The sequence below is a fragment of the Pseudomonas sp. MF06569 genome (assembly GCF_059862735.1).
Map to the genome: position 1 here is coordinate 1 of NZ_JCBCUZ010000014.1, position 115343 is coordinate 115343.

101 protein-coding genes and 2 pseudogenes (1 of these 103 running past the window's edge) are annotated in these 115343 nt (G+C 55.9%); 51 read left to right on the forward strand and 52 right to left on the reverse strand.

Features of this window, described 5'->3' with window-relative positions; translation table 11 throughout:
- Nucleotides 1-253: 253 nt before the first annotated feature.
- Nucleotides 254-1234: an IS5 family transposase gene (locus AC19YQ_RS14320; RefSeq protein ID WP_106117533.1), complete on the reverse strand. Its 981-nt coding sequence runs from the start codon at nucleotides 1232-1234 to the stop codon at nucleotides 254-256.
- A 155-nt stretch (nucleotides 1235-1389) separates the two neighbouring features.
- Here AC19YQ_RS14320 and AC19YQ_RS14325 point away from each other — a divergent pair, with 155 nt between their 5' ends.
- Nucleotides 1390-2157, forward strand: a complete 768-nt coding sequence (locus AC19YQ_RS14325) for a CHAT domain-containing protein (protein WP_500595377.1) — start codon at nucleotides 1390-1392, stop codon at nucleotides 2155-2157.
- Nucleotides 2158-2781: 624 nt separating this feature from the next.
- Nucleotides 2782-3114, forward strand: coding sequence for a DUF2790 domain-containing protein (locus tag AC19YQ_RS14330; protein ID WP_010655524.1), 333 nt, complete (start codon nucleotides 2782-2784; stop codon nucleotides 3112-3114).
- A 412-nt stretch (nucleotides 3115-3526) separates the two neighbouring features.
- Here AC19YQ_RS14330 and AC19YQ_RS14335 read toward each other — a convergent pair whose 3' ends face one another.
- From AC19YQ_RS14335 to AC19YQ_RS14350, 4 genes are all read right to left on the reverse strand, one after another.
- On the reverse strand, nucleotides 3527-3994 hold the full coding sequence (locus AC19YQ_RS14335; RefSeq protein ID WP_010655523.1) for a DUF411 domain-containing protein: 468 nt from the start codon (nucleotides 3992-3994) through the stop codon (nucleotides 3527-3529).
- A 288-nt stretch (nucleotides 3995-4282) separates the two neighbouring features.
- Nucleotides 4283-5215 (reverse strand): copper resistance protein B, encoded by a 933-nt coding sequence (locus tag AC19YQ_RS14340; RefSeq protein WP_073514879.1) that lies wholly within the window; start codon nucleotides 5213-5215, stop codon nucleotides 4283-4285.
- Between the two features lie 72 nt (nucleotides 5216-5287).
- The gene (locus AC19YQ_RS14345) at nucleotides 5288-7195 is read right to left on the reverse strand and encodes a copper resistance system multicopper oxidase (protein ID WP_010655521.1); all 1908 of its coding nucleotides are present in this window, start codon (nucleotides 7193-7195) and stop codon (nucleotides 5288-5290) included.
- A gap of 215 nt (nucleotides 7196-7410) precedes the next feature.
- Nucleotides 7411-7617 (reverse strand): co-regulatory protein PtrA N-terminal domain-containing protein, encoded by a 207-nt coding sequence (locus tag AC19YQ_RS14350; RefSeq protein WP_010655520.1) that lies wholly within the window; start codon nucleotides 7615-7617, stop codon nucleotides 7411-7413.
- Nucleotides 7618-7996: 379 nt separating this feature from the next.
- Between AC19YQ_RS14350 and flgB the strand changes: the two genes are divergently transcribed.
- The gene (gene flgB / locus AC19YQ_RS14355; protein ID WP_019824148.1) at nucleotides 7997-8410 is read left to right on the forward strand and encodes a flagellar basal body rod protein FlgB; all 414 of its coding nucleotides are present in this window, start codon (nucleotides 7997-7999) and stop codon (nucleotides 8408-8410) included.
- 68 nt (nucleotides 8411-8478) lie between these two features.
- Here the strand turns inward: flgB and AC19YQ_RS14360 are convergent, their stop codons facing one another.
- Entirely contained in the window at nucleotides 8479-8679 is a 201-nt protein-coding gene (locus AC19YQ_RS14360) for a heavy-metal-associated domain-containing protein (RefSeq protein WP_010655518.1), read from the reverse strand.
- 366 nt (nucleotides 8680-9045) lie between these two features.
- Between AC19YQ_RS14360 and AC19YQ_RS14365 the strand changes: the two genes are divergently transcribed.
- Together AC19YQ_RS14365 and dmeF are read left to right on the forward strand one after the other, a co-directional pair.
- Entirely contained in the window at nucleotides 9046-9321 is a 276-nt protein-coding gene (locus AC19YQ_RS14365; protein ID WP_010655517.1) for a metal/formaldehyde-sensitive transcriptional repressor, read from the forward strand.
- Nucleotides 9322-9340: 19 nt separating this feature from the next.
- The gene (gene dmeF / locus AC19YQ_RS14370) at nucleotides 9341-10246 is read left to right on the forward strand and encodes a CDF family Co(II)/Ni(II) efflux transporter DmeF (protein WP_010655516.1); all 906 of its coding nucleotides are present in this window, start codon (nucleotides 9341-9343) and stop codon (nucleotides 10244-10246) included.
- A gap of 135 nt (nucleotides 10247-10381) precedes the next feature.
- On the opposite strand, the gene AC19YQ_RS14375 is transcribed toward dmeF, so the two are convergent.
- Together AC19YQ_RS14375 and AC19YQ_RS14380 are read right to left on the reverse strand one after the other, a co-directional pair.
- The gene (locus AC19YQ_RS14375; protein ID WP_010655515.1) at nucleotides 10382-10918 is read right to left on the reverse strand and encodes a cupredoxin domain-containing protein; all 537 of its coding nucleotides are present in this window, start codon (nucleotides 10916-10918) and stop codon (nucleotides 10382-10384) included.
- Nucleotides 10919-11084: 166 nt separating this feature from the next.
- On the reverse strand, nucleotides 11085-11438 hold the full coding sequence (locus AC19YQ_RS14380; RefSeq protein ID WP_010655514.1) for a co-regulatory protein PtrA N-terminal domain-containing protein: 354 nt from the start codon (nucleotides 11436-11438) through the stop codon (nucleotides 11085-11087).
- Nucleotides 11439-11644: 206 nt separating this feature from the next.
- Here AC19YQ_RS14380 and AC19YQ_RS14385 point away from each other — a divergent pair, with 206 nt between their 5' ends.
- From AC19YQ_RS14385 to copD, 4 genes are all read left to right on the forward strand, one after another.
- Complete coding sequence (locus AC19YQ_RS14385; RefSeq protein ID WP_010655513.1) at nucleotides 11645-12334, forward strand: heavy metal response regulator transcription factor; 690 nt, start codon at nucleotides 11645-11647, stop codon at nucleotides 12332-12334.
- Nucleotides 12331-13719 carry a heavy metal sensor histidine kinase gene (locus tag AC19YQ_RS14390; RefSeq protein ID WP_010655512.1) on the forward strand — a complete coding sequence of 463 codons (1389 nt, stop codon included), beginning with the start codon at nucleotides 12331-12333 and terminating at the stop codon, nucleotides 13717-13719. Before AC19YQ_RS14385 ends, AC19YQ_RS14390 begins: the two co-directional genes overlap by 4 nt.
- A 360-nt stretch (nucleotides 13720-14079) precedes the next feature.
- Nucleotides 14080-14463 carry a copper homeostasis periplasmic binding protein CopC gene (gene copC / locus AC19YQ_RS14395; RefSeq protein WP_010655511.1) on the forward strand — a complete coding sequence of 128 codons (384 nt, stop codon included), beginning with the start codon at nucleotides 14080-14082 and terminating at the stop codon, nucleotides 14461-14463.
- A gap of 3 nt (nucleotides 14464-14466) precedes the next feature.
- Nucleotides 14467-15405 (forward strand): copper homeostasis membrane protein CopD, encoded by a 939-nt coding sequence (gene copD, locus AC19YQ_RS14400; protein WP_500595378.1) that lies wholly within the window; start codon nucleotides 14467-14469, stop codon nucleotides 15403-15405.
- A gap of 78 nt (nucleotides 15406-15483) precedes the next feature.
- Here copD and AC19YQ_RS14405 read toward each other — a convergent pair.
- Both AC19YQ_RS14405 and AC19YQ_RS14410 read right to left on the reverse strand, forming a co-directional pair.
- A protein-coding gene (locus AC19YQ_RS14405; RefSeq protein ID WP_085985548.1) for an IS3 family transposase occupies nucleotides 15484-16571 on the reverse strand; the annotation gives its coding sequence in 2 pieces (ribosomal slippage) (nucleotides 15484-16319 and nucleotides 16319-16571; 1089 coding nt in all).
- Between the two features lie 251 nt (nucleotides 16572-16822).
- Entirely contained in the window at nucleotides 16823-17848 is a 1026-nt protein-coding gene (locus AC19YQ_RS14410) for an IS110 family RNA-guided transposase (RefSeq protein ID WP_010655507.1), read from the reverse strand.
- A gap of 74 nt (nucleotides 17849-17922) precedes the next feature.
- Between AC19YQ_RS14410 and AC19YQ_RS14415 the strand changes: the two are divergent.
- Nucleotides 17923-18792, forward strand: a pseudogene (locus AC19YQ_RS14415) (IS3 family transposase); the annotation flags it as partial.
- Between the two features lie 353 nt (nucleotides 18793-19145).
- On the forward strand, nucleotides 19146-20471 hold the full coding sequence (locus AC19YQ_RS14420; RefSeq protein ID WP_010655505.1) for an OprD family porin: 1326 nt from the start codon (nucleotides 19146-19148) through the stop codon (nucleotides 20469-20471).
- Nucleotides 20472-21504: 1033 nt separating this feature from the next.
- Here AC19YQ_RS14420 and AC19YQ_RS14425 read toward each other — a convergent pair.
- The 5 genes from AC19YQ_RS14425 to AC19YQ_RS14445 form a co-directional block, all read right to left on the reverse strand.
- Entirely contained in the window at nucleotides 21505-21831 is a 327-nt protein-coding gene (locus AC19YQ_RS14425) for a DUF2790 domain-containing protein (RefSeq protein WP_010655503.1), read from the reverse strand.
- 74 nt (nucleotides 21832-21905) lie between these two features.
- Nucleotides 21906-22103 (reverse strand): co-regulatory protein PtrA N-terminal domain-containing protein, encoded by a 198-nt coding sequence (locus tag AC19YQ_RS14430; RefSeq protein ID WP_010655502.1) that lies wholly within the window; start codon nucleotides 22101-22103, stop codon nucleotides 21906-21908.
- Between the two features lie 140 nt (nucleotides 22104-22243).
- Nucleotides 22244-25408 (reverse strand): CusA/CzcA family heavy metal efflux RND transporter, encoded by a 3165-nt coding sequence (locus AC19YQ_RS14435; protein WP_019824158.1) that lies wholly within the window; start codon nucleotides 25406-25408, stop codon nucleotides 22244-22246.
- 26 nt (nucleotides 25409-25434) lie between these two features.
- Nucleotides 25435-26661: an efflux RND transporter periplasmic adaptor subunit gene (locus AC19YQ_RS14440; protein ID WP_010655500.1), complete on the reverse strand. Its 1227-nt coding sequence runs from the start codon at nucleotides 26659-26661 to the stop codon at nucleotides 25435-25437.
- 87 nt (nucleotides 26662-26748) lie between these two features.
- Nucleotides 26749-27981: a TolC family protein gene (locus AC19YQ_RS14445; RefSeq protein WP_131690204.1), complete on the reverse strand. Its 1233-nt coding sequence runs from the start codon at nucleotides 27979-27981 to the stop codon at nucleotides 26749-26751.
- A gap of 542 nt (nucleotides 27982-28523) precedes the next feature.
- Between AC19YQ_RS14445 and AC19YQ_RS14450 the strand changes: the two genes are divergently transcribed.
- Both AC19YQ_RS14450 and AC19YQ_RS14455 read left to right on the forward strand, forming a co-directional pair.
- Nucleotides 28524-29198 carry a heavy metal response regulator transcription factor gene (locus AC19YQ_RS14450; RefSeq protein WP_010655498.1) on the forward strand — a complete coding sequence of 225 codons (675 nt, stop codon included), beginning with the start codon at nucleotides 28524-28526 and terminating at the stop codon, nucleotides 29196-29198.
- Nucleotides 29195-30625, forward strand: a complete 1431-nt coding sequence (locus tag AC19YQ_RS14455; protein ID WP_010655497.1) for a heavy metal sensor histidine kinase — start codon at nucleotides 29195-29197, stop codon at nucleotides 30623-30625. The genes AC19YQ_RS14450 and AC19YQ_RS14455 overlap by 4 nt, the downstream gene beginning before the upstream one ends.
- A gap of 142 nt (nucleotides 30626-30767) precedes the next feature.
- On the opposite strand, the gene AC19YQ_RS14460 is transcribed toward AC19YQ_RS14455, so the two are convergent.
- Nucleotides 30768-31679, reverse strand: a complete 912-nt coding sequence (locus tag AC19YQ_RS14460) for a cation diffusion facilitator family transporter (RefSeq protein WP_010655496.1) — start codon at nucleotides 31677-31679, stop codon at nucleotides 30768-30770.
- 66 nt (nucleotides 31680-31745) lie between these two features.
- Nucleotides 31746-31874: pseudogene (locus tag AC19YQ_RS14465) on the reverse strand (hypothetical protein); the annotation flags it as partial.
- 296 nt (nucleotides 31875-32170) lie between these two features.
- On the opposite strand from AC19YQ_RS14465, the gene AC19YQ_RS14470 reads away from it, so the two are divergent.
- The 6 genes from AC19YQ_RS14470 (at nucleotide 32171) to AC19YQ_RS14495 (ending at nucleotide 42816) form a co-directional block, all read left to right on the forward strand.
- Nucleotides 32171-32512: a hypothetical protein gene (locus AC19YQ_RS14470; RefSeq protein ID WP_029612175.1), complete on the forward strand. Its 342-nt coding sequence runs from the start codon at nucleotides 32171-32173 to the stop codon at nucleotides 32510-32512.
- Nucleotides 32513-32611: 99 nt separating this feature from the next.
- Nucleotides 32612-33868, forward strand: a complete 1257-nt coding sequence (locus tag AC19YQ_RS14475) for a TolC family protein (protein ID WP_010655494.1) — start codon at nucleotides 32612-32614, stop codon at nucleotides 33866-33868.
- The gene (locus AC19YQ_RS14480; protein WP_010655493.1) at nucleotides 33865-35349 is read left to right on the forward strand and encodes an efflux RND transporter periplasmic adaptor subunit; all 1485 of its coding nucleotides are present in this window, start codon (nucleotides 33865-33867) and stop codon (nucleotides 35347-35349) included. The genes AC19YQ_RS14475 and AC19YQ_RS14480 overlap by 4 nt, the downstream gene beginning before the upstream one ends.
- Nucleotides 35346-38483, forward strand: coding sequence for an efflux RND transporter permease subunit (locus tag AC19YQ_RS14485; RefSeq protein ID WP_010655492.1), 3138 nt, complete (start codon nucleotides 35346-35348; stop codon nucleotides 38481-38483). The genes AC19YQ_RS14480 and AC19YQ_RS14485 overlap by 4 nt, the downstream gene beginning before the upstream one ends.
- Before the next feature lie 410 nt (nucleotides 38484-38893).
- Nucleotides 38894-41032, forward strand: coding sequence for an ATP-dependent nuclease (locus tag AC19YQ_RS14490; protein WP_010655491.1), 2139 nt, complete (start codon nucleotides 38894-38896; stop codon nucleotides 41030-41032).
- Nucleotides 41032-42816 (forward strand): UvrD-helicase domain-containing protein, encoded by a 1785-nt coding sequence (locus tag AC19YQ_RS14495; RefSeq protein ID WP_010655490.1) that lies wholly within the window; start codon nucleotides 41032-41034, stop codon nucleotides 42814-42816. Before AC19YQ_RS14490 ends, AC19YQ_RS14495 begins: the two co-directional genes overlap by 1 nt.
- Before the next feature lie 97 nt (nucleotides 42817-42913).
- Here AC19YQ_RS14495 and AC19YQ_RS14500 read toward each other — a convergent pair whose 3' ends face one another.
- Nucleotides 42914-44308: a DEAD/DEAH box helicase gene (locus AC19YQ_RS14500; RefSeq protein WP_010655489.1), complete on the reverse strand. Its 1395-nt coding sequence runs from the start codon at nucleotides 44306-44308 to the stop codon at nucleotides 42914-42916.
- The gene (locus AC19YQ_RS14505; protein WP_029612172.1) at nucleotides 44305-44904 is read right to left on the reverse strand and encodes a VspR family transcription factor; all 600 of its coding nucleotides are present in this window, start codon (nucleotides 44902-44904) and stop codon (nucleotides 44305-44307) included. Before AC19YQ_RS14505 ends, AC19YQ_RS14500 begins: the two co-directional genes overlap by 4 nt.
- A gap of 100 nt (nucleotides 44905-45004) precedes the next feature.
- Between AC19YQ_RS14505 and AC19YQ_RS14510 the strand changes: the two genes are divergently transcribed.
- Nucleotides 45005-45220, forward strand: a complete 216-nt coding sequence (locus tag AC19YQ_RS14510; RefSeq protein ID WP_010655487.1) for a helix-turn-helix domain-containing protein — start codon at nucleotides 45005-45007, stop codon at nucleotides 45218-45220.
- 230 nt (nucleotides 45221-45450) lie between these two features.
- Here the strand turns inward: AC19YQ_RS14510 and AC19YQ_RS14515 are convergent, their stop codons facing one another.
- From AC19YQ_RS14515 to hrpB, 5 genes are all read right to left on the reverse strand, one after another.
- The gene (locus AC19YQ_RS14515; protein ID WP_010655486.1) at nucleotides 45451-45888 is read right to left on the reverse strand and encodes a hypothetical protein; all 438 of its coding nucleotides are present in this window, start codon (nucleotides 45886-45888) and stop codon (nucleotides 45451-45453) included.
- Nucleotides 45885-47951: a hypothetical protein gene (locus tag AC19YQ_RS14520; protein WP_010655485.1), complete on the reverse strand. Its 2067-nt coding sequence runs from the start codon at nucleotides 47949-47951 to the stop codon at nucleotides 45885-45887. The genes AC19YQ_RS14515 and AC19YQ_RS14520 overlap by 4 nt, the downstream gene beginning before the upstream one ends.
- The gene (locus tag AC19YQ_RS14525) at nucleotides 47948-49876 is read right to left on the reverse strand and encodes a hypothetical protein (protein WP_500595379.1); all 1929 of its coding nucleotides are present in this window, start codon (nucleotides 49874-49876) and stop codon (nucleotides 47948-47950) included. The genes AC19YQ_RS14520 and AC19YQ_RS14525 overlap by 4 nt, the downstream gene beginning before the upstream one ends.
- Nucleotides 49869-51338 (reverse strand): site-specific integrase, encoded by a 1470-nt coding sequence (locus AC19YQ_RS14530; protein ID WP_019824165.1) that lies wholly within the window; start codon nucleotides 51336-51338, stop codon nucleotides 49869-49871. Before AC19YQ_RS14530 ends, AC19YQ_RS14525 begins: the two co-directional genes overlap by 8 nt.
- 166 nt (nucleotides 51339-51504) lie before the next feature.
- On the reverse strand, nucleotides 51505-54006 hold the full coding sequence (hrpB, locus tag AC19YQ_RS14535) for an ATP-dependent helicase HrpB (RefSeq protein WP_500595380.1): 2502 nt from the start codon (nucleotides 54004-54006) through the stop codon (nucleotides 51505-51507).
- Between the two features lie 98 nt (nucleotides 54007-54104).
- Here hrpB and pmcY point away from each other — a divergent pair, with 98 nt between their 5' ends.
- Complete coding sequence (gene pmcY / locus AC19YQ_RS14540) at nucleotides 54105-54524, forward strand: periplasmic Zn2+ metallochaperone PmcY (protein ID WP_133076996.1); 420 nt, start codon at nucleotides 54105-54107, stop codon at nucleotides 54522-54524.
- A gap of 29 nt (nucleotides 54525-54553) precedes the next feature.
- Nucleotides 54554-55456, forward strand: a complete 903-nt coding sequence (locus AC19YQ_RS14545) for a cation diffusion facilitator family transporter (RefSeq protein WP_500595381.1) — start codon at nucleotides 54554-54556, stop codon at nucleotides 55454-55456.
- Between the two features lie 157 nt (nucleotides 55457-55613).
- On the opposite strand, the gene AC19YQ_RS14550 is transcribed toward AC19YQ_RS14545, so the two are convergent.
- The gene (locus AC19YQ_RS14550) at nucleotides 55614-56717 is read right to left on the reverse strand and encodes a DUF6515 family protein (protein WP_500595382.1); all 1104 of its coding nucleotides are present in this window, start codon (nucleotides 56715-56717) and stop codon (nucleotides 55614-55616) included.
- Nucleotides 56718-57129: 412 nt separating this feature from the next.
- Here AC19YQ_RS14550 and AC19YQ_RS14555 point away from each other — a divergent pair, with 412 nt between their 5' ends.
- Both AC19YQ_RS14555 and AC19YQ_RS14560 read left to right on the forward strand, forming a co-directional pair.
- Nucleotides 57130-57609, forward strand: a complete 480-nt coding sequence (locus tag AC19YQ_RS14555; protein ID WP_019824171.1) for an Lrp/AsnC family transcriptional regulator — start codon at nucleotides 57130-57132, stop codon at nucleotides 57607-57609.
- A gap of 185 nt (nucleotides 57610-57794) precedes the next feature.
- A complete protein-coding gene (locus tag AC19YQ_RS14560) occupies nucleotides 57795-58004 on the forward strand; it encodes a DUF2788 domain-containing protein (protein ID WP_016779292.1) in 210 nt (69 codons plus the stop codon).
- On the opposite strand, the gene AC19YQ_RS14565 is transcribed toward AC19YQ_RS14560, so the two are convergent.
- From AC19YQ_RS14565 to AC19YQ_RS14580, 4 genes are all read right to left on the reverse strand, one after another.
- A complete protein-coding gene (locus tag AC19YQ_RS14565) occupies nucleotides 57999-58565 on the reverse strand; it encodes a pseudouridine synthase (RefSeq protein ID WP_162207952.1) in 567 nt (188 codons plus the stop codon). The two genes, AC19YQ_RS14560 and AC19YQ_RS14565, sit on opposite strands and share 6 nt — an antisense overlap.
- Before the next feature lie 136 nt (nucleotides 58566-58701).
- Nucleotides 58702-60174, reverse strand: a complete 1473-nt coding sequence (gene amn / locus AC19YQ_RS14570; RefSeq protein ID WP_219262642.1) for an AMP nucleosidase — start codon at nucleotides 60172-60174, stop codon at nucleotides 58702-58704.
- A gap of 115 nt (nucleotides 60175-60289) precedes the next feature.
- Complete coding sequence (locus AC19YQ_RS14575; RefSeq protein WP_500595383.1) at nucleotides 60290-61939, reverse strand: acyl-CoA dehydrogenase family protein; 1650 nt, start codon at nucleotides 61937-61939, stop codon at nucleotides 60290-60292.
- Nucleotides 61940-62014: 75 nt separating this feature from the next.
- On the reverse strand, nucleotides 62015-64402 hold the full coding sequence (locus AC19YQ_RS14580) for a hybrid sensor histidine kinase/response regulator (protein WP_500595384.1): 2388 nt from the start codon (nucleotides 64400-64402) through the stop codon (nucleotides 62015-62017).
- A 285-nt stretch (nucleotides 64403-64687) separates the two neighbouring features.
- Between AC19YQ_RS14580 and AC19YQ_RS14585 the strand changes: the two genes are divergently transcribed.
- The 4 genes from AC19YQ_RS14585 (at nucleotide 64688) to AC19YQ_RS14600 (ending at nucleotide 68214) form a co-directional block, all read left to right on the forward strand.
- Nucleotides 64688-65485, forward strand: a complete 798-nt coding sequence (locus tag AC19YQ_RS14585) for a hydroxymethylpyrimidine/phosphomethylpyrimidine kinase (protein ID WP_500595385.1) — start codon at nucleotides 64688-64690, stop codon at nucleotides 65483-65485.
- 17 nt (nucleotides 65486-65502) lie between these two features.
- A complete protein-coding gene (thiE, locus tag AC19YQ_RS14590; RefSeq protein ID WP_500595386.1) occupies nucleotides 65503-66126 on the forward strand; it encodes a thiamine phosphate synthase in 624 nt (207 codons plus the stop codon).
- A gap of 31 nt (nucleotides 66127-66157) precedes the next feature.
- Nucleotides 66158-67441, forward strand: a complete 1284-nt coding sequence (hemL, locus tag AC19YQ_RS14595; protein WP_500595387.1) for a glutamate-1-semialdehyde 2,1-aminomutase — start codon at nucleotides 66158-66160, stop codon at nucleotides 67439-67441.
- Nucleotides 67442-67665: 224 nt separating this feature from the next.
- On the forward strand, nucleotides 67666-68214 hold the full coding sequence (locus AC19YQ_RS14600; protein ID WP_019824185.1) for a tetratricopeptide repeat protein: 549 nt from the start codon (nucleotides 67666-67668) through the stop codon (nucleotides 68212-68214).
- A 75-nt stretch (nucleotides 68215-68289) separates the two neighbouring features.
- Here the strand turns inward: AC19YQ_RS14600 and AC19YQ_RS14605 are convergent, their stop codons facing one another.
- A complete protein-coding gene (locus AC19YQ_RS14605) occupies nucleotides 68290-68616 on the reverse strand; it encodes a DUF1820 family protein (RefSeq protein ID WP_019411970.1) in 327 nt (108 codons plus the stop codon).
- A 132-nt stretch (nucleotides 68617-68748) separates the two neighbouring features.
- Here AC19YQ_RS14605 and miaB point away from each other — a divergent pair, with 132 nt between their 5' ends.
- From miaB to lnt, 5 genes are all read left to right on the forward strand, one after another.
- Nucleotides 68749-70077, forward strand: a complete 1329-nt coding sequence (gene miaB / locus AC19YQ_RS14610) for a tRNA (N6-isopentenyl adenosine(37)-C2)-methylthiotransferase MiaB (RefSeq protein WP_500595388.1) — start codon at nucleotides 68749-68751, stop codon at nucleotides 70075-70077.
- A 194-nt stretch (nucleotides 70078-70271) separates the two neighbouring features.
- Complete coding sequence (locus AC19YQ_RS14615) at nucleotides 70272-71291, forward strand: PhoH family protein (protein WP_019824188.1); 1020 nt, start codon at nucleotides 70272-70274, stop codon at nucleotides 71289-71291.
- Nucleotides 71284-71745, forward strand: coding sequence for an rRNA maturation RNase YbeY (ybeY, locus tag AC19YQ_RS14620; protein WP_133077007.1), 462 nt, complete (start codon nucleotides 71284-71286; stop codon nucleotides 71743-71745). The genes AC19YQ_RS14615 and ybeY overlap by 8 nt, the downstream gene beginning before the upstream one ends.
- Before the next feature lie 38 nt (nucleotides 71746-71783).
- The gene (locus AC19YQ_RS14625) at nucleotides 71784-72623 is read left to right on the forward strand and encodes a CorC family transporter (RefSeq protein ID WP_019824191.1); all 840 of its coding nucleotides are present in this window, start codon (nucleotides 71784-71786) and stop codon (nucleotides 72621-72623) included.
- Between the two features lie 21 nt (nucleotides 72624-72644).
- Nucleotides 72645-74168 carry an apolipoprotein N-acyltransferase gene (gene lnt / locus AC19YQ_RS14630; protein ID WP_133077008.1) on the forward strand — a complete coding sequence of 508 codons (1524 nt, stop codon included), beginning with the start codon at nucleotides 72645-72647 and terminating at the stop codon, nucleotides 74166-74168.
- Nucleotides 74169-74233: 65 nt separating this feature from the next.
- Here lnt and AC19YQ_RS14635 read toward each other — a convergent pair whose 3' ends face one another.
- Both AC19YQ_RS14635 and AC19YQ_RS14640 read right to left on the reverse strand, forming a co-directional pair.
- Nucleotides 74234-74995 carry a YdcF family protein gene (locus tag AC19YQ_RS14635; RefSeq protein ID WP_133077009.1) on the reverse strand — a complete coding sequence of 254 codons (762 nt, stop codon included), beginning with the start codon at nucleotides 74993-74995 and terminating at the stop codon, nucleotides 74234-74236.
- Between the two features lie 167 nt (nucleotides 74996-75162).
- On the reverse strand, nucleotides 75163-75447 hold the full coding sequence (locus AC19YQ_RS14640) for a hypothetical protein (RefSeq protein ID WP_133077010.1): 285 nt from the start codon (nucleotides 75445-75447) through the stop codon (nucleotides 75163-75165).
- A gap of 234 nt (nucleotides 75448-75681) precedes the next feature.
- Between AC19YQ_RS14640 and leuS the strand changes: the two genes are divergently transcribed.
- The 5 genes from leuS to AC19YQ_RS14665 all read left to right on the forward strand — a co-directional run bounded on the left by leuS (nucleotide 75682) and on the right by AC19YQ_RS14665 (nucleotide 81662).
- Entirely contained in the window at nucleotides 75682-78288 is a 2607-nt protein-coding gene (gene leuS / locus AC19YQ_RS14645) for a leucine--tRNA ligase (RefSeq protein ID WP_500595389.1), read from the forward strand.
- An 89-nt stretch (nucleotides 78289-78377) separates the two neighbouring features.
- Entirely contained in the window at nucleotides 78378-78983 is a 606-nt protein-coding gene (locus AC19YQ_RS14650) for an LPS-assembly lipoprotein LptE (protein ID WP_339476414.1), read from the forward strand.
- A gap of 43 nt (nucleotides 78984-79026) precedes the next feature.
- Complete coding sequence (gene holA, locus AC19YQ_RS14655) at nucleotides 79027-80064, forward strand: DNA polymerase III subunit delta (RefSeq protein ID WP_500595390.1); 1038 nt, start codon at nucleotides 79027-79029, stop codon at nucleotides 80062-80064.
- An 87-nt stretch (nucleotides 80065-80151) separates the two neighbouring features.
- Entirely contained in the window at nucleotides 80152-80301 is a 150-nt protein-coding gene (gene arfA, locus AC19YQ_RS14660; protein WP_003444166.1) for an alternative ribosome rescue factor ArfA, read from the forward strand.
- Nucleotides 80302-80351: 50 nt separating this feature from the next.
- Nucleotides 80352-81662, forward strand: a complete 1311-nt coding sequence (locus AC19YQ_RS14665) for a lytic murein transglycosylase (RefSeq protein WP_339476410.1) — start codon at nucleotides 80352-80354, stop codon at nucleotides 81660-81662.
- 103 nt (nucleotides 81663-81765) lie between these two features.
- Here the strand turns inward: AC19YQ_RS14665 and AC19YQ_RS14670 are convergent, their stop codons facing one another.
- The 13 genes from AC19YQ_RS14670 to AC19YQ_RS14730 all read right to left on the reverse strand — a co-directional run bounded on the left by AC19YQ_RS14670 (nucleotide 81766) and on the right by AC19YQ_RS14730 (nucleotide 94173).
- Entirely contained in the window at nucleotides 81766-82719 is a 954-nt protein-coding gene (locus AC19YQ_RS14670) for a S66 peptidase family protein (RefSeq protein ID WP_500595391.1), read from the reverse strand.
- 4 nt (nucleotides 82720-82723) lie between these two features.
- Nucleotides 82724-83764, reverse strand: a complete 1041-nt coding sequence (lipA, locus tag AC19YQ_RS14675) for a lipoyl synthase (protein WP_133077016.1) — start codon at nucleotides 83762-83764, stop codon at nucleotides 82724-82726.
- Between the two features lies 1 nt (nucleotide 83765).
- Nucleotides 83766-84419: a lipoyl(octanoyl) transferase LipB gene (gene lipB, locus AC19YQ_RS14680; RefSeq protein ID WP_339476404.1), complete on the reverse strand. Its 654-nt coding sequence runs from the start codon at nucleotides 84417-84419 to the stop codon at nucleotides 83766-83768.
- Nucleotides 84419-84694, reverse strand: coding sequence for a DUF493 domain-containing protein (locus tag AC19YQ_RS14685; RefSeq protein WP_019824211.1), 276 nt, complete (start codon nucleotides 84692-84694; stop codon nucleotides 84419-84421). The genes lipB and AC19YQ_RS14685 overlap by 1 nt, the downstream gene beginning before the upstream one ends.
- Before the next feature lie 79 nt (nucleotides 84695-84773).
- A complete protein-coding gene (locus AC19YQ_RS14690; RefSeq protein ID WP_133077018.1) occupies nucleotides 84774-85931 on the reverse strand; it encodes a D-alanyl-D-alanine carboxypeptidase family protein in 1158 nt (385 codons plus the stop codon).
- Between the two features lie 175 nt (nucleotides 85932-86106).
- The gene (locus AC19YQ_RS14695) at nucleotides 86107-87096 is read right to left on the reverse strand and encodes a septal ring lytic transglycosylase RlpA family protein (RefSeq protein WP_219262637.1); all 990 of its coding nucleotides are present in this window, start codon (nucleotides 87094-87096) and stop codon (nucleotides 86107-86109) included.
- A complete protein-coding gene (gene mltB, locus AC19YQ_RS14700; RefSeq protein ID WP_500595392.1) occupies nucleotides 87096-88106 on the reverse strand; it encodes a lytic murein transglycosylase B in 1011 nt (336 codons plus the stop codon). Before mltB ends, AC19YQ_RS14695 begins: the two co-directional genes overlap by 1 nt.
- A 17-nt stretch (nucleotides 88107-88123) precedes the next feature.
- Nucleotides 88124-89227 carry a rod shape-determining protein RodA gene (gene rodA / locus AC19YQ_RS14705; RefSeq protein ID WP_219262646.1) on the reverse strand — a complete coding sequence of 368 codons (1104 nt, stop codon included), beginning with the start codon at nucleotides 89225-89227 and terminating at the stop codon, nucleotides 88124-88126.
- A 31-nt stretch (nucleotides 89228-89258) separates the two neighbouring features.
- Nucleotides 89259-91154 (reverse strand): penicillin-binding protein 2, encoded by a 1896-nt coding sequence (gene mrdA / locus AC19YQ_RS14710; protein ID WP_219262636.1) that lies wholly within the window; start codon nucleotides 91152-91154, stop codon nucleotides 89259-89261.
- A 13-nt stretch (nucleotides 91155-91167) separates the two neighbouring features.
- Entirely contained in the window at nucleotides 91168-91635 is a 468-nt protein-coding gene (gene rlmH, locus AC19YQ_RS14715) for a 23S rRNA (pseudouridine(1915)-N(3))-methyltransferase RlmH (protein ID WP_003444191.1), read from the reverse strand.
- Between the two features lie 9 nt (nucleotides 91636-91644).
- The gene (rsfS, locus tag AC19YQ_RS14720) at nucleotides 91645-92139 is read right to left on the reverse strand and encodes a ribosome silencing factor (protein ID WP_219262635.1); all 495 of its coding nucleotides are present in this window, start codon (nucleotides 92137-92139) and stop codon (nucleotides 91645-91647) included.
- Between the two features lie 71 nt (nucleotides 92140-92210).
- On the reverse strand, nucleotides 92211-92933 hold the full coding sequence (gene nadD, locus AC19YQ_RS14725) for a nicotinate-nucleotide adenylyltransferase (protein WP_257623002.1): 723 nt from the start codon (nucleotides 92931-92933) through the stop codon (nucleotides 92211-92213).
- On the reverse strand, nucleotides 92902-94173 hold the full coding sequence (locus AC19YQ_RS14730; protein WP_500595394.1) for a glutamate-5-semialdehyde dehydrogenase: 1272 nt from the start codon (nucleotides 94171-94173) through the stop codon (nucleotides 92902-92904). The genes nadD and AC19YQ_RS14730 overlap by 32 nt, the downstream gene beginning before the upstream one ends.
- A gap of 176 nt (nucleotides 94174-94349) precedes the next feature.
- Between AC19YQ_RS14730 and AC19YQ_RS14735 the strand changes: the two genes are divergently transcribed.
- Both AC19YQ_RS14735 and AC19YQ_RS14740 read left to right on the forward strand, forming a co-directional pair.
- Nucleotides 94350-95018: a DNA-3-methyladenine glycosylase gene (locus AC19YQ_RS14735; RefSeq protein ID WP_500595401.1), complete on the forward strand. Its 669-nt coding sequence runs from the start codon at nucleotides 94350-94352 to the stop codon at nucleotides 95016-95018.
- A gap of 125 nt (nucleotides 95019-95143) precedes the next feature.
- Nucleotides 95144-96460, forward strand: a complete 1317-nt coding sequence (locus AC19YQ_RS14740) for a bifunctional DedA family/phosphatase PAP2 family protein (RefSeq protein ID WP_500595395.1) — start codon at nucleotides 95144-95146, stop codon at nucleotides 96458-96460.
- A gap of 31 nt (nucleotides 96461-96491) precedes the next feature.
- On the opposite strand, the gene AC19YQ_RS14745 is transcribed toward AC19YQ_RS14740, so the two are convergent.
- The 3 genes from AC19YQ_RS14745 to AC19YQ_RS14755 are packed head-to-tail and all read right to left on the reverse strand — an operon-like array spanning nucleotide 96492 to nucleotide 98171.
- On the reverse strand, nucleotides 96492-97085 hold the full coding sequence (locus AC19YQ_RS14745) for an LON peptidase substrate-binding domain-containing protein (protein ID WP_339476390.1): 594 nt from the start codon (nucleotides 97083-97085) through the stop codon (nucleotides 96492-96494).
- 10 nt (nucleotides 97086-97095) lie between these two features.
- Nucleotides 97096-97812, reverse strand: a complete 717-nt coding sequence (locus tag AC19YQ_RS14750; RefSeq protein WP_133077028.1) for an LrgB family protein — start codon at nucleotides 97810-97812, stop codon at nucleotides 97096-97098.
- Nucleotides 97809-98171: a CidA/LrgA family protein gene (locus AC19YQ_RS14755; protein WP_500595397.1), complete on the reverse strand. Its 363-nt coding sequence runs from the start codon at nucleotides 98169-98171 to the stop codon at nucleotides 97809-97811. Before AC19YQ_RS14755 ends, AC19YQ_RS14750 begins: the two co-directional genes overlap by 4 nt.
- 166 nt (nucleotides 98172-98337) lie before the next feature.
- On the opposite strand from AC19YQ_RS14755, the gene AC19YQ_RS14760 reads away from it, so the two are divergent.
- A complete protein-coding gene (locus tag AC19YQ_RS14760; RefSeq protein WP_133077030.1) occupies nucleotides 98338-100020 on the forward strand; it encodes a C13 family peptidase in 1683 nt (560 codons plus the stop codon).
- Between the two features lie 49 nt (nucleotides 100021-100069).
- Entirely contained in the window at nucleotides 100070-100711 is a 642-nt protein-coding gene (locus AC19YQ_RS14765) for an oxidoreductase (protein ID WP_133077031.1), read from the forward strand.
- 15 nt (nucleotides 100712-100726) lie between these two features.
- Here the strand turns inward: AC19YQ_RS14765 and AC19YQ_RS14770 are convergent, their stop codons facing one another.
- The 4 genes from AC19YQ_RS14770 to AC19YQ_RS14785 all read right to left on the reverse strand — a co-directional run bounded on the left by AC19YQ_RS14770 (nucleotide 100727) and on the right by AC19YQ_RS14785 (nucleotide 105016).
- Complete coding sequence (locus tag AC19YQ_RS14770) at nucleotides 100727-101014, reverse strand: YceK/YidQ family lipoprotein (RefSeq protein ID WP_133077032.1); 288 nt, start codon at nucleotides 101012-101014, stop codon at nucleotides 100727-100729.
- Nucleotides 101007-101636 (reverse strand): flavin prenyltransferase UbiX, encoded by a 630-nt coding sequence (ubiX, locus tag AC19YQ_RS14775; RefSeq protein ID WP_133077033.1) that lies wholly within the window; start codon nucleotides 101634-101636, stop codon nucleotides 101007-101009. Before ubiX ends, AC19YQ_RS14770 begins: the two co-directional genes overlap by 8 nt.
- Nucleotides 101633-102982: a UDP-N-acetylmuramate:L-alanyl-gamma-D-glutamyl-meso-diaminopimelate ligase gene (gene mpl / locus AC19YQ_RS14780; protein ID WP_500595398.1), complete on the reverse strand. Its 1350-nt coding sequence runs from the start codon at nucleotides 102980-102982 to the stop codon at nucleotides 101633-101635. The genes ubiX and mpl overlap by 4 nt, the downstream gene beginning before the upstream one ends.
- Before the next feature lie 147 nt (nucleotides 102983-103129).
- On the reverse strand, nucleotides 103130-105016 hold the full coding sequence (locus AC19YQ_RS14785; RefSeq protein ID WP_500595399.1) for a sigma-54-dependent Fis family transcriptional regulator: 1887 nt from the start codon (nucleotides 105014-105016) through the stop codon (nucleotides 103130-103132).
- A gap of 346 nt (nucleotides 105017-105362) precedes the next feature.
- Between AC19YQ_RS14785 and exaC the strand changes: the two genes are divergently transcribed.
- The 9 genes from exaC to AC19YQ_RS14830 form a co-directional block, all read left to right on the forward strand.
- The gene (gene exaC, locus AC19YQ_RS14790; protein ID WP_133077036.1) at nucleotides 105363-106883 is read left to right on the forward strand and encodes an acetaldehyde dehydrogenase ExaC; all 1521 of its coding nucleotides are present in this window, start codon (nucleotides 105363-105365) and stop codon (nucleotides 106881-106883) included.
- A gap of 187 nt (nucleotides 106884-107070) precedes the next feature.
- On the forward strand, nucleotides 107071-108516 hold the full coding sequence (gene eat, locus AC19YQ_RS14795; protein ID WP_219262629.1) for an ethanolamine permease: 1446 nt from the start codon (nucleotides 107071-107073) through the stop codon (nucleotides 108514-108516).
- Nucleotides 108517-108568: 52 nt separating this feature from the next.
- Nucleotides 108569-109969: an ethanolamine ammonia-lyase subunit EutB gene (locus tag AC19YQ_RS14800; protein WP_133077038.1), complete on the forward strand. Its 1401-nt coding sequence runs from the start codon at nucleotides 108569-108571 to the stop codon at nucleotides 109967-109969.
- 2 nt (nucleotides 109970-109971) lie between these two features.
- Entirely contained in the window at nucleotides 109972-110781 is an 810-nt protein-coding gene (eutC, locus tag AC19YQ_RS14805) for an ethanolamine ammonia-lyase subunit EutC (RefSeq protein ID WP_500595400.1), read from the forward strand.
- A gap of 310 nt (nucleotides 110782-111091) precedes the next feature.
- Nucleotides 111092-111745, forward strand: coding sequence for a DedA family protein (locus AC19YQ_RS14810; RefSeq protein ID WP_133077040.1), 654 nt, complete (start codon nucleotides 111092-111094; stop codon nucleotides 111743-111745).
- A 16-nt stretch (nucleotides 111746-111761) separates the two neighbouring features.
- A complete protein-coding gene (locus AC19YQ_RS14815; RefSeq protein WP_133077041.1) occupies nucleotides 111762-112574 on the forward strand; it encodes a M90 family metallopeptidase in 813 nt (270 codons plus the stop codon).
- Nucleotides 112575-112675: 101 nt separating this feature from the next.
- On the forward strand, nucleotides 112676-113203 hold the full coding sequence (ppa, locus tag AC19YQ_RS14820) for an inorganic diphosphatase (RefSeq protein ID WP_016779241.1): 528 nt from the start codon (nucleotides 112676-112678) through the stop codon (nucleotides 113201-113203).
- A 207-nt stretch (nucleotides 113204-113410) separates the two neighbouring features.
- The gene (locus AC19YQ_RS14825; RefSeq protein ID WP_339476371.1) at nucleotides 113411-114148 is read left to right on the forward strand and encodes a LexA family transcriptional regulator; all 738 of its coding nucleotides are present in this window, start codon (nucleotides 113411-113413) and stop codon (nucleotides 114146-114148) included.
- 792 nt (nucleotides 114149-114940) lie between these two features.
- Nucleotides 114941-115343 carry the 5' portion of a hypothetical protein gene (locus AC19YQ_RS14830; RefSeq protein ID WP_463909553.1) on the forward strand. It continues 1241 nt past the right edge of the window, so only the first 403 of its 1644 coding nucleotides appear in the window; its start codon is at nucleotides 114941-114943; its stop codon lies beyond the right edge, outside the window.

Consider the following 115343-nt stretch of genomic DNA (forward strand, 5'->3'; position numbering starts at 1 on the left):
ATGAGCGAGCCAGGCGGCTGATCATGCACCACGATCGGTTACTGGATGTGAGTGAGGCTTGGGTATGGCTGGCTGAGGCTCGCATGCTCGCTCGTCGACTTACTACTTGATTTTGTCTACACCCTCTAAGGATGCTCCGATCAACTTGCTGCGCGGCGGCCGCAAGTCGTAATTTGCACGGCACGCAGCGCTATTTGCTCAAAACGACCTGATGCAGTGTTCATCGAGGGCGTTTTTCGCCCGGTTTTCCATGTTAAGCGCGCAACTCGCCCATACCCATCAGTTGTTTTCGAGCCATCCACAGGTTCGACAGGGCGAACAATGTGGTCAACTGAGCCGTGTTTTTCATCAGCCCACGAAAGCGCACTTTCACGTACCCAAATTGGCATTTGATCACCCGAAACGGATGTTCGACCTTGGCCCGTGTCTGGGCTTTGCAGTACTCAATCTTGCGCTTGGCCTTGTAGAGCACGCTGCGTTTATTCAACTTGGAATAGGTGCTGCGGCGCGCCGCGATTTGCCAGATCACTTCACGATTTTCATGCTCTTCACGCTTCTCAACGCCGGTGTATCCGGCGTCTGCATACACTGCATTTTCTTCGCCATGCAAAAGCTCGGCGACCTGTGTGACATCGGCGACGTTGGCGGCGGTGCCGTGGACGTGATGAACCAAGCCGGACTCGACATCAGCGCCAATATGGGCCTTCATTCCGAAGAAATACTGGTTACCTTTTTTGGTCTGATGCATCTCGGGGTCGCGCTTTCCCTCTTCGTTTTTAGTCGAACTGGGAGCATGAATAATGGTGGCATCGACGATAGTGCCCTGACGCAGAGACATGCCTTTGCCCTGCAAATAACCATTGATGACCGCGAGGATTGCAGGTGCAAGCTGATGCTTTTCCAATAAGTGCCGGAAATTCATGATCGTGGTGTCTTCAGGTATCGGGGCGCTCAAGGTCAAACGTGCAAACTGGCGCATGGGCGTGATTTCGTAGAGCGTTTCTTCCATGGTCGGATCGCTCAGGGAAAACCAATTCTGCAACAGATGAATACGCAGCATGGTTTCCAGAGGATAGGGTTTTCTGCCGCCACCGGCCTTGGGGTAGAACGGCTCGATCAGGCCCAGCAGACCCGTCCAGGGCACGACCTGATCCATCTCGGCGAGGAAGCGTTCGCGGCGTGTCTGCTTGCGCTTGCCGGCGTATTCGAAATCGGAAAAGCTCATCTGGCTCATAGGCGGCTCGGATCAGGTGGTCAGGCGTATTTCAGCACATTTGAAAACTTGTTCGGAGATTCCCTAAGTATGGGAATTCTACAGAATACGAAACAGCCCTAACTAGAAGCTATTGCTTTTCTCCATTTCCGTTCAACGCCAAACCTTTATACCAGTTGATTCTTGATACTGAGTGTACCCCGCTGCAAGCGATACAGCTCAAAGTGCGGGGTGAAACATGGCCGCTAACCTCATCGTTATCCACTCCAAAATCTGACAGAAAACCGCAAAATGTTTTGATTTGGTGTGGTGGCGGAAGTCTTACAGAAGAACTTGAGGCCGAAGTAATTAAGCACATCTTTGAATCTGCCGGAGCCACCGTAAAAGTGGTCTGCTTCACCGAAGCCACGCAACAAAGCTTCATCGACGCTTATAAAGACCCTAAGTACGATATTATTTGGGTCGCATCCCACGGCGAGTTTGATCACTGGTCTCCTAAACATGTGAAAATGCACATCGGGGATAATTTATCCGTTTCGCTTGAGGATCTATGGGAGCAGGCTCCAGTCATGGATAAACGGCGATTAGCATTTCTAAACATTTGTGACGGAGCGCGATTTGAGGAACGCGGTTTTCTACCAAAAATCGGTATAGCCCCAGGTTTAGCGAGCGCAGATCAAGCGACAATTTCCCATCTATGGCCTGTCATGGGTTATCCAGCAGCAGCGTTCGGAGCTTATCTAGCTTTCAATTTGGCGGCTGGGAACTCTTATTTCGACGCCTATAAGATGGCGATGCTTGCAATTAGGAGGTCTACATTAGAGATCGCAGACGACCTTGCCTCCAAAACTGGAAGAGAATTTGATTTAATCCGTCAGCTTCGAAGGAAAGAGGAAGATTATACTCCACTTGAGTTCTACGGGTCGGCAGCCTTCTACCAATAACCGTGCTTTTCAGCAGTTCAACTCCCAGCTCAGTTGGGTAGCTCGCACTCAGTGACTGCGTTCTGGCTGAGATGCCCCATAGCAGTAACCGTCCGGCGAACTCACCTACCGAACTCCAGCATTAAGGGCGATTGTGTCCGCGTATTTTTAAGCGAACGCAATCACCCTTATCGCTAGGATTTCCATGCGCCAACGTAGCTCTTATCCCAAAACGTTCAAAGCCCAGGTCGTCCAGAAAGCGCAATGCGGTAAGGTGTGATTGCGGGACGCTTACCGCCAATAAGCGGAAAGCCCCAAAATAGTGGTTGCGCGGCCATTTTCGGTTAATATTTTCTGAGTGTTCGGCGCACATTTTAAGAAAATCTTGGCGCGGTTAAGAAAATCTAGCCAGCGACAGGGGAAAAAATGGGAAATCTAGTGGGTTACGCCCATTTGATCAATGCGATGGAGCTCTACCCACCGGTGCGGTAGCAACTGTCTGAATCGCCCCGGATTCTCTAGACACCTTGCAAGCCAGGAGCCGGGCTCACAATACCTGACACATAAGTAATATTCGCGGCAGCATTCTGAAAGGTATCATTGGTTATTCTCTAGTCAGAAGTAAGTCAGCACTAGGAGACAATCATGAAAGTATTTAAAGCATTTTTTACCATTTCAATATTGGCCTTGTCGTCTTTGGCAATAGCTGAAGGAGGTGGTGATCGCGTTTACGGTCGGATGATGCAAGAAAACCAACAGGCGATGGAGCAGTACGCCTTGAAAAACGGGAAGTCTAACCCTGAAATTGTTCATTATAAATATGGTATGGACCTAGATATTCATAAGATCGTCAGTATGACGCAAGCCAATATAGACTGTGCTGTAGCGCCTTCGCGTATGACCTTTGAAGATTCGGCTGGCAAGCTCAACACTGTAGAGTACAGGGTTATGGGTACTAACTGCCCACGCGGAGGATAGACTAAGGTAGCCATGGTAGGTTCTCTGGAGCGCATGTGTTTAATGGTTGCCAAGTAACGACGAGTGCTGACATTTTCGATTCTTATTTGGATTAGGTTCGATTTATTGCTGAGTAACTACTGCCACTCTATTAACAAATGCTAGCTAGCAACAAATGTTCGCTTACCAGATACACCCCATCTCTGTGTTTCTCCTTTGGTTGTGGAGATGGTTTAGGCGCCCTAGTGGCGCCTTTTTTATGGTGTGTCACCCATACGACTACAAATGCTCCATAGCTTTTTGCCAACCTACAGGTAGATGGTTATAGCCAGTGCGGAGTCCATCTCAATTTTGATAGCTCATTAGAGTAAGCACTCCGTCACTTGCATGATCAAGGGCAGTGACCACGCAAGAATTAAGGAAAGTTTGAAAACTAGTTTGCCGGGTATTCGGCAATCACTTGGTTAATACCTGTTTTGCTCAGGCCAATGACCTGATAAGCATCCTGCTTTCCACCGACCTCCATACCAGGCGACCCTGTCGGCATGCCAGGTACAGCAATCCCGATAAGGTCGTCGCGTTTGATCAAAGCAACTATTTGCTCGGCAGGTACATGGCCTTCAACAAATTTTCCGTTGACCATAGCGGTGTGGCATGACGAGAGACGCGGAATAACACCCAAGTCTTTCTTGACTCTGCTCATGTTGGTTTCTACATGATCAACGACGGTGAAACCGGTGGCTTCAAGGTGCTCCATCCACTTCTTGCAGCATCCACAGTTAGCGTCACGATGGACGTTGATCGTCAGCAATTCTGTGGCATGACCTGCGGAACTGATAAACAGAACCGAGAGTGCAGCGAGGCGCAGTGCCCGACCAGGACGAAAAATGTTATTTCGCATGGGTATGTTCCTTCCCATCAGCATGGGTATGATTTTTTGGCTAAGCGGTCGGAGTTGAAGACGCGTCATGTGAAGCCTCACCGCCCTAAGGATGGGTATGTTGGGTACTTTCATCCTGAGAAGGTGCTGCTACCTCACCGTAGTCGCGGTCTCTCGCCATGATGGTCCTCTGCTTCAGTTACCTCTTCGGCTGCATCTGCATGAAGATATCCAGAGGGAGCACCTTACCGGCAGCTACTATTGCGGCGACCACACCAGCAGAGGTCAATGTTTTTTCATGCTATGCACTCAGAACCACATCCGAATACCGGCAACAAATCGAGCCTCGCTGGTCCTTTCTCCTTCATCGCTCGCCAGGTCGGCCGTCTTGCCGTAGGAGCGGTTCCAGCTAACTCCAATGTAGGGGGCAAATTGGCGAACAATCTCGTAACGCAATCGCAACCCTACTTCGGTGTTAGCCAATCCAGACCCAATGCCACGCTGAGGATCATTTTTCCCGTATAAATTTACTTCGGCTGTAGGCTGCAAGATCAGGCGATTGGTCAGCAGAATGTCGTAGTCGCCCTCAAATCGAGCAGCGGTCTGACCGTTCTCACCGATGTAGGCAGTGGCTTCGGCTTCAAAGTTATACAGGGCCATGCCCTGTATACCGAGCGCTCCCCAAGTTTGTGGCGACCCGGGCTTGAAGTCTTGCCGTACGCCGGTGACGACATCCCACCACGGACCGATGGCGTGTCCCCAAAGTGCGGAGAGTTCAGCGCTTTCCGTTACACCATTGGTACGTTCGCCTTCCGAGCGCAACCACAATCGGTCAACGTCACCGCCGATCCATCCTTTCGCATCCCAGGCCAGTGCACTACCGTTATCAGCATCCTGGTACTCAAACTTATCCAGCAGCATGAAGGAGTTGAGTTGTTTGTCGTGGACACCATGACCTGCCACATCTGGAAAGGCGGCTGCACGGTCAGCGTCGGTAAGTACAGGGATCGGGGTTCGACTCGTGGCGGTCGCCCCTCCATTCATGCTTTCCATACCTTCCATTTCCCCGTCGTCCATGCTCATCTTACTGTGATCCATAGACCCCATCTTGCTGTGGTCCATTGAACCGTGATCGGGCTTAGTTTCGTTTGCCGTAGTTGCAGGTTTGTTAGTTGCTTTCGCAGTAGATGAATGATCACTACTATCTTCTCCTGCCATCACCACAGAAGAGAGTCCGCCCATCAGACCAACGGCAAAGAGGCAACCCACCAGCGATTTATTACGATTTACGTATGTGCTCACAGATCGTCTCCTTTACTCATCAACCCGTACTTCACGGAACATGCCCATTTCCATATGGAAAAGTAGGTGGCAGTGATAGGCCCAGCGACCTAAGGCATCAGCGGTGACTCGATAACTGCGCTTAGTACCTGGTGGCATGTCAATTGTGTGCTTGCGCACCATGAACTTGCCATTTTCGTCTTCAAGGTCGCTCCACATGCCGTGAAGGTGGATGGGATGGGTCATCATGGTGTCATTCACCAGGGTGATCCGAAGACGCTCCCCATACTTCAGACGAAGCGGCTCTGCGTCTGAAAATTTGATTCCGTTGAAGGACCACGAAAACTTCTCCATGTGACCGGTCAGATGAAGTTCAATAGTGCGATTGGGCTCGCGGCCGTCAGGGTCTTGGAAAGTGCTTCTCAAATCAGAGTAGGTGAGGACTCGACGACCATTATTCCGCAAACCTATGCCAGGGTCGTTTAGCTTTGGCGTAGGGCTCATGGCTTGCATATCAACCAAGGGGTTGTTGGTTTCGGATGCTGGATGGGCCTGCATTTCGCCACTCATATCGCTCATCCCAGCCATCTGGCTGTGGTCCATGCCGGCCATATTGGACGTGTCGCCTTTGTCCATTCCCGCCATCTTGCTGTGATCCATGCCGGCCATGTTAGACATGTCACCGCTGTCCATGCCGGTCATGTCGCTTTGGTTCATCCCCGTCATCTTGCTGTGATCCATGCCAGCCATGCCTGACATTTCACCTTGCTTCATATCGCCGCCCATACCAGCCATGCCGCCATGGTCCATGCCCTCCATACCGCCCATACCCATGTCATCCATGGTCAAAAGCGGCCGAGGATCGATCGCAGGTACCTGTGCTTTCAAACCTTCTCGAACTGCCAAGGTTCCACGTGCATAACCGGTTCTATCCATGGACTGGGCAAAGATGGTGTAAGCCTCTTCGCTGGTAGGTTCTACGATCACGTCATACGTTTCTGCCACGGCGATGCGGAATTCATCGACGCTGACTGGTTTGACATGTTGACCGTCAGCCGCCACAACGGTCATTTTCAAACCAGGGATGCGAACGTCGAAATAGCTCATAGCTGAACCGTTGATAAAGCGCAGGCGCAGCTTCTCGCCCGGCTTGAAAATACCGGTCCAGTTACCGTTAGGCGCTTGGCCATTCATGAGATAGGTGTAAGTATCCCCACTGACGTCTGCGAGATCAGTGGGGTTCATTTTCATTTCAGCCCACATCTTGCGGTCGGCCACAGCAGCAGACCAACCTTGCTTGCTGACGTCGCCGATAAAGTCGCCCACGGTACGTTTGTGGTGGTTGTAGTAGTCCGATTGCTTCTTGAGCTTGGCCATGACACGACTAGGATCTTCATCGGTCCAGTCAGTCAACATCACCACATAGTCGCGATCGTATTGAAAAGGTTCAGGCTCTTTAGAGTCGATGACAATTGGACCGTATACGCCTGCCTGTTCCTGCAAGCCTGAATGGCTGTGGTACCAGTATGTGCCGTTTTGATGCACATTGAATTTGTACTCGTACATCCCGTCGGGCGCGATGCCATGGAAACTCAACCCCGGTACACCGTCCATATTGGCGGGCAGAATGATCCCGTGCCAATGAATCGACGTGTCTTGGTCTAGGCGGTTTTTCACACGCAGTGTGACCGTTTCGCCTTCGCGCCAACGAAGCAAAGGTCCGGGCAACGAACCATTGATGGTCATGGCTGTGCGCGGCGAGCCAGTAATATTTACAGGGGTTTCACCAATAAACAGATCAAATTCGTTACCGGTGAGAATGCTCGGCAGACCAGGACTGGTCACTGCCCATACAGGAGTGCGCCACAGACCAAGGCCGCCGAGAACGCCACCAGCGGCCAGGCCTTTAACGAATGTCCGCCTAGAGGTTTTGGAATTCATGCCGTTTACGTCCGATCAGTGAAAAAGGGAAGCCGTGCGAAACAACCAATGAGTTGCTCAACAGGTTGAAGGAACTCTCTCGGGGGGATGCGCCCGAATGAGCTTAGCTCGCCGTCACTAAAAACGAGTGTTTACGGCAAGCGAGCTCAGAAATTGCCACATTTGAACCATCACAGTGATTACATTTCTGTCAGTTTTGATGCGCAGTAAGCTATTCAGCAATTCTTGTGGCCCATCGCTTTGACTTTGCTTTCTGCGATCGGGGGCTGGGTGCTCTGTTGTTGGGCTATTTGATACGATTCCATTGAATTATTCCTAGCTACTTCCATGCGGGCGAACGTCCGGTCACCACCGCCTTCAGCCATAGCAAAAGAAGAGACGGTTAGGGCTGCAATGATGAACAAAGCTTTGATGGATTTCATTTTAGTGTCCTCTGGGAGTATTGGTAATCCCTAAATCCACATCAAACGATGATTCTTAGGGGAGAGCTTAAGGCTCAATAGGACTATAAAACTCATGCCCTGTCAGAAGCCTTAGCTGAATATTACAGTTGTGTCAGGTTGGCATATTTCTCTTGAGGAATACGCTATTCAATACGTAAAGTATCGATCTTTTCGAGTCGCACGGCTGTTTATTTAGCCTCAGCTTTAGGTGGGTAATTGATTTGGTTTAGGTGCTTTCAAGGTGAAGTCGTTTTTAGATTTCTATGCCGGAGCTTCGTGTATGAACCTAGATGCACTGCGGCAAAATCAAAGTATTAGTTGTTCTTGGAAAAAATTGAGCCATCAAGGGTGATTGAGTGTGAGCATTAACTTTGAGAAAGCACTTGGCACATCAGAAAGAGCGTTATTTTATCGTAGTCAAAGAGCTGAAATCCTGAGTAATAATATCGCAAACGCCGATACGCCGAACTTCAAAGCTCGAGATATGGACTTCTCTACTGTGCTTGCAAGTCAGAATAGAGAAAACCTTGCTAATACGTTTTCTTTGAAAACGCCAAATGTAAAACATATTGCCGGAAAAGATTCAGCAAGTGATATTTACGGAAGCGGTTTGCTTTACAGCACTCCGGTTCAACCTGCCATCGATCAAAATACTGTCGATCAGCAGGTTGAGGTCGCAAAATACACAGAAAATGGGATACGTTTCGATGCCGCTTTTACTCGTTTGAATGGTGCATTCAAAGGTTTGCTCAAAGCTCTGCGAGGAGATTAGTAGCGCAGGGTCTTGTGAGCCATCCGCATAAGGGGCGCTGACTATGGGCCAAGGGTAGGTGTCAGCATTCAAGTGCTGATTTGGGAAGGAAAACCTAACGCCTCGACAGCTTTACGAATTTGCTCTGAGCTTTCGCTACTTTCAACACTCACCTTTCCGGCGGACCGATCCACGGAAATCGTAGCTTTGTTGTCCAAGGACTGAATTGCTTTAGTGATTTTGCTGACGCAACCGCCGCAACCAATGCCTGATACATCTAAGATGAACATGATTATTCCTCTCGTGCTGAGCGGTCTCTTTACACCGCACCGACAGCATCAAGGTTGACACTATGGCAATGTCAATAATTGTCTGTTTCAAATTGTGAGTGTCATTGATGTATGACAGCACAGACTTGACCAACCGTTTTCATTTGATCTAACCACCCGATTTGCATCGAGTTCGACCAGTACGCATCTAGGCCATGGCCGGCAGAGCACGGCCAGAAGAAAACACTCCAGGCCCTCTGCTTCATCCTCAGATTTGAACCTCTCTTTCCTGCTCACTGTTTTTTAATGCCCCATACGCCTGCGAACCTTGTATAGGTATAGGGGGTATGCCTATCATGTGCGACGTATAGGTAGGAGAGGTATCCCATGGGCCATATCGCAGCAAACAAAGATGATCTTCTCAAGCGTGTAAAACGTATCGCCGGACAACTTCAAGCGGTTGAGCGAGCGTTGGAATCGGATCTCGATTGCGCCAAAACACTGCACCTTGTTGCCGCCACTCGCGGTGCCATGAACGGCTTGATGGAGGAAATCATCGAGGAGCATGCGCGTGAGCATGTCGCGAACCCTGCTCTCAGTGAAGAAGAGCGAAGTAAGGGCGTCGAAGAGCTTCTTGAAGCCATTCGCCGCTACTCCAAGTAAACGCTGTCAGGAATCACTCATGAGCAGTATCGACATCAAACACACCCACGACCACGTGTTCCTTGGCTCAGCGCACGACGATAATGCCAAGCGTACGCTTTGGGTTGTGGCACTTACCGTTGTGATGATGGTTGGCGAGATCACCGCCGGTTATATAACTGGCTCAATGGCGTTACTGGCCGATGGCTTTCATATGGCAACCCATGCCGTAGCATTGGGCATCGCGGCCGTCGCTTACGGATATGCAAAACGCCACGCTTCCAGCCAGCGCTACAGTTTCGGTACCGGAAAGGTTGGAGACCTAGGCGGGTTTGCCTCGGCGTTGATTCTCGGCATGGTCTCCCTGGGAATTGGCGTTGAGTCTGTCATGCGCCTCTTCCAGCCAACGGACGTGCAGTTCGGCACCGCTACGCTCATCGCAATTGCCGGTTTGATCGTCAACATTGCCAGCGCCCTGCTGCTGGGCCATGGGCACGATCATGATGATCATGACCATGCCCATCACGGGAGCGACAACAACCTGAAATCGGCCTACGTCCACGTCATCGCGGACGCGCTGACTTCGGTTCTGGCCATTGTGGCACTGCTCGCCGGCCGTTATCTCGGCTGGGTGTGGCTGGACCCGGTCATGGGCATCGTCGGTGCCATCGTTATTGCGCGGTGGGCATGGACCTTGATGGGGGTCACTGCAGGTGTACTGCTGGATCAGACCGATGCGCATGTTGCCGAGGAAATCCGTGAACTGGTTGAGACGCCGGGGGATGCCACCATTACGGACTTGCACGTCTGGCAGATTGGGCCACAAGCCCATGCGGCAATCGTCAGCGTCCTTGGTGAGGCCACTGCGAATGCCGACAGCATTCGTGAACGTCTCAAGTCGGTTCACGAGGTCAGCCATCTGACGATCGAGTTTCGACCAGTCTAATTCAGCGCCTCCTCACTATGGCCTCCAATGGTGCCCGCAACTCTTCCAGGGTAACGTGATCTGCGCGGATCGAACGCCGGTTGATTATCACGCGCCAACGCTTTCGTCGACGCGTGGTTTGCAGCCTACTACGACCTACTTCAGGACAATCTGACCGACCATCCCTGATTGATAATGCCCCGGCACGTTGCAAGCAAATTGAAGCCCAGTGGTGGTGTTGAAGGTCCAGATCAGCTCCTTGGTTGCGCCTGGCTCGATCAGCACGCTGTTCGGGTCGTTGTGTTCCATTTCGACCATCTTCATCCCTCCCATGCTATGGCCCATGTCGCTCATCATTTTCCCGGCCCCGGTGGGGCTTAGCGCCCCGTTCTGGAACATGTTCGCCATTTCTTTTTGGTGTGCCGCATGAGCAGCGGCTTTGCCGATGTTGAACTCGTGCAGCAGCGAACCCTCATTGCGAAGGACGAATCGGACCGTTTCACCCGGTTTGACGTCGATGCTTTTAGGTTTGAAGAAAACATCACCCATCTCCACTTCCACCGTACGGGTAACCTTAGAAGAGACACCGGGCTGGCCGATGTCCTCTTTACCATGACCAACACTGGCGATCGCCGTAGCACCGAAGATTAGGGTGATTGCCGCAATAACAGGGGTAATGAGCTTAGCTTTCATGGTGACCTCGAGAGTAAGAGGGAATCACTGGCTATGCTAAAGGGAATGAGCTGCTAGTTAACTGACCTGAACACTACATTTCTGTCAGTTTTCAAAAGAAAACACGGCGCCCAGGTAACGCCGTGTTCAGCGGAGCGGTTAACAAACCCCAATGAGACTAGGTTGGTCACTGATGGTTTTCAGAAAGCATCAATTTGTGCTCACGCTGCATTTGGCTCAAAACGTCATCAACTATTTTGTCGTGCTTTTCCATCCAAGCGAGGTGCTGCTGAGGTGACATCGATGCGTCTGGGTGATCTTGATGGAGCTGACTCATGATCTCCCCAAGCATATTCATATGCTCGGCCATGTGGACATGACGCTGCCCTTCAGGAGCTCTTTCAGCTTGTATAAGCACAGATTCAGCCTTGTTGCGCAGGTTTTCCATACGCTCTACAACCCGGTCTCCGCCACTTTCAGCCCATAGAGAAGACGAGACGAGTAGCGAGCTCACAAGAATAAGAACTTTTAAGCGATTCATGGTGCCGCTCCTTTTGGAATTGTTTTCCGGCTCCAAATACGGTTCATGCTGAAGAGTCGGCTGAGCATTAGGGAAATGCTCATTTTTGACCATAGACAGCGGTCGCTGACATATACCTGAAGCCAATATTACTTTTCTGTCAGTTGCTGCTTGGCTTGTGTTTTTCGTTGCAGACTCCGTTTCATAATTACTTGAGAGCCACTCCTATGAGACTTCTTGTTGCTGAAGACGAACCAAAAATAGGCATCTATTTGCAGCAAGGACTCACCGAGGCGGGGTTCAATGTTGATCGGTTTACCGATGGCAAAGAGGCACTTCAGCACGCCTTGAGCGAAGCCTATGACCTGCTGATTCTCGACGTCATGATGCCTGGGCTGGATGGCTGGGAAGTCCTCCAGAAGGTACGTGCATCCGGGAAGGATGTTCCCGTGCTCTTCCTCACGGCGCGAGACCGCGTCGAAGATCGAGTGAAGGGCCTTGAACTCGGGGCAGATGATTACCTGATCAAACCGTTCGCCTTTTCTGAGCTTTTGGCTCGCGTTAGAACGCTGCTGCGTAGGGGTAGCAGCGCTCCCTCGCAAACCTATATGAAATTGGCCGATCTGGAAGTGGACCTGCTTAAGCGTCGGGCCATCCGTGGAGGTAAACGTATAGATCTGACAGCTAAAGAGTTTGCTTTGCTTGAGCTGTTGCTGCGTCGTCGAGGAGAGGTGTTGCCAAAATCGCTTATCGCTTCCCAAGTTTGGGACATGAATTTTGATAGCGATACCAACGTTATCGAGGTGGCGATCAGGCGACTGAGAGCCAAAATCGATGATGATTTTGAGGTCAAGCTGATTCATACCTCGCGAGGTATGGGTTACATGCTCGACTCTCCTGATTCGGAGTCGAAATGAAGCGAATGTCTCTGACGAGCCGTATGAGTCTGATGTTCATGCTGGCTGTAACGGCGGTGCTCACTATTGCCGGCCTCAGCTTCAATAACCTTAGCCAGCATCACTTCAAGATGCTGGATCAACAGGCACTAAGCGAAAAGCTCCATTCTACTCAGAGAATTTTGACTGGATTGAATAGCATCGATCAATTCAGTGATGTTAAGCCTGAGCTGGAGGCGCTGCTTGGTGCTCACCGTGATTTGACTGCCATAATAATCGATGGTGACGGGAAGTTACTGTTTGCTGATCCCGGCTCGATCGATGTTCCAGAGGAATTTCGTACGATCCCGAACAGCAACGTCTGGGAGTGGCGGGAGCAGGAGAAAATGTTCCGTGGAGTGACTGCACAAGTGATCGTGACGGGGCAAGACAGGCCATTAACCGTTATGTTGATCTTTGATGTGACTCAGCATATGTCTTTCTTCGAGACACTTGAGCGGTGGTTTTGGATAGGGCTGGTGATCAGCGCGCTGATCAGTGCTGCCTTGGGTTGGATGGTCGCGAGCAGCGGTCTGCGGCCTATACGTCAAGTCACTCGGGTCACTGCTTCAATGTCAGCTAAATCCCTTAAGGAGCGCATTCCCTTAGCATCTGTTCCTAAAGAACTTCAGCAGATGGTGCTGTCGTTCAACGCAATGTTATCCAGGCTGGATGATGCATTTGTCCGTTTATCGAATTTTTCCGCGGACATCGCTCACGAGTTACGGACGCCGGTCAGCAATTTGATGACCCACACAGAAGTAGTGCTTTCTAGAAAAAGAAATATTGAGGACTACGAAGACAATTTGTATTCAAATCTTGATGACTTGAAGCGTATGAGTCGGATGATTGATGACATGCTTTTTCTGGCAAAATCAGACAACGGTCTGATTTCACACGAGAAGAAACCGATAGACCTAGTAGAGATAGTGGAGAAATTACAGGAGTACTACTCTCTACTAGCTGATGAGCGAGGGATTGGCCTCACGGTTTCAGGGCGGGGTAGCGTCCGAGGCGATGTTCTAATGCTGCACCGAGCCATCTCTAATCTGCTATCAAATGCGCTCAGGTATACCTCTGAAGGGAAGTGCATCAATGTCGATATCCAACAAAAAGGAACGTCGGTATTGGTCGTAGTGGAAAATCCTGGAGAGTCCATTGCGCCTGAGCATCTTGAAAAGCTTTTCGATCGATTTTATCGAGTGGACCCTGCGCGTAGAGAAGGGAGCCCAAGCAACGCCGGGCTAGGTTTATCGATCACCCGATCGATAATCGAGGCGCATGACGGCAAGATATGGTGTACGTCATCTGGTGGGAAAACGGCATTCAATATAGAGCTTCCTAGTGCAGACGAAAAAAAGGCCTGAGACAAGCTGCACATATTAAACCACGCAGTATGGGATTAGCTTAAAGGCCCCTTTTTGAATGAGTTAGAGCTCGTGATACGCCGCGAAGAGGGGCCGTATTTAGGCCCCTTATCCGCGCCATCCAATAGCCAAAAAACCGCCCCAAGCTGACTGAAATGTAATCGAACAGTTTACATTCATGTGGCATCGTGTACTTGCGCTGTGACGTGGAGATTCTTGTGAGCTCCTCCTGTTCGTTCCGCCATAGGACACTGAACCTGCTAGGTATTCGCCAGTGGTTTTAACAAGCGTCGAAAAGTAAAAAACTAGATATTCCCAAACAAACCTCGAATCAACAGCTCTTGCTGTGAGGAGTCTTGCATGTCATTCCTTAAAACTACGACCGTAGCTGTTGCACTTACTGCGGGCTTGCTTCTGAGTGCAGTAGCTCAAGCACATCCAAAGCTCCTTTCTTCTACTCCGGTAGAAGGCTCGGATGCGGCGGCCCCTTCGAAAATTGAGCTGCACTTTTCTGAAAATCTAACTACTCAGTTTTCAGGTGCAAAACTGATCATGACCGATATGCCTGGGATGCCGAACTCCCCGATGGGTGTTAAGGCCAGCGTCGCTGGTGGCAGTGATCCGAAAACGATGGTGATTACACCGGCAGCACCTTTGAGCACAGGCACCTACAAAGTCGAATGGCGTGCTGTCTCCTCGGACACTCATCCGATCACCGGTAACTTCTCATTCAAAGTGAAATGATTCATGAGCGACTCAATAAATATTGTGGTTCGCTTTGCTCTTTATTTAGACCTGATGCTGTTATTCGGATTGGCAATTTTCGGCTTGTACAGCCTTAGGGGAATAGAAAGAGTATCGGGCACGGTCTTGAATTTTGAGTCGCTTCTTTACGGTACTTCTGTTGTAGGTGTAGCTCTATCCCTTGCAGCAATGTTGTTGCTTGCGAAAGCAATGAGCGGTGTATCGGGGTTCATGGAACTACATCACCATATTTTCCAAATGGTCCTCATGGGGACTGACGTCGGACTGACCTGGATGGTCCGCATAGCTGCCTTGGTTATGGCAATTATTGGCGTAGCGCTGAATAAAAGATTTCCGACACTCAGTCTCTGGATGGTGACTGTATGCGGAGCGATTGCGTTGGCGACGTTAGCATGGACAGGGCACGGTGCCATGGATGAGGGCAGTCGACGCTACTGGCATTTTATCAGTGATATTTTCCATCTTTTGGCCGCCGGTGGATGGTTAGGTGCTCTAGCGGCATTTGCCCTACTACTGCGTTTAAAATCGCTCAAAAGCGAGCAGGAAGCAAAAATTCTTGCTCGGGTATTGACTGGCTTTGAGTCGGCCGGCGGAGTGATTGTGGCAATCATAAGCATCACTGGAATAGTCAATTACCTATTTATCGTTGGACCAAACCTCGATGAAGTGATGCTCAGTACTTATGGCCAACTTCTATTTTTGAAAACCTTGCTCTTTGCCGGAATGATCGTGTTAGCCGCGCTCAACCGCTTCCACTTAAGCCCGGTACTAGAAAAGTCAGTTCGCAACGGAGAATATTCTGTTGCAGTTAATGCATTGCGCCGCAGCATGACGCTGGAATTTACAATGGCGATCGTCATAATTTGCCTCGTCGCGTGGCTAGGCACCTTAAGTCCGGTAATGGAAATGAGCGCGGAATAGGGGTTAGTGGCAGCCAACAAAGAAGACCCAAGGGTGAATGGTAATCCCCCCATTTTTAATACTCGTCAAAAATAGAGGTCAGGCCACCAGGGCCAATTTCTGTTTAGGGGTTATGCCGCCGAGGGCCATATTCGGGCGCTCGTGATTGTATGTCCAGATCCAGCTTGTGCCGTAATTCTGAACTTCCGCTATCGATCCAAACAAGTAATGCCCCAGCCAGTCGTAACGTACTGTGCTGTTATAGCGCTCGACGTAAGCGTTTTGCTGCGGGTTGCCCGGCTGAATATAGTCCAAACGAATGCCCCGTTTTTCAGCCCAACCCGTGAGTTTGGCACTGATGAATTCCGGGCCGTTGTCACTGCGGATGACTTGTGGCTTCCCGCGCCACTCAATGACCTGATCCAGCGCTCGCACCACACGTTCAGCCGGAAGCGAAAAATCAATTTCCATACTCAGGGCTTCGCGGTTGAAGTCGTCGATCAGATTGAAAACTCGAAAGCTGCGTCCGTCCGCCAATTGGTCGTGCATGAAATCCATCGACCAGCAGTGGTTGCTGACTTCAGGAACAGCCAGCGGCTCGGGCTTCTCGCGCACAATACGTTTGCGCGGCTTGATACGCAGATTCAGTTCCAGCTCGCGGTAAATCCGGTACACCCGCTTGTGGTTCCAGCGATAGCCTTTGACGTTGCGCAGGTACAGAAAGCATAAGCCGAAGCCCCAGTTTCGCTGGTTGTGTGTCAGGCGGATTAAATGATCGGCAATCTCGGCGTTTTCATACGCCAAACGCGGCTGATAGCGATAGCACGTGGTGCTGACCCTGAAGGCCAAGCACGCCAGCTTGATACTGCACCGACCTGAGCGAACCACCTCCTGCGCCATCTCTCGTCGCCGAGATGGCATCACCACTTTTTTGCCATGGCTTCCTGGATGATTTCGGCTTTGAGGCGCTCTTCGGCATACATTTTTTTAAGCCGCCGGTTTTCTTCCTCCAGCTCACGTAAACGAGCCATTAGCGAGGCGTCCATGCCACCGAATTTGGTACGCCACTTATAGAACGTGGCCGAACTGATGCCGTGCTCACGGCATAGCTCTGGGGCTGGGGTTCCAGCCTCTGCTTGCTTGAGAATGGCCATGATTTGACTGTCTGAAAAACGCGATGTCTTCACGCAAAATTTCCTTGATCCGGTCAGGAGAAAATTCTACTTCTGATGCGTACTTTTTTCAGGGGGGATTACCGGATGATTCACCCGCGCCATGATGAGAGTCGCGCCTGACGATCCTGAAAAGGCTAACGGCTTCTTGCTGAGCCAATTTTTAAAACAGGTTCTTCGTCAGGCCGGTAGGCCGTTTACGTCATCCATTATTCAGCTATCGCAAAACCTGAAAGGTGAATCGTGGTACAGCAACAACTGCAGAATCAGGCGTTCAAGGCGTCTGGCCCTGCTTCGTATTGCGTATGGTGCGCGGCCATCGCCCAAGCGATACGCGCCAGCTTGTTAGCCAAGGCACAGGCTACGACATTAGAGTGGCGTCGGCTCAGCAATGAGCGAACCCAGTCGGCCAAGGCTCCTTTCTGGTGATCGAGTCTCTGCATGTAGAGCCTGGAACATTGCACCAACAACTGTCGAAGGTGCTTGTCGCCGCGTTTACTGATCCCCAGTAAGTTGGCCTTGCCGCCGGTGCTGTATTGCTTGGGTACCAAGCCCACTGATGCGGCAAAGTCCCGGCTGCATCGGTACTGCTTGCCATCGCCCATCTCCACAGCCAGCAGGCTGGCGGTGATCGGGCCGACACATGGAATGCTCAGCAAACGACTTCCCAGATCATCGTCGGCCAGTTGGCATGCCAACTCTTTATCCATTGCCTTGATTTGCTCATCCAGATAGACGAAGTGATTGTGCAAACGCTGCAGCAGCACCGTCAGACGAACGGGAAGTTCATGCTCAGCCAAAACAACCGCCAGACGCTTCATGATGGCCAAACCTCTGGGTAAGCTGACGCCAAACTCCAATAGAAAACCGTGCATTTGATTAGCGGTTCTGGTGCGATCACGCACCAACGATTCGCGCATCCAATGGAGTACAGACAGGGTTTGCTGGGATTCAGTCTTGGGCGTAACGAAACGCATCGAAGGACGAGAAGCGGCTTCGCAAATCGCCTCAGCGTCGACAAAGTCGTTTTTGTTCCCCTTGACGAAGGGCTTAACGAACTGCGGGGAAATCAGCTTGGCCGCGTGTCCCATTGCCGCCAACTGACGAGCAACATAGTGTGACCCCGCACAGGCCTCCATTGCCACGACACAGCTCGGCAAGCGGGCGAAAAACTGCATCATTTGCGCCCGTGAACATTTTTTGTGAAACACCTCCCGGCCTGACTTATCCTGGCCGTGCAGATGGAACGTATGTTTACCGAGATCAATACCTATCAGCGCTGACTCGCTCATGATGATGCCCTCCGAAAATAAATCACCCTGCTAAAGCCTAGCCCTCGCAAGGTGTGGGGGTGACCATCTCATTAGGCTACCGCGCTCTTGATGTCGGAAGATCTCGAGCGTTCGCGCTGATTGACCAGTTGAGCATCCACGAGCCGATTGATTGGCTGTGCAAGGTGTTTGAAGTGACCCGCTCGTGCTACTACGCTCGGCGTCTCAGGCGCCGCACACCGGATGTAGAACGCCTTCGATTGCGCAGTCGGGTGAACGAGTTGTTCACCCAAGGCCGCAGTGCTCCCGGTAGCAGTAGCATCATGGCCATGATGCAGGACGACGGCGAGCAGATCGGGCGATTCAAAGTGCGCAGCCTGATGCGCGAGCTAGAGTTGGTCAGCAAACAACCGGGATCGCATGCTTACAAAAAGGCGACGGTCGAGCGGCCCGACATTCCTAATATTTTGAACCGGGAGTTTGATGTGCCCACTCCTGACCACGTCTGGTGTGGCGATATCACTTACATCTGGGCTCAAGGGAAATGGCAGTATCTGGCGGTTGTGCTGGATTTTTTTGCCCGCCGTGTTGTGGGCTGGGCGTTGTCGGGAAAGCCGGATGCCGACTTGGTCATCAAGGCCTTGGACATGGCTTACGAGCAGCGAGGGAAGCCTCAAGGTCTGCTGTTCCACTCCGACCAGGGCTCGCAATATGGAAGCCGGAGTTTTCGTCAGCGCCTTTGGCGATATCGCATGCGTCAGAGTATGAGCCGGCGAGGAAATTGTTGGGATAACGCGCCGATGGAGCGGGTGTTCAGGAGCCTGAAAACCGAGTGGATACCGACCACGGGCTACACGACGGCCCAACAAGCTCAGCGGGATATCAGCCATTTTTTGATGCACCGGTACAACTGGATTCGACCGCACCAATTTAATGGTGGGCTGCCACCGGCTCAGGCCGAGTAAAAACTTAACGTCGTGTCCGGAATTAGTTGACCACTGCACTTATAGCTGGTCGAGCACCGCGCATCCGCACCTCTCACGTGCGAATTAGAGATTTCTGGTCGCTAAGTGAGCACTGTGTAGCAACTAGCATTGTAAAAACTCAGATCCGTAAACGGCTGATCGCACGGTACGCGCGTCAACATTTCAAGAAAGCCGCCGAATATTACAAAATTGTAATTTCTCAATCATGCCCCTGTTATCTACAGATTGCAACGATACAACTCGGCGATGATACAGGAAGCGCGACCAGCTTCCTTAAAACAACAATTCCAGCCGAAGTGCTTTCTAGTTCTGCCGAACCGAAGGAGTGATTAATGATTAACAATACAAAGTTTTCGATAGCCGCTATGGCAATGATTGTCAGCTCTGTGCCGCCAATGGTGATTGCGGAAGAAAAAAATGGCGGTTTTATAGAGGATAGTAGCCTTACCGTCCTTAACCGCAACTACTACTTCAATCGCGAACATCGTAACGGAGAGTCAAGCCCTACAGGCAATGGATATTCCGAAGCATGGGCAAACGCGATTATTACTAAATTCGAGTCTGGATTTACCCTGGGCACAATCGGTGTCGGAGTGGATGCGTTTGCTATGATTGGAATAAAACTCGACACGGGTGGCGGCCGTAATGGCGGCCGTAGTTCATTTGATGTCCTTCCAGTCAATAGCAACGGAGAGGCAAGGGACGAATACACAAAAGTGGGAGGTGCGGCAAAAATTCGCGCCTTTGACACCGTAGTAAAAGTCGGTGACGTATTCCCATCCACCCCAGTTGTGGCTGCTGGCGACTCAAGACTACTACCGGAAAGTTTCACTGGCGTCACAGCAACCAATACTAGCATTGAAGGCTTGACCGTTCAGGGCGGTCGCCTACATGCCATGAGCCAGCCAGTTTCGAGCAACATGCGCGACAACTTTGCGACCTTCTATGCTGGGCCTGTTAACTCGCCTTGGGTAGGCTACTTTGGTGGTGATTATAACTTAAACAAAAACGTCACCCTTAGTCTTTACTCCAGTCGCCTCAAGGACGCATGGAATCAATACTATGCTGGCACCGGGCTAAACTACTCATTATCAAATGAGCTTTCCGTATTCGGAGGCCTTAACTATTATAAGGCCGTCGACGAAGGAAAAAAATTACTTGGCGATTTCGACAATAACATATGGAGCGGTAAAGTAGGCGTGAAGTATGGTGCACACACACTTGCACTATCCCATCAGAGAAATAATGGCAATAACGATTTCGATTACCTGCGTCAGTCGGACTCGATCTTTCTTGATAACTCAATTCAGTACAGTGATTTCAACTCACCTAAAGAACGCTCTTGGATGGTTCGCTACGACCTCGACATGACATCGTATGGCGTGCCTGGCTTGTCGTTTATGACGCGTTACGGTCGTGGCACTGATGCTGATTACTCTAACGCCAATACGACGTACATGAGACGCGATGCGGATGGAAACCCACTTACCGACCAGAAACGTTGGGAGCGTGACATCGAAGTAAAATATGTCGTTCAGACAGGCACCTTGAAAGATATGTCTTTGCGCCTACGGCAAGCTAATACTCGTGCAACCACATTTGAGTCGGATCTGGATGAGGTTCGTGTGATTATTGAGTATCCATTAGCTATTCTTTAAGATCTGCGCAGGATGAATCATCCTAGACGAACATTACTTTTTTGCTGAAAAATTTCAAAAATGTAATTTTTCAATCATCTTCCTGTTAGCTTAAGTCACTTATAGTAAACTGGAGTTTATAGCAATCTGCTAGCGCATCTGGCCAGATTGCTACAGGTAAGTAATACCCTGCAAAAACCTGAAACTCCCTGCTGTCAAGTTGAAGCTCCGCATCCACTTTTAGATCACTCATCTAAATACGATGTATTTTAAGACGCCCTTCGGGGCGTCTTTTTTATGCGTGCGCCAGGCATGGCGCGTTGCGCGTGAGCGCAATCAGCTTGGCTGTGGTGGCCACGCTGGTGACTTGGAGGTGCAAGTCCTCTACACACCCAGCAAGGGGAAGTGTTAGCCGAAGGCAAGGGTGTCGCGGGCGACTGCGAATCTGAAGGAAGCCTTAGGCAAAATGCTGGCCTGACGAACAGGAAGCGGATTAGGCGGCGTAGCGGGGTAAGACGGCGCAAATCGTCAAAGCCCAATACTTGCACGGAACGCTACGACGTAGATCCGACAGGCATAAGCAGGAAGGTCGCGCGAATTACCCTGGGAGATCTGTTTAGCCTGCCACGTGCTACCGGCATCGCGAGATGACGGGATGGGCGACAGAAGTCAGCCGAGGCCGTAGTAGTTGCTCGAAACCGGAGCAATGAAGGGCTGAACCTGCCATGAGTGGACAGTCGGGTGTGATCTCTGTTGGAGCGTAAAGCAGAAACTCCGCGTAGCGGGGGTCGAGACCATCAGGAGGTAGGAGCCGGAAGCTCCGAGGGCCGGTCTGGGCGCTTAGATACCACAGGCGACACATCAACGGAACCAAGCTCGCTGACGTTGTTTGTCAGTAGGCAGGAACCGCCGTATACGGAACCGTACGTACGGTGGTGTGAGAGGACGGCGGGGGTAACCCCGCCTCCTACTCGATCTGCCGTAAACACCCCCCACATTTTATGTCTTATGACGCACGTCAAAAATATGAGCCCCTATGCCAAGAGCGTAGAGGCTAACCACCTTTACGGCATGTTCCGGCCACTGTGTATCTGACTGTATTCAGTACTCCTTCAGAGTCTTCGTATGTCATAGCTGCGGGCATCACCCCGCACCCTTTCGCTGGTCGCACCATGCTAACTACATTCACAACATCTAATTTCATTCCGTATTTATATTGCTTAGCTACGGGAATATTTTTTCCATGCCTAATCGCATACTGCTCCATAGCTACGGAGTTGGCACTCATTCTTTTTTCAAAAACCTTGTCACTATCTTTAGCAAATACGCTTGAAGAGATCGCAGCGACCACAATAAAAATCACAGAATTAATAGTCTTCACTTTTTGCACCTCACATGTCAATAAAAACCCCGCAACCGGAATCGGGGCGGGGCTTATGTGTAGCACCACTACATTTACTTACTAATCTGGCCCTTATCACCGCCTGACATTTTCGGAGGAGTTTTTTTCAGCTCTTTGGCTAAAAACTTCTCCATAGCCTGCTCGGTAGCTTGAGTAGCTCTAGAAAAAGTCCGGTCTCCACCACCCTCAGCCAATGCAGTGGAAGAAAGAATCAATGCTCCTACAAGAGCGTAAATTTGTGCGATTTTCATTTCGACACCTCATATTAAATACTGGCATTAGAGTATCAATACGAAGCTATCAATACGGTGGCACTAAGATTACATATCCGTCATCATTGATATAAGTAGCCCGCTAATGAGGATCAGCAGCGGGCTTTAAAAACAAACTGCTATACTATTTCTTGTTTTTCGCTGCCTGCCTCTTCATCTTTACGGTGTGCCCAGTGATATAACGCAGGAAGTATAAGTAGGGTCAACGCAGTTGAGGACAGTATTCCCCCGATTACAACGGTAGCTAGGGGCCGCTGGACTTCCGCGCCTGTTCCAGTAGCTAGAGCCATGGGGATAAAGCCAAGGGATGCCACCAAAGCTGTCATTAATACTGGGCGCAACCGCGTTAGCGCTCCTTCATTGATCGCAGAATTCAACGAATGTCCCTCTTCTCGAAGGTTGCGGATAAAAGCAATCATCACCAGACCGTTCAGCACTGCCACACCCGACAATGCAATGAAACCAACACCCGCCGAGATCGACAGTGGGATATCACGTAGCCACAACGCCATAACACCACCCGTCAATGCGAATGGAATCCCGGTGAATACCAGCATGCCGTCTTTGAGATTGTTAAACATCATGAACAGCAGGGTGAATACCAAGAGCAGAGCCACAGGGACAACTATCTGCAAGCGTTTGGCAGCTGATTGAAGTTGTTCAAACTGCCCACCCCAGGTAGCCCAATAACCGGCCGGAATCTCTACCTGCTGATCAATGGCGATGCTAGCCTCCTTAACGAATGAGCCGATATCCCGTCCACGTACATTGGCGCTGACAATGACCAGACGCTTACCGTTCTCACGACTGATCTGATTCGGGCCAAGTACAAGATCGAGGGTCGCCACTTCTGAAAGGGCAATAAAACCGATCTGATCGGCATTGCCATTGAGCAGCGCCGGGACTGGAATCAGCAGTGTGGACAACCCCTCAACGTCCTTACGCATGGCGTCGGATAAACGCACCACTATGTCGAAGCGGCGATCTCCCTCATACATCGTCCCGGCCTGGCGGCCACCGACAGCCACCGCAATGGTGTCTTGAACGTCTCCAACGTTCAGACCGTAACGTGCGGCTTTGTCGCGGTCTATGTTTATGGTCAGTACAGGTAGCCCCGTTGTCTGTTCGACTTTGACCTCGGAGGCGCCATCGACCCCCTGCATTGACGCGGCAATTTTCGCAGCGGTACTGTTAAGCACTGCCATGTCATCACCGAAGACCTTGACCGCCACATCACTTCGCACGCCTGAAATCAACTCGTTGAAACGTAGTTGGATAGGCTGGGAAAGCTCATAGTTGCTACCGGGCATAGCAGCCGCTGCTTTCTGGATCTCTTCTGTCAACGTCTCCCGGGATTTACTTGGATCAGGCCATTGATCCTTCGGTTTGAGCATCACATAACTATCAGAGATGTTCGGCGGCATTGGATCGGAAGCAATCTCTGCAGTACCGGTTCGAGCAAACATCCGTTCGACTTCAGGCACTTTTTCCAGCACAAGCTTTTCTAGGCGCTGCTGCATTTCCACCGATTGCGTCAGACTTGTACCGGGTACTCGTAATGCTTGCAGTGCAAAATCGCCTTCGCTGAGACTAGGTACAAACTCACTGCCCATTCGACTGGCGACCACGCCACTCGCAGCGATGACACCTAATGCCATGGCAAATGCCAGCGATCGATGACTCATGACCCAATCCAGCGCGGGGGCATAAGCCCGTCGCGCTCCTCGCATTACCACGTTCTCTTCTTCCTTGACTTTGCCCGTCACGAACATGGCAATTGCCGCAGGAACAAAGGTTACGGACAGCAGCATCGCGCCTAGCAAGGCGATCACGACGGTGAACGCCATGGGGTGGAACATTTTCCCTTCGACACCGGTCAGGGCAAAAATAGGTAGATAAACGACCATGATGATCAACTGCCCGAAAATCAGTGGTCGACGGGCTTCCTTGGCTGCTGCAAACACTTCGTGAAAGCGCTCGGAGCGAGTTAGGAGGCGCCCGTGATGGTGCTGCGCATTGGCGAGGCGCCGTATAGCATTTTCGACAATAACCACTGCACCGTCGACGATAATACCGAAGTCCAGAGCCCCCAGGCTCATCAGGTTGGCGCTGACTTTGTTGGTGAACATGCCTGTGAAGGTAAAGAGCATGGCTAAAGGAATGACCATGGCAGTGATCAGTGCTGCGCGAATATTGCCTAGGAATAGGAACAAAATCGCGATTACTAGGATTGCACCTTCAATCAGATTCTTCTTGACCGTGGCAATAGCCTTGTCTACCAAGTTAGTACGGTCGTAAACAGTGATCGCAACCACCCCTTTGGGCAGTGAACGGTTGATTTGCTCTAGCTTGACTGCAACGGCCTGAGAGACGGTACGGCTGTTCTCGCCTATCAGCATGAACACCGTGCCGAGTACGACTTCACGACCGTTTTCGGTCGCCGCACCGGTACGCATTTCACGCCCAATATCCACGGTCGCCACATTTTTAATACGTATAGGAGTGCCATCGACGTTGGCGATCACGATATTGGCGATGTCGTCGGTGGTCGCCACTTGGCCAGGGGCACGAATCAGTAGTTGTTCGCCACTGCGCTCAATGTAGCCGGCTCCTACGTTAGCGTTGTTGCTTTCCAGCGCGGTCACAATGTCTGTCAGGGTCAGCTTGTAAGCGGCCAAGCGTTTTGGATCCGGAGCAATCTGGTATTCCTTGGCGAATCCGCCAATGGTGTTAATTTCGGCGACCCCAGGAACGTTGCGCAGCTGAGGTTTAATAATCCAATCTTGGATTACCCTCAGGTCGGTCGGCGTATAGGGGCTACCATCCTCTTTTACGGCGTCTTCTCGGGCCTCGACAGTCCACAGAAAAATCTCACCCAAACCGGTAGAAATCGGCCCCATGACAGCTTCCACGCCTTCGGGCAATTGTTCCTTTGCCATCTGCAATCGTTCATTGACCAATTGCCGGGCGAAGAATAGGTCGGTGCCTTCCTTGAAAATCACCGTAACTTGTGAAAGACCCGAGCGTGAGAGTGAACGCGTCTGCTCAAGTGCCGGCAGACCTGCCATGGCGGTTTCAATAGGGAAAGTGATGCGCTGCTCAGTCTCCAGTGGCGAGAAACCTGCGGCACCAGTATTGATTTGCACCTGGACGTTGGTGATGTCGGGCACGGCGTCGATCGGCAGCTTCTGGTAGCTAGCAATGCCGAGTCCGGCCATGAGGAGAACCGCGAGCAGGACGATTATGCGTTGCTCGATGGCAAATTGGATTAGGCGTTCGAACATGAGAACCTTCTCGTGGAAGTGGCGGATCAGTGGGCGTGTTCAGCCGAGGCTTTACCCAGTTCTGATTTCAGAATGAAGCTGCCGGCAGCAGCGACTTGAGCTCCGGGCTCCAGGCCCTCTGTGATCTCAGCCAGACCTGCTGCACGACTACCTATTACTACTGCTTGCGCCTTAAACCCGTCATCAGTTCGCACGAAAACTGTTGGCCTATCCTCGACCGTCTGGATTGCTGCTTCTGGTACTGCGACTTTCGCCAGCCGGGTATCGGTATCAACCAGTACGGTTACGAACAGCCCGGGACGCCAAGCTCCTTGCGGATTCGCTATGGACACACGGACAGTGGCGGTACGAGTCTGCTCACCCAGTAAACTCCCAACGTAGGCCACGGCACCCGTAACTTCCGCATTCAACTCAGCGGCACTAACCGTGACAGACTTGCCCACCAGGACTTTGCTCAAATCCTTAGGGGAAACGCCAAAAGTCACCCAAACATGCGACAAGTCCGAGAGTGTGAACGCATTGCTGGTTTCACTGACAACCTCACCAAGGCCCAAGTGCTTTTCGACCACAACGCCATCGAACGGTGCACGCAGCTCATACCGGTTGCCACCACTGGTCACCGAGCTGCCACTAAGTACGCTGATTTTTTGTCGGGCATTACTGACAGCGATTTCGGCCTCTTGCAGAGCCTGACGGGCTTGAAGGAAATCCTGTTCGGCAGAGATTTTGTCCTGCCATAACTGGCGTTCACGCTCGTAGGTAGTGCGCGCCAACTCTAGACGACGTTGCGCTGCGGCTTGCTCACTGCGCTGATCAGAAATTTGTTGACTGGCAATCACGGCTAGTAGCTGACCTTTTTTCACTGTTTGGCCAAGATTGACATGTACCGACTCGACGACACCAGGAACCCGGGGTACCACATGCGCAGTACGGTCTTCATCGAAACGGACTTCTCCAGGAAACGGCAATGAGAGGCTGATGCTCTGTTCCTTAGCTTCGATTAACTGAATGCCGGCAGATCTGATCTGATCGTCGCTCAGAGTCAGGTGACCTTCTTCTGCTTCCCCTTCTGCATGCCCGCCATCAACTGACTCCTTGGCCGCACCCTCGTTGCTGTGATCAGCATCGTGGCCCTGTTCTTCTTGCGTCTGTACGCCGGTGGACGCTGTTGACGTGCTACCCATCCAGAGCGAACCAACACATATGCCCACCGTGAGGGTCAGTGCGGTGACAAGGATTTGTTTTTTATCCATGGGACTCCCTACGCAGCTCAGTGGGCAGTCACGGATTACCGTGGCACTGCGATGCTGAGTAGCGGTTAAAAAAGTGTTATATGAAATTCAAGGGGTATGAGTGAGCTTGTCGACATCACCGAAAATTCGCTCGATACGCACCCAGGCGTCTGTCGCCTCAGCAATGGCCTGGATGTACTGACCGCGTGCGCTGATTAAGGTGCGCTGGGCATCTAGCACATCTAGGAAGTTGAATTTCCCCATTTCGAAACCACGGGTAGCGGTATCTACAGCACTTTGCGCGGCAGGTAGGATGGTTTGATTGAACGACGTGATTTCAGTGTTCGCTGTATTCCACTGAGCTAGAGTGGTCTGAATTTCTGTGCGCAGGCGTAACTCGCTGGCATTGCGAAGGTCGCGGGCCTGATCAGTTCGGCGGGCGGCTGCCAACACATTGCCCTGGTTACGATTGAATAATGGGATGGGCATCGACAGCCCTACGACATTCACGCGCTCACGCTCCCGTTCATCGTATTGGCTACCTAAACTTACGGTTAGGTCAGGAATGCGCTGGGCTTTCTCCAAGCCAAGTGAGGCTTCACGCTGGTCAATTTGCAGCTTTGCCAACCGTAACTCCGCAGTCTGACCTATGCGATTAAGGAGCAGCGAAGGTTCCGGTACAGTTGGCATTGGCTGACTTGAATCACTTACAGACGCAAACGCCGGCAAAGGCACACCCATGACTCGAGCGAGTTGTTGATAGGCATTTGCCTCATCTCGCTCTGCCCGTTTCAGCTCTAGGCGTACCTCCGACAACTGGACTTCTGCTCGCGTACCTTCAACAGGCGATGACTTGCCACTACTGATGCGACCTTGAGCTACATGCAAGCCACGCTGTGCGAGCTCAAGTGATTGACGTGATAACAGCAACCTTTGCTGAGCCGTAGATGTGTTGTAAAACGCCTGAATGACATCGGCACGTAGAGCATTACGCTTGCGCTCCAATTCAATCTCGGCTGCATCTTGCGCTCGACTTGCCACTTCGATCCTAGCGCCTCGCTTACCGCCAAGCTCGATCGGCTGATTGATCATCACCGTCGTAGTGCGCGAATTTCGCCGGGTATCCTCAGCCTCCCAAGACAACTCAGGATTGGGAATCAAGCTCGCCTGCTGCCGATCTCCCTGAGTGATACCAATTTCCCACTGTGCTGCCGCTAGGTCAGGATTGTTGGCAAACGCCATTTGAAGAACTTGATCCATTGTCAGCGCCTGTGAAGCCGAACCAGCGGAAAAAGCCGTGCCTGATAGTGCAAGCGTGCAACTTAGGCCTATTACCAACATGGATTTTATGATACGCAAGGGGGTAATGAACTTTCTAAGCCAACGCAATTTTATATTTCCTTTAAAGCGAATTTTCTCAACGTAGTAACTGTAGAGTTCTTCACTTATCAACAAGGTGACTGAAGAATTACAAATATGTTATCCAGCTCTACTACTGTAGATTTTGCTCTAATATAGGAGGTGTTAAAAAAGAAAAAACTTAAGGCAGCAATATGATGAAACAAAAATTCAGCAATTATCTGCCGAAGCGCACTTGTCGAATTGGGGTATTCATATGAGCACACGATGTGCTACATAGCCCCTGGATTATTTCCCGCGACAGATTGTCGCAACCCTAGCTTTGGCGCCTCAAAACCGCAGCTTTGGCTTGACCCTGAAGCAGCTACAGGCTTTAGAATGAGGGCTGTCATCTCGTAAGTTATTCAAACCATATGAGGATTGAAAATCCTATTAAAAGATAGCACCAATCAGAAAACCACACTAATACGGTTATTATTTTTCTGAGCCCCCTTTAACTCTAGTCATTAAGAAGGTGAAATGTCATGCGAATCCTTGTAGTTGAGGACGAGCTCAAAACTGCCGAATACTTACATCAGGGACTGACTGAAAGTGGCTACATTGTTGATCGTGCGATAACTGGCGCGGATGGACTACATCTGGCGCGCCAACATGTTTATGATTTGGTGATACTTGACGTTAATCTTCCCGAACTTGATGGCTGGGGTGTTCTTGAACGTCTACGACAAAGCAGTAATGCCCGGGTCATGATGTTGACGGCCCGAGGGCGCCTAGCGGACAAGATACGCGGACTAGATTTGGGTGCCGATGATTATCTGGTTAAACCGTTTGAATTTCCTGAGTTACTTGCACGGGTACGAACCCTGATGCGTCGCAGTGAGCACATACCTGTCCCGCAGGTACTAAAAGTAGCCGACCTGGAACTAGACCAAGGACGTCATCGTGCTTTTCGCGGTGAGCAGCGCATAGATCTGACAACCAAGGAGTTTGCGCTGCTGCACTTGCTGATGCGCCAAACTGGAGAAGTGCTTTCTCGCACCCAAATCATTTCACTGGTCTGGGATATGAATTTTGATTGCGACACTAACGTTGTCGAGGTTTCAATCCGTAGGCTGAGGGCCAAAATAGATGACCCCTTCGATAACAAGTTGATCCACACCCTTCGCGGTGTTGGTTACGTATTAGAGGCGCGTGTATGAAGCCGGTCAGCCTGTCAATGCGACTAGGCTTGACAGTAAGTATTTTAGGGGCGTTGTTGGTAGTGTTTTTGGCTGTCTTGGCCTTTTTTGCGCTGACGCATGAGCTGGATAAGTTGGCAAAAAACAGCCTGATCAATAAGATGGAGCAGGTTGAACATAGCCTCTCGCTATACGATGACACGGCCGACGTAAATTCAAAACCGCATTCGTTACTGGATCAAGTCATGGGACATGACAATCTGAATCTGACCATCTATGACCTGAAAAACCTCAGGGCGCCCTTACTGAAATTTGGGCCTGGATTGTCGGATCCGCGGACTGAGTTGAAAGCTGCGACTGCTGCCGTTGACAAGGTTTCCTATTCCACCAATTCAGATGGTGAAGGTCGACACTTCCTTACCGCATCCAAGCTCATCCCATTAAAGAATGGTGTAAGTGTTCCCGTATTGCTGTCGATGGATTGTGCGAACGATGAAGCGCTGCTCAGCGCGTACCTTAGGTCGACGGTTATTGCACTACCGCTTTTACTGATACTCATCGGAGCAAGTGCTTGGGCCGTAGTACAACAAGGACTTTCTCCACTGAGAGAGTTCCGGAAGGTCGCCGCCATGATCTCGGCTCAAGATCTCAACCATCGACTTTCTGTTGTTAAAATGCCTCAGGAGCTTAGTGAGTTGGCTCATGGCATCAACTTCATGCTGCACCGGCTCGACAGCGGTATTCAGCAGCTGTCGCAATTTTCAGATGACTTAGCCCATGAATTACGATCCCCGATCACCAATTTGATGGGCAAGGCCCAGGTTACCCTTTCTCGGGAGCGTCCGGCAGAAGAATACAAAGCTGTGCTGGAGTCATGCACCGAGGAGTTGGGCCGTGTCACGCGAATTGTCTCGGATATGCTCTTCTTAGCTCAGGTCAGCCATCCCGCGGCACTTGTCCCGTTCGAAATAATCACCTTAGAAGATGAAGCATTTAAGGTGGTCGATCTGTTTTCACTGTCTGCGGAAGAGAAACGTATCACCCTGAATGTTACCGGAAATGGCAAGACCATTGGCGACAGGTTAATGATACAGCGAGCAATATCCAATCTATTGTCCAACGCAATACGCCATTGCCCTGCGGGACAATCTATTTCAATTGTTATTGAAAACTATGCCAAACAGGTATCGCTACTTGTAGGCAACCCTGGAGCAGGAATCGAACCTCAGCATCTGCTGCACTTGTTTGACCGCTTTTATCGAATTGATACAAGTCGCTCGCGTGCTGAGGGTGGCACTGGTCTTGGTTTAGCTATTGTTCGATCGATCATGAGCCTCCACCAGGGAACTGCGGATGTTCAAAGCATGCCTGGCAGCATGACCGTTTTCAGGCTGAGCTTCCCAAACCTCGACGGACAGACCACTTGGCAACAGGCTAGAAAGGTTTAAGGGTAAATTCCCGCAACAAACCTGTGCAACCCTCCCTGCACCACTGGATATGCGCCTGTGGTCAGGTTTTTTAATGTCCGCTGAGTTCTGAGTACATCGCAGCAGCCCCTACTCCGACATGAGATGTTTGCAAGATCCCGCTCTAGTGCTGCATGCCTTCGTTTTCTTCAAGCGTTGCATGAAACTGTAAGTTTTCCAATTGAAGAGTCGTATGGCTGATATGGAATACCTCGCTCATCAGCCGAGTCACCTCAGCCAATATATCTTGCTCAGTTCGGGAGCTACGCAGGATTACAAGGTGAGCACTCATGACATTCTTGCCGCTGGTCAGGGCCCAGATATGCAGGTCATGGATATCCTCAACGCCTTCAACCGCCCTGATGCACGCTTCCACTTCAGCGATATCGATGCCATCCGGAACCCCTTGCAACAGGATGTTCATGCTTTCTTTGAGCAAAACCCAGGTTCTGGGAAGCACCCACAGGCCGATAGCTGCGGCAACGATCGAGTCAACCCAAGTGAATCCGGTAAAACGAATGATCAATGCCGCCCCTATTACGCCCATGGAGCCCAACATGTCGCTCCATACTTCTAGGTACGCGCCTTTTACGTTAAGACTTTCGGCACTGGCAGACATTAGCAACCGCATTGAAACAAGGTTCACAACTAGTCCGATCACTGCGACGATCAGCATCCCTGTCGATTGGATTTCTGTCGGGGCTTTAAACCGCTGATAAGCTTCATACAAGATGTACACCGCCACCATAAACAACAAAATCGCGTTAAAAGCAGCTGCGAGGATCTCAAATCGTGCATAGCCGAATGTCCGTTTTTTATCCGCAGCGCGTTTGGCAATTTGAATAGCTATCAATGAAATAGCCAAGGCAGTGGAATCAGTTAGCATGTGAGCCGCATCGGATAACAACGCCAAGCTGCCTGTCACGAAAGCCCCAATGACCTCCGCGATCATGAAGCTTGTCGTTAACGCCAGAGCGATCCACAATTTTTTCTCGTGTCCTGCACGAGCTTGACCGTGACTATGACCAGCGCTCATATGACTCTCCATGCGGGTGAAAGGATGCGGCAACTACTCAAAAGATCGTCAACGGGTCAATCTTCCTCAAGAAGAGATTTCGGTTTTGGAGAGAGGCAACTGAAAAGCACTTATTTGGACGCGACCTGTGCTCCCCCAAGGCACCCACACTCTAGAAAATAGCAGTACTGCGAATACGCGTATTATTTGTACCCAAACTTCCCGGAATCAGATGTTAGTAGACCGATAGGTCTTTGTCGCGCCAATTTTTCATCTCGGCTTCTGCTTGATTTCTCAGTTGGCTAGCCATTTCATCCATGATTGAGTTCAGATCAACACTATGAATTCAAATATAGGCGGATCGATAGCTCGTCGTCCGCGTCTATTTTCTAAACGTAATGTTGGCTTAATTCCTTGTCGGCTTCATTACCTATATGTCGGAGCTTGGCGACAGGGTGTTAATGACATGAGTCGATTTGTAACGACCATTTGAAGCGACTACACTCCAGCGAATGAAACGCTACGTGCAGTTTTGCATCATCTTCGTGATTAGCTTGGCGCTTCCCCTCAGCGGGATGGCGGGAGTTCAGGCATCGATAGAACCGTGCCCCATGAAGACGATGGGCATGACGATAATGGACGACATGGGCATGGACTGCTGCAACGATATGAAAACCCTGTCCGAGCACGGAAAGCCATGTAAACCGGGACAGGAATGCAAGGCAGGCGGCATATTGCAAGTCTCGACTTTCAAGCCTTCAGTAGCCGTGTTTAGCCCCGTAGTACTTTCCTTCTTTAGTGATTCCTTGCCTGCACAAACCCCGTCCAGGGTGTGGCGACCGCCCCGCGTTTGATTCCTGTCCCATATTGAGCCTCATTCCGCATTGGCGGGATGCAAGAGCTGAGCGCATGTCTTTTGATGCGTGCAGTGGATGATCACAGGAATCCTAAACATGAACTCAAAGTGCTATTGCATAGGCTGGTCCCTCGTGGCCGGTCTGGCGGTAAGCGTTCTGGCATTGCCGAGCTTGGCGGGTGGATTGACGCTTGATGAAGCGTTGCGGCTGGCCGAAAACAATGCACCGTCGCTGACCGCACAAGACGCCAAAATTCAGGCTGCCAGCAGCGCAGCCATTCCAGCGGGGGAGTTGCCTGACCCCAAACTGCTGCTGGGTGTGCAGAACTATCCTGTTGGCGGCCCGGATCGCTGGAGCATCGACCAAGACTTCATGACAATGCAAATGGTTGGAGTCAGGCAAGAAATGCCCAACAGCGACAAGCGCAAGGCGCGCATTGAGGTCGCCGATGCGGCCGTTGAACGCGCCGCGGCGCAGCGGCGGGTCGAACGTCTGAACGTACGCCAATCCACGGCGTTGGCCTGGATCAGTAGCTACTCGGTTGAGCGCAAAGATGCACTGTTCCAGGACTTCTACAAAGAGAACCGCCTGCTGAGCAATACCGTCCTGGCTCAGATTGCCGGTGGCCGGGCTCAACCCGCCGATGCGGTAACACCCAAGCAAGAAGCGGCTCGACTAGCGGAGCAACAGGACGATCTGATTCAGCAGCGAAGGCAGGCCCGAGCTGCCCTCAAGCGTTGGATTGGCCCCGCTGCCAACGACGAGCTTGTGGGCCGCTTGCCTGAATGGTCCGTCGATACCTCCGGTTACTCCCATAACCTGCAGCACCATCCCGAGCTGGCAGCGTTTGCCCCGATGACCCGAGAAGCGCAAGCCAAGGTTCGTGAAGCCGTGTCGGAGAAACAGTCAGACTGGAGCTGGGAGCTGGATTACCAGCACCGTGGCCGAGCGTTTGGGGATATGGTCAGTGTGCAGCTTTCCTGGGATCTGCCGCTGTTTCCTGGCTCTCGCCAAAATCCCAAAATCGCAGCCAAGCAGGCTGAACTCAGCCAGCTTGAGGCCGAGCGTGAAGCCCTGTCACGCGAGCACACTCAGGAACTGGAAAACCAACTGGCTGACTATGAGCGTCTGAATCGTGCGGTGCACCGAAACCAGGACAGTCTGTTGCCTCTGGCCAAGGAAAAGGTCGAACTCAGCATGGCCAGTTATCGTGCCGGAAAAGGCGATTTAAATGCCGTTGTTGCGGCCCGGCGTGAGCTCATCGAAGCGCGTCTCAAACAGATTGAGGTGGAAGAGCAGCGGGCGCTGACCAGTGCGCGCCTGTACTTTGCCTATGGGGAGCCCAGCCAGTGATCCTTAAAAAGTGGAATGGGGCATTGTTGGTAGGCATCTCGCTGACATTGGGTGTTGCCGGTGGTTACTGGTTCGCTCAGCAGCGGATGAACGGAGTATCCAGTACTGCCCAGGAGAGGGGTGTCAGCCCGTCGGGTGAACGCAAGGCTCTGTATTGGTACGACCCCATGTACCCGCAGCAAAAGTTTGATAACCCCGGAAAGTCCCCCTTTATGGACATGCAGTTGGTGCCTCAATACGCCAGCAGCGAAGGGGATCGTGCGGTCGTCAGTATCGATCCAAGCCTGACCCAGAACCTCGGTTTGCGTTTTGCGACGGTCACCCGGGGAGTCTTTGATTCCAGCCTAGATGTGGCAGGTGTCTTGGCGTTCAACGAGCGTGATGTCGCGGTGATTCAGGCCCGTACCGCCGGCTTTGTGGAGCGGGTCTATGCCCTTGCTCCAGGGGATGTGCTCAAAGCCAATGCCGCCCTGGCGGATATTCTGGTGCCGGAATGGGCCGCGGCTCAGACAGAGTTTCTGGCCCTGAGGCGTAACGGGGATGCCGATCTGTTGGTTGCGGCCCGTCAGCGCCTGCGACTCACAGGGATGCCCGCAGCACTGATTACTCAGGTTGAACGTAGCGGTAAGGTTCAACCGTATCTGACCCTGACCAGTCCCATCGCCGGTGTGCTGCAAGAGCTGAACGTACGCGCGGGCATGACCGTGGCGACGGGCGAGACTCTGGCACGGGTCAATGGCTTGAGCAGTATATGGCTAGCCGTGGCTGTTCCAGAATCCGATGCCGGGGCCATCACTGTGGGGCAGGCGGTCGAAGCGCGTCTGCCAGCCTTCCCGGGGACAACGTTCAGAGGCAAGGTCAGCGCGATTTTGCCCGAGACCAATCCGGACAGCCGCACTCTTCGGGTGCGGGTGGAACTACCCAACCCGGACGAGCACCTCAGGCCCGGTTTGACGGCGCAGGTGCGCCTGAGTCATTCGACCGGGGAAAGTGTGTTGTGGGTGCCGAGTGAAGCAGTCATTCGCACTGGCCGACGCGCCCTGGTGATGCTCGCTGAAGACGCCGGTCGCTATCGCCCGGTGGAGGTGCAACTCGGGCAGGAAAGCGATGGCAAGACGGCGATTGTGAAAGGTCTGACAGAAGGACAGAAAGTGGTTACGTCTGGCCAGTTCCTGCTCGACTCGGAAGCCAGTCTTAAAGGCATTGTTGCCAGCGCTGAGGAAGATTCACCACTCGGCGCAACAGCCTCCAGTTTTCATGAGGCCGATGGGCAGATTGTTGAGATCAACGACAAAGACGTGACGCTCGCCCATGGTCCTTTCAAGACGCTGGGCATGCCCGGCATGACGATGACTTTTCCTCTCGCCAGTCCGGCGCTGATGCAGGGCCTCAAGGCGGGGGACAAGGTTCGGATCGCGGTGAGCCAAACTGACGATGGTTTGCGTGTCGAGCGCCTGGACAAATCGGGGAGCCAGCCATGATTGCTGCACTGATTCGTTGGTCGGTGGCCAACCGGTTTCTGGTGCTACTGGCTACGCTGTTCGTCACTGCTTGGGGCATCTGGTCGGTACAGAGCACACCGATCGATGCGTTGCCGGATCTCTCAGATGTGCAAGTGATCATCCGCACCCCTTATCCGGGACAAGCGCCGCAGATTGTCGAGAACCAGGTGACCTATCCGCTGGCCACCACCATGCTCTCAGTGCCGGGAGCCAAGACGGTACGTGGTTATTCCTTCTTCGGTGACAGCTTCGTTTACGTGCTGTTCGAAGACGGCACGGACTTGTACTGGGCCCGCTCGCGAGTGCTGGAGTACCTGAGTCAGATACAAAACCGATTGCCGGCCAGTGCAAAACCTGCGTTGGGGCCGGATGCAACGGGAGTGGGCTGGATCTATCAGTACGCACTGGTGGATCGCACGGGTGGGCACGACTTGGCACAGCTGCGCGCACTTCAGGACTGGTTCCTCAAGTTCGAACTCAAGACCCTGCCCAATGTTGCTGAAGTGGCTACGGTGGGAGGCATGGTCAAGCAGTACCAGGTGCAGCTTGACCCGCTCAAGTTGGCCAGTCTGGGCATCACACAGGCGGAGGTGACCGAGGCTATCGGCAAGGCCAACCAGGAGACGGGCGGCGCCGTGATGGAGATGGCCGAGACTGAGTACATGGTGCGAGCTTCCGGCTACCTGAAGACGCTCAATGACTTTCGGGCCATCCCGCTAAAACTGGGGGCGGCCGGAGTGCCGGTCACCCTTGGCGATGTCGCCACCATCCAATTGGGCCCGGAAATGCGACGTGGCATCACCGAACTCGACGGCGAAGGCGAGACCGTTGGTGGTGTGGTGATTTTGCGCAACGGCAAGAACGCCCGCGAGACCATTGCGGCGGTCAAGACCAAACTCGACGAACTGAAATCCAGTTTGCCGGCCGGCGTTGAAATCGTCACCACCTACGACCGCAGCAAGCTGATCGATCGCGCGGTGGAAAATCTCAGCCACAAGCTCATCGAAGAGTTCATCGTCGTCGCGCTGGTCTGCGGGATCTTCCTCTGGCACTTGCGCTCATCCCTAGTGGCGATCATTTCGCTGCCGGTGGGCGTGTTGATTGCCTTCATCGTCATGCGCTACCAAGGCATCAACGCCAACATCATGTCCTTGGGCGGGATTGCCATCGCCATCGGCGCTATGGTCGATGCCGCCGTGGTGATGATCGAGAACGCCCACAAGAAGATAGAGGCTTGGCACGCTGCCAACCCTGGGGAGGAACTGAACGGCGAGCGTCATTGGCACGTGATGACCGAAGCGGCTGCGGAGGTAGGCCCGGCACTGTTCTTCTGCTTGTTGATCATCACCCTGTCGTTCATTCCGGTATTTACCCTTGAGGCCCAGGAAGGGCGGCTGTTCGGCCCGTTGGCTTTCACCAAGACCTACGCCATGGCGGCAGCGGCGGGACTGTCAGTGACGTTGGTGCCAGTGCTGATGGGTTACTGGATTCGAGGTCGAATTCCCAATGAACAACAGAACCCGTTGAACCGGTGGTTGATTCGACTCTATCAGCCAGCCCTGGATGCAGTACTGCGTCGTCCCAAGGTCACGCTACTGGTGGCGCTCTTGGTATTTTGCAGTGCGCTATGGCCAATGTCTCGCCTGGGGGGCGAGTTTCTGCCACCGCTGGACGAAGGCGATCTGCTCTACATGCCTTCTGCACTTCCGGGGTTATCGGCACACAAAGCCGCGCAGCTGCTGCAGCAAACCGACCGTCTGATCAAAACCGTGCCTGAAGTCGAACACGTTTTCGGTAAAGCAGGGCGTGCCGAAACCGCAACCGATCCGGCTCCCCTGGAGATGTTTGAAACCACCATTCAATTCAAACCACGCGAGCAATGGCGTCAAGGTATGACACCGGAAAAACTGGTGGAAGAATTGGATCGAGTGGTGCGAGTTCCGGGGCTGACCAATATCTGGATACCGCCAATTCGCAACCGTATCGACATGCTGGCTACGGGGATCAAGAGCCCCATCGGGGTGAAGGTTGCCGGCACCAATCTGATGGAAATTGATACGGTCACTCAGGCGGTCGAGCGCGTGGCCAAGGGGGTGCCTGGTGTCAGCTCGGCTCTGGCGGAGCGACTGACCGGTGGCCGATATATCGATGTGGATATCGATCGCAAGGCCGCCGCCCGCTACGGCCTGAATATCGCCGATGTGCAATCCATCGTGGCCGGTGCTATCGGTGGAGAGAACGTTGGGGAGGCCATTGAGGGGTTGGCACGGTTTCCAATCAACGTGCGTTACCCACGGGAGTGGCGTGACTCGCTCGGTGCTTTGGAGCAATTACCTATCTACACCCCGTTAGGCAGCCAGATCACCCTGGGTACTGTGGCGAAGATTAAGGTCAGCGACGGCCCGCCGATGCTCAAGAGCGAAAATGCTCGGCCTTCGGGCTGGGTTTATATCGACGTGCGGGGCCGGGACATTGCCTCAGTCGTCGCCGATCTGCGCCGGGTCGTCAGTGAACAGGTCAAGTTGCAGCCAGGTATGAGCCTGAGCTACTCGGGGCAGTTCGAATTTCTCGAAAGGGCCAACGCCCGACTAAAACTAGTTGTGCCTGCCACGTTGTTGATCATTTTCGTGCTGCTCTACATGACTTTCGCCCGCTTCGATGAGGCCTTTTTGGTCATGGCCACTCTGCCATTCGCCCTCACGGGCGGGGCATGGTTCCTCTATCTATTGGGGTACAACCTGTCGGTCGCAACCGGGGTCGGCTTTATCGCGCTGGCCGGAATTTCGGCCGAATTCGGTGTGATCATGCTGCTCTACCTCAAGAACGCTTGGGTCGAACGTGTAGACCTCGGCGACAACACGGAAGTTGGGCTGGTGGCGGCGATCCGTGAAGGAGCTGTACAGCGCGTTCGCCCCAAGGCCATGACCGTGTCCGTCATCATTGCCGGCCTGTTGCCCATTCTGTTGGGCAGCGGAACCGGTAGTGAAGTGATGAGTCGCATCGCCGCGCCAATGGTCGGCGGGATGGTCACTGCTCCCTTGCTTTCCCTGTTTGTCATACCGGCAGCCTACAGCTTAATGCGCCGTCGGAACCTCTCGGGTTGTACCCACTAAGCCTTAAGGAAAAAACCTTATGAAACTGCCCCTGATAATGCCCCCATTTTTGATACTCGCCTGAAATAGAGATCAAGCTACTAGGGCCAACTTCTGTTAGGGGGGGAATGCCTCCGAGGGCCATGTTCGATCGCTCGTGATTGTATGTCCAAATCCAAACTGGCGATCTGTACTCCAGCACTCGACCGGGGCTCGAAAGAAGAGTTCTAAAACTCGTGAGTCTTGCATCACATTTGCCTCGTTAACATCTGAGGTTGAGCCATGAGATCAAGCTATTGCGGAACAGCGCAATCCCTGCGCCTGTTGGTGGGCGCCTGTGAGCGGTTTCTGTGGGAATACGATGCTCCCTCACGCTACCATCGTTCACAAACAGACAAGACTGTTCATGAGCGTTGGCGCTCTGGAGAATTATGCACATTTCCAAAATGACTTTGGTGAACTACCGAAACTTCAGCAACACAACGCTAAAGTTTCAGCGGGGCGTCAACACCATCATCGGCGAAAATGGCTCAGGTAAGTCCAATATCCTGCGCGCAATCCGTCTACTATTGGATGACACCATGGTGCGTGCAGCCTATCGACTGGAGGAGTCCGACTTCTGCCGATCGCTCGGTGAATGGCGAGGTCACTGGATCATTATCAGTGTTGAGTTTGAACAGATCAGCGCCGACGAAGCCGTTCAGGCGCTATTTCTTCACGGCACCGCTGCGCTAGAAGAAGGACCGCTAGCGAAGGCAACCTATAACCTCATCTTCCGTCCGAAAAAGGAGATCCGGCTCAAGCTGGCTGCTCTAGATATTTTTGATGATGAGGTGCTCGCGGAAATACGCAGTACCATCACGATCGATGACTACGAAACTGTGTTCACGGGAAGAAGCAGCGCCGACTTCAGCGACCCTTCCGTCTACCAGTCGATTGTGGGTAATTTCGAAACGTGTACTTTCAGTGCTGAAACTGAATTCCCTCAGATCGGGGCTAAAGTACCTGGATTCCTCTCGGTTACGAAAGAAGTGTCACTGACCTTCATACAAGCCCTCCGGGACGTCGTTGCCGAGTTTCACAACAACCGAACGAACCCGTTGTTTGCGCTACTCAAGAGTAAGAGTGGGGAGATAGATCCAGTGTCGATGCTTCCTATAACCCAAATGGTCAGAGACCTGAATGCCTCTATCGAAGGACTCGAAGATGTGCAGTCGGTTCGTAACCACATTCGCGAAACGATCAAAGATGCGGCCGGAGAAACCTACTCGCCTGCTTCGCTTTCGATTAAATCTGACCTACCAGATGAGGCAGAAAAATTATTTCAGTCCCTGCGCCTTTTTGTAGGCGAGGCCGATGATGGGTATGAGGGTGGTATTCACGAGCTGAGCTTGGGCGGAGCAAACCTCATCTACCTGACGCTGAAGCTTCTTGAGTTCAAGTATCAGCGTGAGAAGCTTGCCATTGCCAACTTTCTACTGATCGAGGAGCCCGAAGCGCACATTCACACCCATATCCAGAAGACTCTGTTCGACCGTATTTCCTACAGCGATGCCCAGATTATCTACACAACGCATTCGACCCACATCTCCGAAGTGAGCAATGTCACTAACGTCAACATTCTGGGGCGGCAAGGCTCATATTGCGAGGCTTACCAACCCGCTACGGGGCTTGAGCCATCAGAGGTGAGAAGCATCCAGAGATATCTGGATGCTGTCCGCAGTAATTTGCTCTTCGCTAAAAGCGTACTACTCGTTGAAGGCGATGCGGAGGAGATACTGATCCCGATATTGGTGAAAAAGGTGCTTGGGCTGAGCGTTGATGAGTTGGGTATTAGTGTCATCAACATACGCAGCACGGGGTTCAAAAACGTCGCAGTCCTTTTTCACGACCTCCGAATCCGCAAGCGCTGTGCGATAGTTACTGACCTTGATACCACCTTCTTTGATGTGACGCCGCAGCCCACTGATCATGAGTTTCTGGCAAGCAAGAAACGCAAGGCGATAGGTTCCCAAAAAGCTGGCGTCGAACGCAAGGTTGGTCTCGATGCCTTTGTCGCTGGAAACCCTTGGATCTCGGCCTTCTATGCACCACACACCTTTGAAGTTGACCTCGTATCAGCGGGCAACGAAGAGGCGTTCGCTCGAGCAGCGAGCAAGGTCTATATAGCGCCGCACACTATCAAAGAGGCGGTGGAAGCCCTTCGATCGGGTCAACCTCACCTAGTAGGTTTTCGTGCGCTGTTGATGGCTGAGTATGAGGGGAAAGGCTGGTTTGCAATCATGCTCGCCGAAGAGCTGGACCATCAGGTAGCGATCCCTCCCTACATCTTGCAGGCCCTTCAATTCGCGCATGGGCACATGTCCCCTCTGCTGCTCGCCAGAATCCTACAGTATCGAGTTGCCCGCCAAATCCATGCCGATCCTTCAGCACAGCCACGACTAACACTCCTGAGGGGTGAGGTTGAGCGTTTCCAACGCGGCGAAATCGATCTGGTTTTCCTAAAAGCTGCTGTCGCCCTCGCGCTACCAGGCGATGCCATTAATTCGTTCATGGTTGGCATTGCCTGATGTTCGCCTGGGATTCCCGTGAATTGAACGCCGAGCAGTCTGCCGCAATCGAGGAGCCTTCGAGCGTATTCCTCATCGCATGCCCTGGGAGCGGAAAAACGCGGACGTTGACCTATAAGATCGCTTATGAGCTTTCGCGGGCCACGGACAAGCGGATTGTCGTGGCGATTACTTATACGCACCGCGCAGCAGATGAAATTCAGGAGCGCATTGAAGGTCTCGGTGTTGACACGTCAAAGCTGTGGATCGGGACCATTCACTCATTTTGCCTCGAGTGGATCATTAAGCCATATGGCATCTACCTTCCAGAGCTTTCCCGCGGCTATCGAGTCCTAGACAGACACGACCGCGAACTCATGCTCGATAGGCTATGCGCGCCCTACCCAAAGATCACGCACTGGGATTGCGATTATTACTTCAGCAAAACGGGCTATCACCTAGGATGCAAAGATGCTTGGAAGCATGAAACGCTACATAAAATTCTTGGTGAGTATTTTCGCGAGCTCGGCGAAGCGCGTCAGATCGATTTCGAGCTGATCCTTTGGTATGCGCAGGTCCTGATGAGTGATCAAAAGCATATTGCATCAATTCTCGCTTCGGTCTTCTCATATGTTCTGGTAGACGAGTATCAGGACACGAAACAAATTCAATATGGCCTTCTTACCGCTATTTTGCGTGCCGGAGCGGGGCGAACGAAGACCTTCATCGTAGGCGATCCAAACCAAGCTATCTACGGCTCGCTTGGTGGCTACGCAGTTCCGGTGGCTGATTTTCGTGCCGAAGCTGGAATCCCGATAAGAGAAATGGCGCTTACCCGGAATTACCGTTCGAGTAATAGGATCATTTCCCACTTCTCGAATTTCAGCGTTTATCCGACATCAATCGAGAGCGCGGGATCGGATGCGTCGTTTCCAAGCAAGGTTTCGTACAACCAGCACGTAACACTCACCAATTTGCATGACGAGCTAGTACGACTGATCCAAGCAAGCCTTGCTGCCGGGCATCCTCCTGAGGAGATCTGCGTGCTCGCCCCATGGTGGATTTTATTGGCATCGACGACGCGGCATCTAGTAAGGATGCTTCCGGATCAGCAGTTTGACGGCCCTGGTCTAGTCCCCTTTAGTAACGATATAGACAACTTCTGGTTCAAGGTTTCGAAAATCATCCTGACTGAGTCATCGCCGAAGATGCTTGTTCGTCGCATGCGATGGGCCAGAGATGTGATCAGCGACCTGGGTGATTTGGGCGTTGATACATCGCGCCTGACACAGCGGCTCCTATTGAGGGAATGCAACTCAATTTCAATCTCCGAAATGGATGGGATTGCCTACCTTGACCAAGCCTTCACCGCGCTGCTTGAACGACTCGGGGTAGCCCTTCATAGCTTCCCCGCATTAATGGAGCACCGCGATGCGTTCTTTCGCAGCTCACTATCTCGGATCGACAGGCTCCAAAAGGACGGGGCCCCGTACATCAACGATATCTCTTTCTTCAGGAAGGTATTTCGCGAGCGGACTGGTATCACCGTTTCGACGATCCACGGGGTAAAAGGTGCCGAGTACGATGTGGTCATCGCGTTCGGCCTTCTTCAGGGGATGGTGCCTCATTTCACCGAGGCAGCAAGCCTGGATGCCGCGAACAAGCTCCTCTACGTCGTAGGTTCCCGTGCCCGCAAGAATCTACATTTGATTTCTGAGAGCGGACGCCCCCAAGGGCACTATGGGCACTATGCGGCTACAGAGGCACTGTTCACATGTGTCTTTGACTACGACGCAGCCGAGTAGAATCCAGCCTAGGGGGGAGGCCCATCGAAAATACGCCTCGCCCCGGCACATTGCTGTGCCAAAAGACTAGATTGGTAAGGCATGGTGGCCCCTTGCGTTAGCAAACTCGAAGCAGTTGTGTCCGGTAATGCTGAGAGAAGTTGAGCTCGTAGGTTCGGCCAACATCGTAGCTATAGATCTCATCCGGCAACTGTTGGCTTTCGCGCTCAAAGCACTCGCCTTGGAACGGCGTCACAGGGTGACAGTTGTACTGGTCAGCCGAGTTCTCAACTGGGCTAGCGGCGACCTCCTCTGAGACACCCTGAAGATAGTTCAGCACCGCGACGTCGCGGGGAAGATCGTCTGCAACCCGCTCAGAAAACTGCTGCAGCGAAGGCTCGGCCAAGACGTACAGCCAGGCCTCTGTGTCATTACTAGCGGAACGACGCAGAATCCGGCCCAAGACCTGTCTGTAATAAAGCTCAGTCCTGATCCTGCTTAGGTGACAGCACACTTGAAGCCTCGGAATGTCAGTACCCTCACTAATCATTCCAACAGCCACAATCCACGGCCGATTGCTGTGCCTGAAATCGTTGATCACTCGCTGAGCATTTGGGGTTTTATTTGTGACTACATCGCAGCTCTCACCTTCAAGTCGGAGCATCGCTGCGACTTGGTGAGCGTGTTCGATATTTGTTGCCACCACAAGCCCGCCAGCGTCCGGTTTCACGTTACGAATTTCCTTGAGCTTCCGGCACCCTAATAGCAAAAGCTGTCTCAGGACATCTTCGTGGAACAGCAGGCTTTCATAGGTAACTGGCGAGTCTGTAAGCAAGCTAGCGATGTTGGGGAAAACAGTAACCGTATTATCACTCTCAATGGCCTCTGTGAGTCTGACCATTGTATTGTCCAAAATAACTATTCGCGGTGATCGGCATACCTCGTCCGAGATCGCCTCTTCAAGACCGTAACGGTAGTCACAAATAAGGTTGCCTTCTGGAGTCGAGTAGCGCGCCAGGACTATCGCCTTTTGGTCGGACCTCCAAGGCGTGCCAGAAAGCGCTAGCGTGTACGCAGCCCTGTCCTGGACGCGCTGAATTATACGCTGCCCCCAAGCATTGCTTAAGAGTGCATCGTGGCCAGCGCAATGATGAATTTCGTCAAACACAGCGAACACACGATAATCATCGAACAGCTTCCAAAAGGTCTCATCCCGGTATTCCATCCCTTGGTAGGTGCACACAGCGCCGACGGCGCCAATCAGCCCATCGAGTCGTCTCGACAGCACATCAGAAAAAGTACGCCGGAAGCCTTCAACCACTTGGCGTGATGGAGCAAAACACAAAACCAGGTCAATTCTGCCCTGATCCAGCAGCGCTTTTGCAAGTTCAGCCGCCATCCTGGTCTTACCGGCCCCGGGAGTGGCCTGACAGAAAAAATGGGGCGTCTCAAGGTATTGAGCCAACGCCGTGTTTTTGCATTGATCCTGCCATGTGCGAAGTCCCATGCTCATACCGCGGTCACAGCCTTGAGTGTCGTCTCTAGCGCGCGGAGATGACCCAACAGGCGGGAGCAGCGGTCTCGAACCTCGTAATAAGCGTTTTCAAGAAGCCCTTTCAAATGGGGGATTTCCTCAAAGAGCTGCTTGTAACGTTCTGTTTCTCCCATTGAGGAAAGAAGGTCTAGGCGAGTCTCCTTCAGCATTTCCTCTAAGCGGCTATGGGCTACCGCCGGATCAGCGATTGGCAAAATTGGATCTGATGGATCAATTGTATTGTCACTTGCGTGATGCCCCCCCACAACTGGGTCTGAGATGTCTGCACATCGGAAGCGAGATGCAACCAGCATGAGGTCTATGCCAGGAGGCTTGCTTAAGACTTGATAGACTTGGCCACGCTTACGAAGCATAGGCGCCTTGGCCACCCATCCGGCACGCACCAGCCGCCGGATCTGCTCATACACGTAGATCCGAACTGCAGCGAGTTTCGGGCTTCCTTCCATAGTCAGCACGTAGGCATCCCGGAGCTGCCGGATCGTGAAACTTTGATGGTGTTCATGGCAGAGGAGGTCATACAGCTGCCTGTCAAACTCGAATGAATCATGTTTCATGCAGGGAACCAAGCTTTCGCAGACAAAATACGGATTATAGTCCGTGGCTGATTCGTCCGTAAACGCCCGATAGTCCTGCCTCGAGTGAATTGAGGCAGCTATGAGCGATTTGGCGAAGGCGTTAGGGAAAAAAGTGAGGGAAGCAAGGAAGGCAAAAGGCATATCCCAAGATGGGCTTGCACTTGTATGCAAAGTTGATCGCAGCTATATGGGCCGGATTGAGCGGGGCGAGGCAAACATTACGGTAGAGAAGCTCTATCAGATTGCGGAGAGTCTAGGGTGTGATCCCAGATGCTTGTTACCTGACAGCCGATAACATGGGACCGGCACACCTCTTAGATACGCCATCGAGCAAATCTGGCAATCTATCCCAGGTGGAAATCGCTGAAATTTTGAACTACCATAATAGATAAAGATGAGGATACAACGGCGATTAATCACGACATCGATCATTTATCCTTACTACTCTATTATCAGATACCTAGTAAAAATGGCCAGAGGCTAAGAAAAGCGCGTTACTAATCTCAACCCCAGCCAACTTGAACATCAGCGATTGGTAGTACCTCTTTTAGGACCTCCCAGCGCCACGATTCGGCCGGACTTGGATTGCTCTAATACCCTCATACGCTCCCAAAGTTTAAGATTTTGAGCCAGAGCCCGATCACGCTGATACGAGGTTTCAATAAGCTGCTGCTCAAGATTCTGTACCTTTTTTTTCAATGACTGCAGCGTACTCTCACTTGATGACGTTTTAGTTTTAGACGCACTCATGCGTAAAGCATCAATTCTCGCCAGTAGCGGAAGATGAGCGGCGCGTGAGCGCTTAAGATATCCTCTATCATACCCCGCCTCTTCGCTAACTATACTTGCCGTAAGCTTACTTAAAGACAACCCTACAAATCTGGATTTTACGGGTTGCGCCGCAATCAATCGATCCAACGCCTCAAAACAAAGTAATAAACCGCTTTGGGGTTCTTTACTCATACTAGTTCTACCCCAACCCGCTCAGTGGTCTTTAGACGCAAAAAGTCGGATAGTCTTTCAATTTCTTTCTCTACTATCTGCCGCTCGCCAGAAGCCTGTGGATACATCAACAATTCGGAACGACTATCCGATATCACGACTTCAATCCTTTCTAACTTTATCACCGCACTCTCGCACGTTAGGCAACTCAAAAAATCGCCGAGCAAAAAAGAATTGCAGCGACCAAACTTAGTGCATCCACCCAAGAGCGTCTCGCGAAAGCTTATGTCACCGTTCTTGACTCTGCGCTGAGTATCCGCTCGAAGTTCCTCTACACTAATTTCACCACTGAGAACTCTTCCACGCTGCTTTTCCACATAAGTTCCGACTCCGCCAAACTGAGGGGCATCAGAATGCAGAAGGTCTGCGATTAATTGATTAGCAACTGACATTGGTATAGCCATCTGATAATCATATGCAATGTGGTTTTTCGGCAAGACAAACTCTCCTCTACCTTGATCATAGTACCCGAACATCGTGCGCAACTTATTAAACCCGTTAGCGTAATATCGGGCCATTGCTAAAGACAAATGTTTAAACTGAGATCTGAGCGTTGGAAGAGAGACGAAGCCGCTACTACTGCCATAAAACGCTAGCGAGCGTCTATATTGATGTCCAGTCAGCGGCCATGGCTGACCAACTTGGTAAGCAGGTTCATTCCAAAAGTCACGAGACTGATCGGTTAATGAGAGCTCAGCTAAATCCTCAGCGGTAATAAGCATCGAAGAGAAGCCAGCAAGCTGGGTCTTTTCTGATACAAAGTTAGCAACTGCTACTTTTTTCGCCCCTCTTATAAATCCGATCACCGAAGGACTAAGAAACAGTGGGCATTCATCACCAACGTCTATTCCATATAAGGTCGCCAACCCTCTGCAAATGGCCTGTGCGCCTTCCACAGCCCTTGTGACTTCCTTGGGGGCAAGCCACCTTCCTTCCATTTTATATCCAGAATACTTGGTCGTCGTAGACAGTACGCTCACGCATTGCCCAAGATCGGTACTGATACGCTTCGGGTCTTGAAACGGAGTACGATACGATACCTCACTTATACAATTATATGACATGCGCATGACTTCCTGCTCCCGCATGCCGGTATACAACTGGATTACAGTTTTCATAACATACTGAAGTTTCAAAATGATTCTTTGAAATACCAACCGAGATTGACACTCAAATTCCCCCTTGAACAAATCGTGCAAACCATGCTCCTTGATAGCCATGTGCAAATCTGGACGATAGTGTCTTTTCCCACCTAAGCCCCTTGATTTCTGTGTACCTCTCCCAATGCCGTAATGTTCATCGGAGAATTTACAAATCAATGTATCGAGCTCTTTAATATTCGGATAAATCTGATCGAGCAAAGCGCCGGTAACGTTTATAATCTGAAGGTAAAATCTTGTGGGAATAACGGGGTGTTGTTTATTCTTCGGCCGGACGATTTTAAGAGCTTGAGGATTAACAACTTCATAACCCAGATGCCGCGCCCCGACACCTATCATTTGACTTAGAAATGCAGATGTAACTTTGTGATAGGACGGGTTCAATTCGCGCAAGAATGCAGCAAGATAAACTGGAATAGTAAACAACTCGCCCAGTGTGATAATCCCTACCATGGGTTTAGCGCGCTGAGCATAGCAAAACCGCAGCGCTCCCCGCAGCACATGCACCCAATACAAACCAAGAGTAGTAGCGCTCAAAGCCCCGGTCCGTCCACCTCCGCCGTAATAAATCAATGAGTACATTATATATTTCGCCTCATCTATTAAGCGCAATTCGTGTTCGCCTTCGCCCTTGAAAACCTTGGCAAAATTTACCTTGCATATATGAACCGCCGACAGCCTGTACGGATTAAAATCCCAAATATTATTTCCATACACGGCGGTGGCCAGGCCGTCACCATCTCGACATAAAACAAAACAATTACTTGGTGCCTTACCGCTTGCGCATGCAACATCAGGCTTGTTCTTCATATCCAAGCCTTTGGCTGCGTATAATATGCCCGAGGATGAAAACTTCTTATTCAAAAAACAACTCCTAGCCTTTCAAAGCGACTCAAGCGCGTTTCCCAAAAAGGGGTTAATACACCATAGACATGCACAGTAGTTCTTACTTTTTCAACAATCTTCGCAACCGAATCGCCGCGTTCCGCAAGAGCGTTAAGGATATAATCAATCCTTGCAGACAAATCCGAGTATAGTAATTCAGCATGCTCCATATCTGGCGCAGAACGACGTACAGCATTTACTACGTACTGCAAACTCATCAATTTATTTATGTCAGTCTCATCTGAGTGACACACATAGTGAACACAAAACAAGCATCCGTGCTGGGTTTGGCAGTCCGGTAGTATGGAAATACTCGACGCAAATTGAGGTGCTGGCGAAGCAGCGCCGAATTGTTCGCATTGGCCGCTGGCGATAGGTATCAGCTGATCCGCCTTCTCGGATTGTTCTTTAATTGATGCAGCAGCCGTTTGAACAGCCTCCCAGTATTTGGAAAGCTCTGACTTTTGATGCTCGAGGGTACCTCCAGAATACCGACCTAGGTTCATAGTCTCTGTATGATTCAGAGAATTCGCTACTGTAGATACGGAAAACCCCCCCATATGCTGGGTGACGCTCTTATGTCTTCGCATCTCCCTCACTGTAAGGATTGGAATACTAGGATCTATAAACCCCGCATGAAGGGTACGATAGAACGTCTGTAGCGCATCGCTAGTTGGAAAATCCCTCAAAGCGTCAAGCTCTTTGTAGGATGGATTACGCAGTTCAGAGACCGTAAAAAAAAGCTTATCGTAGCTCCGACCGTCTAGCAACCACTCCCGCAATTTGAGATAGTCCTGGAGAATAGACAGCCCATTTTTTCTACCAACATTATAATTTGTAACTTTCCCACCTGCCCTAAACTTCACCGCCGACAATTCTTTTTTTAACGGCGATTTATTAACTTGCAGGGCATCCGCGTATAAAAACTGAGAAAATTCCGTAGGGGTAGCCCCGGTAATTAAGAGCAGAAGGCACGCATACGCCTTGACTGCCAAGGATGCAATGCGAAGACGCTGCCGAGATCGTTCATCGCGGTTATTTCTGCTCAAGGTTTTTTGAGCATCCATTATGCCGTGCTTAAGGATCCTGTCTTTTACTTCAATGTTTTTCTCAAGCAATTTAGCCTTATATTCATCGAGCGTAGCGATACGCCGCTCCGCGGCATTATAAACGTCTATAGGAGGTCTATACGGGCTCGAAACGCCTACTACAGAGTGAAAAACAACCACTTCATAATCGCGAATATTTACCACGCATGGGAAAGGTCGTTTGTTCAACACGAACTCACTGCATTGTCGAGCCAGAGCGAGACATACATCTCTATAAAAGTGGATATGATCGTCACTAGGAGCAACAGGTTGTGTCACTCCCGAAATTTTTGTGACTCCCGATACGACATGTCGGTAGGTCTGGGGAAATGCTGCTTTAATAACGGAACAAGCACCTTCTTGGTAATGTGCAGCAGTACGCGGCTTAAGCCCACCAGTATGAAGCCTATGTATAAGGTGAGCCGTGTATCCAACATACGCTCTTTGCGCTTCCTCCTCGCTTTCGAACAGCCTCACAAAGCCTTCTCTATTCAGCCATCGAATGAATAGCCGTATGCGTACGAAGTTTTGGAGCACGCTTTCTTCACGAAGAGTAAACAAGCTCTGTATGATTGCAAGAATGAGTTCCCGGCGAGATTCAACAAAAGATGAAAGAACAACATACTCGCCACAATCCTCGTGCACATTCAAATCTGCCCGAGTATCAGCATACGCAAAACTTCCAAAATCTAAGCCTTTTTTCTTGACCGACCTTGTCAATCTAACTAGAAGCCTCTCAGGCTCAGAAAAATCTTCCAGAAACGCTGACGGTGGGATGTGAATTAAGTCTGCACGCTGCACGTAATCCTCATGCATTGGACAGGCCTCCGCCTGATATTTCGTACGCACCTTCAAACAACCTATACTCCCAAAACTCCTGTACGAGCACTTTCTCATGCGTCATTGTAAAGAGCTTTAAGTAGTTCTCCGTAGTCTCTCTTGCCTCATGATGCATTCTGGATTGTATGAAATCGATGATATCCCCCGACGGCAACAACTCTTTAGATACGAGAGCTTTCAGCCTTTGATATAAAATATAGGCGTATGTTGCTCTCAGCCAGTGGCAGGTAAAATCGCAAGGAAAGTTTTTAATATCAAGACGTCTTATTTTGCGTCGAATCGTATCTGCGACCTGCCCGGACTGAGGCGATTTCACTAGGGTATACCGGGGATCATCCTTAGCCATGTAATAGCTATTACCCTGATCAGATAAAAATACGTACATTTCATCGCCTGTCATTTGCACCTGTGGAAATTCTTTTGCCAACTTTGCTTGAAATTTTTTCTGTCGGGCAAGCATCAACGGGCTAGCAATTAACCTGCATAATTCTTCGGCGAGCGGCCTAGGAAAATAGAGGTCTTGCAGCTTGTTATTTTTCGTGTCGATTCCGGTTCCTGGCCCGGCAAAAAGTTTATAAGTATTATCTTTTTGCAGAAATTCAGGGCGAAATCTTTTCAGGTGCCGAAGCCGCAATGTCAAAACTGTTTGTTTTCTTGCCCCAGTAAGAAGAGAAACATGCACAATAAGCCGCTCTACAGCAGACCAAACTTCACCATCACTCAGAGATAGCATCAAGACCTGAAGTTCAGAATTATGCAGAGGCCGCAAATCCTCGCCATCCTCTCTTATGTATCCAATTTGCGGCATCGCCCTGCGTGGCACCTTTTTTGTCTGCCCTCTTTTCCTTACCTCGAATGACTTGGTACCTGTTGACGTCTCCACCATCATTTTGACGTACTTGACCGTATCAACCTTATTCATATCTAATGGATGCCAGTTCTCGCTGACATATTGATAAAAACCGTATACCGCCCCGGTATATTGATTGATTACAGAATTACTTCTCTTACCTTCCGTTATCAGCCTATGAAAGTAACGGGTAGTTGGGTGCATGGACATCCTAGTACCCGAGAAGTCGAGCCATTCTTGTTCATTGTCTTCGCAAAACCTCAAATAATCTAACAACTTACTTGCTAGCTTTCTTATCCCATCGGTGCGGCTAACCCTAACTGGGCTATCACGAATCACACTCAGCACGTATGAGTTTGCCTCATGCCAAGGGTCTCCGTTGGCATGAAACAAAAATGGAAGGTGGTATAGCTCTGAATTTCCCGGTTCGCAGATCGAGTTGAACTCATAAACGACAAGTGATTGGTCTGCGGTCAGAGGCTCCGCGCGGGCGCCAGCGGCTTCAAGCGTTGACACGTTTGAAAAGGGATCGGAAATACGCGCAATCGTGGTCAGGCGACTTCGATGAGAGGGGTTGCTGTATGGCATAGCTCACCTGTGGATGTTGGAAAATCCACCTTAGCGAGTACGCGTTTTCGATTCACCTCAACTCAGTGCAGTTACTTCCTCGTCCAGAGCTCAAGCAACCTGGGACAGTGAACGCGTCGTAGTCAACGCTGCTCGTTATGTGGAAGCAGAAGCCTGAATGCGTCAATCATTTCTTGTTAAGCGAATCGACCCAAGGGTCCAACTTATGGAATAGCTTGGGATAACGCCCCTTCAGGTCTTTCTTCACCTCGGCATAGGTGCTGCGCCAGAAGTTGGCCAGATCCTGGGTCACTTGTACCGGTCGCCGTGCAGGCGACAACAGGTGCAATTTGACCACCTGGCGCCCGCCCGCAATGCGCGGGGTATCCGCCAGGCCGAACAGTTCTTGCAGGCGTACCGCCAAAATCGGTGGGTGCTCGCTGTAGTCCAACCGCACCGATGAACCCGACGGCACCTTGATGTGATGGGGCGCCAGTTCTTCGAGGCGCTGGGGCAGCGGCCATTTGAGCAAGTTATGCACAATGCTCGACAGGTCCAGGCCGGCAAAATGACTCAGCCGCGAAACCCGTCCCAGGTAGGGCGCCAGCCACTCCTCAAGCCCGGCCAATAGCTCAGTATCGCTGACGTCCGGCCATTCGCTGTGGCCTTGAGCCTGCATCTCAAGCTGACGCAACAGGGCCACTCGCGCCTGCCATTGACGCAGTTCGGGCGTCCACGGCAACAGCTCCAGGCCTTTGCGCCGCACCAGATTGATCAGCGCTTGCGTGCGCGCCGCCTCGTCCAGCCCGGTCAACGGTTCGCGACTGAGTACCAGTTCGCCCACTTTGCGCTGGCGTTCAGCACGCAACACGCCTTCACGCTCATCCCAGTCAAGCTGATCGACAACGCTGACCTGCTCACTCAGCACGCCATCCAGCAGCGCGGGATCAAACTCGGCGGCCAGGTAGATACGCTCTTCGCGCTGGCCCTGACGGCTGCCCAGGTCTGCGATGACCAGCCAGGGCTGCTTCATCAGGCCGTCGACTTCGCTGAACAGCGCTGCCCGGCCATTGGCCAGCCGATACTCCGCACCACCGGGCTTGCGTTGCTGGGCAATGCGGTCGGGGTAGGCCAGCGCCAGCAAGGCGCCCAGCCAGCGCGGGTGATCGGGGTCGGTCACCGGCTGAGTGGCCTTGGCCCGCAAATAGCCCCGATACTGACGGGCCAGTTGTTTGGCGCGCTGCACGCCTCCTTGACCGCCCCGTGCGGCGCGGCTTTCACCCGAGAGCAAGGCCAGGCGGCTGTGCACATCCGCCCCGGCGCCGCGCAAGATATCGCGCTCACCCAATAGCGCCGCCACGTCGCAGGCCATGTCAGCCAGGCCCAAGTCTTGCCCGCGAAGTAACAGATGGGCGATACGCGGGTGCGCAGGCAGTTCGGCCATCGTTTCGCCATGCGGCGTGAGTTTTCGGTCGCGCAAGGCCCCCAGGCGTTCCAGCAATTGCTGAGCCTGTGCATAACTTGCCGCGGGAGGCACATCGAGCCAGATCAATTGCTCCGGCGTCACGCCCCAGCGCGCCAACTGCAACGCCAGCCCGGCAAGGTCTGCCTGAAGGATTTCAGCACTGCCGTAGGCGGCCAGTTGCCCGTGCTGGTCTTCTGACCACAGGCGGTAACACACACCGGGTTCCAGTCGCCCGGCACGACCAGCGCGCTGGGTGGCACTGGCACGGGAGATACGCTGGGTATCGAGACGGGTCATGCCGCTGCCCGGGTCAAAACGCGGCACCCGCGCCAGCCCGGCATCGATGACCACGCGCACGCCGTCAATGGTCAGGCTGGTCTCGGCAATGTTGGTGGCCAGCACCACTTTGCGCAGCCCCTTGGGCGCCGGTTCGATGGCCGCCCGCTGAGCCGCCAGATCCAGCTCACCGTGCAGCGGGCACAGCAAAATATCGCTGCGCGAGCCCAGCGCGTCAGCCAATTGCTGATTGACCCGGCGAATCTCTGCCTGCCCGGGCAAGAACACCAGCAGGCTACCGCTTTCATCGTTGATGGCATCGAGGACGGTCTGCACCACTCGCGGCTCGATAAACTCGCCGGGCACAAAGGGCCGCCCCCAGCGCATCGTTACGGGGTACATGCGTCCTTCACTGCGCAGGATCGGTGCATCGCCCAGGATGCTGGCCAGGCGCTCGCCCTCAAGGGTGGCGGACATCAGCAGGATTTTCAGCTGTTGCTCGTCGCGAAACAGCTCACGGCCATTGAGGCTCAAGGCCAACGCCAGGTCGGCATCCAGACTACGCTCATGGAACTCGTCGAAAATCACCAGGCCTACCCCTTCCAGCGCCGGGTCGTGCTGCAGGCGGCGGGTGAGGATGCCTTCGGTGACCACTTCGATACGGGTATCGGGACCGACTTTGCTGTCGAGACGAATCCGATAGCCCACGGTTTCGCCGACTTTTTCACCCAGTTCACTGGCCAAACGCTCGGCGGCTGCACGGGCAGCAAGACGCCGGGGTTCGAGCATCAGAATTTTCTGACCGGCGAGCCACGGTTCATCGAGCAGGGCCAGCGGAACACGGGTGGTTTTACCAGCGCCGGGGGGCGCTTCAAGCACGGCTTCATGGCGCTCGGCCAACGCCAGGCGCAGTGCAGGTAAAACTTCATCAATCGGCAAAGAAATCATGGTGGCTCCAGAACAGAGCGGCGAGTATAACGGCGAACAGTTGAGCATTAAGCGCGGTCTTAATGATTCAGTCCTTTAAGCGTCTTCGAGGTTTTTGTATGCGTATGTCTTCCCGTGTGATCGGCGGTGTCGTGGTTGCGGCCCTGCTCAGCCAATTGACTGCCTGCGGCAGTATTTTCTTTCCCGATCGTCGTGGACAGATCGACGGCAAGATCGATCCCATGATTGCTGTGCTCGATGCCGTAGGCCTGCTGTTTTATGTGATTCCGGGCCTGATCGCATTCGGTGTCGATTTCGCCACCGGCGCGATTTACTTCCCGCCAGGCAAAACCGCACAAATCGCCCCGGAAAAACTGCGCGAAGCCATTGGCGAAGACGGCAAGGTCGATAACGCCAAGCTTCAGGCCATTCTCGAAAGCGAGTTGGGCCGCAGTTTCCCGCTGAACGACCCGCGCCTGATCCAGCACAAGGGCAGCGCACAGCAGTTGGCCATGTACGGTTTGCAGCCCGCCGCCTGAAGCCCGTCGCCCATTAGCAAGGAAGCGCCATGACCAGCAGCACGGAACACGCCCGCCTGTTACGCCTGGCCACCCGTGCGTCGGTGGCGGTGGCGAGTCTGTTGATCGTGACCAAGGCCATCGCCTGGTGGCTCAGTGGCTCGATCAGCATGCTCGCCGGGTTAACCGACTCGCTGCTTGATGGCGTGACCTCGTTTCTCAATTTGCTGGCCGTGCATTACGCCTTGCGCCCCGCCGATGAAGATCACCGCTACGGTCACGGCAAGGCCGAGTCGCTGGCCGGCATGGGACAGGCATTGTTTATCGGGGTGAGTGCAGTATTGATCGCCTTTCAGGCCGTCGAACGGCTGAAAAACCCCGAGCCGGTGGGCGCACCGTGGATCGGAATCGGCGTGATCGTATTTTCGCTGGTGATGACCGTGGCACTGTTGATGCTGCAACACCGGGTGATCAAGGCCACGGGCTCCAATGCCGTGCGTGCCGACTCGCTGCACTATCGATCGGACCTGATGCTCAATGGCAGTATTTTGCTGGCGCTGGTGCTGGCCAGTGTTGGCTTTCCTCAACTGGATGCCTGGTTTGGTCTGGGGATTGCGGTGTATATCCTCTGGAGTGCGATCCAGATCGGGCGTGAGAGTTTTGCCGTGTTGATGGATCAGGAGTTACCGAGTGACATCAGCGAAAACATGCTGTCATTGGCCTGTGCCGTGCCGGGGGTACTCGGCGCTCACGACCTGCGCACACGTATTTCGGGCACTGTCTGGTTTGTGCAGTTTCACCTTGAGCTGCCGGGCGAGCTGACCCTGTCCGCAGCCCATACCATCTGCGACCACGCCGCCGACGCCATCAAGCAGGTTTACCCCCAGGCCGAGGTGCTGGTGCACGCCGACCCGAAGGAAGTGGTTAAACCCAGGGTACACATAACCTCGTAGCAGCTGCCGTAGGAACGAGGCGGCGTCCGGCGGCGAAGCCGTCGTGATACCCGAGCACTCAATTTATCTGACACACCGGGGCGCCTGATTTTACGACGACTACGTCGTCGGACGCAGCCTCGTTCCTTCGGCAGCTGCTACAGCGTTTCGTCATTCATCAATACGTCACCTGATACCCGCGGCTGCTCAGGCAATTGCCTTGCGCCTGACGATAGGCTTGCACCAGGGCCGGGTCTGGTGCGTAGGTGAGTCTGGCAGGGTCAAACCCGCTTTGATCAACAGCCCAGCGGTAGCAGTCATAGCGATCCTGATCGACTTGCGCCGGGCTCTGGCCATTCATCGGGTAAGCCACCACGTCATAGCCGTTGCTCACCGGTTGCTGGGCAGTCGGGGGTTGAACCACGATGTAGTCCTGGGTTGCGGGTTGATACGCGTAGTACGCACCCGCCGCCAGGAACATCAACGTGCTGCCAAACCATACTTCCCGCGCAAACTCAGGCAAATACCCTACGCGAATCCCATAGGGCGGTTGAACCACGATGTACCGCGGGCCTTGTGGGCGATACCAATAGCCGCCGGAAAAGAAGTAATCCTGACCGCGATAGGGCACTTGCCGGTACTGACCGGGAAAACGGTCAATCACGTAACCGGGCCTGTATTGAGGCCCCGGACCCCAGCCATTTCCGTTCCCCGGGGGGCGCCCGACCCAACGCTGGTCGTTGGGGTGACGATTATTGGCGCCCGGGTAGTAACCGCCGCCGTGCCAATTCTGATTGCCACCCCGGTTCGGGGCCTGGGTCTGCTGCACTGTATCTGGACGAGACTGAATCGACAGGTTATTACCGGGCTGGACCGGGCGCGTTTGAACAGGGGCTGCGCCCTGTGGACGCCCTTGCCATTGACCGCCATGAGACTGCGCATTCTCTTGTGACGGCCTGTTTTCAGGGCGGGGCGAGTTGTCTGGATGACCCTGCGGGCGCCCTTGCCATTGACCTCCATGGGACTGCGAATTCTCTTGTTGCAGCCTGTTTTCAGGGCGTGGCTGGTTGTCTTGATGGCCTTGGGGGCGCCCTTGGTTGAACTCCTGGCGCGGCTGATTATTACCGCCCTGCCCTTGCTGCCCGTGTTGCTGACCACCATTGGAATGGGCGGGGCGAGCTTCTTGAGGACCGCCTTCACCTCGTTCATCGGCCAATAACTGTCCGCTGACACTCACACAGAGCACGCCAACTGTAGCCAGATGCCAGATGCGCGGTTTCATGCTGTTCCTCACTGCGGGTTAGGTCTTACAAATAAGACTAGGATTTATAGAACCAGTTCTGTGGGAAACAGCCGGGTAAAACTTATTTTTGGCAAACGAAAAAAGGGCGACCCGTCGGTCGCCCCTTGAATTTTCAGTCCTGGCTCAACACTTGTGATGTTGGCTCACCTCGCGCCGTCTTCTGGACAGTGCGTAGCCCGGGGGCCGGGACACCCCTGTGGGGTTGGCGGCCGCGGCTGGCCTGATTCGGCGGGCCGCTGTGGACTCTATGTCCGGGCAGTGATTCTGTTAATAAGAATAGGCTTGAGGGCACAGCAGGCGATTGCGAATATTGCTCGATAAAACATTACTTGCGCAATTTTTGACTTAAGGTGGATACTTTCACGCAATAGTTATGACAAAGGGTAACTTCGTGAGCAAACTCGACCGGTATGACCTGAGCATTTTGGCGGAATTGCAGCGTGACGCACGCATCTCTAACCAGGAACTGGCCGAGCGCATCGGCCTGTCGCCATCACCTTGCTCACGCCGGGTTAAACAGCTGGAGGATGATGGCTACATCAGCCGGCAGGTGGCGCTGCTCGACCGTAAGCTGCTGGGTTTAAGCCTTACGGCCTACGTGCTGATCGGCATGGACCGACACACGCCAGAGCGTTTTGAGAATTTCGAAGCCTGTATTCGCAACCTGCCCCAGGTGTTGGAGTGCAGCCTGGTGACCGGCATGGACGCGGACTACCAGCTCAAAGTGGTGGTAGCCGACATGGATCACTACCAGAAACTGCTGCTGGGGGAGCTGACCCGTATCGAAGGCGTGACCAGCGTGCGCTCGAGCTTTGTGCTCAATCAGGTGCTTAACAGCACCGAGTTGCCGTTGACTCACTTGCGCACGTGATCCTGTGGGAGCGGGCTTGCTCGCGATGCAGGCAACGCGGTTTGACTGAAAGACCGCAGTGCTCCCATCGCGAGCAAGCCCGCTCCCACAAAGGCGCTGATACCCAGTACCCAGATCAATAGCCGCGCCGGCGCCTTGACGTATACTCCTACGGCTTTTTCCCACGATGACGCCGGAGAACACCGATGGATCCTGCCGTACTTGAAGAATGGATGATGACGATTCTGGTCAGTGTGCTGATCATTTTCATGGCCTTTATCGTCTGGGATCTGGCGAAGAAGTCCAAAGCCGGGCGCTTCGGCTCAATGATTCTGTTTTTCGTACTGGGCCTGGGTGTTGCGGCGTTCATCATCAAAAGCGTGGTGATCGGGCTGATCGAGTCCGGCGCGCTATAGCCGCGCTGGCACTTCCTTGTATTGCCCCTGCTCCAGCCCTTCAATCGTCCAGTCGCCAATCCGCACCCGCACCAGACGCAAGGTCGGCAGGCCCACCGCGGCCGTCATCCGCCGTACCTGACGATTGCGCCCTTCGCGAATCACCAGCTCCAGCCACGACGTGGGAATGCTTTTGCGAAAGCGCACCGGCGGGTTGCGCGGCCATAGCTGCGGCTCTTCCAGTGCCCGTGCTTCAGCTGGCAGGGTCTTGCCATCGTTGAGCTCCACACCCTCACGCAACTGCTGCAGTTGCTCTGGCGTGGGCTCGCCTTCCACTTGTACCCAGTAGGTCTTGGGCAATTTGTGCTTGGGGTCGGCAATCCGCGCCTGTAGCTGGCCATCATTGGTCAGCAGCAGCAAACCTTCACTGTCCCTGTCCAGTCGACCGGCCGGGTAAATGCCCGGTATGGGGATAAAATCCTTGAGCGTCGCCCGCCCGCCTTCGTCGCTGAACTGGGTCAGCACATCGAAGGGTTTATTGAACAGATAGAGCTTGGGATCAGACGGCGGCGCCTTGGCCACACGGCGATTGGCAGCTTGAGGGTTTGGACTTTTCGAGGCCGGGCGGCGTGGGGCGGGACGAGACATGACAAAAAAGGACATCTAGCGATCAGGGCTGGCAATGCTAGTCCCCCGATCGCTAAATGACCATCACCGATCAACGGAACGGCGGTTCGTCGAAGCTGCGCAGTTTGCGCGAGTGCAGGGAGTTGAGCTGGCTGCGCATCAAGTCCACGGCGGCAATACCGATTTTCAAGTGCTGGCTCACGGCCCGCTCATAGAAAGCGTTGGCCGAGCCCGGCAGTTTGATTTCGCTGTGCAAGGGTTTGTCCGACACGCACAGCAGCGTGCCGTACGGAACGCGCAAGCGATAGCCCTGGGCCGCAATGGTGCCGCTTTCCATGTCAACGGCCACGGCGCGGGACAGGTTGATCAGCGGGCGCTCCTGAGCCCAGCGCAGTTCCCAGTTACGGTCGTCATAGGTCAGTACGGTGCCGGTGCGCAGGCGTTTTTTCAGTTCTTCGCCGCGTTCGCCGGTGACCTGTGCCGCCGCTTCCTGCAACGCCAGTTGCACTTCTGCCAGAGCCGGAATCGGAATATTGGGCGGTACGACCCGATCCAGAATCCCGTCGCGACGCATGTAGGCGTGGGCCAACACGTAGTCGCCGATGGTTTGCGACTGACGCAGGCCGCCGCAGTGACCAATCATCAACCAGCAATGGGGACGCAGCACGGCAAGGTGATCGGTGATGTTTTTCGCGTTGGACGGGCCGACGCCAATGTTCACCAAGGTCACGCCGTGACCATCGCTGGCCTGCAGGTGATACGCCGGCATCTGGTAACGATGCCACACCACCCCTGCCGCAATGGCCTGGGCTTCGCCGTAGTCCATCGATTTTTCGATGATCACGTTGCCCGGCAACACCATGCGCACAAAGCGCGGGTTGTCCCGCAGTTGCTCAAGGCCGTGCAAGATGAACTGATCGACATAGCGATGGTAGTTGGTCAGCAGAATCCACGGCTGCACATGGCGCCAGTCGCTGCCGGTGTAGTGCACCAGGCGGCGCAGCGAGAAGTCGACCCGGGCAGCGTCGAACAGCGCCAAGGGCAGCGGATCGGTGTTTTCCCAATCGTACAGGCCATCTGCGATGCCGTCGGTGGCGGCGGACAGGTCGGTGCTGGGGAATACGCGCGCCAACGCGGCTGCAGTCACTCCGGAACCGGCAAGTTCATCCCCTTGTTCGACCACATAGGGATACGGAATATTTTGCTGGCTGACACCGACTTCCACCTCAACGGTGAAATCGCGCATCAACGGCACCAACTGCTCCAGCAGGTAGTTACGGAAAGAGGCGGGATGGGTGACGGTGATGCTGTATGTGCCCGGCAATTGCACTTTGGCGTAAGCACGGGTCAGGGTGGGGATTTCACCGTGAATGGTATTGGTCAGTCGCAGTTCCGGGTAGCGGAACAGGGCGCGCTCTTCGGCACTGGGCTCGACTCGGTCTTTCAGGTAACGCTTGAGTGCCTGGCTCAACGCAGTGGTTGCGCGCTCGTGGAGGGCAGCGAGGCGATCAACGGCCTCTTCAGCGGTGGAAACGACAATAAAAGCTTCGGTCACGATAAGCATCCTGTCTTCTGAACGGGCAGGCCTTTATCTTGCCTGTATCGAGGGGCAAAGACAGCTACAAATGTAGGCATGCCACTGATTTTATGTGGGTGATTTCCTGTGGGAGCTCACATGTTCAGGGGATCCCTGGGGTTGAGCGAGCAACGATCGCAGCCACATTCAAACCCCTTGGCAACGTACCGTAAACCCGGCCGCTGTTTTGCAGGCGACTGGCGATAAAGGCGTCGCTGACATCACTGTTTCCCGCTTCCAGCAATAACTTTGCCTGCAGGCCCAGGGCGATATTTTCTGTCAGTTGCCGCGCGCGGTATTGAATATCATCGGTGTCTTTAAAATCGGTTTTAAGCTGTGCAATGTGCTGCGCCAGACGCGCATCACCGTGCCCGTCACCCAGTTCGGCAAACAGCGCATCCAGGACTCCGGGCTCTTTGGACAGGGCTCGCAGCACGTCCAGGCATTGCACATTCCCCGAACCTTCCCACGTTGAATTCACCGGCGCTTCGCGATACAGACGCGGCAGAATGCTGTCTTCTACATACCCCGCGCCGCCCATGCATTCGGCCGCTTCGTTGATCATGGCCGGAGCCCGTTTGCAGATCCAGTACTTGCCCACCGCCGTCACCAGCCGGGAAAACCGGGCTTCTTGCGGGTCGTCCAGGTGATCCAGCGCGCGCCCCATGCGCAAGCTCAAGGCCAGCGCGGCTTCACTTTCAAGCGCCAGGTCTGCCAGTACGTTCTGCATCAACGGCTGCTCTGCCAACACCCGCCCTCCCACCAGACGGTGTGCACAATGATGGCTGGCCTGGGTCAGCGCCTGACGCATCAAGGCGCTGGAACCGACCATGCAATCGAAGCGGGTCATGGCGACCATTTCAATAATCGTCGGCACGCCGCGCCCTTCTTCGCCGATCATCCAGGCCAGCGCACCACGAAACTCGACTTCACTGGAGGCGTTGGAGCTGTTGCCCAGTTTGTTTTTCAGGCGCTGGATATAGAACTCATTGCGGCTGCCGTCCGGGCGATGGCGCGGCAGCAAAAAGCAGCTCAGGCCCTTGTCGGTCTGCGCCAGGGTCAGGAAGCCGTCACACATCGGCGCCGAACAAAACCATTTGTGGCCCAACAGTTCGTAGGCCTGCCCCGCTCCCTTGGCTCCCACCGGATACGCCAGCGTGGTGTTGGCGCGCACATCGGTACCGCCCTGTTTTTCAGTCATGGCCATGCCCAGGGTCACGCCGGCCTTTTGGCTGATATCGACATTGCGCGGGTCATAGTCAGTGGCCAGCACTTTGGGCAGCCAGACAGCAGCCAGCTCGGGTTGCAGGCGCAAGGCCGGCACGCTGGCGAAGGTCATGGTCAAGGGGCAGCCGCTGCCTGCTTCGGCCTGGCTGTGCAGGTAGGTCATGGCGGCGCGGGCCACATGGGCACCGGGTTGCGGGTGCGTCCAGGGCAAGGACGGCAAGCCGTGCTCAATCGCCGTGCGCATCAGTTCGTGGTACGCCGGGTGAAACTCCACCAGATCGATCCGATGCCCATAACGGTCATGGCTGACAAACTGCGGTTTGTTTTCATTGGCCAAAAAGCCCGCGACCATCAACGGGCCACCCGCCAGTGCACCGTACTCATCGATCCGCGCCTGTGCCCAGCCCGCACCAAAGTGCTGACTCCACTGTTGTAGCACCCGATCGATCCGGTACAGGTTCACGCCGTCCAGAGACGGCGGCTGATTGGTCACTTGGTGGGTTTCAGCGTATTGATGCAGGTTCATTGCGCGGGCTCCTCTGGCGCTTGCCAATAGAGCCAGTGAAGCACGCATCTGCACCTAAACAAGTGGCATAAACGCCTAAAACTCTGCGTTCTTGCTGCCTTCCTGAATCAAAAGCCGCTGTGCCAAGGCGTGTTGCAGCGCCTCAAACCGTAGCGGCTTGATCAGGTAATCGGTGATTCCGTCGACCTGATCACGGGCCTGATGGGCCTCGAGCTCGGACTCGAACAGCGCCAGCACGGGTAGTTGCGCGCACGCAGCCAGTGTCAGCAACTGGCTGCCTATCGATGTACCCGACACCAGCGCCAGCGGGCACGCCAGCAACACTGCATCGACCCGCTCGCGGCGCAGTGCCTCTATCGCCGCCTGCCCGGTATCGACACTCAGCACGCGATAACCCAGCTTGAGCAACATGCCTCGCACCATCGCAGGGTTGGAGGGTTCCTCAACCAGCAGGACAACACACTCCCCGGGGGTGCGAACCAGGGTCTGGGCGTGGGCCGATACGGGGTGCGGCTGCGGGACTTGAACCGGTGACTCAAGCTCCAGCAACAGTTGGAACTGTGAGCCCTGCCCGGGCTGCGAATGGTGAGTCAGTCGCCCGCCAAGCAGCTCCACCAGACGTCGACAAATCGCCAGGCCGATGCCTAAACCACCATATTCGCGCGTCATGGAACCATCGACCTGGAAGAAGTGCTGGTACAGCTCGGCTTCCTCCTGATGTACGAAACCGATGCCGCTGTCGATGACATTGAACGCCAGCGCCCAACGCCCGGCGTCTGCGGCTTTGCCGGTAACTCGCAGGACCACGCCACCTTCACGGGTGAACTTGATGGCGTTATCCAGCAGGCACTCAAGGCACTGTCGAATTTTCTCGGCATCGCTTACCCAGTGATCGGGTAGGTTGCGTGCCACTTCGTACGAAAACTCCAGGCCTTTTCTACGCGCCGCTGGCCCGAACTGATCACTCAGCCCTTGCAGCAGTTCATTCAGGCTGAACGGGCGAGGACGGGCGACCAGTCGACCCGCTTGCAGTTCTGTCAGCACCAGGATGCCATTGACCATGTGCATCATTTCGCGCGCAGAACCTTCTGCCGTCTGGGTGTACTGCGCAAGCTCAGGGCTCATGTCCAGGGTTTTGATCAGCTCCAGAGAGCCAATCACGCCATTCATGGGGGTGCGCAACTCATGGGTAACGGTTGCCAGAAATTCATCTTTCAATTGGTTGGTACGCGCCAGCTGCTGGTTCATGGCGGCCAGCTTTTGCCCGGACTCTTGCAGCGTGCGCGCCTGCAGGTCACGCATGGCATTGATCCGGTCGGCAAGCGCCAGCGACAGCAGCCCCACCTCAATCGCCGAGCCGATCTGGCTCGCGTACATGGTCAGGAACACGTTTGGCAGATAGCCCAGCACCATCAGCGTATTGACCAGCCCACCGAGCAAAAAGGCCGACCAGGCGATCACAAAGTAGCGCGCGACCCGCAGCCCTCGTATCCAGGCCACCACGCCAGCGGTAAAAATGGTGACGATAAACGCCAGCGCCAGGCCAGTGGCCAGGCGCAACGACACGGCATAGCTGGTGGTCAACGCCAGCACCATCACCAGGGCACCCACTGCCATCAGGAGCATCAGCGCCCGATCAAGCCAGCGACTGTGGGAGGCGGTGTGCAAAAAGGAGCGGGCAAACTGGCAACCGAAAAACGCCGACGCCCCAATCAGGAACGGTGTGGACGCATTGGCCCACCACGGGTTGTTCGGCCAGAAGTACTGCACCGCTGCGCCATTGACTGACAGCTGATACAAGCCAAAGGAGCCGATGTAGAAGATGTAGTAGAGGTAACTGGTGTCGCGCACGCTGAGGTAAATGAACAGGTTGTAAACCAGCATCCCCAGCAATACGCCATAAATCAGGCCCAGGATATAAATCCGTACGGGCTGTTCTTCGAGGTACGCCTGGGCTGACCACAGCGTTAACGGCGCCTGGACCGAGCCCTGGCTGGCCAGGCGCAAGTACAGGGTCTGGCTTTGCCCCGGGGTGAAGTTGAGTTCAAACAGGTAGTTGTTTTCTTTGATCTGACGATTGTCAAAGGGCAGCGCATCGCCCGTACGTTCGGCGAGTCGGTAGTTGCCTGCGGCATCAGCCAGGTACAGTTCGATGGAATCAAGCGGCGGATAGGCCAATTCCAGCAGCCAGGTGCGATGCACCTGCGGGTCTAGTGGCTGATAGTGCAAATCCACTTTGACCCAGAAGGCCGAGTGCGAGTAGCCCTCGTTCAGCGTGTCTTTGGTGTGTGGCTTGAACAGCTCGTCGCGGGCGGTCACATCTGCCAGAGTCGCTTCGCCGCCCACGTCTTCGAAGACTTGCATCACGCGGCCCAAGGGCAGGCTTTGTGTGGTTTCGTCAAACGTGACTGCGCCAGCCAGCATCGGTAGCCAGCCCAACAACATCATCAACAAATAGCGCATACAGCCCCAACGTAGCTCACTCGATAAACTGCGTCAGCCCATACTCCCTCTGGGATGACGTCGCCCGAATGACCGGTTATTAATTTGAAGGCACTCTAACATAGCCATTAATGGCACATACACACCATGCCAAAAATCAATGCAAAGGCTCTAGATCGGGCATTACAGCGATAATCGAGTTTTCAAACGGAAAATTTGTCAGGGCAATCAAAAGCTTATAACCAACATTTAACTGCGCACGGACCAAGCGCCCCAAAAAACCGTTTGGTGGTAAGCTCGCGCACCATGAATATCTACAGCTCTCGCCCCGTTGTCCTCTGTCTCTCCGGCCATGACCCCAGTGGGGGTGCCGGCTTGCAGGCAGATATCGAAGCCCTGCTGGCTCAAGGCTGTCACGCCGCCCCGGTGGTGACCGCCCTGACTGTGCAGAACACCGTCAATGTCCGCGACTTCCGCGTGCTGGATCGTGAGTGGGTGCTGGCCCAGGCCGACGCCGTGCTCAGCGACTCCACCGTTGCGGCGGTCAAGCTGGGCATGCTCGGCTCACTGGAAATGGTCGACACCGTGGTCGAACTGCTTCAGGCCCACCCGCATCTGCCAATGGTCTGCGACCCGGTGTTGCGCGCAGGCGGCGGCGGGCGACTGGGCAAGGACGAAGTGGGCTACGCAATGCGCGAACGCCTGCTGCCCCTGGCCACCATTGCCACCCCCAACCTTCCCGAAGCCCGCATCCTGGCCGAACTGCCCGAGGGCAGCGCTGATGAATGCGCAGAAAAACTCCTGCCCTTTTGCAAGCACCTGCTGATCACCGGCGGTCACGGTGATGAACACGAAGTCCATAACCGCCTGTACAGCCGCGACGGTAGCCGTCATACCTTTACCTGCCATCGCTTGCCCGGCAGCTATCACGGCTCGGGTTGCACCCTGGCCAGCACACTGGCCGGACGGCTGGCCATCGGTGAAGAACTGGTCAGCGCCGTGGAGACCGCGCTCAACTACACGTGGCGCACCCTGCGCGATGCCGAGCAACTGGGGCAGGGGCAGTTTGTACCGCGCCGCTTGCCGCTGGACTTCTGCTCGTAACGAATGAGGCACGAACCATGACACTGCGCGGCCTGTATGCAATCACTGACAGCCAACTGCTGGCCGGCAAACTGCTGCCCTACGTTGAGGCGGCCCTCGATGGCGGCCTGACGCTGTTGCAATATCGCGACAAAAGCAACGATGACGCCCGTCGCCTTCGCGAAGCCGAGGCCTTGCGCGGTTTGTGCGAGCGCTACAAGGCGCACTTGATCATCAACGACGATGCCGAGCTGGCCGCGCGCCTGGGCGTGGGCGTACACCTGGGGCAAACCGATGGCCCGCTGACACCGGCCCGGGCACTGCTCGGGCGCAATGCCATCATTGGTTCCACCTGCCATAGCCAGATTGAGCTTGCCGAGCAGGCCGCCAAGGAAGGGGCAAGTTATGTCGCCTTTGGCCGCTTTTTCAATTCCAGCACCAAGCCCGGCGCCCCGACCGCAACCCTGGACGTGCTGGACCAGGCTCGCGCCCGGCTCAACCTGCCGATTTGCGTGATTGGCGGCATTACCCTGGACAACGCGGCCCCACTGGTTGCCCACGGCGCCGACCTGCTGGCCGTGGTGCATGGCCTGTTTGGCGCCTGGGACGCCCAGGAAGTCACCCGCCGCGCCAAGGCGTTCAACACCTTGCTGTCTATTTAAATACCGAATCCTGATTCAGAGAGAGCCCACCATGTCTCGTTCCGAAACCCTGTTTGCCAATGCCCAAAAACACATCCCCGGCGGCGTGAATTCACCTGTGCGTGCGTTCAAGAGCGTGGGCGGCACCCCGCTGTTCTTCAAGCATGCTGAAGGCGCCTACGTCACTGACGAAGACGACAAACGCTACGTGGATTACGTCGGCTCGTGGGGCCCGATGATTCTGGGTCACAGCCACCCGCAAGTACTGGATGCGGTGCGTGCGCAACTGGAACACGGCTTGTCGTACGGTGCTCCGACCGCCATGGAAACCGAAATGGCAGACCTGGTGTGCTCCATCGTGCCGTCGATGGAAATGGTGCGCATGGTCAGCTCCGGCACCGAAGCCACCATGAGCGCCATCCGCCTGGCCCGTGGTTTCACCGGCCGCGACAATATCCTCAAGTTTGAAGGCTGCTACCACGGCCACTCCGACAGCCTGCTGGTCAAGGCTGGCTCAGGCCTGCTGACTCAGGGCGTACCAAGCTCGGCCGGCGTTCCGGCTGACTTTGCCAAACACACCCTGACCACCGCGTTCAACGACATTGAAGCGATTGAAAAACTATTGGGTGAAGTCGGCGACACCGTGGCGTGCATCATCGTCGAGCCGGTGGCCGGCAACATGAACTGCGTACCGCCTGCGCCAGGTTTCCTGCAAGGCCTACGCAGCCTGTGCGACAAACACGGCGTGGTGCTGATTTTTGACGAAGTGATGACCGGTTTCCGTGTTGCCCTGGGTGGCGCTCAAGCCCATTACGGTGTCACCCCGGACCTGAGCACCTTCGGCAAGATCATCGGCGGCGGCATGCCGGTAGGCTGCTTCGGCGGCAAACGCGAAATCATGCAGCACATCGCACCACTGGGCCCGGTTTACCAGGCGGGCACTCTGTCCGGCAACCCGCTGGCAATGGCTGCTGGCCTGACCACCTTGCGCCTGATCAGCCGTCCGGGCTTCCACGCCGAGCTGAGCGATTACACCACCCGCTTGCTGGATGGCTTGCAGCAGCGCGCCGACGCGGCAGGCATTCCATTTGTCACCACCCAGGCCGGTGGCATGTTCGGCCTGTACTTCAGCGGCGCCGACGACATCGTCACCTTCGATGATGTGATGGCCAGCGATGCCGATCTGTTCAAGCGTTTCTTCCACCTGATGCTCGACGGTGGCGTGTATCTGGCACCCAGTGCTTTTGAAGCCGGTTTCACCTCGATCGCCCACGGCGAGACCGAGCTGCAACTGACCCTGGATGCTGCAGAGCGTGCATTTGCCGCACTGAAGTGATCCACAAAAACGGCAAGGGTTGATGCCCTTGCCGTTTTTTTATGCCCGTAATGGCATGATCTTTTACCCCGCCCGTCCAAAATCGTCTTAAATCAATGGATATCGCGGTCACGCAGCAGAAAAACGAGTAAAGACTTTGTAAGGTTGCCTCTGCTTATTTCATAATGCGCGCCTACACATCCCACGGTCGGGTTAACCCGCCTTTCAGAGGTACGTCGATTCCCATGAACCGCACCGGCCGCGCCCTTGCACTGGGCTGCCTGTTGCTCCTACAACCGCTGCTTGTCCAGGCAGGCGGTAACTCGTTGTTGATCCCAGCGATGGGTCGCTGCACCCTCAATACTCAGCCTGAAGACCTCGCCGAGGCGCTTGCGGCATGCGTTGAAGCGGCAAAAGCCGGGGATGCAGAAGCCGAATACGAGTTAGGCGAGTTCTATTACGACGGTAAAAACACCCCTCGCGATCTTAATCAGGCACTGAGCTACTTCGAGCAAGCGTCGCTGCAAGGTCACGCCATGGCTCAATTCCAGCTCGGCACCATGTTCTTCAAGGGCGAAGGTGTACCGGCCAATAACATCCAGGCGTATATCGTGCTGAAGATGGCCGCGGTCAACGGCGCCGAAGACGCACTGGACACTGCCGACCTGGTAGCCGAGCAAATGCCTCGCGACCAGCTGGAAACCGCCACCCAGATCCTGGGGCAGATTTTCCGCAAGTACTTGCAGGAACTGCAATCGACCGATGCCCGCTCGCCGTTTTCGCCGCTGCCTTAAATCAAGGCCAGCACAAAGCCTGCAGTCGCAGCCTTAGCCCATCCCGGCAGACGATTCCCGACAGAATAAACGGCCTTACTTTTCCGGCATCGGAAACGGAAACGGCATCACGTTGCTCACGCCACGGGCTTCGCTGATTTTGGGAGTGCCCAAGCGCTCAACCTCGTCGATACGCACAATCGAGTGCATCGGCACAAAACTGCGCACCACACCTTCGAACTGGGCCTTGAGTTTTTCTTCACTCGGGTCGACGACCATTTGCGTGCGCTCACCGAAGACGAATTCCTCAACTTCCAGGAAACCCCACAGATCACTTTGATAGATCTGCTTGGCGTACATTTCGAACACCTGGCCCTGGTTAAGGAAAATCACCTTGTAGATTGGAGCTTCACGTTTGGTCATGGTGGGCGGGTAAGCATCTGGAGGTATAAAAGAGGGCGCGAACTATAGCATAGCCGTCAGACGCACAACGCTAGGAAGCAACGGCTATGACCCCTATAATGCGCGGTTCTTTGAATCACTTGATGAACACCCATGGCCAAGAAGCTTTACATCGAAACCCACGGTTGCCAGATGAATGAGTACGACAGCTCGCGCATGGTCGACCTGCTGGGTGAACATCAGGCCCTGGAAGTCACAGAGCGCGCCGAAGACGCTGATGTCATCCTGCTTAATACCTGTTCGATCCGTGAACGCGCCCAAGACCGCGTGTACTCGCAACTGGGTCGCTGGCGTGAATTGAAACTGGCCAACCCCGACATGGTGATTGCCGTGGGCGGCTGTGTTGCCAGCCAGGAAGGTGCGGCGATTCGCGATCGCGCCCCTTACGTGGATGTGGTATTTGGCCCGCAAACCCTGCATCGCCTGCCAGAAATGATCGACGCTGCGCGCATCACCAAGCTGCCGCAGGTCGACGTGTCGTTCCCCGAGATCGAGAAGTTCGACCATCTGCCAGAACCGCGCATCGACGGCCCAAGCGCCTACGTCTCGGTCATGGAAGGTTGCAGCAAATACTGCACATTCTGCGTGGTGCCTTATACCCGCGGCGAAGAAGTCAGCCGCCCGTTCGAAGACGTGCTGGCCGAGGTGATTCACCTGGCCGAAAACGGCGTACGTGAAGTGACCCTGCTCGGCCAGAACGTCAACGGCTACCGCGGCCTGACCGAAGGCGGTCGTTTGGCCGATCTTGCCGAACTGATTCGCGTGGTTGCCGCGATCGACGGGATCGAGCGCATTCGCTACACCACCTCCCACCCGCTGGAGTTCTCCGACAGCCTGATCCAGGCCCACGCCGAAGTCCCGGAGCTGGTCAAACACCTGCACTTGCCGGTGCAATCGGGCTCTGACCGCATCCTGTCGGCCATGAAGCGCAACCACACGGCACTGGAATACAAGTCCAAGCTGCGCAAACTTCGGGCAGCCGTACCGGGTATCTGCATCAGTTCCGACTTTATTGTTGGTTTCCCGGGCGAGACCGAAAAAGACTTCGAACAAACCATGAAGCTGATCGAAGACGTAGGTTTCGACTTCTCCTATTCCTTTGTGTACAGCCAGCGCCCGGGCACCCCGGCAGCAGACCTGACGGACGACACGCCGGAAGAGCGCAAGAAGGAGCGTCTGAACGCGCTGCAACATCGCCTCAACCAGCAGGGTTTTGAGATCAGCCGCCAAATGGTGGGTTCCATCCAGCGGATTCTGGTGACCGACTACTCGAAAAAAGACCCTGGCGAACTGCAGGGCCGCACCGAGAACAACCGGATCGTCAACTTCCGCTGTGACAACCCGCAGTTGATCGGGCAATTCGCCGATGTGCATATCGATGCAGCCCAGCCGCACTCGTTGCGGGGCTCGCTGCTGAACTGACCACACGCAATCAACTTCTGTGGGAGCGGGCTTGCTCGCGATGCATGCAACGCGGTCCGGCTGGACGAGTGCGGTGATGCAATCGCGAGCAAGCCCGCTCCCACATCAAACATTTGGTTAAGTCCTTTCACGCTTGACCTGCTAGCGTTATCCTTAATTCCATCTCAATTGCCTAAGGGCGGCTAAATACGACCTTGAACGCACCCATCGAACCACATCGCTTTCTTCTCGAGCCATTTGAGGCTCGCCGTTTCGCCAATCTGTGCGGGCAATTCGACGAGCATTTGCGCTTGATCGAACAACGCCTGACGATCGAAATCCGCAATCGCGGTAATCAATTCGAGCTGATCGGCGACCCCAAGCTGACCTCTTCGGCAGAACATCTGCTGCGCCGTCTGTACCGTGAAACCAAGGCTTCCGAGCTTTCACCGGACATGGTGCACCTGTTCCTGCAGGAGTCTGCCGTCGAAGACCTGGCCAGTAATCCGGTGGCTGAAGCCAGCGTTTCGCTGCGTACCAAAAAGGGCATGATTCGCCCCCGAGGCATCAATCAGCAGCGCTACGTCAAAGAAATCCTGGGGAACGACATCAACTTCGGGATTGGCCCAGCGGGTACGGGTAAAACCTATCTGGCCGTGGCCTGCGCCGTTGATGCCCTGGAACGCGAGCAAATCCGCCGCATCCTGCTGGTGCGCCCGGCCGTTGAAGCCGGCGAAAAACTCGGTTTCCTGCCAGGCGACCTGTCGCAAAAAATCGACCCGTACCTGCGCCCGCTCTACGACGCGCTGTACGAAATGCTGGGCTTTGAATACGTGGCCAAGCTGATCGAGCGCCAGGTGATCGAAGTTGCGCCACTGGCCTACATGCGTGGTCGTACGCTGAACAACAGCTTTATCATTCTCGACGAAAGCCAGAACACCACCGTCGAGCAAATGAAGATGTTCCTGACCCGTATCGGCTTCGGCTCGACCGCCGTGATCACCGGTGACATCACCCAGATCGACCTGCCTAAAGGCACCAAATCAGGGCTGAACCACGTCATTGAAGTGCTCAAGGATGTACCGGGCATCAGCTTTACTCACTTCCAGTCCAAAGACGTCGTGCGCCACCCGCTGGTGCAGCGCATTGTGGAAGCCTACGGGCGCTACGAACAGGAAGCCGCCGACAAGCTGGCCGCACTGCCCGCTGCAAAGGATTACCGTCACGATGCTTGAGCTTGACCTGCAACTGGCCACCGAGGCAGCCGCCCCCACCGAAGCCCAGTTCCGCCAATGGTGTGAACTGGCCCTTCGTCAGCGTACCGCCGATTCGGAAATGACCATTCGCCTGGTAGACGAAGCCGAAGGCCGCGAGCTCAATCACACCTGGCGCCAGAAAGACTACGCCACCAACGTGCTTTCCTTTCCGGCCGACGTGCCTGACGAATTCCTCGATATCCCGTTACTGGGCGATCTGGTGATTTGCGTGGCCGTGGTAGAACGCGAAGCCACCGAACAAGGCAAAAGCCTCGAGGCCCATTGGGCCCACCTGGTGATTCACGGCTGCTTGCATCTTCTGGGTTACGACCATATAGAAGACGAAGAAGCCGAAGAAATGGAAGCACTGGAACGAACGTTGCTTGCTGAACTGGGTCATCCAGACCCGTATGCAGACGACGAAACCGAATAACACCCACTGAAACGACCAAGGGATACGAGTAAATCGCTATGAGCGAAGACCGATCGAGCAACGGGCAAAAGTCATGGTTAGGTAAGCTGACCCAGGCCTTTGCCCATGAGCCGAAAAACCGCCAGGAGCTGCTTGAGCTGCTGCGCGAAGCACACCAGAACAAACTATTGGACAGTGAAGCGCTGGCCATCGTCGAAGGCGCCATTCAGGTGGCTGACCTGCAGGTACGGGACATCATGGTTCCGCGCTCGCAGATGATCAGCATCAAGGCGACCCAGACCCCCCGTGAATTTCTCCCGGCGATCATTGAGGCTGCGCACTCGCGCTACCCGGTGATCGGCGAAAGCCATGACGACGTCCTGGGCGTCCTCCTGGCCAAAGACTTGCTCCCGCTGATCCTTCAGGAGAACGGCGACAAGTTCAACATCAAGGATTTGCTGCGTCCGGCGACGTTTGTCCCTGAGTCCAAGCGTCTGAACGTGTTGCTGCGCGAGTTCCGTGCCAACCACAACCACATGGCCATCGTGATTGACGAATACGGCGGCGTGGCGGGCCTGGTAACGATTGAAGACGTTCTGGAGCAGATCGTCGGCGACATCGAAGACGAGCACGATGTCGAGGAAGACAGCTACATCAAGCCGCTGCCCAGTGGTGACTTCCTGATCAAGGCCCTCACCCCCATCGAGAACTTCAACGAGTTCTTTGACACCGAATTCTCCGACGATGAATTCGACACTGTCGGCGGCCTGGTCATGAGTGCATTCGGGCACTTGCCAAAACGCAACGAAACCACTGAAATCGGTCCTTACCGCTTCCGCATCCTCAATGCGGACAGTCGCCGGATTCATTTGATTCGCCTTACGCCTATCGCCCGCTAAACCTCAACACCAAGGATTGAAATGCGCTGGATAACCTCCCCCGGCTGGCCCGGTAACTTGCTGGCCGTGGTGGCCGGCGCACTGACAACCCTGGCGTTGGCACCTTTCGATATCTGGCCACTGGCACTGGTTGCCCTGGCCATTTTCTATCTTGGCTTGCGTGACCTGTCCCCAAGACAGGCGCTGGGCCGTGGCTGGTGCTACGGTTTTGGTCTGTTTGGCGCCGGCACCAGCTGGATCTACTACAGCATTCACCACTTCGGCGGCGCGTCTGTGCTGCTGGCCGGACTGCTGATGCTGGCGTTCACGGCAGCTATTGCATGGTTCTTCGCCCTCCCCGCCTGGCTCTGGGCACGCTGGATTCGCCGCAACGAAGCGCCACTGGCCGACACATTGGCGTTTGCGGCCCTGTGGGTCGCACAGGAAGCTTTTCGTGGCTGGTTCCTCACCGGTTTCCCCTGGTTGTACTCCGGTTACAGCCAATTGGACGGCCCACTGGCCGGCCTTGCCCCGCTGGGCGGCATGTGGCTGATCTCCTTTACCCTGGCCCTGACCGCAGCACTGCTGTGCAATCTGCCGCGCCTGATCAAGGCCAAACGCAAAGCCTTTGTAGCGGCTGGTTTAGTGTTACTGATCGGTCCGTGGTGCCTCGGCCAGGCACTCAAGCATCACGCCTGGACCAGCCCTTCGGGTGATCCACTGAGCGTCGCGGCCATCCAGGGCAATATCGAACAAAGCATGAAATGGGATCCGGCGCAGCTCAACGCGCAACTGGCCCTGTACCGCGACATGACATTGAGCTCCAAACGCGTTGATCTCATCGTTTGGCCAGAAACCGCCATTCCCGTACTCAAAGAAAACGCTGAAGGCTTCTTGAGCATGATGGGGCGGTTTGCCGCTGATCGAAACTCGGCACTGATTACAGGCGTACCTATCCGCCAGGAAGTACGTCACGAGCCGCGCTACTTCAACGGTATTACCGCCGTTGGTGAGGGTGACGGTGTTTATCTGAAACAGAAGCTGGTGCCGTTTGGCGAATACGTGCCGTTGCAAGATGTCCTGCGCGGCCTGATCGCTTTCTTCGACCTGCCGATGTCGGACTTCGCCCGAGGCCCGTCTGATCAGGCCATGCTGCAAGCGAAGGGTTATCAGATCGCGCCGCTTATTTGCTATGAAGTGGTCTACCCGGACTTCGTGGCCAACCTCGCCGCCCAAAGCGATATTTTGCTCACCATCAGTAACGACACCTGGTTCGGCACCTCGATTGGCCCGCTGCAACATTTGCAGATGGCACAAATGCGCGCCCTGGAAGCAGGCCGCTGGATGATCCGGGCAACCAACAATGGCGTAACGGCTCTGATCAATCCGTTCGGCCAGATCACCACCCAGATCCCGCAGTTTGAGCAGGGCATCATGTATGGCGAAGTAGTCCCCATGCACAACTTCACGCCTTACCTGCAATGGCGCTCATGGCCGCTGATCATCCTGTGCAGCCTGCTGATTGGCTGGGCACTGATCACCAGCCGGATTGCCAAGACGGTGTAGTGGCAGCCGGGCTTGCATCGCGAGCAAGCCCGCTCCCACAAACGGCCAGACGCCCCGCCTCCCAGTTACCGGTAAAAAAGCGGATAGGACATCTGCCCGACCGCTTCATTGATCAACAAGCCGGACTGCCAGAACGATTTGTACTCGGGCATCCAGCCCCCCAGCGGCCGAGCGTTGTCAGCACTCAAGAACCCAACGGGGGCGGGTACAACCTCAAACCCGGCCTTTTCAAAGCTCCACACCGAACGCGGCATGTGCCAGCCGTGGGTGACTACGACCACGCGCTTGATACCCAGCGGCAGCAGAATGTCTGCAGTCATTTTGGCGTTTTCCCACGTGGTACGGCTTTGCTCTTCTTTCCAGCGCACGCTCACACCAAAGTCATCACGCAACGAGTCCGCCATCAACTGCGCCTCGCTGGGGGGCGTGCCGTAGTGCAAACCTCCCGTGGTCAGTACCGGCAAACCTGAAGCCTTGGCCAGCCGGGCCGCATATCGCTGGCGTTCCAGGCCTATTCCCGTCGGTTGATCGCTGCCCCATGCCGGGTCTCCCCGCTCACGGCCCGAGCCCAGCACCACGATTGCATCCGCCCGCTGCGCAAGCCTGGACCACTCGCTTTGGGCCAACGGCGGCTCGCTCTCGAGCACCCGCGCACCCCATTCCACCATCACGGGCAAACTCATCAGCCAAAAACCGCCCACGCCCAAGGCGAACAGGACACCTGCCAAACGCGGGCGCGAACGACGCAACCACCAGGCAAGCACCAAGAGGAGTAAAAGAATTCCAGGAGGTAATAGAAGTTGTTTTAAAAAATATCGAATAGGCATCGAGCATCTCCAAAGATGCCCGAAGCCTAAGGGGGTTGAGTGAACGCATCAACAGCGCAGGTGAGAAACCCAAACACAAACGCCTGATGCATCAACCCGGGGTACAACCTTTCTTGATGCGACTTTTTCTGAAGGCCCGGCCTGAATCGTTGAATCGCCGTAAGGCCCTAAGCTCCCTGCACCCTGTCTTTAAGCCAGATGACCTTGGCCTTGGGGGCATCCTGCATGTTCCTGCTGCCTTGCGAGCGTTCAATCGCCTCACGCCCCATCCGATTCAAATAGAGGTTGATCAACTCTAGCTCGGCACGACTCAAGCCTCGCAACTCCAACTCGACTGGACGTTCATCACGTAATTGGACAGCCGTCTTTGCTGAATCAAGAGCCACACTTAAACGATCAATCAGCCGCTCATACACTTGCGATGTTGTTGCGCTGCGTTGCAACTCTGCCATCCGTCCACCTCATTAAAGGAAATGTATCTCCCCCAAAGAGAGCTTAGCTGTGCCTGTAAAACCGGCGTGCTGCCGCGACCAACGGAGTGATGAGGCAATCAGGGTTTCCCTCGATAGAGCGGGGTCATGTATGCTACGGGACTTCCTGTAACCCCTGCTCCAACCTGACCGGGCAACACCAAAGCCGATCTATGTTGAAGAGGATTAGGCCACCCTTTATCAGTACAAGTAGCCATGCACGAACAATATCAGCCCCGTGAAATAGAAGCCGCCGCCCAATCATTCTGGGACAACCAAAAGTCCTTCGAAGTCAGCGAAGATCCAGGTAAAGAGACTTACTACTGCCTGTCGATGTTCCCGTACCCAAGCGGCAAGCTACACATGGGGCACGTGCGTAACTACACCATCGGTGACGTGATCTCCCGTTACCAGCGCATGCTCGGTAAAAACGTCCTGCAACCGATGGGTTGGGACGCCTTCGGCATGCCGGCCGAAAACGCCGCGATGAAAAACAATGTCGCCCCGGCCAAGTGGACTTACGAAAACATCGCCTACATGAAAACCCAGCTGCGCAGCCTGGGTCTGGCAGTGGACTGGTCCCGCGAAATCACGACCTGCCAGCCGGATTACTACCGCTGGGAACAATGGCTGTTCACTCGCCTGTTCGAAAAAGGTGTGATCTACCGTAAAAACGGCACCGTGAACTGGGACCCGCTGGACCAGACCGTTCTGGCCAACGAGCAGGTCATCGACGGCCGCGGCTGGCGTTCGGGCGCGCTGATCGAAAAGCGCGAAATCCCGATGTACTACTTCAAGATCACCGCTTATGCGGATGAACTGCTTGAAAGCCTCGACGACATGCCAGGTTGGCCCGAGCAGGTCAAAACCATGCAGCGTAACTGGATTGGCAAATCCCGCGGCATGGAAGTGCAGTTCCCTTACAACGTCGACTCCATCGGCGAAGCGGGCGCACTCAAGGTCTTTACCACCCGTCCCGACACCCTCATGGGCGCTACCTATGTAGCCGTGGCTGCAGAGCACCCGCTCGCCACTCTGGCTGCACAAGGCAATCCTGAGCTGCAAGCGTTTATCGCTGAATGCAAAGGCGGCAGCGTGGCCGAAGCCGATATGGCGACCCAGGAGAAAAAGGGACTGCCAACCTCGCTGTTCGTTGAGCACCCACTGACCGGTGAAAAGCTCCCGGTATGGGTCGCCAACTATGTATTGATGCATTACGGCGACGGCGCGGTGATGGCCGTTCCAGCACACGACGAGCGTGACTTCGAGTTCGCTACCAAGTACAACCTGCCGATCAAAGCAGTCGTTCGTACCAGCGCAGGCGACGAATCACCTACTCCGTGGCAAGACGCCTACAATGAGCACGGCACGCTGATCAACTCCGGCGAATTTGACGGCCTGGATTTCGACGCGGCATTCGCTGCCATCGAAGCCGCCCTGACCGCCAAAGGCCTTGGCCAGTCGCGTACCCAGTTCCGTCTGCGTGACTGGGGCATCAGCCGCCAGCGCTACTGGGGCTGCCCGATCCCGATCGTGCACTGCGACACCTGCGGTGACGTTCCGGTCCCTGAAGACCAGTTGCCCGTCATCCTGCCAGAAGACGTCGTGCCCGATGGCGCCGGCTCGCCATTGGCGCGCATGCCTGAATTCTATGAGTGCAGCTGCCCTAAATGTGGCGCACCGGCCAAACGCGAAACCGACACGATGGACACCTTCGTCGAGTCCTCTTGGTACTACGCCCGTTACGCGTCCCCGCACTATGAAGGCGGCCTGGTCGAGAAATCGGCGGCTGACCACTGGCTGCCGGTTGACCAGTACATCGGCGGTATCGAACACGCCATCTTGCACCTGCTGTACGCGCGCTTCTTCCACAAGCTGATGCGTGACGAAGGCCTTGTCAGCTCCAACGAGCCGTTCAAGAACCTGCTGACCCAAGGCATGGTGATTGCCGAAACTTACTACCGTCGCGAAGCCAACGGCGCCCTGACCTGGTTCAACCCGGCAGACGTCGAGCTGGAGCGTGACAGCAAAGCCAAGATCATCGGCGCCAAACTGATCAGCGACGGCCTGCCCGTTGAAATCGGTGGCACTGAAAAAATGGCCAAGTCCAAGAACAACGGCGTCGACCCGCAATACATGATCGAGCAATACGGCGCAGACACCTGCCGCCTGTTCATGATGTTTGCCTCGCCACCTGACGCGAGCCTGGAATGGTCCGACTCGGGTGTTGAAGGTTCGCACCGCTTCCTCAAGCGCGTATGGCGCCTGGCCTATGCCCACGTTGGCCAAGGCCTGCCGGGCACGCTGGACATCGCCGGCCTGAACGACGAACAAAAAGTCATTCGCCGTGCTATCCACCAGGCGATCAAGCAAGCGAGCCAGGACGTCGGCCTGCATCACAAATTCAACACCGCCGTCGCCCAGGTGATGACCGTGATGAACGTGCTTGAAAAAGCACCGCAAGTGACTGAACAAGACCGCGCACTGCTGCAGGAAGGCCTTGAAACGGTTGCACTGGTACTGGCCCCCATCACTCCGCACATCAGCCATGAGTTGTGGAACAAACTGGGCCATGCAGGCGCCATCATCGACGCGCCTTGGCCAACCCTGGATGAAAGCGCACTGATTCAAGACACCCTGCAACTGGTTATCCAGGTCAACGGCAAACTGCGTGGGCATATTGAAATGCCAGCCAGTGCCAGCCGTGAAGACGTTGAAGCCGCAGCCCGCACCAACGAAAACGTACTGCGGTTTACCGAAGGCCTGACGATTCGCAAAGTCATCGTGGTGCCCGGCAAACTGGTCAATATCGTCGCGAGCTAACTGGAACAGGCGCCCGGGCCATGCCCGGGCGCCCAATAAGACCTTCAGGGCCGCGTAGTCGGCCTATCTGGTTTCAAGGGGAGCAACACATGATCAAACGCAACCTGCTGGTGATGGGTCTCGCTATTTTGTTGAGCGCCTGCGGCTTCCAGCTGCGCGGCACCGGCACCAATCAGCTGACGATCACCGAACTCGACGTGAGTGCTCGCAACGCCTATGGCGATACCGTGCGCCAACTGCGTCAGGTACTGGAAAACAGCGGCGTAAAACTGACCGCCAATGCTCCGTACAAAATGGTTCTGACCAGCGAAAAAGAAACTCAGCGCGCCGCCAGCTACTCTGGCAACGGCGGAACCGCCGAGTATCAGCTGACCAACGTGGTGAATTACGAAATCCTGGGTCACAACAATCTGACGCTGCTGAGCAATCGGGTTGAAGCGAACAAGGTTTACCTGCAGGACGGCAGCAACATCGCTGGCTCCACCCAGGAAGGCCAAATGATCCGTAAAGAGATGCGTCGCGACCTCGTACAGCAACTGGTCCTGCGCCTTGAGCAACTGACGCCTGAGCATCTGGAAAAGCTGCAACAGCAGGCCGATGCGAAGGCCAAGGCTGAAGCCGACGCCATCGAAGCTGCACGCAAGGCTCAAGAGGAAACCCCTCAACAGTCGCCTCTCGAACTGCAAAACCAGTAAGGCATACGGGGCGCTCAGGCGCCCCGCTATCGTTATAGCCCCTATGAAACTCGCCCCCGCCCAACTCGCCAAACACTTGCAAGGCAATCTCTCGCCGATCTACATCATCAGCGGCGATGACCCGTTGCTGTGCCAGGAAGCGGCAGACGCCATTCGCAGCACTGCTCGCCAACAAGGTTTTGATGAACGCCAGGTGTTCAGCGCAGACGCCAGCTTTGACTGGGGCACGTTGCTGCAAGCGGGCGCCAGCATGTCGCTGTTCGCCGAAAAGCGCCTGCTGGAACTGCGCCTGCCCTCGGGCAAACCCGGCGACAAAGGCGCCGCGGCACTGATCGAGTACAGCTCACGCCCGGCCGAAGACACCCTGTTGCTGATCAGCCTGCCCAAGCTTGATGGCAGCGCGCAGAAGACCAAGTGGGGCAAGGCGCTTGTCGAGGGACCCCATACCCAGTTCGTTCAGATCTGGCCCGTCGACGCCAACCAGTTGCCTCAATGGATTCGCCAGCGCCTGTCACAGGTAGGCTTATCTGCCAGCCAGGACGCGGTCGAACTGATTGCCGCAAGGGTTGAGGGCAACCTGCTGGCGGCGGCCCAGGAAATCGAAAAGCTCAAATTGATGGCCGAAGACGGGCAGATCACCGTCGAAACCGTACAGGCTGCGGTGGCTGACAGTGCGCGCTTTGATGTGTTTGGCCTGGTCGATGCCGTACTTAACGGCGAGGCTTCCCACGCCTTGCGCATGCTGGAGGGTTTGCGCGGTGAAGGTGTAGAGCCTCCGGTGATCCTCTGGGCACTGGCCCGTGAACTGCGGGTTCTGGCCAATATTGCGCTGCAATACAGCCAGGGCATTCCTCTGGACAAGGCTTTCAGCCAGGCACGCCCCCCGGTCTGGGACAAGCGTAAGCCGCTGATGAGCAAGGCCTTGCAACGCTACTCGGCACAGCGCTGGGCACAGCTGTTGATGGACGCACAGCGTATCGATGCGCAAATCAAGGGTCAGGCAGCGGGCTCGGCCTGGAACAGCCTGAGTCGTCTGGCACTGCTGATGTGCGGACAACGCTTGAGTCTGCCTGCGGAGTAACCCCTGCTCCCACTCACCCGTGGCTGGACAACCGCAAAATTCTGGCCGATGATTTGCGCTTGTTCACATCCAGCGAGAGTACCTGCCATGAGCAAGCGCCCCAACAAGGCCAAATCCATCGTCGCCCAACCCCTGTTCCGCAGCCGCCAGGAACGCCCCGCCAAAGGCAAAGGCAGCTACCGCCGCGAAGCCTTCCAGTCGAGAGACCGGGAGGCTTTTTACTTTCTGGCTGCCTGACAGCGGGGATGATAAGGTCTGCATCTGATTTGCATTACCTGGACCTGCGCATGCCCTTAAGTCATAAACGTGGTTGGCCGATGCGCCAACTGATCGCTGCTTCCAGCGTCATCCTTTTAGTCGCCTGCGCCGAGAAACCTACCGCAGCCGATGCACAACCCTTGCCTGTGACGCCTCCCGCCCCAGCGGTGACCACCAGCGCGCCAGGCACCACCGACACACCTTTTGTCCAGCCCGCCCAGAGCTTCAGCGAGTGGCAGGCCAACTTCCGCGTTCAGGCCCTCAAAGCCGGAATCAGCCCGCAGGTGTTCGATAACGCCTTTGCTGGCGTCACACCCGACATGAGCGTGATCAAGGCCGACCGCAGCCAGCCTGAATTCAGCCGCCCTGTCTGGGAATACCTCGACGGCGCCCTGTCCCCCTTGCGTGTGCGTAATGGTCAGCGTTTGCTGGAGCAAAACGCCGAGTTGCTGAGCCGCATCGAACAGCGTTATGGCGTCGACCGCCAGGCACTGGTGTCGGTCTGGGGCATGGAGAGCAACTTCGGCTCGTTCCAGGGCAACAAATCCGTCATCCGATCGCTGGCCACTCTGGCCTACGAAGGGCGTCGCCCGGAATTCGCCCAAAGCCAATTGATCTCGGCGCTGAAAATCATTCAGCAAGGTGATATCAGCGCCGACAAAATGCTCGGCTCCTGGGCTGGCGCAATGGGCCAGACCCAGTTCATTCCGACGACCTATGAAACCCACGCCGTGGATTTCGACGGTGACGGTCGTCGTGACATCTGGAACAGCTCGGCCGACGCCCTGGCCTCGACTGCGCATTACCTGCAAAGCTCTGGCTGGAAACAAGGCCAGCCGTGGGGCTTTGAAGTCATGTTGCCTGCCAGCTTTGACTACGCGCTGGCGGATGGCACTGTCAAAAAGAGCGTCGCCGAATGGCAGCAACTGGGGGTATTAGTGCCCGAAAGTTCTGCAGCCGGCTCAGAGCAGTTGAGCGCCACCCTGCTGCTGCCGGCAGGCTACCGTGGCCCGGCGTTCCTGGTGCTGGATAACTTCCGCGCTATCTTGCGCTACAACAACTCATCGTCCTATGCGCTGGCCGTCGGCCTGTTGTCTCAGCGCTTCAACGGGGGCGGAACCATTTTGGCTGCGTGGCCAAAAGATGACCGACCGCTGAGCCGTTCCGAACGCGTAGAGCTGCAAACGCTGCTGAGCCAGCGCAACTACGATGCGGGCAATGCGGATGGCATTATTGGCGCCAATACCCGCAAAGCAATTCGCAGCGCGCAGCAAGCTATGGGTTGGCCAGCAGATGGCTACCCGAGTCACAAGTTGCTGGAGAGTTTGCGTAGCCGCTGAGTCGCGACTCAACCGGTAGGAGCGGGCTTGCTCGCGATGCTATCAACTCGGTATTTCTGACTAAACGAGTCGATGCAATCGCGAGCAAGCCGGCTCCCACGGCTCAGATTTTGACTGTGACCACAGCCTGCTCAAGTACCAATAACTGCTGATCAGCATCCAGCCGCACTTGAGCCCCCATCGGCAAGGTCAGGTTTGGATCACAATGCCCGCTGCGCCATCCGGCCAGCACGGGAATGCCAAGCCCACCCAATTCCTGTGTGAGCAACCGCTCCAGCGCCCGTACATCAACCCCAGCCACATCCCCTACAAGGACGCCACGCACCTTGTCGAGCTTGCCTGCCAGACGTAAATGCGTGAGCAGGCGGTCGACCCGGTACAGCGGCTCATTCACGTCTTCGATAAACAGGATGATGCCTTCGCCATCCAGCTCAAACGCCGTCCCGAGGGTGGCGCAGATCATGGATAGATTGCCACCCAGCAAACGGCCACTGGCGCAACCTGGCGCAAGGGTTGTCAGCGGGTAAGCTGCAGGATGCTCCAGCACAGGCAGTTGCTGCCCGCCAAGCATGCGTAGCAGTGAGGATTCTGTCGGCGGTTGCTTGTTGCCCAGCAGATCGGCGTTCAGCATCGGCCCGTGGAAAGTCACAAAGCCTGCGTAACGTGTAATCGCCAGATGCAGCGCGGTGATATCGCTATACCCCACAAAAGGCTTGGGATGGTTGCGCAGAAGCTCGAAATCGATGCCATCAAGCAAGCGTGGGGAGCCGTAGCCACCGCGCAGGCAAAAAATGCCATCAATGCTGTCATCGGCAAAGGCGTCGTGCAGGTCGCGTAAACGCACGGCATCAGAGCCTGCGAGGTAGCCGTCCTTTTCCCACACGCCCGGAAATACGCGCAACTGATAGCCGCGGTCATGCATCCATTGGGTGGCGAGTTTCAGATCAAGTTCGGCGGGACCGGCCGGGGCGATCAGGGCGATCACCCCACCAGCGGGCAACGCGGGCACCGCGCTGTGGGTCTTGAAAGACACGGGCGCGGTGCTCCGGTTTGTCATGGAATCAGGCACTCACCAGCATGGATTTGACCAGCTTGGCTTGTTCATCCGCGTGATACGAAGAACGTACCAACGGGCCGGATGCCACGTTTTTGAAGCCCATTTTGTAGCCTTCTTCGGCGAACCAGGCGAAAACGTCCGGGTGCACGAAACGCTGTACCGGCAAGTGGTTGCGCGATGGCTGCAAGTACTGACCCAGGGTCAGCATGTCGATGTCGTGTTCGCGCATGCGCTTCATGACTTCGATGACTTCTTCATCCGTCTCGCCCAGACCCAGCATCAGGCCGGACTTGGTCGGGATGTGCGGCATCATCTGCTTGAAGCGCTGGAGCAAGGTCAGCGACCACTGGTAGTCAGAACCAGGGCGGGCGGCCTTGTACAGGCGCGGCACGGTTTCGAGGTTGTGGTTGAACACGTCAGGCGGCTCGGCTGCGGTGATTTCCAGCGCAACGTCCATGCGGCCACGGTAATCCGGCACGAGGGTTTCAAGCAGAACACCCGGCGACAGCTTGCGGATCTCGCGGATGCAATCGGCAAAGTGCTGGGCACCGCCGTCACGCAGGTCGTCGCGGTCTACCGAGGTGATCACCACGTACTTCAGGCGCAGGTCAGCAATGGCGATGGCCAGGCTTTCAGGCTCGTTGACGTCCAGTGGCTTCGGTCGACCGTGCCCCACATCGCAGAACGGGCAGCGGCGGGTGCAGATGTCGCCCATGATCATGAAGGTCGCGGTGCCACCCGAGAAGCACTCGCCCAGGTTCGGGCAGGAAGCTTCTTCGCACACGCTGTGCAGCTTGTGCTTGCGCAGCAATGACTTGATGCGGTCGACTTCAGGCGAAACCGGAATGCGTACACGAATCCAGTCAGGCTTCTTCGGCAGCTCGGTGGTCGGAATGATCTTTACCGGGATACGCGCAACCTTTTCGGCACCGCGCAACTTGACGCCGGTCTCAACCTTGGAACGGGCCTCGCTGGCGCGGGCTGCACGTTCTGAGATATCCAGCGTTGGGATCAGGGTTTGAACAGCGTCTTGCGCAGTAGTCATATCAGTCGATTCCGCCCGTCAGGGTCGTCTGCTCAGCATAGTCGAGGTGTTTGACGAGCTGCACACGCAGCCGGGCACCTACCTCGGCAAATTCAATCGGCCCTGCATGGTCACGCAGCTGGGTCATCGCCAGCCCCGCATAACCACAGGGGTTAATCCGTCGAAACGGTTCCAGGTCCATGTCCACATTCAGGGCCAGACCATGGAAGGAGCAGCCATTGCGGATCCGCAGCCCCAGAGAAGCGATTTTCGCGCCGTCAACATACACACCGGGCGCATCGGGCTTGGCCGCAGCGCTCACGCCATAGCTGGCGAGAAGGTCGATCAGGCACTGCTCCATCCGCGTGACCAGCTCACGCACGCCATAACCCAGCCGACGCACGTCAAGCATCAGGTAAGCAACCAGTTGGCCAGGGCCATGATAGGTCACCTGGCCACCGCGATCCGACTTCACCACCGGGATATCACCCGGTAACAGCAGATGCTCGGCCTTGCCTGCCTGGCCTTGGGTAAACACCGGCGGATGCTGCACCAGCCAGACTTCATCTTGCGTGTCCGGCTCAAGCTTGCGCTCATCGGTGAAGCGCTGCATCGCCAGCCAGGTGCGCTCGTAATCAAGCTGACCCAGTTCGCGAATACCCAAGACCTGCGACATCACAGCACCATGTGTACGAAGCCGGTGGCTCGCAGTTCGCTGTTGATGTTGTAGAGCTGATCCTGATCTGTTGCCACGATGTGCAACTGGATGGTCGTGTACTTGCCGTTGGTGCTCTGGCGCTCGTCGACACGATCATCGTTGACCGTCGCGTGTTTCTTGACGATGTCGATGATCCTGTCCTTGTTGCCCACACCCGTGTCGCTGATCACCTTAACCGGGTAATCAACGTTGGGGAATTCGATCTTTGGCGCCTTTACTTCGGTATCGGTCATGGCGTATTGGCCTCGTAAGCCTTGAGCTACAGAGATAACCCCGCGCCGTGTAAGCGCGGGGCCATGCAGGTGGGTGCTATCAGTTGAACAGACCGTAGAAGAATAGACGGATGCTGTCCCAAACGCGTCGGAAAATACCGCCTTCCTCAACGGGCTCCAGTGCGATCAGGTCGGCACTGTGCACAACCTTGTCGTCCAGCTTGACCTCAACCTTGCCGATCACATCGCCTTGGGCGATAGGAGCCATCAGTTGCGGGTTCATGGTCATGCTTGCAGCCAGCTTTTTCAATTGGCCTTTAGGCAGAGTCATGGTCAAGTCTTCGGCCAGGCCGGCCTTGACTTGATTGGTGGTGCCTTTCCAGACCGGGGCCTGAGCCAGCTCTACACCCTTCTGATAGAACGTCTGGGTTTCGAAGAAGCGGAAACCGTAGGTCAGCAGCTTCTGTGTTTCGGCAGCACGGGCGACTTCGCTGTTGGTACCAAACACCACGGCAATCAGGCGCTGACCATCACGAACAGCCGACGACACCATGCAGTAGCCTGCTTCGTCGGTGTGGCCAGTTTTCAGACCGTCAACGGTCTTGTCACGCCACAGCAACAGGTTGCGGTTAGGCTGCTTGATGCCGTTCCAGAAGAACTCTTTCTGCGAGTAGATCGCGTAGTGAGTCGGGTCTTCGTGGATGATGGCACGGGCCAGCAGCGCCATGTCGTGGGCCGACGAGTAATGCTCAGGGTTTGGCAGGCCAGTCGGGTTCATGAAGTGGCTGTTGGACATGCCCAACTCGCCGGCGGTCTTGTTCATCATGTCGGCAAAGGCGTCTTCGCTGCCGGCGATGTGCTCGGACAAGGCCACGCTTGCGTCGTTACCCGACTGAATGATGATGCCGTGCAGCAGGTCACTGACCGACACTTGAGTGCCGACCTTGATGAACATCCGCGAACCACCGGTACGCCAGGCGTTTTCGCTGACGGTGACAGGATCGTTTTCGCCGATCTGGCCGCGACGGATTTCCAGGGTCGCGATGTAAGCAGTCATCAGCTTGGTGAGGCTGGCTGGCGGCAGACGCTGGTCGCCGTTGTTCTCAACCAGCACGTTACCGCTGCTGGCATCCATCAGAACATAGGACTTGGCTGCAAGTTGTGGCGGCGACGGCATCATCTCGACTGCCCAGGCGGCAGGAGTGACGATCAGCGGTACAAGCAGGCACAGGCGTTTGGCTAAAGTGGTGATGTTCATCCGTCTCTCGAAGTTGTTAATTGAAACTTACCCTCACGGGCAAAACTGTACAGGCAGTCGTATGACTGACTGCCGCGTATTCAGTTGCAGTCCCGGCCCCTGGAAGGGCTTTTATTCTTGACCTCTGCAACTGCGTTTGGGCCCTTGATGCTCCGGCCCAACGCTTTGATCGGTGTTACTGATCCGACGTCACAACGCTTGGCTGACCCAAATTGGCCTGGCGCACGCTGTTTTGCGTTTGCTGTACTTCACCCGCCGAGGCAATGGGCCCCAGGCGCACTCGATGCAAGGTTTGCTGATTGCGCACAATCGAGCTGATGAATACTGGGGTGCTGACCATGCCACTGAGCTTGGAACGAAGCAACTCGGCGGCGTCCGGATTGGCAAAGGCGCCTACCTGCAAATACGTACCCTGGCCCTTGGGCAGTGTGCTGACCGGTACCACATCGGCGGCGTGCTGCTGGGCCGGCGGCGTCCATTGCTCAATCTTGCCGGTAGAGACGGTCGGCCCGGTGTTCTGGGCCATTTTCGGCTCATTGAGCATCAAGGGGGCCGGGCGACCACGCTGGGCCCACCAGGCTTGCGGATCAATCCCTTCAACCTTGACCCGAGCCGTGCCGGTTTCGGCATAGCCCAGTTTCTTGGCGGCAGCGTAGGAGAGGTCGATGATACGATCCGAATAAAACGGGCCACGGTCGTTGACCCGCAGGACCACGGCCTTGCCGTTATCGAGGTTGGTCACTTTGACGTAGCTGGGCAACGGCAGGGTTTTGTGCGCCGCGCTCATGCCGTACAGGTCATACACTTCGCCATTGGCCGTGTTCTGACCGTGAAACTTGGTGCCGTACCAGGACGCAGTGCCAGAAGCCACATAGGTCTTGGACTCTTGCATCGGGAAGTAGGTCTTGCCCAGCACCGAATACGGCGCGGCCTTGTAAGGACCGCTGTGCAGGGTCGGCGTGGCATCCGGGATACGGGATACGTCGACATCCCACCACGGCGCACCATCTTTATGGGCGCGGTTGATGTCCAGGCCCGGCTTGGAACTGACACCGCCAGAGGTTTGCGGGGTCGTCGAACGGCTGCTGGAGCAGCTCACCACCAGCAACGCCAGGGCGGCGCAGGCAGCGAGTTTCAAAGGTGTGCGGATCGCTAGAAACGGCATTACTTGTTGCCCCGTGCTTGAACCAGCAGGTCGGACAGTTGATGCACTGCCATGGCGTACATCACGCTTCGGTTATAGCGCGTGATCGCATAAAAATTCTTCAGGCCCATCCAGTATTCAGGGCCATTGGCGCCTTCAAGACGGAACGCCGTGACCGGCATATCGTCGGGCAGCGCATCATGACTCGACCAGCCCAGCGCTCGCAACTCCCCGACGGTCTTGACCGGCTCAATGCCCTGGGTCAGGCCTTCATCGGCCCGATCACCGGTCACATCGGCGCGAATCACCACCGGCTCGCCGGCTACCCAGCCGTGACGCTTGAAGTAGCTGGCAACACTGCCGATGGCATCGTCCGGATTGCTCCAGATATTGATATGACCATCACCGTCGAAGTCCACGGCATAGGCGCGAAAGCTGCTTGGCATAAACTGCGGCAAGCCCATCGCCCCGGCATAAGAGCCTTTAAGGGTGAGCGGGTCAACTTGCTCTTCGCGGGTCAGCAGCAGGAACTCACGCAGCTCCTTGCGAAAAAACTCGGCGCGCGGCGGGTAATCGAACCCCAGGGTCGACAGCGCATCGATCACCCGGTAGTTGCCGGTGTTGCGGCCATAAAAGGTTTCGACGCCGATGATCGACACAATCACCTGGGCCGGAACCCCGTACTCCTGCTCGGCGCGGGCCAGTACGGCTTCGTGTTCACGCCAAAAATCCACACCACGGGCAACCCGGGCGTCGGTCAGGAACATCGGGCCGTATTCTTTCCACTGCTTAACGCGTTCGGCCGGGCGAGAAATGGCATCGAGGATGCTCTGTTTACGCTCTGCCTCACGGAACACGCCCATCAGTTGCTCGCCGGCAAATCCGTAGTCGCGGGTCATCTCACCGACAAACTCAGCCACCTGGGGCGAGCCTTCGTAGTCACCGGCTACCGCGCCCTGCGCTGCCTCGAACAGACCCAGCAGGCCCACCCATGACGCGTATCGAGCGGCCCAGCCACGCATTGCTTGCATTGAATAATTCACCTTAATCAAACTTGTGCGATCCACTTGCGATGTGTGTGAATCGACATCAAAACCCCAAACGCTGACAACAGCGTCACGAGCGAAGTGCCGCCGTAACTGATAAATGGCAATGGCACGCCCACCACCGGTAGCAAGCCACTGACCATACCGATGTTGACGAAAACATAAACAAAAAACGTCATGGTCAGGCTGCCCGCCAGCAATTTGCCGAACAGGGTCTGCGCCTGGGCCGTGATCACCAGGCCGCGACCAATCAACAGCAAGTAAATCAGCAGTAACGCGCAGATGCCGACTAGGCCGAACTCTTCGCCCATCACCGCAATAATGAAGTCGGTGTGGCTTTCGGGAAGAAAGTCCAGGTGCGACTGGGTGCCCAGCAGCCAGCCCTTGCCAAACACCCCGCCCGAGCCGATGGCGGCCTTGGACTGGATAATGTTCCATCCGGTGCCCAGCGGATCGCTCTCAGGATCGAGGAAGGTCAGAACCCGCTGTTTCTGATAGTCGTGCATCACGAACATCCACATGGCAATCGCCACGGGCACCGTCGCTGCCAGCACGCTGAGGATCCAGCGCCAGCGCAGCCCGCCCATGAACAGCACGAACGCACCGCCCGCCAGTACCAGCAAGGCCGTACCCAGGTCGGGCTGGCGCACAATCAGGGCAAAGGGCACCCCGATCAGCATCAGGCTGACCGCCACATGCTTGAGTTGCGGTGGCAAGGTCCGCTTGGACAGATACCAGGCGATGGTCGCCGGCATGAGGATTTTCAGGAACTCCGAGGGCTGGAAGCGAATCACACCCGGAATATTGATCCAGCGTGTGGCGCCCATGGCGTTGTGGCCCATGACGTCCACCACCACCAGCAGCAACACGCCAGCCAGATAACCGATCGGTACCCAGCGGGCCATAAAGCGCGGTTCAAGCTGAGCGATGATGAACATCGACACCAGCCCGATCCCGAATGAAGTCGCCTGCTTGCTGAGCAAGTCCCAGTTCTTGCCGCTGGCCGAATACAGGACAAACAGGCTGCCGGCCGCCAGGGTCAGCAGCAAAATCAGCAGCGGGCCATCCAGGTGCAGACGCTGAAGCAGCGTGGCACGCCGACGCATCACATCCTCGCTGGAGAGGATGCGGTCAAAATTACTGATCATTGGCCGTAACCTCTGCCTTTACGGGACCGCCGTACTCGGGTTTGAGTTTGCCGTCTTCACCCAGCAACCAGGCGTCCATGACCTTGCGCACCACAGGCGAGGCTACGCGGCTGCCGGCTTCGCCGTTTTCAATCATGACCGAGACCGTAATCTGCGGGTTGTTGGCCGGGGCAAAGCCGACGAACAAGGCGTGGTCTCGGTGACGCTCCTGAACCTTGGAACGGTCGTATTTTTCGCCCTGCTTGATCGCCACCACCTGTGCCGTACCGCTTTTGCCGGCAATCAGGTATTGCGCGCCAACGCCCGCAACCCGCGCCGTGCCACGTGCGCCATGCACCACTTGCTGCATGCCGTGGTTGACCTTGGCCCAGTTGGACGGGTCACGCAGGACGATGTCCGGTACCGGATCGGGGTCCACCGGCGGCACGCCTTCGATGGTCTTGGCCAGATGCGGACGAATCCACTTGCCTTTACTGGCAATCAGCGCGGTGGCCTGGGCCAACTGCAGGGGCGTGGACTGCATGTAGCCCTGACCGATCCCCAGAATCAACGTCTCGCCGGGGAACCAGGCCTGACGCCGGGTGGCCCGTTTCCACTCGCGGGACGGCATCAGCCCGGCGGATTCCTCGAACATGTCCAGGGAGACCTTTCGCCCGATACCGAACTGATTCATGTAGGTCGACAGACGATCAATCCCCAGCTTGTGGGCCAGATCATAAAAATAGGTGTCGTTGGAGCGCATGATCGCGGTGTCCAGATCGACGTAGCCGTCACCGGTGCGGTTCCAGTTACGATATTTGTGATCGTAATTGGGCAACTGGTAATAGCCGGGGTCATACACACGTGAAGTACCACTGATCACGCCACTGTCCAGCCCCGCAATTGCGACGGCGGGCTTGATGGTCGAGCCAGGTGGATACAGGCCGCGCAGGATGCGGTTGAACAATGGGCGATCAATCGAATCGCGCAGCTCGGCATAAGCCTTGAAGCTGATGCCGGTCACGAACAGGTTGGGGTCGAAACTCGGCTGGCTGACCATGGCCAGCACTTCCCCCGTCATCGGGTTAAGTGCAACCACCGCGCCACGACGCCCTGCCAGGGCCTCTTCGGCCGCCTCTTGCAGCTTGATATCGAGGCTGAGCACGATGTCTTTGCCGGGGATCGGGTCGGTACGCTTAAGCACCCGCAATACCCGGCCCCGGGCATTGGTTTCGACTTCTTCGTAACCCACCTGACCGTGCAGCTCGGCTTCGTAGAAACGCTCGATGCCGGTTTTGCCGATATGGTGCGTGCCGCTGTAGTTGACCGGATCGAGGGTTTTAAGCTCTTTCTCGTTGATCCGCCCCATGTAACCCACCGAGTGCGCAAAGTGCGCGCCTTGCGGGTAATGGCGCACCAACTGCGCAACCACCTCCACCCCGGGCAGGCGGAACTGGTTTACGGCAATCCGGGCGATCTGCTCTTCGTTAAGCTCAAACAGAATGGGCACCGGCTCAAATGGCCGCCGCCCCTGCTTCATGCGCTTTTCAAACAGGGCGCGATCTTCAGGCGCAAGCTGCAGCACTTCAACAATGACGTCGAGCACTTGCTGCCAGTCGCCGGAGCGCTCGCGGGTCATGCTCAGGCTGAAGCTGGGACGGTTGTCCGCAATAACCACGCCATTACGGTCAAAGATCAAACCCCGTGTAGGCGGGATCGGCTGCACATGCACCCGGTTGTTTTCTGACAAGGTGGAGTGGTACTCGTACTGCACCACCTGCAGATAATAAAGTCGCGCGAGCAATACGCAGATCAAGCCCACCACGACAAATGCGCCGACCACGACGCGTCCGCGCACAAGGCGTGAGTCTTTCTCGTGGTCTTTAAGGCGAATCGGCTGAGACATTCAGGGCGCTGAGCTATTTGTGATACGGGTGCCCGGACAACACTGTCCAGGCGCGATACAACTGCTCACCGATCAGAATCCTTACCAACGGGTGCGGCAACGTCAATGGCGACAGCGACCAGCGCTGGTCAGCGCGGGCGCAGACTTCCGGCGCCAGCCCTTCCGGGCCACCGACCATAAAGTTCACCGTGCGCGAATCCAGGCGCCAGCGGTCGAGTTCAACCGCCAGCTGCTCGGTACTCCACGGTTTGCCGTGCACTTCCAGGGTTACGATCCGCTCACCGGGGCCGACTTTGGCCAGCATGGCCTCGCCTTCCTGACGGATGAATCGAGCCACGTCGGCATTCTTGCCACGGGTATTGAGCGGTATTTCCACCAGTTCAAGGGCCAGCTCGGATGGCAGACGCTTGGCATATTCATGCCAGCCTTCTTCCACCCATTTAGGCATACGTGAACCGACAGCGATCAAACGCAGGCGCACAGCGAACCCTTACTCTTGGTCTTTGTTGAGCTTCAGGAAGTGCTCATGGGTGTTTTCCGGGCTGTGGTGAGCAGCACTGCCAGCACGGCTTTGTTCAGCACCGGCCCACAGACGCTCCAGGTCGTAGAACTGACGGGCACTGGCGGTCATCATGTGAACGATCACGTCGTCCATGTCCAGCAGAACCCAGTCGCTGTCGCCCTTGCCTTCTTCGCCCAAAGGCTTGACGCCCAGAGCCTTGACCGCTTCACGGATCTTGTCGAGCATCGCGCCGATCTGACGGTTCGAAGTACCGGTAGCGATGATCATGAAGTCAGTGATGCTGTGCTTGTCACGAACGTCGATGACCTGAATGTCCTGGGCCTTGACGTCTTCCAGAGCGCTAACCGCTACCTTGACCAGCTCTTCGCCCTTGAGCGGCTCGTTGGTGAAGGTTTTTTCTGGCAGAGGGGCGCTTTTGAACGTGCCTTTGCGCTTTACTTTGCTTACATCTTTGTCAGTCATATAAAACTCGTTTTGCTCGTATGTTCGGGTGTTTCAATACACGTGAATTCGCGCCTTGAAACACGCCCTTTTTAGTTCGACGCACGGTAAAGCCCGTGCGCATCGATGTAGGCCAGGACCGCGTCGGGCACCAGGTAACGTACCGACTTACCGCTGGCCAGCAGTTGACGGATCTGGGTGGCGGATACCGCGAGCGGCGTCTGCCAAACGAATGCAATCTGTCCGCTTGCCCCCTTCAGGGCCAGCGGGTCGCTTACCGAGCGCGCTGCCAGCAGGTTGCGCAAGGCATCCGGCGGTTCGCTGTCGGCATCCGGGCGCTGTAGCACCAGGATATGGCAATGCTGGAGCAACTCTTCCCAGCGATGCCACGTGGGCAGGCCGCAAAAAGCGTCCCAACCCAACAGTAAAAACAACTGGTCGTGCGCGGCCAACTCGGCCCGCATCAGTTCCAGCGTATCGATCGTGTAGGACGGTTTGTCCCGCTGCAGCTCCCGGGCGTCCACTACCAGCGTAGCCACTCCTGCGACAGCACACTCGACCATCGCCAAACGGTCATGAGCCGACACCTGGGGCGTATCTCGGTGGGGAGGCCTGGCATTGGGTGTCAGACGAAGCTCGTCGAGCTCCATCATTTCAGCCACTTCAAGTCCGCCACGCAAGTGCCCGATATGCACCGGATCGAAGGTTCCACCCAGCACGCCTATGCGCAGGGGTAACGCTTCGATTTTCGGTGCCGGCCCTGACGCTTTAAGAGCGACCAAGTCAGACCGGCTCCTGACCGCGCAACTGGCCATCACCGACCACAATGTACTTCTCGCAGGTCAGACCTTCGAGACCGACCGGTCCGCGGGCGTGCAGCTTATCAGTAGAAATGCCAATCTCCGCACCCAATCCGTATTCAAATCCATCGGCAAAGCAGGTTGGTGTGTTGAGCATCACGGAACTGGAGTCCACTTCGGCCATAAAACGCCGGGCTTCGCCCTGATGTTCGGTCACGATCGAGTCGGTGTGGTGGGAGCCGTAGTGATTGATGTGTTCAATCGCCTGATCAATCCCGTCGACAACACGAATCGACAAAATCGCGTCCAGGTACTCGGTGTTCCAGTCATCTTCGGTCGCCGCCACCACGTCGATCAGCGCCTGGGTGCGTTCGCAACCGCGCAGTTCGACGCCCTTGGCGCGAAATTGTTCAGCCATTGCCGGCAGAAACTCAGCAGCCACCGCCTGATCCACCAGCAGGGTTTCCATCGCCCCGCAAATGCCATAACGGTAGGTTTTGGCGTTGAACGCAATGCGTCGGGCCTTCTCCAGATCAGCATGGGCACTGACGTACACATGGCAAATCCCGTCCAGATGCTTGATCACCGGCACCCTGGCGTCACGGCTGACACGCTCGATCAAGCCTTTGCCACCCCGTGGCACGATCACGTCAACGTACTCGGGCATGGTGATCAATGCGCCTACTGCGGCGCGGTCGGTCACTTCAACCACTTGCACCACGGCTGGCGGCAGACCGGCCTCGGCCAGCCCTCGCTGAATGCAGACCGCAATGGCACGGTTGGAGTGAATGGCTTCGGAGCCACCGCGCAAGATCGTCGCATTGCCTGACTTCAGGCACAGACTGGCGGCATCAATGGTCACGTTCGGACGCGACTCATAGATGATTCCGACTACACCCAACGGCACGCGCATCTTGCCTACCTGAATACCCGAGGGGCGGTAGCTCATGTCGCGGATCGCGCCAATGGGGTCTGGCAGGCTGGCCACCTGACGCAAGCCGACAATCATGCTGTCGATGCGTGCAGGGGTCAGCGCCAGGCGCTCCAGCATGGCCGGCTCAAGGCCGTTGGCCCGGCCAGCGGCCAGGTCCAGTTCGTTGGCGGCAACAAGTTCCAGGCGAGCGGCATCCAGTGCAGCGGCAGCGCCATGCAAGGCACGGTTTTTCTGCGCAGTGCTGGCACGGCCAATCACGCGGGAAGCTTCGCGAGCAGCGCGACCCAGGCGGGTCATGTAGTCAAGAACGGACTCAGTCATGGTCTCAAGGGTCTTGGCAGGGAGGAAAGCGGCCGATTATAGCGGTCCAACCGCCTTACGCACAGCGGTGGCAGGCGGATGGTCGAAATGGACTACAAATACACGGCGTTCAGCCCCGATTAAGCATGACTTGCTATTATCTGCCCCTTTTCAGCTATCCACTGACCGCCCTGAAAATGCCCATGATGCTGCCTGATGCCTTTTTCGACCGCGACGCCCAGCTTCTAGCCCGTGAACTGCTGGGCAAAGTTATCCGCCATCGGGTCAACGGCCTGTGGCTCAGTGCACGGATTATCGAAACCGAAGCCTATTACATGGCCGACAAGGGCAGCCACGCTTCGCTGGGGTACACCGAAAAACGCAAGGCGCTGTTTCTGGATGGCGGGCACATCTATATGTATTACGCCCGTGGCGGCGATTCTCTGAACTTTAGTGCCCACGGCCCCGGCAACGCGGTACTGATCAAATCGGCTTTCCCGTGGCTGGATGAACTGTCGGGCCCGGACAGCCTGGCGCAGATGCAACTCAACAACCCCGATGCCCAAGGCAACCCTCGCCCCGAGCAGAAACTCTGCGCCGGGCAAACCCTGCTGTGCAAAGCACTGGGCCTCAAAGTCCCCGTATGGGATGCAAAATGTTTCGACCCCGAACGTTTATGGGTCGATGACGTCAGAGAAAAACCTTCGCGGATCATCCAGACCACTCGCCTGGGCATACCCCACGGACGGGACGAGCATTTGATGTACCGCTTTGTTGACGCTGACTACGCCGGGTATTGCACCCGAACCCCCCTGCGCCGCGGTCAGGTCGAGGGGCAGGATTATTTGATTGTGCAAAACTCGTAACCCCTGTTGCGGGAGCGGGCAAGCCCGGCTCCCACCGGCTCTACACGGGTTCACACACTGACCCGAGCCCGCTTCAAGACTGCTGCTCCCACAAGAAACCTGAAAGCGAATAAGGAAATTGAAACATGGGCCCGTGGCTCGATAGCGTAACCGGCTGGCTGACAGCCAACCCGCAGTGGCTGGGCCTTGCGGTGTTTATTGTGGCGTGCGTGGAGTGCCTGGCGATTGCCGGGATCATCGTCCCAGGCACCGTACTGTTGTTCGCCATTGCCGTGATGGCTGGCAGCGGCGCCCTGTCACTGGGCCAAACGTTGCTGTTGGGATTTCTCGGCGGGCTACTGGGAGACGCGGTGTCTTACGCCTTGGGCAGACGCTTCCACCAGAACATTCGACGCTTGCCACTCTTGCGCACCCACCCTGAGTGGATGAACGGTGCCGAGAGCTATTTCCATCGCTATGGCATTGTCAGCCTGTTGATTGGTCGTTTTATCGGCCCATTGCGCCCCATGTTGCCGATGGTGGCCGGGATGTGCGACATGCCGCTGCCTCGATTCATCGGCGTCAGCCTGCTGGCGGGTGCAGGCTGGGCGGTTGCGTATCTGCTGCCAGGCTGGGCAACCGGCGCAGCCATTCGCTTGCCGCTGCCCGAGGGCTTTTGGCCTCAGGCAGCCATCGTTGCTGTGGGGCTGGTTGCCCTGCTGGGTCTGAGCATCAATGCCAGCATCCGCCGCCAACCCAGGGCCACACTCCTGATCGGTGCATTAAGCCTGACCCTGCTGCTGGCCGTTTTCATTGGCTACCCGCACATGACCGCTTTCGACCAGGGCATCACTGCGCTGGTACAAGAGCACCGCAGCAGCTCCATGGACACCGCGGCGGTACTGGTGACGCAAATCGGCAACTTCCGCACGCAGTTTTTAGCGGCGGCGCTGGTGTGCGTCATTCTGCTGTTTGCAAGGCAATGGCGGGCGATGTGGTTCTTTGGCGGGGTCACGCTGTTTACGGCCTTGGCCAATACGGCGACCAAACACTTTTTCGCCCGGGTGCGCCCCGAAGTACTGGTCGACCCGTTGACCAGCTACAGCATGCCCAGCGGCCACAGTTCGGGAGCATTTGCGTTTTTTGTAGCCCTGGCGATTCTGGCCGGACGCAATCAGCCCCAGCGCATGCGCGTCACCTGGGTACTACTGGGGTGCTTGCTGGCAATTACCGTGGCGATGTCGCGGGTGTACCTGGGGGCTCACTGGCCAACCGATATCACCGCAGGCGCCCTGCTCGCCATCACCGTCAACGCACTTGCCCTGGCGTTGAGTCAGCGATTCATGCCGCTTGAGCCCGTGCCTCAGAAAATCTGGTGGCTGATCTTGCCATCGGTGACTGCGCTCTACGGCTTTTTCATGCTGGCCCATCTGTCCAAAGAGCTGCTGCGCTACGCCTATTGAACCGAGCACGGCATGACGCCCGCGAGGTGCTCTATAAATTGAACGCCTCGCCCTGGATCTCATCGAGCAACACTTGAATCCCGTCCAGACGCTGCTGCGGGTCATCGACCTGCAGCAGTTCGATCTTGTCCGCTTCGGCAAAAGGCAACAGGTACGCCAGTTGATTGGCCAATGACTGCTGCCCGGCCACTTCGGTATTCATGTTCAAGGCGGCGACCATCGGATGCTCGGCCAGCGCCTTGAGCAAGGCCAGCAGATCCTGATCCTCGTCCTGAAGCGGTTGCTCGGGGATCTCGCTCAGCCACTCAACCTGTGCCACCAGCAACTGGTCGCGCTGCAACTCAGTGCTCAGCACCTCAAAGCGACGCCCGCCTTCGACCCGAATCCCCAGCAGCCCATTGTCCTGCTGCTGAAAGTCGCGGATCAGCGCTTCGCAGCCGATCCCGGCGATGTCCTGGGGCGCATCACCGACTTCTCGCCCCTCAAGGATGCACACCACGCCAAAGCCTGTGCCCTGCTTCATGCAGCGGGCAATCATGTCCAGATAGCGCGCCTCAAAAATCTGCAAATCCAGTACACACCCCGGAAACAGCACCGTCTTCAAAGGAAACAGCGGCAACGTCATACACTCACCCTTACACCACGAGGGTCACGGCCAACGGCAAGAAGACTGCCGTGGCAACGCCCATCAGACTCATCGCCAACGCCGCAAAAGCGCCGCATTCTTCACTCTCCTGCAACGCCACCGACGTGCCGACGGCATGCGCCGTCATGCCCAGCGCCATGCCACGGGCCTCCGGGCTATGAACCCCCAAAAGCTGTAGCAGGGCCGGCCCGCAAATTGCGCCTATCACCCCTGTAATCAATACAAACACTGCTGCCAGCGCGGCGACACCGCCAATCTGTTCAGCCACCAGCATGGCAATCGGCGAGGTGACCGATTTGGGCGCAAGGGTCATCAGCATCATGTGTTCGGCCCCGAACCACCAGGCCAGCCCCACCACCAGCCCGGTGGCGAACACACCGCCAATCATCAGCGTAGTAAAAATGGGCCAGAACAATTGACGAATTCGCCGCAGGTTCAAGTACAACGGCACCGCCAGCGCCACCGTCGCAGGCCCCAGCAAGATACTCAGGATGTCCGTGCTTTTGCGGTACTCGGCATAGCTCAAGCCGCAACTGAGCAATACACCGATCACCAGCAGCATCGACGCCAGTACGGGCTGCAGAAAGAGCCAGCGGGTTTTTTCGTAGGCGGCAAGTACCAGCTGATAGGCACCCAGGGTGATGCCAATGCCAAACAGTGGATGGTGGATGACTGACTCCCAGGCGCCTTGCCATTGAACACTCATGGCCGCTCCTCAGGGTGGCTGTGACGCTTGAGCAGGCGCTGCATCAGCACTCCCACAAACCCCATCGAGATCAACAGCGACAGCACCAGCGCACCGACGATGGCCCAAAAGTCAGCGGCAATATCGGCGGCATACACCATGACGCCCACCGCGGGCGGCACCAGCAACAAGGGTAGATAACGCAACAGACTGCTGGCCGCCTGGCTCAATGGCTCGCCGACCTGACCCCGCACCATCAAAAAGCCCAGCAACAGCACAAGCCCAATAATGGGACCGGGCAACGCAGGGACGAACAAGTGATTGAGCGCAGTGCCCAGCAATTGAAACAGCACCAGCCAAGTCAAGCCGCGTAACAACATCTCACCTCTCCAGCGATTTTTTTTGTGCCGCATTATAAGCACGTCCCGCCGACCAACGGCCCTGGCTTGCACCCTGGCATGCAATAACTGTCGATGTTTCATCCGGGCCTATAGACAGTCCCCATTGCTACGGCATACTCGGTGGCTTAATTATCCGGATCCCGTTATGCGCCCATTTGCCCCCCTTGCTTTGACCCTGCTGCTGACGGCCTGCGGTGACGGTGAATCACTGTTACCGCCAGACGCACGCCTGCCCGATGGCGGGCGTTATCGTGGCGAAGTGGTCAACGGGTTGTTGCAAGGCCAGGGCCGCATCGACTACCCGAACGGCAGTTGGTACGCAGGGGATTTCAAAAATGGCCTGTGGCAAGGCCAGGGCGAATGGCACGCCAGCAATGGCGATGTGTATCGCGGCGGCTTTGAACAAGGACTGTTTAGCGGCCAAGGTAGCCTGACTGCTCACGACAGCACCTATGTAGGCGGGTTCAAGCAGGGCCGGCGCGAGGGTGAAGGCACTCGCAAAGAGGCAGGCTTGAGCTATCGCGGCGAGTTCAAGGATGACCAGTTCTCCGGCAACGGCCAGCTCGAACTGGAAGACGGCAGCCAGTACAAAGGCCAGTTTGCCCACGGCAAGCCCCACGGCGAAGGGATGCGCAGCGATGCCAGCGGCAATGAATTTACCGGTCAGTTCGTCAATGGCGAGCTGGAAGGCAACGGCGTGTTCAACAGCGCAGACGGCGACCAGTACGAAGGCGCGTTCAAGCACAACCAGCTGAACGGCAAAGGCCGCTATGAAAATGCCGACGGTGACGTCTGGGTCGGGGAGTTCAAGGACGGTGCACTGACCGGCAAGGGCGAACTGATCGGCATCGATGGCAGCCATTACCGCGGCATGTTCAACGAATGGCGCTTCAACGGCCCCGGCCATTTGAGCCTGCCCGATGCCAGCAGCTATGTGGGTGAGTTTGCCGCAGACACCTATCAGGGCCAGGGCACCCTGACCCTGGCCGATGGCACGGTGCAAAGCGGTTTCTGGCTTAACGGCCAGCGGGTACGCGATGCCAATGGCAAGGTCTTGCCCGATCCGCTGGAGCTGGGGCTACTCAACCAGGGCACACTGCTCAACGAGGCACTGGCAGGCATCGCACCCTCAACACCGGCCATTGAGCTGTACAGCCTGGTGCTGGCAGGGGACGGCAAACAGAGCGTGTTCAAGCGCGAAGCCGATTACGTCAACGACATGCTCGCCAGCCGCTTTGGCAGCCGTGGCCAGATCACGCTGGTGAACCACCGCGATCACCTGCTCGATCGCCCCATGGCCACCCGCGAGAACCTGCACCGCGCAGCCCTTACCCTGGCCGAACGGACCGGACCGGAAGACCTGATCTTTATTTACCTGACCAGCCACGGCACCCAGGAACACGAACTGGTACTGGATCAGCCCCGTCTGGAGCTGGCAGACCTGCCCGCCGACGACCTCGCGGCGGCACTGGCCCCACTGAAAAACCGCGACAAGATCATCGTGATTTCATCCTGCTATTCAGGCGGCTTTATCCCCGCACTCAAGGATGAAAAGACCCTGATCATGACCGCATCCAAGGCTGATCGCGTGTCCTTCGGCTGCTCGGAAGAAGCCGACTTCACTTACTTCGGCAATGCCTTGTTTGCCCAGGCTCTGAACCAGACAGACGATTTGCAAAAAGCCTTCAAACTGGCCAAAGGCTATGTCGCCGAGCGCGAGGTGGCTGATGGCTACGAACCTTCTGAACCGCAGATCTGGGCGCCAAAAGGCGTTCTGAACCACTGGCAACGCTTGCGTCAGCAACAAGCAAAACAGGCTTTGCAGTAAGCAAATAACCCTGGAATGGCTACGCTGGTTGTATCAAGGGAGAAACACTATGCACTTGACGCCTTCACATATTCTGCTCGCAGGAGCCACCGGCCTTACGGGTGAGCTGTTGCTCGACCGCCTGCTTAATGAACCGACCATCACCCGAGTGCTTGCCCCTTCGCGCAAGCCTCTGGCAGCGCATCCGCACCTGGAAAACCCGGTAGGGGATCCAGCCGTATTCCTGCCCCAACTGAGTGGGCGGGTCGATGTGGCCTTCTGCTGCCTGGGTACCACCATCAAACAGGCTGGCTCGGAAGCGGCATTCCGCGCAGTCGACCATGACATGGTGGTGGCTTTCGCCAAACGGGCACGGGAAATGGGCGCACGGCACCTGATTGTGATCAGTGCCATTGGCGCCGACCCCAAATCTTCGGTGTTCTATAACCGGGTCAAAGGCGAGATGGAGCAATCGCTGCGCGCCCAGAACTGGCCGCAACTGACCATCGCACGCCCTTCGCTGTTACTTGGCGACCGCGTTGAACCGCGACTGGCCGAGCAGATCGCGGGGCCACTATCCAAACTGATTCCGGGCAAGTACCACGGCATCGAAGCGTGCCAACTGGCCCGGGCCCTTTGGCGCCTGGCGCTGGAAGAGCAGGACGGCATACGGGTGATTGAGTCCGATGAACTGCGCAAGCTGGGCAAATAGCCCGCAACCCGTTCGCTACAAACCGCCGCTGGCCTGAAACCCGACACCCAGCACGGTCAGCACTGACAACGGCAACACCACCGTGTCGAGCAACGCACTGGCGGGCAGGTCCAGCCCGGGATATCGCGGAGCATCGGCGCCAAAGCGATCCTTGGCGCAACACCCTCCCTGCAACGCATACAGGTCAAGCCGGGTGCCCGAATAGACAATCGGAGCACCCGGCTTGGCTGCGTTAAGCGTACGTACGCTGGCGCAACCACACACCAGAGCAGCCACCAGCAAGGCCAGCAGCGCCTTATTCATCGCCGCCCACATGGTGTTCACCCCAACGCGGGAGCATGTCCTGGGGGATATTGAGCAGGTTGAGAATGCGCGCCACCACAAAATCCACCAGATCATCGATGGTCTGTGGCTGATGATAAAAGCCGGGGGACGCTGGCATGATCACCGCGCCCATATTGGACAGCTTGAGCATGTTCTCCAGATGGATGCTGGAGTACGGCGCTTCACGGGGCACCAGAATCAACTGGCGGCGCTCCTTGAGGGTCACATCGGCCGCCCGCTCCACCAGATTATTGCAGGCGCCAGTGGCAATCGCCGACAGCGTGCCGGTCGAACAGGGCACCACCACCATCGCTGCCGGAGCACCCGACCCCGAAGCCACCGGCGACATCCAGTCTTCCTTGCCGTACACCCGAATCTGGCCGGCAGCAGCCCCGGTGTATTCAGTCAGGAACGCCTGCATCGCCTGCGGTTTGGCCGGCAGGCTGACGTCGGTTTCAGTGGCCATCACCAACTGCGCCGCCTTTGAGATCAGGAAGTGCACTTCGCGATCCTCTCGCACCAGGCAGTCGAGCAAGCGCAAGGCGTACTGCATGCCCGATGCGCCGGTGACGGCCAGGGTTATACGCTCCGGGCCGCTCATTGCAGCGCGTCCGCCAGCTTGCCATGCAGGCCGCCGAAGCCACCGTTGCTCATGATCACCACATGGGCGCCCGGCTTAACCTGAGCCTTGACCTCGGCAATGATGGCTTCCAGCGAATCGCACACCTTGGTCGGTACAGGACTCGACGCAACCGTCGCCGCCAGATCCCATCCCAGATTGGCCGGTGCGTACCAGACCACGTGATCGGCCTGCACCACACTTTGCGGCAGACCATCACGGTGGGCACCAAGCTTCATGGAATTGGAGCGCGGCTCAATCACGGCAATCAGCGATGCGTCACCAATGCGCTTGCGCAGGCCGTCGAGGGTGGTCGCAATCGCGGTCGGGTGGTGGGCAAAGTCGTCGTAGATGGTAATGCCGTTAACTTCTGCGACTTTTTCCATACGGCGTTTCACGCTTTTGAAGGCACTCAAGCCATCAATTGCCAGGCTCGGTACAACACCCACATGGCGTGCAGCAGCCAAGGTCGCCAAGGCATTGGCCACGTTGTGCTGGCCGGTCATGTCCCAGTCGACGGTGCCCTGCAGGACGCCGTCAAACAGCACCTCAAAACGCGAACCATCGTCACTGAGCAGGCGAGCTTGCCATTGGCCGCCCTCGCCCGTGGTTTGCACCGGCGTCCAGCAACCTATCTCGATCACACGCTGCAAGGCAGGCTCTGTGGTCGGATGGATCACCAGCCCTTCACTCGGAATGGTGCGCACCAAATGATGGAATTGACGCTCAATGGCCGGCAAGTCCGGGAAGATGTCGGCATGATCGAACTCAAGATTGTTGAGGATCGCCGTGCGCGGGCGGTAGTGAACGAATTTCGAACGCTTGTCGAAAAACGCGCTGTCATATTCGTCGGCTTCCACCACAAAGAACGGGGTGTCACCCAAACGGGCCGACACAGCAAAGTTTTGCGGCACGCCACCAATCAGGAACCCCGGCGCCATGCCCGCGTGCTCCAGGACCCAGGCCAGCATGCTGCTGGTGGTGGTTTTGCCGTGGGTGCCGGCCACGGCCAACACCCAGCGACCCTGCAGCACATGGTCGGCCAGCCATTGCGGGCCCGAGACATAGGGCAGGCCCTTGTTCAGCACGTACTCCACTGCCGGGTTGCCCCGCGACAGCGCGTTGCCGATCACCACCACATCCGGAGCCGGATCGAGCTGAGACGGGTCATAGCCCTGAGTCAATTCGATACCTTGAGCCTGCAGCTGGGTGCTCATTGGCGGATAGACGTTAGCGTCAGAGCCGGTAACGTGATGGCCCAGTTCTTTGGCCAGAACCGCCAGCGAACCCATGAAAGTGCCGCAAATACCAAGAATATGAATGTGCATAGTCGACCTCGTAAATCATCGGCGAAGGGTAGCGCAGGGGGGTTCTTTTCGCACCTGATGATTCATGTGGGAGCGGGCTTGCTCGCGATGACATCACCGCGGTTTGCCAGGCAGACCGCAGCTCCCACACACGTAAAGTCGCTCAGCTCAGCGTTCAATCCCATGCTTGCGCAGCTTTCTATAAAGGGTATTGCGGCTAACCCCCAATTGCAGCGCCGTATGGGTCATGTGCCAGCGGTGCAGTTCGAGCGCCAGCAACAAGGCCTGCTTTTCGGCATCCTCAAGCGGGTGCTCACAAGGTTCGGGGACCCTGGACGGAGCCAGGCGAATAGTGGCAGGCAAGTCGCCGAACTGGATTACGTCGTCATCACACAAAGCCGCCAGGGTGCGCAGCACATTACGCAATTGGCGCACGTTGCCCGGCCAGGCAAACTCCAGCAGCGCCTCGCGCGCTCCCTGACTGATCCGCAACGGTTGCCCGCCCGCCTCCTCTGCCAGCAAGAAGTCCAGCAACTGCGACTTGTCAGTGCGATCGCGCAACGCAGGCAGGCCGACTTCCAGCCCGTTGAGACGGTAGTACAAGTCCTCGCGAAAACTGCCGTCGGCCACCCGCTCCTGCAAGTTACGGTGAGTCGCGCTGATGATGCGCACGTTGACCTCCAGCGGTTCGCCCCCGATCGGCACCACCTGACGGTCCTCCAGCACTCTTAATAGACGGGTTTGCAGCGCCAGTGGCATATCGCCAATTTCGTCGAGGAACAAGGTGCCGCCATCGGCCTGCTGCAATTTGCCTTGCATGCCTTCCTTGCGGGCCCCGGTGAAGCTGCCGCCGCGATAACCGAACAGCTCGCTCTCGATCAGGCTCTCCGGAATCGATGCGCAATTGAGTGCCACGAAAGGCTGGCTGCTGCGCAAACTGGCCTGGTGCACGGCCTTGGCAAAGGCTTCCTTGCCGGAACCGGTTTCGCCGTTGATCAGCAGCGGCACATCCCGCTCAAACACCCGCAGCGCACGGCGAAAATCGACCTGCAAGGCCTCATCCCCCAGACAAATCCCGCTTGGGCGCGCGCGAACGGGTTCAACGTGCACGGCGACCGGGGCAGTCCCTTGTCGCGGCTGCCCGCGCAGGGCCGCAAACAGTCGGCGACCATCGCGGGTGCGCAGCGGCCAACTGGTGCTCGCATGGGCAGTGGCCCGAGAAAAAAGCTCATCACGCTGGCAATCGAAAACACTTTCGACCACGTGCCCAAGCAGCCCCCCACGTACGTGGCCCAACAAGTTCAAGGCACTTTGGTTAACCGCGCAAATAATCCCGTCACCATCAAACGCCAGCATGCCCTCACTGAACAGCCCGACGGACTCTGCCTGCAGGTGAAAGCGCAACAGCCACTGGTTTTCGAAATGCCCCAGAAAGTAGCTGTTCTCGATGATCTTGGCCGACAGGTTGACCAGCGCCATTGTATGAAACTGGCTCTGACGCGAAGCCTCATGCCGTGCCGAAGACACATCCAGCACCGCCAGCAACTCGCCCTGCGGATCAAACACAGGACTGGCCGAGCAGGTCAGCCCGGTGTGCCGACCGCGAAAGTGTTCGTCCTGGTGGATCGTCAGCGCCTGACGCTCCACCAGGCACGTGCCGATACCATTGGTGCCCTCCCGCGCCTCGCTCCAGTCAGCTCCCAGCCACAACCCGGCCTGCTCGAACACCTTGCGCTCGGAAGGTGCGGTGACACAGTTGAGAATCACGCCACGGGCATCGGTCAGCAACACTGCGTGCCCGGCACCGGAAAGCTGCTGATGCAGGCTGTTCATTTCGTGACCGGCAATTTTCAGCACCTGCTGCAACCGCTCTCGGCCTTCGAGAATGCGCCCTTGTTCAAGCACGGTAGGGGCAATGGTCTGCGCGGGATCGAGATGGTAGTCCTCCAGGCAACGTTGCCAGGAGCGAACGATGGACGGGTCACACCCTTGAGGGCGGCCCTGGGTGACATCAATCACTTGCCGTGCGTGACGGCTCAAATCGGTACTGTGCATTTCTTATTGTTCTCCGCTCTGTCTCGGTGGTCTCCCGCTCGACGGAGGCAACTCGCCCTCAGCGACTACAGAGATCCAGTCCAAACCGAACATCCAGCATCCTCTCGCCTGCAGCCCTTTGCAATCACGAACTGACCCGCCGGTCATCGGTTGCGCCAAGAACGGTACATATTGTCACAGCCACTGTGTCACAGCTGTCACAGCGACCCTCCCCCAACCACTGGCTAAAACCTGCAAAGCCCCGGCCTGCAAGGCTTCCACAAATATGGCCCAGCCCTTGCTCCTGCTTCTGCCAGCGCCACAGCGCGTCCTCCCATAAGCACAATAAAGCCAGGAGACACACCCCATGCGTTACGCACAACCCGGTACAGAAGGCTCGATCGTCTCGTTCAAGAGCCGCTACGGTAACTACATCGGCGGCGAATTCGTGGCGCCCGTCAAAGGCCAGTACTTCACTAACACCTCGCCTGTGAACGGCAAAGCCATCGCCGAATTCCCGCGCTCGACCGCAGAAGACATCGACAAAGCCCTCGACGCCGCCCATGCCGCTGCCGATGCATGGGGCGCGACCTCCGTGCAGGCGCGCTCTCTGGTACTGCTGAAAATCGCTGACCGTATCGAACAGAACCTCGAACTGCTGGCCGTGACCGAAACCTGGGACAACGGCAAAGCCGTGCGCGAAACCCTGAACGCCGACGTGCCCCTGGCCGCCGACCACTTCCGTTACTACGCCGGTTGCATCCGCGCCCAGGAAGGCAGTGCCGCCGAAATTGACGGCAATACCGTGGCCTACCACATCCACGAGCCGCTAGGTGTGGTCGGACAGATCATCCCGTGGAACTTCCCGCTGCTGATGGCCGCCTGGAAGCTTGCGCCAGCACTGGCTGCCGGTAACTGCGTGGTGCTCAAACCCGCCGAGCAAACTCCGCTGAGCATCACCGTGCTGATGGAACTGATCGGCGACCTGCTGCCACCGGGCGTGCTCAACGTGGTGCAAGGGTTCGGCAAAGAAGCGGGCGAAGCACTGGCCACCAGCAAGCGCATTGCCAAGATCGCCTTCACCGGCTCTACGCCAGTGGGCTCGCACATCATGAAATGTGCTGCCGAGAACATCATTCCGTCGACCGTTGAGCTGGGCGGCAAATCGCCGAACATCTTCTTCGAAGACATCATGCAGGCAGAGCCAACCTTCATTGAGAAAGCCGCTGAAGGTCTGGTGCTGGCGTTTTTCAACCAAGGGGAAGTCTGCACGTGTCCATCCCGGGCACTGATTCAAGAGTCGATCTACGACGACTTCATGAAAGTGGTGATGAAAAAGGTCGAATCGATCAAGCGTGGCGATCCGCTGGACACGGACACCATGGTCGGCGCCCAGGCGTCCGAACAGCAGTTCGATAAAATCCTCTCCTACCTTGAAATCGCCAAGAAAGAAGGCGCGCAACTGCTGACCGGCGGTGCCGTGGCCAAGCTCGAAGGCGACCTGGCTACCGGCTATTACATCCAGCCGACCCTGCTCAAGGGCACCAACAAAATGCGTGTTTTCCAGGAAGAAATCTTTGGCCCGGTGGTCAGCATCACCACCTTCAAAGACGAAGCCGAAGCACTGGCGATTGCCAACGACACCGAGTTCGGCCTGGGTGCAGGTCTGTGGACCCGCGACATCAACCGCGCCTACCGCATGGGCCGCGCAATCAAGGCCGGTCGTGTGTGGACCAACTGCTATCACCTGTACCCGGCACACGCCGCGTTCGGTGGTTACAAAAAATCCGGCGTTGGCCGTGAGACCCACAAAATGATGCTCGACCACTATCAGCAGACCAAAAACCTGCTGGTGAGCTACGACATCAACCCGCTGGGTTTCTTCTAACCCCCCCAATTCCTGTAGTCGCTGCCGCAGGCTGCGAAGGGTTGCACAGCAACCCGTTATCCGGAGCCTGCGCAGTCCAATCGCAGCCTTCGGCAGCGACTACAAGGGATGTTTCAGCTCCTGTGGCCCAGCTCTTGCTTTGCTCCCTGTCATATTTTCTCAAACTATAAAAGAACAGGTGAACCCCATGCCTAGCGAACCTACTCCCGCTTCGGCGGCATCCTCTGTCGACTTTGAAAAGGTCGGCAGCGAATATTTCCAACAACGAGAACTGAAAAAAGGCGCTGCCGGCTGGGTCCTGCTGGTGGGCCTGGGCGTGGCCTATGTGATTTCCGGCGACTATGCCGGCTGGAACTTTGGTCTGGCCCAAGGCGGCTGGGGCGGGATGTTTATCGCCACATTGCTGATGGCCACCATGTACTTGTGCATGTGCTTTTCGCTGGCTGAACTGTCTTCGATGATCCCCACCGCTGGCGGCGGCTACGGCTTCGCACGCAGCGCCTTCGGGCCTTGGGGCGGGTTTCTGACCGGTACCGCGATCCTGATCGAATACGCCATCGCACCCGCGGCCATTGCCGTGTTTATTGGTGCCTATTGCGAGTCGCTCTTCGGGATTGGCGGCTGGATGATCTATCTGGCGTTCTACATCATCTTTATCGGCATCCACATTTTCGGGGTCGGTGAAGCGCTCAAGCTGATGTTTATCATCACTGCCGTGGCCGCCATTGCCCTGGGGGTATTTCTGGTCGCGATGGTGCCGCACTTCAGTGTCGCCAACCTGCTGGATATCCCGGTCACCGAAGCCAAGGGCGCCAGTCCCTTCCTGCCGTTCGGTTATGTCGGCGTCTGGGCGGCGATTCCTTACGCGATCTGGTTTTTCCTCGCGGTCGAAGGCGTGCCGCTGGCTGCTGAAGAAACCAAAAACCCCAAGCGTGACCTGCCTCGCGGCCTGATCGGCGCCATGCTGGTGCTGGCCACCTTCGCCCTGCTAATCCTGGTGATCGGTCCGGGTGGCGCGGGCGCGAACAGCTTGATGGCCTCGGGCAACCCGCTGGTTGAGGCACTGAGCAAGGCGTATGGCGGCTCCACATGGATGGGTGGCTTTGTGAACCTGGTGGGTCTGGCCGGTTTGATCGCCAGCTTCTTCTCGATCATTTACGCCTACTCGCGCCAGATCTTCGCCTTGTCCCGCGCAGGCTACTTGCCGCGCAAACTGTCCGAAACCAACAAGAGCAAGGCCCCGGTACTGGCCTTGATCATTCCCGGCATTATCGGTTTTGGCCTGTCGCTGACCGGTCAGGGCGACTTGCTGATTCTGGTGGCGGTGTTTGGTGCAACGATTTCTTACGTGCTGATGATGGCCGCGCACATCACCCTGCGCATTCGTCGCCCCAAAATGGAGCGTCCGTATCGTACGCCGGGCGGTATTTTCACTTCAGGCATCGCTTTGGTGCTCGCCTGCGTCGCGGTCGTCGCCGGTTTCCTGGTAGACCCTCGGGTGGTGATTGGCGCTGCGGTGATCTATGGAGTATTAATTGCCTACTTCGCGTTCTATAGCCGACACCACTTGGTGGCCGGTACGCCGGAAGAGGAATTCGCGGCTATTCAACAGGCTGAAAAAGCCCTGCACTAACCGCTGAGAAATCCGCCAGGCGCACTGCGCCTGGCGTCATGGAGCACCCTGAATGGCAACTTTCTCTCATGCGGTTGGCACCCAGACCTACCGTTTCGACAGCCTCAAAGACGTAATGGCCAAAGCCAGTCCGGCACGTTCCGGAGATTTTCTGGCAGGCGTGGCCGCACTCAACGACGGCGAACGCGTCGCCGCACAAATGGCGCTGGCTGATATCCCGCTCGCGTATTTCCTGCAAGAAGTGCTGATCCCTTACGAGTCCGACGAAGTCACCCGGCTGATTATCGACAGCCATGACCTGCAAGCCTTCTCTGCAGTGAGTCATCTGACCGTGGGCGGCTTTCGCGACTGGCTGCTCAGCGACGCGGCCGATGAACACAGCCTGCGTGCCCTGGCACCGGGCCTGACGCCCGAGATGGCCGCTGCCGTATCGAAGATCATGCGCGTGCAGGACCTGATCCTGGTGGCCCAAAAGATCCGGGTCGTTACCCGGTTTCGCGGCACCATGGGCCTGCGCGGCCGGCTTTCGACCCGCCTGCAGCCCAACCATCCCACTGACGACCCGGCGGGAATTGCCGCCAGCATTCTTGACGGGCTGCTGTACGGCAACGGCGACGCCATGATCGGCATCAACCCGGCCACCGACAGCATCGCCTCGATCTGCGACTTGCTGAACATGCTCGACGCGATCATCCAGCGCTATGAGATCCCCACCCAGTCTTGCGTGCTGACCCACGTCACCACGTCAATCGAGGCGATCAACCGCGGAGTGCCGCTGGATCTGGTGTTTCAGTCCATTGCAGGCACCGAAGCGGCCAACGCCAGTTTCGGCATCAACCTGAATGTTCTGCAGGAAGGCTATGAAGCGGGTTTAAGCCTCAATCGCGGCACGTTGGGCAACAACTTGATGTATTTCGAAACAGGCCAGGGCAGCGCGCTGTCAGCCAACGCCCATTTCGGCGTGGATCAACAGACCTGCGAGACGCGGGCCTACGCGGTTGCGCGGCATTTCAAGCCGTTTCTGGTCAATACCGTGGTCGGCTTTATCGGCCCCGAGTACCTGTACAACGGCAAGCAGATTATTCGGGCCGGTCTTGAGGACCACTTCTGCGGCAAGCTGCTGGGTGTGCCCATGGGCTGCGACATCTGCTACACCAACCACGCCGAAGCGGATCAGGATGATATGGACAACCTGCTGACGCTGCTGGGCGTGGCCGGGATCAACTTCATCATGGGCATTCCAGGGTCGGACGACATCATGCTCAACTACCAGACCACTTCCTTTCATGATGCGCTGTATGCGCGCAAAACCCTGGGACTCAAGCCTGCACCCGAGTTTGAACAATGGCTGAGCAAGGTCGGAATATTCACTCAGGCTGACGGCCGGATTGAGTTCGGTCATCAATTGCCCCCTGCATTTCGCCAGGCGCTGGCTCACCTGGGAGGACGCTAGACATGGCCAACACCCCGACCGACAGCCCGAACCCGTGGCTGGAACTGCGCCGACTGACCCCGGCGCGGATTGCCCTGGGCCGCACCGGTACCAGCATGCCGACCCATGCCCAGCTCGATTTTCAGTTTGCTCACGCCCAGGCCCGCGATGCGGTCCATTTGCCGTTTGATCACCCAGGCTTGAGCGCGCAGTTGAGCGAGCGCGGCCGCGAAAGCCTGTTGCTGCACAGCGCCGCCATTGACCGCCACAGCTACCTGCAGCGACCGGACCTGGGGCGCAAGCTTAACGACGGTTCCGCACAGCAATTGCGCGACTACGCCCAGGCCAACCCGGGGGGGATCGATGTGGCAGTGGTGGTCGCCGATGGTTTGTCGGCACTGGCCGTTCATCGCCACACCCTGCCGTTTTTGGCGCGCATGGAAGAGCACACGGCGACCGAAGGTTGGTCACTGTCCCCCGTCATTTTGGTGGAGCAAGGCCGTGTGGCCGTGGCCGACGAAATTGGCGAACTGCTGGGGGCACGAATGGTGGTGATGCTGATCGGCGAACGCCCCGGTCTGAGCTCACCCGACAGCCTGGGGCTGTACTTCACCTACGGGCCCAAGATCGGCCTGACCGATGCGTATCGCAACTGCATATCCAATGTACGGCTCGAAGGCTTGAGCTATGGCATGGCCGCTCATCGGCTGGCCTACTTGATGCGCGAAGCCTGCCGTCGGCAATTGTCGGGGGTCAACTTGAAGGATGAGGCACAGGTACAGACCCTGGACGTGGACGCCCCCAGCGAAAATTTCCTGCTAAAGGGCGATTGAAACTCGCTCTGCTTGGCTGTGCTTGGCTGTGCTTGGCTGTGCTTGGCTGTGTAGTCGCTGCCGAGGAACGAAGGCTGCGAGCCTTGAATGCATAGGCCCACAACAGCTCGCAGCCTTCGTTCCTCGGCAGCGACTACAGGGTTTTGAACATCAATACACGCCTCGCTACAAACTCAATCTGCAGAATTCATCTCAATCCGTATAATCCAATTCTTTAAAAAAGTACGAAAAAACTACATTCGTTGTAGTTAACTACGCCTCCCTACCCGCACAGACCTGCAGAGCCGGGTCATCAACACAGGTGCTTTACATGGATTTCAACCCGATCGACATTATCCTGCACCTCGATGTGTACCTCGACATGCTGGTGAACAATTACGGGCCATGGATCTACGCCATCCTGTTTCTGGTGATTTTTTGCGAAACCGGCCTGGTGGTCATGCCGTTCCTGCCGGGTGATTCGCTGCTCTTTATCGCAGGCGCTGTAGCTGCAGGCGGCGGCATGGACCCTGTATTGCTCGGGGGCTTGCTGATGCTGGCTGCGATCCTGGGCGACAGCACCAACTACGTGATCGGACGAACGGCAGGGGAACGCTTGTTCAGTAACCCGGACTCGAAAATTTTCCGTCGCGACTACCTGGAAAAAACCCACGACTTCTACGAACGTCATGGCGGTAAAACCGTGACGATGGCGCGCTTCCTGCCGATTTTCCGTACCTTCGCCCCGTTTGTTGCCGGTGTGGCACGCATGTTCTACCCGCGCTTCTTCATGTTCAGCGTGTTTGGCACCATCTTGTGGGTCGGCGGCCTCGTGACCCTGGGTTACTTCTTCGGCAACGTACCTTTCATCAAGAAAAACCTGTCCCTGCTGGTGGTAGGCATCATCTTGCTTTCGCTGGTACCGATGATTATCGGCGTGATCCGCAGCCGCATGGGCCGCACTCCGGCAAAAGCCAAAGCCTGATCGGGACTCGCCTACCATGTGGTCTCTAACTGAATGGCGGCGCCAGCGGATTCTGGCGCAGCACCCGGTGGCATCCGATGTCTGGCACAGCGTGCGCCAGCGGTTGAGCATTCTCGACGGCCTGGATGACGAGCAGGACAAATGGCTGCGCGACAACAGCGTGCTGTTTCTGAAAGACAAGCACCTGACGCCGATGCCCGGTGTTGAACTGACTGAAGAAGGCCGGCTGCTGCTGGCCGCTCAGGCCCAATTGCCCCTGCTCAACTTGGGCGACCTGGACTGGTATCAGGGGTTTCACGAAATCGTGCTGTACCCCGACGACTTCATCAGCCCCCAGCGCCATCGTGACTCCAGCGGCGTAGAGCATGAATGGGAAGGCCATCACAGCGGTGAAGCCTGGGAACATGGCCCGGTGGTTCTGGCCTGGCCCGGGGTTCTGTCGAGCGGCGGCTGGGAAGGTTACAACCTGGTCATCCACGAACTGGCCCACAAACTGGACATGCTCAACGGCGCCGCAAATGGCATGCCGCCATTGCACAGCAGCATGCACGTCAGCGACTGGACCAAGGCCATGCAACAGGCCTACGACCACCTCAATCACTATCTTGATCACCACAACCCCGATCACGCACCGATCGACCCGTATGCAGCCGAAAACCCGGCGGAGTTCTTTGCGGTCACCAGCGAATACTTTTTCAGCGCGCCAGACCTGTTGAACCATGCTTACCCGCTGGTCTATCAACAACTGAGCCTGTTTTATCGCCAGGACACGCTTGCACGCCTCAAACAGCTGCAAAGCGAACACCCCGAATACCGCGCACAGCACTGATCGCCCAAGGGTGACGTCCTTATAGGAATACGCCTATAATCGCCGCCACTTTTTGGCCAAATCGGCCAACCAAACTGGCCTACTAACGGGGGCACCGCCCAATGAGCTACAGCAAGATTCCGGCTGGCAAAGACCTGCCGAATGACATCTACGTCGCTATCGAGATTCCGGCTAACCACGCGCCGATCAAATATGAAATCGACAAAGACAGCGATTGCCTGTTCGTTGACCGCTTCATGGCTACCCCGATGTTCTACCCGGCCAACTACGGCTTTATCCCGAACACCCTGGCCGACGACGGTGATCCGCTGGACGTGCTGGTTGTTACCCCTTACCCGGTAGCTCCAGGTTCGGTTATCCGTGCTCGCCCGGTTGGCATCCTGCACATGACTGACGACGGCGGCGGCGATGCCAAAGTTGTTGCGGTACCTCACGACAAGCTGTCCCAGCTGTACGTTGACGTGAAAGAGTACACCGACCTGCCACCTCTGCTGATTCAGCAAATCCAGCACTTCTTCGAGAACTACAAAGATCTCGAAAAAGGCAAATGGGTGAAGATCGAAGGTTGGGGCGATGCTGAAGCCGCCCGTGCCGAAATCACCAAATCGGTTGCTGCCTACAAAGGCTAAGCAACCCGTTAAAAAAACCTCGGCTCGCCGGGGTTTTTTTATGCCCGTATAAACGCAATGCAACAACCCGTTTACGGGATTTAAAATGCCCACTCAAGATTTGTAGGAAATTTCGCCGAAAGACTCGGAAATTTCTTGTTTTTATAGCGCTTTTTTGAACGTTTAGTTTATTTAAACAGCCGAGTCTTGCCCGTAGACTCTGTGTTCATGAATACATCCGGTGATCGCCTGAAAGCCCTCCTGCGGGAGTGCCATTTAACCGCTTCGGACTTCGCAGCCAATCGCCGCGTTACGCCGCAGCACGTCAACAACTGGTTCAAGCGAGGCATCCCGATGGCTCGGCTGGACGAAATCGCCGAGCTGCTGTGCGTCCACAGCCGCTGGTTGCGTACCGGCGAAGGAAACAAGCATCCGGGGCTTGCCGACAGCCACGACGAAATGGCCCCCTTCCAGGCGCCGGAGCAGCACAAGCCTGCTGCCAGCCTCGAAGTTGAAGTGCCTTTCTACAGCGAAGCCCTACACCCGGATGGCTCGGGCAGAACCCGAGTGATGCACATTCCTGGCTGTACCGTGCGATTGAGCTGCTCGGTTCTGGAGGCCATGGACGTCAGCCCCGACCACGCCCTGTGTGTTGCCATGATCGGCAACCACATGGCGCACAAGATCCAGGACGGCTCCACTGTCGCCATCGACCGCAGCCTGACCCACATCGTCGACGGCGAACTATATGCCCTCGAACAGGACGGCATGCTGCGAATCAAATACGTCTACCGCCTGCCCAACAATGGCCTGCGCTTGCGCAGCCACAACCCTCTGGAATCTGCGGACGAAGTGTTCAGCGCCGGCGAAGTTCAGGCGCAGCAGATACGCATATTGGGCTGGGTATTTTGGTGGTCAACGCTCAACCGCCGCCGCCCCCAAGTGCCATACACGCTGGAGGAATAACATTGAGGCAGGCTTTTAGTGGGAAAAGCACCTGAATCCCAGTATGATTCGCCGCACTTGCGCATCCCTCCTCGCTTCAGGCGAGCCGGAATGCAGGGCCAGACCGCAAAAAGCCGTCACGCCCCACACCCAGTCGCAACGCGCTGGATGTCCCGATTGAAGGCGAGTACGGCTTACCAAAAATAAGCCAAACCCGCCCCCGAGAAGCCGGCCACAAGCCGGCTTTTTAATGCGCTAAGTATTTGTAAAATAAGAATTTTTATTCAGAGCTTTACTCAGCCCACACTTCAGCCCATACACCAGTGAGCTTGATTTGGGATGGCAAATGTCTGTCGTCCGTTCCGATGGTGCCTTCCAGCCATAGCAAAACATCCCGTACTAAGTGACCCAAAGGAAAAGGGTGCGTGTTCCATCTCAACCACAGGCCCTGCATCGCTTCCATCATCAAGGCGCTGGTTACCGGTACGAGGTTCGTTGCGTGCCTGGGTCAGCTTTCAATCAGCGCCAACAACTTACGCTTATTTTCGGTAATATTCGTTAACTCAGGACTGAAGGCCAGGAAATGGATATCACCCCCCTCATTGCGCAGGCCCGGGGCACGCGGCCCTTGTTTATCCCGCTGATGCAGCGGATCGGCCTACTAAAATCGCATTCGACTGACCGTACCATTCGCTACACCGCCCCCTTCACGCTCGCCAACCGAGAAGCCGTCTACCGCATAGCCTGGGCTTTTTTCGAGAGCGCGACATCTTCCCCTGGACTTTCTTCCGTGCCTGATTCTGGAGTTTGCAAATGATTAGCCAATACCTTGAGGGTGCCCTGAGATCCGCCTCAGCGGGGACGATGACTGAGTTGTTCATCTGGGTAATGTTGGCAATCTTTGCCATGGCAATCATCCAAGGCAAAACTGGCAAGCACGGCTTTTTTGTCGAGCATGCACCTGCGGTACTGGTATCGCTGGGCATTCTGGGTACCTTTATAGGTATCGTTATCGGTTTGCTGGACTTCAATGCACACGACATCAAGAGCAGCATTGAAGACCTCCTCGATGGTCTGAAAACCGCATTTATCACAAGCCTGGTCGGCATGACGCTATCAATTGTGATTAAGGCTTTGGATGCCTGGTGGTTTGAGCCCGCGCGCGGGAAGGCAGAGCAGCCTGACTCAGTTACACCTGAGCATATCTACGGCGTGA

What these genes read in the sequence shown, in the direction of transcription:
- AC19YQ_RS14320 (WP_106117533.1), bottom strand. Translation starts at nt 1,234, where the DNA reads ATGAGCCAGATGAGCTTTTCCGATTTCGAATACGCCGGCAAGCGCAAG.
- AC19YQ_RS14330 (WP_010655524.1), top strand. Translation starts at nt 2,782, where the DNA reads ATGAAAGTATTTAAAGCATTTTTTACCATTTCAATATTGGCCTTGTCG.
- AC19YQ_RS14335 (WP_010655523.1), bottom strand. Translation starts at nt 3,994, where the DNA reads ATGCGAAATAACATTTTTCGTCCTGGTCGGGCACTGCGCCTCGCTGCA.
- AC19YQ_RS14340 (WP_073514879.1), bottom strand. Translation starts at nt 5,215, where the DNA reads ATGGGCGGACTCTCTTCTGTGGTGATGGCAGGAGAAGATAGTAGTGAT.
- AC19YQ_RS14345 (WP_010655521.1), bottom strand. Translation starts at nt 7,195, where the DNA reads ATGAATTCCAAAACCTCTAGGCGGACATTCGTTAAAGGCCTGGCCGCT.
- AC19YQ_RS14350 (WP_010655520.1), bottom strand. Translation starts at nt 7,617, where the DNA reads ATGAAATCCATCAAAGCTTTGTTCATCATTGCAGCCCTAACCGTCTCT.
- AC19YQ_RS14360 (WP_010655518.1), bottom strand. Translation starts at nt 8,679, where the DNA reads ATGTTCATCTTAGATGTATCAGGCATTGGTTGCGGCGGTTGCGTCAGC.
- AC19YQ_RS14365 (WP_010655517.1), top strand. Translation starts at nt 9,046, where the DNA reads ATGGGCCATATCGCAGCAAACAAAGATGATCTTCTCAAGCGTGTAAAA.
- dmeF (WP_010655516.1), top strand. Translation starts at nt 9,341, where the DNA reads ATGAGCAGTATCGACATCAAACACACCCACGACCACGTGTTCCTTGGC.
- AC19YQ_RS14375 (WP_010655515.1), bottom strand. Translation starts at nt 10,918, where the DNA reads ATGAAAGCTAAGCTCATTACCCCTGTTATTGCGGCAATCACCCTAATC.
- AC19YQ_RS14380 (WP_010655514.1), bottom strand. Translation starts at nt 11,438, where the DNA reads ATGAATCGCTTAAAAGTTCTTATTCTTGTGAGCTCGCTACTCGTCTCG.
- AC19YQ_RS14385 (WP_010655513.1), top strand. Translation starts at nt 11,645, where the DNA reads ATGAGACTTCTTGTTGCTGAAGACGAACCAAAAATAGGCATCTATTTG.
- AC19YQ_RS14390 (WP_010655512.1), top strand. Translation starts at nt 12,331, where the DNA reads ATGAAGCGAATGTCTCTGACGAGCCGTATGAGTCTGATGTTCATGCTG.
- copC (WP_010655511.1), top strand. Translation starts at nt 14,080, where the DNA reads ATGTCATTCCTTAAAACTACGACCGTAGCTGTTGCACTTACTGCGGGC.
- copD (WP_500595378.1), top strand. Translation starts at nt 14,467, where the DNA reads ATGAGCGACTCAATAAATATTGTGGTTCGCTTTGCTCTTTATTTAGAC.
- AC19YQ_RS14410 (WP_010655507.1), bottom strand. Translation starts at nt 17,848, where the DNA reads ATGAGCGAGTCAGCGCTGATAGGTATTGATCTCGGTAAACATACGTTC.
- AC19YQ_RS14420 (WP_010655505.1), top strand. Translation starts at nt 19,146, where the DNA reads ATGATTAACAATACAAAGTTTTCGATAGCCGCTATGGCAATGATTGTC.
- AC19YQ_RS14430 (WP_010655502.1), bottom strand. Translation starts at nt 22,103, where the DNA reads ATGAAAATCGCACAAATTTACGCTCTTGTAGGAGCATTGATTCTTTCT.
- AC19YQ_RS14435 (WP_019824158.1), bottom strand. Translation starts at nt 25,408, where the DNA reads ATGTTCGAACGCCTAATCCAATTTGCCATCGAGCAACGCATAATCGTC.
- AC19YQ_RS14440 (WP_010655500.1), bottom strand. Translation starts at nt 26,661, where the DNA reads ATGGATAAAAAACAAATCCTTGTCACCGCACTGACCCTCACGGTGGGC.
- AC19YQ_RS14445 (WP_131690204.1), bottom strand. Translation starts at nt 27,981, where the DNA reads ATGTTGGTAATAGGCCTAAGTTGCACGCTTGCACTATCAGGCACGGCT.
- AC19YQ_RS14450 (WP_010655498.1), top strand. Translation starts at nt 28,524, where the DNA reads ATGCGAATCCTTGTAGTTGAGGACGAGCTCAAAACTGCCGAATACTTA.
- AC19YQ_RS14455 (WP_010655497.1), top strand. Translation starts at nt 29,195, where the DNA reads ATGAAGCCGGTCAGCCTGTCAATGCGACTAGGCTTGACAGTAAGTATT.
- AC19YQ_RS14460 (WP_010655496.1), bottom strand. Translation starts at nt 31,679, where the DNA reads ATGAGCGCTGGTCATAGTCACGGTCAAGCTCGTGCAGGACACGAGAAA.
- AC19YQ_RS14470 (WP_029612175.1), top strand. Translation starts at nt 32,171, where the DNA reads ATGAAACGCTACGTGCAGTTTTGCATCATCTTCGTGATTAGCTTGGCG.
- AC19YQ_RS14475 (WP_010655494.1), top strand. Translation starts at nt 32,612, where the DNA reads ATGAACTCAAAGTGCTATTGCATAGGCTGGTCCCTCGTGGCCGGTCTG.
- AC19YQ_RS14485 (WP_010655492.1), top strand. Translation starts at nt 35,346, where the DNA reads ATGATTGCTGCACTGATTCGTTGGTCGGTGGCCAACCGGTTTCTGGTG.
- AC19YQ_RS14490 (WP_010655491.1), top strand. Translation starts at nt 38,894, where the DNA reads ATGCACATTTCCAAAATGACTTTGGTGAACTACCGAAACTTCAGCAAC.
- AC19YQ_RS14495 (WP_010655490.1), top strand. Translation starts at nt 41,032, where the DNA reads ATGTTCGCCTGGGATTCCCGTGAATTGAACGCCGAGCAGTCTGCCGCA.
- AC19YQ_RS14500 (WP_010655489.1), bottom strand. Translation starts at nt 44,308, where the DNA reads ATGAGCATGGGACTTCGCACATGGCAGGATCAATGCAAAAACACGGCG.
- AC19YQ_RS14505 (WP_029612172.1), bottom strand. Translation starts at nt 44,904, where the DNA reads ATGAAACATGATTCATTCGAGTTTGACAGGCAGCTGTATGACCTCCTC.
- AC19YQ_RS14510 (WP_010655487.1), top strand. Translation starts at nt 45,005, where the DNA reads ATGAGCGATTTGGCGAAGGCGTTAGGGAAAAAAGTGAGGGAAGCAAGG.
- AC19YQ_RS14515 (WP_010655486.1), bottom strand. Translation starts at nt 45,888, where the DNA reads ATGAGTAAAGAACCCCAAAGCGGTTTATTACTTTGTTTTGAGGCGTTG.
- AC19YQ_RS14525 (WP_500595379.1), bottom strand. Translation starts at nt 49,876, where the DNA reads ATGCATGAGGATTACGTGCAGCGTGCAGACTTAATTCACATCCCACCG.
- AC19YQ_RS14530 (WP_019824165.1), bottom strand. Translation starts at nt 51,338, where the DNA reads ATGCCATACAGCAACCCCTCTCATCGAAGTCGCCTGACCACGATTGCG.
- hrpB (WP_500595380.1), bottom strand. Translation starts at nt 54,006, where the DNA reads ATGATTTCTTTGCCGATTGATGAAGTTTTACCTGCACTGCGCCTGGCG.
- pmcY (WP_133076996.1), top strand. Translation starts at nt 54,105, where the DNA reads ATGCGTATGTCTTCCCGTGTGATCGGCGGTGTCGTGGTTGCGGCCCTG.
- AC19YQ_RS14545 (WP_500595381.1), top strand. Translation starts at nt 54,554, where the DNA reads ATGACCAGCAGCACGGAACACGCCCGCCTGTTACGCCTGGCCACCCGT.
- AC19YQ_RS14550 (WP_500595382.1), bottom strand. Translation starts at nt 56,717, where the DNA reads ATGAAACCGCGCATCTGGCATCTGGCTACAGTTGGCGTGCTCTGTGTG.
- AC19YQ_RS14560 (WP_016779292.1), top strand. Translation starts at nt 57,795, where the DNA reads ATGGATCCTGCCGTACTTGAAGAATGGATGATGACGATTCTGGTCAGT.
- amn (WP_219262642.1), bottom strand. Translation starts at nt 60,174, where the DNA reads ATGCTTATCGTGACCGAAGCTTTTATTGTCGTTTCCACCGCTGAAGAG.
- AC19YQ_RS14575 (WP_500595383.1), bottom strand. Translation starts at nt 61,939, where the DNA reads ATGAACCTGCATCAATACGCTGAAACCCACCAAGTGACCAATCAGCCG.
- AC19YQ_RS14580 (WP_500595384.1), bottom strand. Translation starts at nt 64,402, where the DNA reads ATGCGCTATTTGTTGATGATGTTGTTGGGCTGGCTACCGATGCTGGCT.
- AC19YQ_RS14585 (WP_500595385.1), top strand. Translation starts at nt 64,688, where the DNA reads ATGAATATCTACAGCTCTCGCCCCGTTGTCCTCTGTCTCTCCGGCCAT.
- thiE (WP_500595386.1), top strand. Translation starts at nt 65,503, where the DNA reads ATGACACTGCGCGGCCTGTATGCAATCACTGACAGCCAACTGCTGGCC.
- hemL (WP_500595387.1), top strand. Translation starts at nt 66,158, where the DNA reads ATGTCTCGTTCCGAAACCCTGTTTGCCAATGCCCAAAAACACATCCCC.
- AC19YQ_RS14600 (WP_019824185.1), top strand. Translation starts at nt 67,666, where the DNA reads ATGAACCGCACCGGCCGCGCCCTTGCACTGGGCTGCCTGTTGCTCCTA.
- AC19YQ_RS14605 (WP_019411970.1), bottom strand. Translation starts at nt 68,616, where the DNA reads ATGACCAAACGTGAAGCTCCAATCTACAAGGTGATTTTCCTTAACCAG.
- miaB (WP_500595388.1), top strand. Translation starts at nt 68,749, where the DNA reads ATGGCCAAGAAGCTTTACATCGAAACCCACGGTTGCCAGATGAATGAG.
- ybeY (WP_133077007.1), top strand. Translation starts at nt 71,284, where the DNA reads ATGCTTGAGCTTGACCTGCAACTGGCCACCGAGGCAGCCGCCCCCACC.
- AC19YQ_RS14625 (WP_019824191.1), top strand. Translation starts at nt 71,784, where the DNA reads ATGAGCGAAGACCGATCGAGCAACGGGCAAAAGTCATGGTTAGGTAAG.
- lnt (WP_133077008.1), top strand. Translation starts at nt 72,645, where the DNA reads ATGCGCTGGATAACCTCCCCCGGCTGGCCCGGTAACTTGCTGGCCGTG.
- AC19YQ_RS14635 (WP_133077009.1), bottom strand. Translation starts at nt 74,995, where the DNA reads ATGCCTATTCGATATTTTTTAAAACAACTTCTATTACCTCCTGGAATT.
- AC19YQ_RS14640 (WP_133077010.1), bottom strand. Translation starts at nt 75,447, where the DNA reads ATGGCAGAGTTGCAACGCAGCGCAACAACATCGCAAGTGTATGAGCGG.
- leuS (WP_500595389.1), top strand. Translation starts at nt 75,682, where the DNA reads ATGCACGAACAATATCAGCCCCGTGAAATAGAAGCCGCCGCCCAATCA.
- AC19YQ_RS14650 (WP_339476414.1), top strand. Translation starts at nt 78,378, where the DNA reads ATGATCAAACGCAACCTGCTGGTGATGGGTCTCGCTATTTTGTTGAGC.
- holA (WP_500595390.1), top strand. Translation starts at nt 79,027, where the DNA reads ATGAAACTCGCCCCCGCCCAACTCGCCAAACACTTGCAAGGCAATCTC.
- arfA (WP_003444166.1), top strand. Translation starts at nt 80,152, where the DNA reads ATGAGCAAGCGCCCCAACAAGGCCAAATCCATCGTCGCCCAACCCCTG.
- AC19YQ_RS14665 (WP_339476410.1), top strand. Translation starts at nt 80,352, where the DNA reads ATGCCCTTAAGTCATAAACGTGGTTGGCCGATGCGCCAACTGATCGCT.
- AC19YQ_RS14670 (WP_500595391.1), bottom strand. Translation starts at nt 82,719, where the DNA reads ATGACAAACCGGAGCACCGCGCCCGTGTCTTTCAAGACCCACAGCGCG.
- lipA (WP_133077016.1), bottom strand. Translation starts at nt 83,764, where the DNA reads ATGACTACTGCGCAAGACGCTGTTCAAACCCTGATCCCAACGCTGGAT.
- lipB (WP_339476404.1), bottom strand. Translation starts at nt 84,419, where the DNA reads ATGTCGCAGGTCTTGGGTATTCGCGAACTGGGTCAGCTTGATTACGAG.
- AC19YQ_RS14685 (WP_019824211.1), bottom strand. Translation starts at nt 84,694, where the DNA reads ATGACCGATACCGAAGTAAAGGCGCCAAAGATCGAATTCCCCAACGTT.
- AC19YQ_RS14690 (WP_133077018.1), bottom strand. Translation starts at nt 85,931, where the DNA reads ATGAACATCACCACTTTAGCCAAACGCCTGTGCCTGCTTGTACCGCTG.
- AC19YQ_RS14695 (WP_219262637.1), bottom strand. Translation starts at nt 87,096, where the DNA reads ATGCCGTTTCTAGCGATCCGCACACCTTTGAAACTCGCTGCCTGCGCC.
- mltB (WP_500595392.1), bottom strand. Translation starts at nt 88,106, where the DNA reads ATGCAAGCAATGCGTGGCTGGGCCGCTCGATACGCGTCATGGGTGGGC.
- rodA (WP_219262646.1), bottom strand. Translation starts at nt 89,227, where the DNA reads ATGCGTCGGCGTGCCACGCTGCTTCAGCGTCTGCACCTGGATGGCCCG.
- mrdA (WP_219262636.1), bottom strand. Translation starts at nt 91,154, where the DNA reads ATGTCTCAGCCGATTCGCCTTAAAGACCACGAGAAAGACTCACGCCTT.
- rsfS (WP_219262635.1), bottom strand. Translation starts at nt 92,139, where the DNA reads ATGACTGACAAAGATGTAAGCAAAGTAAAGCGCAAAGGCACGTTCAAA.
- nadD (WP_257623002.1), bottom strand. Translation starts at nt 92,933, where the DNA reads ATGGCCAGTTGCGCGGTCAGGAGCCGGTCTGACTTGGTCGCTCTTAAA.
- AC19YQ_RS14730 (WP_500595394.1), bottom strand. Translation starts at nt 94,173, where the DNA reads ATGACTGAGTCCGTTCTTGACTACATGACCCGCCTGGGTCGCGCTGCT.
- AC19YQ_RS14735 (WP_500595401.1), top strand. Translation starts at nt 94,350, where the DNA reads ATGCCCATGATGCTGCCTGATGCCTTTTTCGACCGCGACGCCCAGCTT.
- AC19YQ_RS14740 (WP_500595395.1), top strand. Translation starts at nt 95,144, where the DNA reads ATGGGCCCGTGGCTCGATAGCGTAACCGGCTGGCTGACAGCCAACCCG.
- AC19YQ_RS14745 (WP_339476390.1), bottom strand. Translation starts at nt 97,085, where the DNA reads ATGACGTTGCCGCTGTTTCCTTTGAAGACGGTGCTGTTTCCGGGGTGT.
- AC19YQ_RS14750 (WP_133077028.1), bottom strand. Translation starts at nt 97,812, where the DNA reads ATGAGTGTTCAATGGCAAGGCGCCTGGGAGTCAGTCATCCACCATCCA.
- AC19YQ_RS14755 (WP_500595397.1), bottom strand. Translation starts at nt 98,171, where the DNA reads ATGTTGTTACGCGGCTTGACTTGGCTGGTGCTGTTTCAATTGCTGGGC.
- AC19YQ_RS14760 (WP_133077030.1), top strand. Translation starts at nt 98,338, where the DNA reads ATGCGCCCATTTGCCCCCCTTGCTTTGACCCTGCTGCTGACGGCCTGC.
- AC19YQ_RS14765 (WP_133077031.1), top strand. Translation starts at nt 100,070, where the DNA reads ATGCACTTGACGCCTTCACATATTCTGCTCGCAGGAGCCACCGGCCTT.
- AC19YQ_RS14770 (WP_133077032.1), bottom strand. Translation starts at nt 101,014, where the DNA reads ATGAATAAGGCGCTGCTGGCCTTGCTGGTGGCTGCTCTGGTGTGTGGT.
- ubiX (WP_133077033.1), bottom strand. Translation starts at nt 101,636, where the DNA reads ATGAGCGGCCCGGAGCGTATAACCCTGGCCGTCACCGGCGCATCGGGC.
- mpl (WP_500595398.1), bottom strand. Translation starts at nt 102,982, where the DNA reads ATGCACATTCATATTCTTGGTATTTGCGGCACTTTCATGGGTTCGCTG.
- AC19YQ_RS14785 (WP_500595399.1), bottom strand. Translation starts at nt 105,016, where the DNA reads ATGCACAGTACCGATTTGAGCCGTCACGCACGGCAAGTGATTGATGTC.
- exaC (WP_133077036.1), top strand. Translation starts at nt 105,363, where the DNA reads ATGCGTTACGCACAACCCGGTACAGAAGGCTCGATCGTCTCGTTCAAG.
- eat (WP_219262629.1), top strand. Translation starts at nt 107,071, where the DNA reads ATGCCTAGCGAACCTACTCCCGCTTCGGCGGCATCCTCTGTCGACTTT.
- AC19YQ_RS14800 (WP_133077038.1), top strand. Translation starts at nt 108,569, where the DNA reads ATGGCAACTTTCTCTCATGCGGTTGGCACCCAGACCTACCGTTTCGAC.
- eutC (WP_500595400.1), top strand. Translation starts at nt 109,972, where the DNA reads ATGGCCAACACCCCGACCGACAGCCCGAACCCGTGGCTGGAACTGCGC.
- AC19YQ_RS14810 (WP_133077040.1), top strand. Translation starts at nt 111,092, where the DNA reads ATGGATTTCAACCCGATCGACATTATCCTGCACCTCGATGTGTACCTC.
- AC19YQ_RS14815 (WP_133077041.1), top strand. Translation starts at nt 111,762, where the DNA reads ATGTGGTCTCTAACTGAATGGCGGCGCCAGCGGATTCTGGCGCAGCAC.
- ppa (WP_016779241.1), top strand. Translation starts at nt 112,676, where the DNA reads ATGAGCTACAGCAAGATTCCGGCTGGCAAAGACCTGCCGAATGACATC.
- AC19YQ_RS14825 (WP_339476371.1), top strand. Translation starts at nt 113,411, where the DNA reads ATGAATACATCCGGTGATCGCCTGAAAGCCCTCCTGCGGGAGTGCCAT.